At 64.2% G+C, this 94498-nt stretch carries 89 protein-coding genes, 1 tRNA gene and 1 pseudogene; 52 read left to right on the plus strand and 39 right to left on the minus strand.

Features of this window, described 5'->3' with window-relative positions:
- From P0R31_RS29865 to P0R31_RS29890, 6 genes and pseudogenes are all read left to right on the plus strand, one after another.
- Positions 1-811: pseudogene (locus tag P0R31_RS29865) on the plus strand (hypothetical protein); the annotation flags it as partial.
- 443 nt (positions 812-1254) lie between these two features.
- Entirely contained in the window at positions 1255-1434 is a 180-nt protein-coding gene (locus tag P0R31_RS29870) for a hypothetical protein (RefSeq protein WP_128261698.1), read from the plus strand.
- Between the two features lie 137 nt (positions 1435-1571).
- The gene (locus P0R31_RS29875) at positions 1572-2234 is read left to right on the plus strand and encodes a protein-L-isoaspartate O-methyltransferase family protein (protein ID WP_275518036.1); all 663 of its coding nucleotides are present in this window, start codon (positions 1572-1574) and stop codon (positions 2232-2234) included.
- 201 nt (positions 2235-2435) lie between these two features.
- Positions 2436-3821, plus strand: coding sequence for a TolC family outer membrane protein (locus P0R31_RS29880; protein ID WP_275518038.1), 1386 nt, complete (start codon positions 2436-2438; stop codon positions 3819-3821).
- A 303-nt stretch (positions 3822-4124) separates the two neighbouring features.
- Positions 4125-4889 (plus strand): PopZ family protein, encoded by a 765-nt coding sequence (locus P0R31_RS29885; RefSeq protein WP_275518040.1) that lies wholly within the window; start codon positions 4125-4127, stop codon positions 4887-4889.
- Between the two features lie 139 nt (positions 4890-5028).
- The gene (locus P0R31_RS29890) at positions 5029-7905 is read left to right on the plus strand and encodes a valine--tRNA ligase (protein ID WP_275518042.1); all 2877 of its coding nucleotides are present in this window, start codon (positions 5029-5031) and stop codon (positions 7903-7905) included.
- Between the two features lie 89 nt (positions 7906-7994).
- Here P0R31_RS29890 and P0R31_RS29895 read toward each other — a convergent pair whose 3' ends face one another.
- Positions 7995-8597, minus strand: coding sequence for a DNA-3-methyladenine glycosylase (locus P0R31_RS29895; RefSeq protein WP_275518044.1), 603 nt, complete (start codon positions 8595-8597; stop codon positions 7995-7997).
- Positions 8598-8727: 130 nt separating this feature from the next.
- Here P0R31_RS29895 and lipA point away from each other — a divergent pair, with 130 nt between their 5' ends.
- From lipA to P0R31_RS29910, 3 genes are all read left to right on the plus strand, one after another.
- Positions 8728-9684 (plus strand): lipoyl synthase, encoded by a 957-nt coding sequence (lipA, locus tag P0R31_RS29900; RefSeq protein ID WP_275518046.1) that lies wholly within the window; start codon positions 8728-8730, stop codon positions 9682-9684.
- Between the two features lie 6 nt (positions 9685-9690).
- A complete protein-coding gene (locus P0R31_RS29905; protein ID WP_275518047.1) occupies positions 9691-10161 on the plus strand; it encodes a type II toxin-antitoxin system RatA family toxin in 471 nt (156 codons plus the stop codon).
- 148 nt (positions 10162-10309) lie between these two features.
- Positions 10310-11092 carry a mechanosensitive ion channel family protein gene (locus P0R31_RS29910; protein ID WP_275518048.1) on the plus strand — a complete coding sequence of 261 codons (783 nt, stop codon included), beginning with the start codon at positions 10310-10312 and terminating at the stop codon, positions 11090-11092.
- Positions 11093-11098: 6 nt separating this feature from the next.
- Here P0R31_RS29910 and P0R31_RS29915 read toward each other — a convergent pair whose 3' ends face one another.
- Together P0R31_RS29915 and P0R31_RS29920 are read right to left on the minus strand one after the other, a co-directional pair.
- A complete protein-coding gene (locus tag P0R31_RS29915) occupies positions 11099-11707 on the minus strand; it encodes a CinA family protein (RefSeq protein WP_271542188.1) in 609 nt (202 codons plus the stop codon).
- A gap of 3 nt (positions 11708-11710) precedes the next feature.
- Positions 11711-12892 carry a bifunctional 2-C-methyl-D-erythritol 4-phosphate cytidylyltransferase/2-C-methyl-D-erythritol 2,4-cyclodiphosphate synthase gene (locus P0R31_RS29920; RefSeq protein ID WP_275518049.1) on the minus strand — a complete coding sequence of 394 codons (1182 nt, stop codon included), beginning with the start codon at positions 12890-12892 and terminating at the stop codon, positions 11711-11713.
- 275 nt (positions 12893-13167) lie between these two features.
- Between P0R31_RS29920 and dusB the strand changes: the two genes are divergently transcribed.
- The 3 genes from dusB to ntrC are packed head-to-tail and all read left to right on the plus strand — an operon-like array spanning position 13168 to position 16793.
- The gene (gene dusB, locus P0R31_RS29925; protein ID WP_275518149.1) at positions 13168-14169 is read left to right on the plus strand and encodes a tRNA dihydrouridine synthase DusB; all 1002 of its coding nucleotides are present in this window, start codon (positions 13168-13170) and stop codon (positions 14167-14169) included.
- The gene (locus P0R31_RS29930) at positions 14166-15341 is read left to right on the plus strand and encodes a two-component system sensor histidine kinase NtrB (protein ID WP_275518051.1); all 1176 of its coding nucleotides are present in this window, start codon (positions 14166-14168) and stop codon (positions 15339-15341) included. Before dusB ends, P0R31_RS29930 begins: the two co-directional genes overlap by 4 nt.
- Positions 15342-15350: 9 nt before the next feature.
- The gene (ntrC, locus tag P0R31_RS29935; RefSeq protein ID WP_128261688.1) at positions 15351-16793 is read left to right on the plus strand and encodes a nitrogen regulation protein NR(I); all 1443 of its coding nucleotides are present in this window, start codon (positions 15351-15353) and stop codon (positions 16791-16793) included.
- Positions 16794-16961: 168 nt separating this feature from the next.
- Here the strand turns inward: ntrC and P0R31_RS29940 are convergent, their stop codons facing one another.
- Positions 16962-17108 carry a hypothetical protein gene (locus P0R31_RS29940; protein ID WP_275518052.1) on the minus strand — a complete coding sequence of 49 codons (147 nt, stop codon included), beginning with the start codon at positions 17106-17108 and terminating at the stop codon, positions 16962-16964.
- Between the two features lie 176 nt (positions 17109-17284).
- Between P0R31_RS29940 and P0R31_RS29945 the strand changes: the two genes are divergently transcribed.
- The 4 genes from P0R31_RS29945 to hflX all read left to right on the plus strand — a co-directional run bounded on the left by P0R31_RS29945 (position 17285) and on the right by hflX (position 22985).
- Positions 17285-19705: a sensor histidine kinase gene (locus P0R31_RS29945; RefSeq protein ID WP_275518053.1), complete on the plus strand. Its 2421-nt coding sequence runs from the start codon at positions 17285-17287 to the stop codon at positions 19703-19705.
- A gap of 17 nt (positions 19706-19722) precedes the next feature.
- Positions 19723-21093: a sigma-54-dependent transcriptional regulator gene (locus tag P0R31_RS29950; protein WP_036039494.1), complete on the plus strand. Its 1371-nt coding sequence runs from the start codon at positions 19723-19725 to the stop codon at positions 21091-21093.
- 249 nt (positions 21094-21342) lie between these two features.
- The gene (gene hfq / locus P0R31_RS29955; RefSeq protein WP_007591126.1) at positions 21343-21591 is read left to right on the plus strand and encodes an RNA chaperone Hfq; all 249 of its coding nucleotides are present in this window, start codon (positions 21343-21345) and stop codon (positions 21589-21591) included.
- 11 nt (positions 21592-21602) lie between these two features.
- The gene (gene hflX / locus P0R31_RS29960) at positions 21603-22985 is read left to right on the plus strand and encodes a GTPase HflX (protein WP_275518055.1); all 1383 of its coding nucleotides are present in this window, start codon (positions 21603-21605) and stop codon (positions 22983-22985) included.
- A gap of 77 nt (positions 22986-23062) precedes the next feature.
- Here hflX and P0R31_RS29965 read toward each other — a convergent pair whose 3' ends face one another.
- Together P0R31_RS29965 and mazG are read right to left on the minus strand one after the other, a co-directional pair.
- A complete protein-coding gene (locus P0R31_RS29965) occupies positions 23063-24091 on the minus strand; it encodes a DUF2278 family protein (RefSeq protein WP_275518056.1) in 1029 nt (342 codons plus the stop codon).
- A 181-nt stretch (positions 24092-24272) separates the two neighbouring features.
- A complete protein-coding gene (gene mazG / locus P0R31_RS29970; protein ID WP_275518057.1) occupies positions 24273-25091 on the minus strand; it encodes a nucleoside triphosphate pyrophosphohydrolase in 819 nt (272 codons plus the stop codon).
- Between the two features lie 127 nt (positions 25092-25218).
- Here mazG and queC point away from each other — a divergent pair, with 127 nt between their 5' ends.
- Positions 25219-25932 carry a 7-cyano-7-deazaguanine synthase QueC gene (queC, locus tag P0R31_RS29975; protein WP_275518058.1) on the plus strand — a complete coding sequence of 238 codons (714 nt, stop codon included), beginning with the start codon at positions 25219-25221 and terminating at the stop codon, positions 25930-25932.
- Positions 25933-26043: 111 nt separating this feature from the next.
- Here the strand turns inward: queC and P0R31_RS29980 are convergent, their stop codons facing one another.
- Genes P0R31_RS29980 through nthA form a run of 3 tightly spaced genes read right to left on the minus strand, consistent with a single transcriptional unit; the run spans position 26044 to position 27706 of the window.
- Positions 26044-26421 carry a nitrile hydratase accessory protein gene (locus P0R31_RS29980; protein ID WP_275518060.1) on the minus strand — a complete coding sequence of 126 codons (378 nt, stop codon included), beginning with the start codon at positions 26419-26421 and terminating at the stop codon, positions 26044-26046.
- Positions 26418-27077, minus strand: coding sequence for a nitrile hydratase subunit beta (gene nthB / locus P0R31_RS29985; protein WP_275518061.1), 660 nt, complete (start codon positions 27075-27077; stop codon positions 26418-26420). The genes P0R31_RS29980 and nthB overlap by 4 nt, the downstream gene beginning before the upstream one ends.
- Positions 27074-27706 carry a nitrile hydratase subunit alpha gene (nthA, locus tag P0R31_RS29990; RefSeq protein WP_271542195.1) on the minus strand — a complete coding sequence of 211 codons (633 nt, stop codon included), beginning with the start codon at positions 27704-27706 and terminating at the stop codon, positions 27074-27076. Before nthA ends, nthB begins: the two co-directional genes overlap by 4 nt.
- Positions 27707-27824: 118 nt before the next feature.
- Here nthA and P0R31_RS29995 point away from each other — a divergent pair, with 118 nt between their 5' ends.
- The 4 genes from P0R31_RS29995 to P0R31_RS30010 all read left to right on the plus strand — a co-directional run bounded on the left by P0R31_RS29995 (position 27825) and on the right by P0R31_RS30010 (position 33161).
- Complete coding sequence (locus P0R31_RS29995) at positions 27825-28631, plus strand: enoyl-CoA hydratase/isomerase family protein (protein ID WP_275518150.1); 807 nt, start codon at positions 27825-27827, stop codon at positions 28629-28631.
- A gap of 226 nt (positions 28632-28857) precedes the next feature.
- Positions 28858-29997 (plus strand): methionine ABC transporter ATP-binding protein, encoded by a 1140-nt coding sequence (locus P0R31_RS30000; protein WP_275518062.1) that lies wholly within the window; start codon positions 28858-28860, stop codon positions 29995-29997.
- Complete coding sequence (locus tag P0R31_RS30005) at positions 29987-30652, plus strand: methionine ABC transporter permease (RefSeq protein WP_275518064.1); 666 nt, start codon at positions 29987-29989, stop codon at positions 30650-30652. Before P0R31_RS30000 ends, P0R31_RS30005 begins: the two co-directional genes overlap by 11 nt.
- A gap of 517 nt (positions 30653-31169) precedes the next feature.
- The gene (locus P0R31_RS30010; RefSeq protein ID WP_275518152.1) at positions 31170-33161 is read left to right on the plus strand and encodes a TonB-dependent siderophore receptor; all 1992 of its coding nucleotides are present in this window, start codon (positions 31170-31172) and stop codon (positions 33159-33161) included.
- A 105-nt stretch (positions 33162-33266) separates the two neighbouring features.
- Here P0R31_RS30010 and P0R31_RS30015 read toward each other — a convergent pair whose 3' ends face one another.
- From P0R31_RS30015 to P0R31_RS30035, 5 genes are read right to left on the minus strand one after another with little or no spacing between them, the layout of a single operon-like run.
- Entirely contained in the window at positions 33267-34718 is a 1452-nt protein-coding gene (locus P0R31_RS30015) for an aldehyde dehydrogenase (RefSeq protein ID WP_275518065.1), read from the minus strand.
- 34 nt (positions 34719-34752) lie between these two features.
- Positions 34753-35484: an ABC transporter ATP-binding protein gene (locus P0R31_RS30020; RefSeq protein ID WP_275518066.1), complete on the minus strand. Its 732-nt coding sequence runs from the start codon at positions 35482-35484 to the stop codon at positions 34753-34755.
- A complete protein-coding gene (locus P0R31_RS30025) occupies positions 35477-37147 on the minus strand; it encodes a branched-chain amino acid ABC transporter ATP-binding protein/permease (protein ID WP_275518067.1) in 1671 nt (556 codons plus the stop codon). The genes P0R31_RS30020 and P0R31_RS30025 overlap by 8 nt, the downstream gene beginning before the upstream one ends.
- Complete coding sequence (locus P0R31_RS30030; protein WP_275518069.1) at positions 37144-38019, minus strand: branched-chain amino acid ABC transporter permease; 876 nt, start codon at positions 38017-38019, stop codon at positions 37144-37146. Before P0R31_RS30030 ends, P0R31_RS30025 begins: the two co-directional genes overlap by 4 nt.
- A gap of 60 nt (positions 38020-38079) precedes the next feature.
- Positions 38080-39300, minus strand: a complete 1221-nt coding sequence (locus P0R31_RS30035) for an amino acid ABC transporter substrate-binding protein (protein WP_275518070.1) — start codon at positions 39298-39300, stop codon at positions 38080-38082.
- 254 nt (positions 39301-39554) lie between these two features.
- Here P0R31_RS30035 and P0R31_RS30040 point away from each other — a divergent pair, with 254 nt between their 5' ends.
- From P0R31_RS30040 to P0R31_RS30055, 4 genes are all read left to right on the plus strand, one after another.
- Complete coding sequence (locus tag P0R31_RS30040) at positions 39555-40427, plus strand: helix-turn-helix domain-containing protein (RefSeq protein WP_275518071.1); 873 nt, start codon at positions 39555-39557, stop codon at positions 40425-40427.
- A 215-nt stretch (positions 40428-40642) separates the two neighbouring features.
- Positions 40643-41935 (plus strand): siderophore utilization protein FsrB, encoded by a 1293-nt coding sequence (gene fsrB, locus P0R31_RS30045; protein WP_275518072.1) that lies wholly within the window; start codon positions 40643-40645, stop codon positions 41933-41935.
- An 87-nt stretch (positions 41936-42022) separates the two neighbouring features.
- Positions 42023-42850: a hypothetical protein gene (locus P0R31_RS30050; protein WP_275518074.1), complete on the plus strand. Its 828-nt coding sequence runs from the start codon at positions 42023-42025 to the stop codon at positions 42848-42850.
- A 206-nt stretch (positions 42851-43056) separates the two neighbouring features.
- A complete protein-coding gene (locus P0R31_RS30055) occupies positions 43057-46212 on the plus strand; it encodes an ATP-binding protein (RefSeq protein WP_275518075.1) in 3156 nt (1051 codons plus the stop codon).
- Positions 46213-46235: 23 nt separating this feature from the next.
- Here P0R31_RS30055 and P0R31_RS30060 read toward each other — a convergent pair whose 3' ends face one another.
- Positions 46236-50057: a Dyp-type peroxidase domain-containing protein gene (locus P0R31_RS30060; RefSeq protein WP_275518076.1), complete on the minus strand. Its 3822-nt coding sequence runs from the start codon at positions 50055-50057 to the stop codon at positions 46236-46238.
- Positions 50058-50770: 713 nt separating this feature from the next.
- On the opposite strand from P0R31_RS30060, the gene P0R31_RS30065 reads away from it, so the two are divergent.
- From P0R31_RS30065 to P0R31_RS30075, 3 genes are read left to right on the plus strand one after another with little or no spacing between them, the layout of a single operon-like run.
- Positions 50771-51802 carry a TRAP transporter substrate-binding protein gene (locus tag P0R31_RS30065; protein WP_275518078.1) on the plus strand — a complete coding sequence of 344 codons (1032 nt, stop codon included), beginning with the start codon at positions 50771-50773 and terminating at the stop codon, positions 51800-51802.
- A 15-nt stretch (positions 51803-51817) separates the two neighbouring features.
- Positions 51818-53707, plus strand: a complete 1890-nt coding sequence (locus P0R31_RS30070; RefSeq protein WP_275518080.1) for a TRAP transporter large permease subunit — start codon at positions 51818-51820, stop codon at positions 53705-53707.
- Positions 53708-53728: 21 nt separating this feature from the next.
- Entirely contained in the window at positions 53729-55378 is a 1650-nt protein-coding gene (locus P0R31_RS30075) for an acyl-CoA synthetase (RefSeq protein WP_275518082.1), read from the plus strand.
- Between the two features lie 54 nt (positions 55379-55432).
- Here the strand turns inward: P0R31_RS30075 and P0R31_RS30080 are convergent, their stop codons facing one another.
- The 9 genes from P0R31_RS30080 to P0R31_RS30120 all read right to left on the minus strand — a co-directional run bounded on the left by P0R31_RS30080 (position 55433) and on the right by P0R31_RS30120 (position 65156).
- Entirely contained in the window at positions 55433-56410 is a 978-nt protein-coding gene (locus tag P0R31_RS30080; RefSeq protein ID WP_057029200.1) for a TRAP transporter substrate-binding protein, read from the minus strand.
- 39 nt (positions 56411-56449) lie between these two features.
- Positions 56450-57763 (minus strand): TRAP transporter large permease, encoded by a 1314-nt coding sequence (locus P0R31_RS30085; protein ID WP_275518084.1) that lies wholly within the window; start codon positions 57761-57763, stop codon positions 56450-56452.
- Between the two features lie 2 nt (positions 57764-57765).
- Entirely contained in the window at positions 57766-58359 is a 594-nt protein-coding gene (locus P0R31_RS30090) for a TRAP transporter small permease (protein WP_275518086.1), read from the minus strand.
- 161 nt (positions 58360-58520) lie between these two features.
- Positions 58521-59318: an MBL fold metallo-hydrolase gene (locus tag P0R31_RS30095; protein WP_275518087.1), complete on the minus strand. Its 798-nt coding sequence runs from the start codon at positions 59316-59318 to the stop codon at positions 58521-58523.
- Between the two features lie 13 nt (positions 59319-59331).
- A complete protein-coding gene (locus tag P0R31_RS30100; RefSeq protein ID WP_275518088.1) occupies positions 59332-60108 on the minus strand; it encodes a TatD family hydrolase in 777 nt (258 codons plus the stop codon).
- Between the two features lie 13 nt (positions 60109-60121).
- Complete coding sequence (metG, locus tag P0R31_RS30105; protein ID WP_275518090.1) at positions 60122-62053, minus strand: methionine--tRNA ligase; 1932 nt, start codon at positions 62051-62053, stop codon at positions 60122-60124.
- Between the two features lie 108 nt (positions 62054-62161).
- Positions 62162-63208, minus strand: coding sequence for a DNA polymerase III subunit delta' (locus tag P0R31_RS30110; protein WP_275518092.1), 1047 nt, complete (start codon positions 63206-63208; stop codon positions 62162-62164).
- Positions 63205-63891, minus strand: coding sequence for a dTMP kinase (tmk, locus tag P0R31_RS30115; protein ID WP_275518093.1), 687 nt, complete (start codon positions 63889-63891; stop codon positions 63205-63207). The genes P0R31_RS30110 and tmk overlap by 4 nt, the downstream gene beginning before the upstream one ends.
- 2 nt (positions 63892-63893) lie before the next feature.
- Positions 63894-65156 carry a D-alanyl-D-alanine carboxypeptidase family protein gene (locus tag P0R31_RS30120; RefSeq protein WP_275518094.1) on the minus strand — a complete coding sequence of 421 codons (1263 nt, stop codon included), beginning with the start codon at positions 65154-65156 and terminating at the stop codon, positions 63894-63896.
- Positions 65157-65310: 154 nt separating this feature from the next.
- On the opposite strand from P0R31_RS30120, the gene P0R31_RS30125 reads away from it, so the two are divergent.
- A complete protein-coding gene (locus P0R31_RS30125) occupies positions 65311-66267 on the plus strand; it encodes an alpha/beta fold hydrolase (protein ID WP_275518095.1) in 957 nt (318 codons plus the stop codon).
- Here the strand turns inward: P0R31_RS30125 and P0R31_RS30130 are convergent.
- Entirely contained in the window at positions 66261-67187 is a 927-nt protein-coding gene (locus P0R31_RS30130; protein WP_275518096.1) for a septal ring lytic transglycosylase RlpA family protein, read from the minus strand. The two genes, P0R31_RS30125 and P0R31_RS30130, sit on opposite strands and share 7 nt — an antisense overlap.
- Before the next feature lie 776 nt (positions 67188-67963).
- Here P0R31_RS30130 and P0R31_RS30135 point away from each other — a divergent pair.
- Entirely contained in the window at positions 67964-68107 is a 144-nt protein-coding gene (locus tag P0R31_RS30135) for a hypothetical protein (protein ID WP_275518100.1), read from the plus strand.
- Positions 68108-68140: 33 nt separating this feature from the next.
- On the opposite strand, the gene P0R31_RS30140 is transcribed toward P0R31_RS30135, so the two are convergent.
- From P0R31_RS30140 to P0R31_RS30165, 6 genes are all read right to left on the minus strand, one after another.
- Entirely contained in the window at positions 68141-68431 is a 291-nt protein-coding gene (locus tag P0R31_RS30140; RefSeq protein WP_275518102.1) for a hypothetical protein, read from the minus strand.
- A 105-nt stretch (positions 68432-68536) separates the two neighbouring features.
- Positions 68537-68857 carry a DUF1476 domain-containing protein gene (locus tag P0R31_RS30145; RefSeq protein WP_275518104.1) on the minus strand — a complete coding sequence of 107 codons (321 nt, stop codon included), beginning with the start codon at positions 68855-68857 and terminating at the stop codon, positions 68537-68539.
- Between the two features lie 225 nt (positions 68858-69082).
- Positions 69083-69274 carry a hypothetical protein gene (locus tag P0R31_RS30150; protein WP_035999201.1) on the minus strand — a complete coding sequence of 64 codons (192 nt, stop codon included), beginning with the start codon at positions 69272-69274 and terminating at the stop codon, positions 69083-69085.
- 171 nt (positions 69275-69445) lie between these two features.
- A complete protein-coding gene (locus P0R31_RS30155) occupies positions 69446-70120 on the minus strand; it encodes an endonuclease/exonuclease/phosphatase family protein (protein WP_275518106.1) in 675 nt (224 codons plus the stop codon).
- Entirely contained in the window at positions 70120-71955 is a 1836-nt protein-coding gene (locus P0R31_RS30160) for a VTT domain-containing protein (RefSeq protein ID WP_275518107.1), read from the minus strand. The genes P0R31_RS30155 and P0R31_RS30160 overlap by 1 nt, the downstream gene beginning before the upstream one ends.
- Positions 71956-72345: 390 nt before the next feature.
- Positions 72346-72642 carry a hypothetical protein gene (locus tag P0R31_RS30165; protein ID WP_275518109.1) on the minus strand — a complete coding sequence of 99 codons (297 nt, stop codon included), beginning with the start codon at positions 72640-72642 and terminating at the stop codon, positions 72346-72348.
- A gap of 399 nt (positions 72643-73041) precedes the next feature.
- Between P0R31_RS30165 and P0R31_RS30170 the strand changes: the two genes are divergently transcribed.
- The 20 genes from P0R31_RS30170 (at position 73042) to P0R31_RS30265 (ending at position 86801) form a co-directional block, all read left to right on the plus strand.
- Positions 73042-73650, plus strand: a complete 609-nt coding sequence (locus P0R31_RS30170) for a hypothetical protein (RefSeq protein WP_275518110.1) — start codon at positions 73042-73044, stop codon at positions 73648-73650.
- A 615-nt stretch (positions 73651-74265) separates the two neighbouring features.
- Entirely contained in the window at positions 74266-74553 is a 288-nt protein-coding gene (locus tag P0R31_RS30175) for a hypothetical protein (RefSeq protein WP_271542225.1), read from the plus strand.
- Positions 74554-74757: 204 nt separating this feature from the next.
- Positions 74758-76041, plus strand: a complete 1284-nt coding sequence (locus P0R31_RS30180; protein WP_275518111.1) for a tyrosine-type recombinase/integrase — start codon at positions 74758-74760, stop codon at positions 76039-76041.
- Positions 76038-76493 (plus strand): hypothetical protein, encoded by a 456-nt coding sequence (locus P0R31_RS30185; protein WP_275518112.1) that lies wholly within the window; start codon positions 76038-76040, stop codon positions 76491-76493. The genes P0R31_RS30180 and P0R31_RS30185 overlap by 4 nt, the downstream gene beginning before the upstream one ends.
- 95 nt (positions 76494-76588) lie before the next feature.
- Positions 76589-76792, plus strand: a complete 204-nt coding sequence (locus P0R31_RS30190; protein WP_275518113.1) for a helix-turn-helix transcriptional regulator — start codon at positions 76589-76591, stop codon at positions 76790-76792.
- A gap of 229 nt (positions 76793-77021) precedes the next feature.
- Positions 77022-77264, plus strand: coding sequence for a hypothetical protein (locus tag P0R31_RS30195; protein ID WP_275518115.1), 243 nt, complete (start codon positions 77022-77024; stop codon positions 77262-77264).
- Positions 77261-78463: an AAA family ATPase gene (locus P0R31_RS30200; RefSeq protein WP_275518116.1), complete on the plus strand. Its 1203-nt coding sequence runs from the start codon at positions 77261-77263 to the stop codon at positions 78461-78463. The genes P0R31_RS30195 and P0R31_RS30200 overlap by 4 nt, the downstream gene beginning before the upstream one ends.
- Positions 78456-79418: a hypothetical protein gene (locus P0R31_RS30205; protein ID WP_275518117.1), complete on the plus strand. Its 963-nt coding sequence runs from the start codon at positions 78456-78458 to the stop codon at positions 79416-79418. Before P0R31_RS30200 ends, P0R31_RS30205 begins: the two co-directional genes overlap by 8 nt.
- A complete protein-coding gene (locus P0R31_RS30210) occupies positions 79412-79564 on the plus strand; it encodes a hypothetical protein (RefSeq protein ID WP_275518118.1) in 153 nt (50 codons plus the stop codon). Before P0R31_RS30205 ends, P0R31_RS30210 begins: the two co-directional genes overlap by 7 nt.
- 939 nt (positions 79565-80503) lie before the next feature.
- On the plus strand, positions 80504-80845 hold the full coding sequence (locus P0R31_RS30215) for a hypothetical protein (RefSeq protein WP_275518119.1): 342 nt from the start codon (positions 80504-80506) through the stop codon (positions 80843-80845).
- The gene (locus P0R31_RS30220; RefSeq protein ID WP_275518121.1) at positions 80845-81198 is read left to right on the plus strand and encodes a hypothetical protein; all 354 of its coding nucleotides are present in this window, start codon (positions 80845-80847) and stop codon (positions 81196-81198) included. Before P0R31_RS30215 ends, P0R31_RS30220 begins: the two co-directional genes overlap by 1 nt.
- A 77-nt stretch (positions 81199-81275) precedes the next feature.
- Positions 81276-82193, plus strand: coding sequence for a phage tail protein (locus P0R31_RS30225; protein WP_275518122.1), 918 nt, complete (start codon positions 81276-81278; stop codon positions 82191-82193).
- A gap of 4 nt (positions 82194-82197) precedes the next feature.
- On the plus strand, positions 82198-82524 hold the full coding sequence (locus tag P0R31_RS30230) for a hypothetical protein (protein ID WP_275518123.1): 327 nt from the start codon (positions 82198-82200) through the stop codon (positions 82522-82524).
- A gap of 111 nt (positions 82525-82635) precedes the next feature.
- Positions 82636-83574 (plus strand): hypothetical protein, encoded by a 939-nt coding sequence (locus P0R31_RS30235; protein WP_275518124.1) that lies wholly within the window; start codon positions 82636-82638, stop codon positions 83572-83574.
- Between the two features lie 23 nt (positions 83575-83597).
- The gene (locus P0R31_RS30240; RefSeq protein ID WP_275518125.1) at positions 83598-84581 is read left to right on the plus strand and encodes a DUF5309 domain-containing protein; all 984 of its coding nucleotides are present in this window, start codon (positions 83598-83600) and stop codon (positions 84579-84581) included.
- Positions 84582-84593: 12 nt separating this feature from the next.
- Positions 84594-85025 carry a hypothetical protein gene (locus P0R31_RS30245; protein WP_275518126.1) on the plus strand — a complete coding sequence of 144 codons (432 nt, stop codon included), beginning with the start codon at positions 84594-84596 and terminating at the stop codon, positions 85023-85025.
- 49 nt (positions 85026-85074) lie between these two features.
- Positions 85075-85380 (plus strand): hypothetical protein, encoded by a 306-nt coding sequence (locus P0R31_RS30250; protein ID WP_275518128.1) that lies wholly within the window; start codon positions 85075-85077, stop codon positions 85378-85380.
- Positions 85380-86210, plus strand: a complete 831-nt coding sequence (locus P0R31_RS30255) for a hypothetical protein (RefSeq protein WP_275518129.1) — start codon at positions 85380-85382, stop codon at positions 86208-86210. The genes P0R31_RS30250 and P0R31_RS30255 overlap by 1 nt, the downstream gene beginning before the upstream one ends.
- A complete protein-coding gene (locus P0R31_RS30260) occupies positions 86173-86511 on the plus strand; it encodes a hypothetical protein (protein WP_275518131.1) in 339 nt (112 codons plus the stop codon). The genes P0R31_RS30255 and P0R31_RS30260 overlap by 38 nt, the downstream gene beginning before the upstream one ends.
- Complete coding sequence (locus tag P0R31_RS30265; RefSeq protein WP_275518132.1) at positions 86487-86801, plus strand: hypothetical protein; 315 nt, start codon at positions 86487-86489, stop codon at positions 86799-86801. The genes P0R31_RS30260 and P0R31_RS30265 overlap by 25 nt, the downstream gene beginning before the upstream one ends.
- 5 nt (positions 86802-86806) lie before the next feature.
- Here P0R31_RS30265 and P0R31_RS30270 read toward each other — a convergent pair whose 3' ends face one another.
- From P0R31_RS30270 to P0R31_RS30280, 3 genes are read right to left on the minus strand one after another with little or no spacing between them, the layout of a single operon-like run.
- A complete protein-coding gene (locus P0R31_RS30270) occupies positions 86807-87196 on the minus strand; it encodes a hypothetical protein (protein WP_275518134.1) in 390 nt (129 codons plus the stop codon).
- Position 87197: 1 nt separating this feature from the next.
- The gene (locus P0R31_RS30275) at positions 87198-87764 is read right to left on the minus strand and encodes a hypothetical protein (RefSeq protein ID WP_275518136.1); all 567 of its coding nucleotides are present in this window, start codon (positions 87762-87764) and stop codon (positions 87198-87200) included.
- Positions 87765-87766: 2 nt separating this feature from the next.
- Entirely contained in the window at positions 87767-88150 is a 384-nt protein-coding gene (locus P0R31_RS30280; protein WP_275518138.1) for a hypothetical protein, read from the minus strand.
- A 581-nt stretch (positions 88151-88731) separates the two neighbouring features.
- Here P0R31_RS30280 and P0R31_RS30285 point away from each other — a divergent pair.
- A complete protein-coding gene (locus P0R31_RS30285; protein ID WP_275518140.1) occupies positions 88732-89403 on the plus strand; it encodes a hypothetical protein in 672 nt (223 codons plus the stop codon).
- Between the two features lie 369 nt (positions 89404-89772).
- A complete protein-coding gene (locus tag P0R31_RS30290) occupies positions 89773-89907 on the plus strand; it encodes a hypothetical protein (protein WP_275518142.1) in 135 nt (44 codons plus the stop codon).
- A gap of 448 nt (positions 89908-90355) precedes the next feature.
- On the opposite strand, the gene P0R31_RS30295 is transcribed toward P0R31_RS30290, so the two are convergent.
- From P0R31_RS30295 to ilvD, 5 genes are all read right to left on the minus strand, one after another.
- Positions 90356-90706: a hypothetical protein gene (locus P0R31_RS30295; RefSeq protein ID WP_275518144.1), complete on the minus strand. Its 351-nt coding sequence runs from the start codon at positions 90704-90706 to the stop codon at positions 90356-90358.
- A gap of 202 nt (positions 90707-90908) precedes the next feature.
- A tRNA-Ser gene (locus tag P0R31_RS30300) sits at positions 90909-90998 on the minus strand.
- A 275-nt stretch (positions 90999-91273) separates the two neighbouring features.
- Complete coding sequence (locus tag P0R31_RS30305) at positions 91274-91597, minus strand: hypothetical protein (protein ID WP_197954537.1); 324 nt, start codon at positions 91595-91597, stop codon at positions 91274-91276.
- 317 nt (positions 91598-91914) lie between these two features.
- Entirely contained in the window at positions 91915-92232 is a 318-nt protein-coding gene (locus tag P0R31_RS30310) for a hypothetical protein (RefSeq protein ID WP_275518147.1), read from the minus strand.
- A gap of 388 nt (positions 92233-92620) precedes the next feature.
- A complete protein-coding gene (gene ilvD, locus P0R31_RS30315; RefSeq protein WP_275518153.1) occupies positions 92621-94471 on the minus strand; it encodes a dihydroxy-acid dehydratase in 1851 nt (616 codons plus the stop codon).
- Positions 94472-94498 lie beyond the last annotated feature (27 nt).

Below are 94498 nucleotides of genomic sequence, written 5' to 3' on the forward strand. Positions count from 1 at the left end.
CGTCTTCGAGAGCGTCAGGCCGGTCTCAACAGGGGGCCGGCTTCGATCGGAATGGGTGGCCGACTTCCGTCGGAATCGGTGGCCGGATTGCGTCGGAATCAGTGGCCGGCTTGCATCGGATTGCGCAGCCATCGATCCAATCTACGCATTGGCTACGGAGCGAGTGCTCCGCTCAGAGCTATTGGAGGCCGAGCGCCAGGTGGAGGCAGCGCAGAGCCGAAAAGAGCAAGTCCAAGATCGCCTGCGAGATGCGGCCAAGTTCCGAGTTCTTTTGTACGAAAAGGGCAAAGTCTTAGAGCGCGGAATTATCGATGCGCTGAAGCTGCTTGGTTTTGACGCTGCCCCGTTCAAGGAAGGGAGTTCCGAGTTCGATGCTGTTTTCTCGTCTCCTGAAGGTCGCCTCATTGGAGAGGCCGAAGGCAAGGATACGAAGGCGATCAATATCGACAAGCTTCGGCAGCTCACGATGAACATACAAGAGGACCTTCAGCGCGAAGAAGTCAGCGCCCCCGCAAAAGGAGTTCTGTTTGGCAACGGCTATCGACTGTCGTCCCCTTCTGAGCGCGACGCGCAGTTTACGGAAAAGTGCATTTCTTCTTCTCGTGCCATGAACACGGCCCTTGTTGCGACCACTGATCTGTATCGGTCGGTTCAGTATGTCTCCGACACCGGCGATCTTGAATACGCCAAGCAGTGTAGGGAAGTCCTTCTATCTAGTGTGGGTCTGGTGAGCTTTCCCGTCCCGCCGATGTCAGGGGCTGATGCGGTTCAAACCTTGGCGCCAGACGATGAAGAAAGCCAAGCCGGATAAGGTTTCGTAGCTATGCTCGTCGAAGACCATCCGATTCAGTAGTGCATTTTGGCCTAGTTTTCGGATTTTCAGTTCTCTTTTTCCGATGTTTGGAAGCGGTGCCCCGAAGTCGTCAACTCAGCTTTTCAGATAAGTAACTGAGTCTGTTGATGGTTTACCCTGTCGTGCCATGTCTGCAAGAATACAACGCTGTTAATCGGATGGTCGCTGGTTCGAATCCAGCCCGGGGAGCCAAATCTTGCCGAAAACTCAATGGCTTGTGCTCGCATCCTCATGCGGTGCGCGATCTGCTTCGCCTGAATGTTTGAGCGCTGCATCGGGGGTGCAGCAGGAATCGCGCTCGAACATTTGTGCGTCGGCGTGGTCCTGCCATTCGGACGGCGCCAAATCGACCCAATTTACGCCGAGCGTGGATCTGCCGGACACTTGCGGAGCTGATTCCCATGCCAGACATCAAAGTCGACCGTTCGGATATGGCCCCCTCGATTCTGCCCGCCGGCATCCCCGAGCTCAGCGACGATGAATGCCTCGCTTGTCTCGCGCGCGCAGTCGAGGCACCGGATTCGGCGCGGCTGGACGAAGTCGCCGGCCTCATTGGCCGCCTGGCAGTCGCCATCGAATAGGCCGGCCGGGCCCTCCCTCAGGGCCTTGCGGAGCGCGAGCGCGCATCGCCAACCGCCATGTTGCGTTTTGACCGAGCATGCTCCAAAAGATGCCGCGATTTTTCTCCGCGGCATCGTCCGCATTGCAGGGTCCGCAAATGTCCGGTTTTTCGACCGCGCGCCAAAAAATGGTCGATGGCCAGGTGCGCACCAGTGACGTCACCGACCGTCGTGTTCTCGATGCCATGCTCACGGTGCCGCGCGAGGCGTTCGTGCCGGCCGGCCGGCAGGCGCTGGCCTATCTCGACCTCGACCTCGACGTCAGCGAAGGCGCCGCCAAGCGGTTCCTGATCAAGCCGGCCCTGACCGGCAAGCTGCTCCAGGCCGCCGAGATCGGCGGGGATGACAACGTGCTGGTCGTCGGCTGCGCCACCGGCTATCTCGCCGCACTGGCTGCCAAGCTCGCGCGGCAGGTCACGGCGACCGAGTGCGATTCGGCGTTGGCCGCCAAGGCGAGGGACGCCTTCACCGCCCAGGGTCTGGCCAATGTCGCCTGCAAGGCGGCGGCCTGCAACGAGGGCGACCCTGCTGCCGCCCCCTATGATGTGATTCTCCTCAATGGCGCGGCCGAGGTGATGCCGGAAGCGCTGCTCGGGCAGCTGAAGGAGGGCGGGCGCCTGCTTGGAGTGTCGGCCGAATCGAGGCCGCCGCGCGCGACGATCGTGACCCGTACCCACGGCGAATTCGGCCATCGGGCCCTGTTCGATGCCGCCGCCCCGGTCCTTCCCGGGCTGGAACGGGCTGCTGCCTTCGTGTTCTGAGCCCGGGCCCCGTTAAAATCCCGTTCTGAATCAGAAGTGTGGCCGGGATGCTGCACGTGAAGAGTTTCCGCTGAGAACCACCCTCAGGTAGTTCCGTCGCGCTTGACCGCGTCCTATGTTGCGGCGGGGCAACGACTCCATTGGTACGGTACCCCGGCTCGCGGGCACGAGCCGGGCGCTAGAACGAACGGAATTTCACGGATGCATGGGGTGAAGCTCTTCACCGGAGCTGCGGTTTCGGTCCTGCTGCTGGCGCTTGCCGGGCCGACGCCTGCCTTGGCGGATACGATCGACGGCGCGCTGGTGCGCGCCTATCAGAACAATCCGCAGCTCAACGCGCAGCGTGCCCAGGTGCGCTCGACCGACGAGAACGTGCCTCAAGCCTTGTCGGGCTATCGCCCCAGGGTCTCGCTGACGGCGAGCGGCGGTTACCAGTACCAGGATTTGCAGAGTGGTCCGGGGGCTAACTCAATCAACGGAACGAGGTTACCTCGCAGCGCCGGGATTACCGCTACGCAGACGCTCTACAATGGCAACCAGACCGCCAACAGAACGCGGGCGGCGGAGAGTCAGGTGTCCGGTGCCCGCGAAGCATTGCGCAGTCTCGATCAAAGTGTGCTGCTCCAGGCGGCTACGGTCTACATGGACTATCTGCGCGATGCTGCCACGCTCGAAGTCCAGCGCAGCAACGTGCGCGTGCTCGAACAGACGCTGAAGCAGACCCGCGATCGCTTCAATGTCGGCGAAGTGACGCGCACCGACGTTGCGCAATCGGAAGCGCAGCTGGCCGCCGGCAGGACGCAGGCCCTTACTGCGGAAGCAAATCTCACCACCACGCGCGCAAACTTCCGCCGCATCATCGGCAACGAGCCGGCGAATCTTGCCCCCGGTTCACCTGTCGATCGTTTCCTTCCCGCAACCCTTGCCGCAGCGATCGAGCTTGGCCTCATCGAGCATCCCAACGTCACGGCCGCAATGTTCGGCATCGACGTCAATTACCTGCAGGTCAAGGTCGCCGAAGGTGCGTTGCTGCCGACGATGACCCTCCAGGCATCGGCGACCCAGGCCAATGAACAGTCCTTGATTCAGATGCGCTCGTTCTCCGCATCGGCGATCGCGCAGCTCTCGGTGCCGATCTATCAGGGCGGTGGCGAATACGCGCTGATCCGCCAGTCCAAGGAGAACCTGGCGCAGCAGCGCCTCAACCTCGAAACGACTCGCGACCAGACCCGTGCGACCGTTGTGCAATGGTGGGGCTCGCTGCAGGCCACCAAGGCGCAGGTGCAGTCGGCTCAGGCGCAGGTGACGGCGTCCGAGATCGCCCTCAACGGCGTCCGCGAGGAGGCCAAGGCCGGCCAGCGCACCACGCTGGACGTGCTCAATGCGCAGCAGGCGCTGGTGAACGCGCGCGTTGCGTTGGTGACCGCGCAGCACGATCGCGTAGTCGCATCCTATAACGTCCTCGCCGCGGTCGGGCGTCTATCGCCGCAGGTCCTCGGCCTTGCGACCACAACCTACGACCCCAGCGTTCACTATCATCAGGTGCGCGACAGCTGGGTGGGTGTGCGCACGCCTGACGGCCGCTGATTCCCGTAATCATCCGGTCGATCTCGCGAATAACCGAGGTCGACCGGTGCTTTGCTTGCAATCGTCAAAATCCCTGACATAGCCTTGCCAAGATGATGCGGGTCGATTCGTCCCGCATTGACGTCGTGTGCGTAACGCTTCGGTGCCGGGGCAGGGGGGCACCGCTGCGCGTCGAGCCGTGATCTGGGGACAAGTCGGGCTGCGGCGACGAAAATGGCGGACCCATCGTTGCGGAACCGGCCAATCCTGCCGTGCTTGGTGTAAAACAACGCATGCGAGGGCGTTGATGATGTGGAGTCGGAGATGACGCAGCCTGCAAAGGTCACAGAACCCTCGATGGAGGAGATTCTGGCCTCGATCCGGCGCATCATTGCCGACGACGAGGCAAAGCCTCCGCCGGCCGAGGCCGCCAAGCCCGAGAAGGCTGCTGCGTCCGCCGCGCCGCCGAAGCCCCAGGCGATGAACGACATTCCGCCATCCAAGGTCGCTCCGCCGAAACCCGCCGCCGAGAAGCCTGCACCGCCGCCGGCTGCAAAGCCGGCGCCGCCACCAGCACCCGCGCCTGCGGCGGACGCATCCAACAGCCAGGACGATATCGACGCGTTGCTGGCGGGTCTCGATGCGGCCACACCTGCGCCTGAGGTCCGCGCGCCCGAACCGGAGCCCGAGCCCGAGCCGGACGTGCTCGAACTGACCGACGATATGGCGGTGGACCCGACGCCGCCTCCGCCGCCGCCGAGCTTTCGCAAGGTCGAGCCACGCGACGATCTCGAATTCGCCGAGCCGCCGCGGCCCGCCCCGCCGCCGTCCTACGCGCCGGTGGACTTCGACGCGCCGCCGCTGCCCCCGCAGCAGCCGATCCTCGCGCAATCGACGGTCTCCGCAGTCGAATCCGCCTTCAACTCCCTGGCCCATACGGTGCTCAGCAGCAACGCGCGGACGCTGGAGGACCTGGTCAAGGAGATGCTGCGGCCGATGCTGAAGTCCTGGCTCGACGACAACCTGCCCGGCCTCGTTGAACGCATCGTGAAGGCCGAAATCGAGCGGGTCTCGCGCGGAGGCCGCTAAGAGCGGCCGAAAGGCCCTCATAAAGACCGGCTTGGGCGTCATATAGGGGTCGGGACCGGGCCGGAAAGCGCTGTCGCCGCCTCGTTTTCCCTGACCTTTTCGTTGACTTGGCCCCCTCGCGCGGCTTTCTAGCAGCCCCATGATTGAGAAAAATTACCAGCCCGCCGATATCGAGACCCGTATGTCCGTGGTGTGGGAGGACAGCCTTGCGTTCAAGGCTGGCCGGCCCGACCGCCGTGATGCCGTGCCCTTCACCATCGTGATCCCGCCGCCGAACGTGACGGGCTCGCTGCACATGGGCCACGCCCTCAACAACACGCTGCAGGACATCCTTTGCCGGTTCGAGCGCATGCGCGGCCGCGACGTGCTGTGGCAGCCCGGCACCGATCATGCCGGCATCGCCACCCAGATGGTGGTCGAGCGGCAGCTGATGGAGCGCCAGCAGCCCGGTCGCCGCGAGATGGGCCGTGAGAAGTTTCTGGAGCGGGTCTGGCAGTGGAAGGCCGAGAGTGGCGACACCATCATCAACCAGCTCAAGCGCCTCGGTGCGTCCTGCGACTGGTCGCGCGAGCGCTTCACCATGGACGAGGGCCTGTCGAAGGCCGTCGTCAAGGTGTTCGTCGAGCTGCACCGCGAGGGACTGATCTACAAGGACAAGCGGCTGGTGAACTGGGACACCAAGCTGCTGACCGCGATCTCCGACCTCGAAGTGCAGCAGACGGAAGTGAAGGGCCACCTCTGGTATCTGCGCTATCCGATCGAGGGCAAGACGTTCAACCCCGAGGATACCTCGAGCTTCATCGTGGTCGCCACCACGCGCCCCGAGACCATGCTCGGCGATACCGGCGTGGCCGTCCATCCGGAAGATGATCGCTACCAGAAGCTGATCGGCAAGAACGTCGTCCTGCCGCTGGTCGGCCGCAAGATCAAGATCGTCGCCGACGAGTATTCCGATCCCGAGAAGGGATCGGGCGCTGTGAAGGTGACGCCGGCGCACGACTTCAACGATTTCGAGGTCGGCAATCGCCACGGGCTGCGCCGGATCAGCGTGCTCGACAGGGAAGGCTGTCTCGATCTCCTCGACAACGAGGATTATCTGCGCGACCTGCCCGAAGGCGCTGCGCAATTCGCCGAGGAATTCCACAAGGTCGACCGCTTCGCGGCGCGCAAGCGCATCGTCGAGCGGCTGGAATCGTTCGGCTTCGTCGAACGGATCGAGCCGCACACCCACATGGTGCCGCACGGCGATCGTTCCAACAGCGTGATCGAACCCTACCTGACCGACCAGTGGTACGTGGACGCCAAGACGCTGGCGAGACCTGCGATCGCGGCGGTGCGTTCGGGCGAAACGACGTTCGTGCCGAAGAACTGGGAAAAGACCTATTACGAGTGGATGGAGAACATCCAGCCCTGGTGCATCTCGCGTCAGCTCTGGTGGGGCCATCAGATCCCGGCCTGGTACGGCCCTGACGGCAAGGTGTTCGTCGCCGAGACCGAGGAGGAGGCCATCAGTCACGCGCTCGGCTATTACGTCGAGCAGGAGGTCATCACGCCCGAGCAGGGCCGCGAGATGGCGCTCGACCGCAACAAGCGCGAAGGCTTCATCACGCGCGACGAGGACGTGCTCGACACCTGGTTCTCCTCGGCGCTGTGGCCGTTCTCGACGCTCGGCTGGCCCGACGAGACGCCCGAGGTGCAGCGCTATTATCCGACCAATGCGCTGGTGACCGGCTTCGACATCATCTTCTTCTGGGTCGCCCGCATGATGATGATGGGCCTGCACTTCATGAAGGAAGTGCCGTTCTCGACCATCTACATCCACGCCCTCGTCCGCGACGAGAAGGGCGCCAAGATGTCGAAGTCGAAGGGCAACGTCATCGATCCCCTCAACCTGATCGACGAATACGGCGCGGACGCGCTGCGCTTCACGCTGGCGGCGATGGCGGCGCAGGGCCGCGACATCAAGCTCGCTACCAGCCGCGTCGAAGGCTACCGCAATTTCGCGACCAAGCTCTGGAACGCGTGCAGGTTCGCGGAGATGAATCACTGCGCCGTGCCTGATGGTTTCGAGCCGGCGAAGGCAAAGGAGACGCTGAACCGGTGGATCGCGCATGAGACCGCCCACACCACGCGCGAGGTGACCGAGGCGATCGAAGCCTATCGCTTCAACGATGCCGCGGGCAGCATCTATCGCTTTGTCTGGAACGTCTATTGCGACTGGTATGTCGAGCTCGCCAAGCCCGTGCTGCTCGGTCCGGACAGCCCCGCCAAGGACGAGACCCGCGCCATGGTCGCCTGGGCGCGCGACGAGATCCTGAAGCTGCTGCATCCCTTCATGCCCTTCATCACCGAAGAGCTGTGGGAGGTGACGGCCAGGCGCGAGGGCCTGCTCGCATTGGCGCCGTGGCCGCTGAAGCCGGTCGAGCCGACGCCGGAGCAGCTCGCGATGCTTGCGGCGACCACGGGACCGACCGATGCGCTCGTCTCGCCGGCCTGGGTGCTGCCGATCTTCGATCATGCCGACTTCACCGATCCGGCTGCCGAGGCCGAGATCGGCTGGGTCATCGACCTCGTCACGCAGATCCGCTCGGTGCGCGCCGAGATGAACATCGCGCCGGCAACGCTGACGGCACTGGTGCTCGCAGGCGCTTCGGCCGAAACCAAGGAGCGCGCGCCGCGCTGGGCCGATGTCATCAAGCGCATGGCGCGGCTGTCGGACATCTCCTTCGCCGACCGCGCGCCTGACGGCGCTGTCCAGCTGCTGGTGCGCGGCGAGGTCGCCGCGCTGCCGCTCAAGGGCGTGATCGACGTCGCCGCCGAGCGTGCGCGTCTCGACAAGGAGATCGCCAAGGCCGAGGCCGACATCAAGCGCGCCGAGTCGAAGCTGGCGAACGAGAAGTTCGTCGCTAACGCGGCCGAGGAGGTCGTCGAGGAGGAGCGCGAAAAGCGCGAGGCGGCGCTGGCGCGGAAGGCGAAGCTGCTCGAGGCGATGGAGCGGCTGAAGCAGGCCTCTTGATCTCGCTGTCATTCCGGGGCGATGCTTAGCATCGAACCCGGTATCTCGAGGTTCCGGGTTCGCGTCTTCGACGCGCCCCGGAACGACGATTACCTCGGAAACGGCTTGCTCAGAAACTTCGAGCCCCTGACGCCATAGCGCCAGGGCAGCTCGACCGCCTTGGTGATGCCGATGCGGATGCCGGTTGCGACCTCGACATCCTCGGTTCGCGCATGCAGCGCGATGGGCGGTCGATCCAGCGGCAGGGCGTTGTGCGCGACGGTGATGCCGAGCGCCTCGGTCAGCTTGCCCGGGCCCGAGCACAGCGCATGCACGTCCTGCAGATGCCGGCGTCGGCGCATCGCAGCCAGGCCACGCGTCGGCTCCAGCGCACGGATCAACACGGCGCTGGCCGAGCCTTCCTCCTCGCAGACGAAGTTGACGCACCAATGAATGCCGTAGGAGCGGTAGACATAGGCAAAGCCAGGCGGGCCAAACATGACCTGGTTCCGCGGCGTCGGCCCGCGATAGGAGTGTGCCGCCGGGTCGGTATGGTGATAGGCCTCGACCTCGACGATGATCCCGCCGACGCCGTCGACGAGCATGGTGGCCCCGATCAGGTCGGGCGCGACCTCATGGACGCTGCGGCCGAAAAAGGTCCGCTTCAGCGGCTTGCCGAGCCGCGGCGGTGAAGTGTTCGAGATTGGAGCCATTCGAGGTGAGAATCGCTTGAGAACAGAGCAGGATATTGCCCATATCTGCCATGTTCCCTGAAGCGGGGCGAGCCGGGTTGCGATGCCAGGCCAGACCGACTAGGTAGGACCTGAACAGACCGGACACCCCATGGTCGTTATTGTCGATACCATCTCGAACCCGCTGCGCCCGCGCCACCCTGAAAAGGTGAACCGTCCTGATTCCGCTTCGCCACCGAAGCCGGACTGGATCCGCGTGCGCGCGCCCAACACCCGCGGCTATGCCGACACCCGCAACATCGTGCGCGCCAACGGCCTACACACGGTGTGCGAGGAGGCGGGTTGCCCGAATATCGGCGAGTGCTGGGACAAGAAGCACGCGACCTTCATGATCATGGGTGATACCTGCACCCGGGCCTGCGCCTTCTGCAACGTCAAGACCGGCCTGCCGAATGCACTGGACGCGGCCGAGCCGCAGAACGTGGCCGAAGCCGTGGCGAAGCTGGGCCTCGCCCACGTCGTGATCACCTCGGTCGATCGCGACGACCTCACTGACGGCGGCGCCGAACATTTCGCTCAGACCATCCGCGCGATCAGGGCGGCGTGCCCCTCGACCACGATCGAGATCCTGACGCCCGACTTCCTGCGCAAGGAGGGGGCGCTCGAAATCGTCGTGGCGGCGAAGCCCGACGTGTTCAACCACAATCTCGAGACGGTGCCGTCGCGCTATCTCACGGTGCGGCCCGGCGCGCGCTACTTCCATTCGATCCGGCTGCTGCAGCGGGTCAAGGAGCTCGACCCCACCATCTTCACCAAATCAGGCATCATGGTCGGCCTCGGCGAGGAGCGCCACGAGGTGCTCCAGGTGATGGACGATCTGCGTTCGGGCGACGTCGACTTCCTGACCATCGGGCAATATCTGCAGCCGACCCGCAAGCATCACGCGGTGATGCGCTACGTGCCCCCGGACGAGTTCAGCTCCTACGAGAAGGTCGCGTACACCAAGGGCTTCCTGATGGTGTCGGCGAGCCCGCTCACCCGTTCCTCGCACCATGCCGGCGAGGACTTTGCGAGACTGAAGGCCGCGCGGGCCGCGACTGCCCCCTGAACCGATATGCCCCGTTTTTCGAGCAAGCGCCGTGTCGATCACAGCGCATCCGAGATGTTCGATCTGGTCGCCGATGTCGAGCGCTACCCGGAATTTGTGCCGCTGTGCAGTGCGCTGAAGGTGCGGCAGCGGATGGCCAAGCCTGACGGCACCGAGGTGCTGATTGCCGACATGACTGTGTCGTTCAAGCTGATCAAGGAATCCTTCACCAGCCGGGTGACGCTCGACCGCGCCAATCTGAAGATCCTGGTCGAATATCTGCAAGGTCCGTTCAGCAATCTGGAAAACCGTTGGACGTTCGAGCCCAAAGGTGAGGGCGTCTGCGACGTCGGTTTCTTCCTGTCTTACGAATTCAAGAGCCGCATGCTGGCGATGCTGATGGGCTCGATGTTCGACGCCGCCTTCGCGCGGTTCTCCGCCGCGTTCGAGAAACGGGCGGACGCGATCTACGGGCGGCCGAAGCTGGCGTCGACGTAGTCGCGATCAGCACTGCTCTCTCCACCGTCATTGCAAGCGGCGGGCGTGCCCTCCCAATCCAACATCGCGCCGTGTTCCCCGTCAGCATCCACCGGGATCATTTCGCATCGCGGCGCGTTCTCAACCGACTGTCCGGGTTGGAGCCGCCATGACCATCAATTTCGACACGCTGAAAGCTTCGCTTGTCCTGTATGGCCTGAACGCGATCTACGCGGTCCTGCTGCTCGCGGTCGGCTGGTATCTGTCCGGGGCGATGCAGCGCTTCGTCACGCGCGTCCTCAGCGTCACGCACCGCGTCGACCCGCTGGTGACGCTGTTTGTAGGCAGCCTTGTGCGTTATGGCGTGCTCGCGGTCGTCGGCATCGCCGTGCTGCAGCTCTTCGGCATCCAGACGGCGAGCCTCGTTGCCGTGCTGGGTGCGACCTCGCTCGCCATTGGTCTTGCCTTGCAGGGCACGCTGTCCAATCTCGCCGCCGGCGTGATGCTGCTCTTGTTCCGGCCCTTTCACATCGGCGACGATGTCGAGGTCGCCGGCAAGGCGGGCAAGGTGAGGTCGCTGTCGCTGTTCATGACCGAGCTGGTCGCGCCCGACAACACGCAGATTCTGTTGCCGAATGGACAGGTCTGGGGCGCGGCCATCATCAATCACAGCGCCTATCCTGGCACAGGCGAGGTCAGGGTGACGTTTCCGGTCCCAGCCGGCGCCGCTCCGGCGCTGGCCGATCGCATCCTGAAGGAGCTTCGCAACGATTCCCGCATCGACGATCAGGCGCAACCTGCCGTCTCCGTCAGCAAGGTCCTCGATGTCGCCAATCCCGCCGCGCCGATCCTGGAATTGACGGTGAGCGCCAAGGCGAAACCGTCTGAAGCTGGCGCGGTCAAGCAGTGCGTGCTCGATCATGCGAGTGCGCTGCTTGCCACGGCTGCCTGAGGCGTTCTATCCCCGCGGCGGACGCGGCGGCCTGCGTTTCACCACATGCCGGCGCGGCGAGCGGGTGACGCGCGGGCGCAGGCGGCTTGCCGCGGCACGTTGCGGCTTGGCCGCGACTTGCGGACCGCGGGCCAGATCCATCAGCATGCGCAGCGCCTCGACGACCGAGCGGGCGCGCACCGCGCTGCGGCCAATGGCGCCGAAGCGGTGCTCGCGATGGATGATGCGGCCGTCGCGCGCGGCGGCTGCGAAGTGCACGAGACCGACCGGCTTGCCGGGCGTGGCGCCGCCCGGGCCGGCGATGCCGGTGATGGCGACCGCGAGATCGACATCGGCGCGCTCAAGCGCACCGATTGCCATTGCGGTCGCCGTCTCCTTGCTGACGGCACCGAAATTGGCCAGCGTGCTCGCCTCGACGCCAAGCATCGCGCGCTTGGCCTCGTTGGAATAGGTGACGAAGCCGCGGTCGATGACATCAGACGAGCCGGGAATGTCGGTCAGTGCGCCCGCAACCAGGCCGCCGGTGCAGGATTCAGCGGTCGCGATCGTCAGCTTGCGCATCCGGCACAGATCGAGCAGCGAGCGGGAGAGGGCGCGTGCGTCGCTGCCGCCCATGGCCTAGACGCCCCAGGGAAGGCGGATGGTGGCGCTCGCGGTGGCCGCGATGCCTTCCTCGCGGCCGGTGAAGCCGAGCCGCTCGCTGGTGGTCGCCTTCACCGCCACGCGCGAGATGTCGACGCCGGAGATCTCGGCGATGCGCGCGCGCATGGTGTCGCGCAACGGGCCGATCTTCGGCCGCTCGCAGATCAGCGTCACCTCGAGGTTGGCGACGCGGCCGCCGCGCGCTGCGACGCGCTCGATGGCATATTTCAGGAACTGGTCGGAGGAGGCGCCCTTCCACTTCGCATCACTCGGCGGGAAGTGCGAGCCGATGTCGCCGTCGGCGAGAGCGCCGAGAATGGCGTCGACCAGCGCATGCAGGCCGACATCGCCGTCGGAATGAGCCAGGAACCCCTTGGTGTGCGGCACGCGCACGCCGCAGATCATGACATGGTCGCCTTCGCCGAAGGCGTGCACGTCGTAGCCGGTGCCGGTCCTGATATCGCCGAGCTGGGCGGCCAGCCGCGCTTCCTCGCGCACGAAATCCTCGGGAGTTGTGAGCTTCATGTTGGCAACATCGCCTTCAAAGGTTGCAACCGTCAATCCCGCCCATTCGGCAATCGCGGCATCGTCGGTGAAATCCGAGCGTCCATCCCTTGCCGCGCGACGATGCGCCTCGAGGATGACGTCGAAACGAAAGGATTGCGGCGTCTGTGCGATCCGCAAGGAAGCGCGCTCCGGCGTGGCCTCGACGTTGCCGCTTTCGCCGGTGACCTTGATGGTGTCGGTGACGGGAACGGTGGGGATCGCAGCGCCGGTGCGGCTCGCCGCCTCGATCGCGCGCGCGATCACGCCTTCCGAGACGAAGGGGCGCGCGGCGTCGTGGATCAGCACGATGTCCGGATTGTGCCTGGCCAGCGCTTCGAGGCCGGCGAGCACCGAAGCCTGCCGCGTCGCGCCGCCATTGGTCGGCGGCTCGTGCCTGAGCCCTGCGACCGCTGCGGTGAACATGGCGCTGTCGTCGGGGTTCACCACCGGCTGCACCGCGAATACCTCAGCGTGACGGCTGAAGGCTTCCATGGCGCGGCGGATCACGGGCACGCCACCGATCTCGCGATATTGTTTCGGCCCGCCGGCGCCGGCGCGCAGTCCGCGCCCGGCTGCGACGAGGACGACCGCGGTGCGCTGTGATTTCGCCATAGGACTCAAATACTCAGTTGCCAATAAGAGCAGGGGGTGATTTGCCGGCATGCCTCTAGCACGGCAGGCCCGCAAAAAAAGGGGATTTCCCCGGATTGTGGGAAACAGCATTTTGCTGCACTGCACTTGAAAGATCTACAGAACTGTCTAAACTGTAGGCATGACGCTTGACTGCACAAGAATTGTGCGCAAGATAGATCATGGCAGGCGCGATGAGGCCCTGCCCAGTCAACGAGACCCCCGTGACCGGCTCGGCAGTATCAGGCTCTAAGCCGTTGAAAATAGGCGATATTGAAGTCGCCACCCCGGTCTTCCTGGCGCCGATGTCGGGTGTGACTGACTCGCCCGTCCGCCGGCTGGCCGCCGAGCTTGGCGCTGGTCTCGTCGTGTCTGAAATGACCGCGAGCGATGAGCTCGCCAATGGCCACCGGATGTCCCGGTTGCGCTGCGAAGCCACCGGCATCGGCCCGCATGTGGTCCAGCTGGCCGGCTGCGAGACACACTGGATGGCCGAAGGCGCCCGGATCGCCGAAGCGGAAGGCGCCGATATCATCGACATTAACATGGGGTGTCCCGCCCGCCACGTCACCGGCGGCCAGTCCGGCTCGGCCTTGATGCGCGACCTCGACCATGCCGTCAGCCTGATCGAAGCGACGATCGCGGCGGTGAAGGTGCCGGTGACGCTTAAGATGCGCCTCGGCTGGGACGACCGCAGCCGCAACGCGCCGGCGCTGGCGCGGCGCGCGGAGGCCGCGGGGGTCAAGCTCGTCACCGTTCACGGCCGCACCCGCTGCCAGTTCTACAAGGGCGAGGCCGATTGGGATGCGATCCGCGCCGTGCGCGAGGCCATCTCCATTCCGCTCGTCGTCAACGGCGATATCACCTCCTACGAGAAGGCGCTGGCGGCATTGGACGCCTCGGGCGCCGACGCCGTGATGATCGGCCGCGGCGCGCAGGGCCAGCCCTGGCTGCCGGGCCAGATCGGCCGCCGCCTGAACGGCGGGGCCGAGGAAGCCGTGCCCTCGCTCCAGACGCAGTTGCATTATGTCCGCACGCTCTATGACGGCGTTTGCGCGCTCTATGGCCTGCGCATCGGGCTGAGGCACGCCCGCAAGCATCTGGGCTGGGCGCTCGACGTCGCAGCGCAGGCGAGTCGCGCGCCGGCCGAGAAGCTGAAGTCCTGGCGGCAGAAGATCCTGGTCTCGGAGGATCCGCGCCTCGTTCACGATTCACTGCAAGACGCCTTCGACGACTTCGCATGGAGCGCTGCTGCATGAGCTCAGCCGCTGAACATCGTCGGCCGCTTCAGTCCGACAGCGACGCAATCCTGGATGCCTTGCCCAATCCCGTGCTCACGATTGGGCCGGACGGCAAGATCGTTGCCGCGAACATCGCCACCGAAGCTTTCTTCGAGATCTCGACGCAATTCCTGAAGCGGCAGTCGCTGAAGGAGCTGGTGCCGTTCGGCAGCCCCTTGCTGGCGCTGATCGACCAGGTGCGCTCCTCGAACTCGCCGGTCAACGAATACAAGGTCGATCTCGGCACGCCGCGCATGGGGGGCGACCGCCAGGTCGACCTGCACGTGGCTCCACTCACCGAGCGGCCCGGCCATATCGTCGTGATGCTGCAGGAGCGCACCATCGCGGACAAGATGGATCGGCAGCTCACCCATCGCAGCGCAGCGCGCTCGGTGATAGCGCTAGCAGCAATGCTCGCGCACGAGATCAAGAATCCGCTTTCGGGCATTCGCGGCGCAGCGCAGCTGCTCGAGCAGCAGGCCTCGTCCGAGGACCGCATGCTGACGCGGCTGATCTGCGACGAGGCCGACCGCATCGTGACGCTGGTCGACCGCATGGAGGTGTTCGGCGACGAGCGCCCCGTGGTGCGCGGCCCCGTCAACATCCATTCGGTGCTCGATCACGTGAAGCGGCTGGCGCAGTCGGGCTTTGCCCGCAACATCCGTTTCATCGAGGACTACGACCCCTCGCTGCCGCCGGTCCTGGCGAACCAGGACCAGCTGATCCAGGTGTTCCTCAATCTCGTGAAGAACGCCGCCGAAGCGCTGATCGACGTGCCCGACGCCGAGATCCAGCTCACCACCGCGTTCCGCCCCGGCGTGCGCCTGTCAGTCCCCGGTCAAAAATCCCGGGTATCCCTTCCGCTCGAATTCTGCGTGAAGGACAACGGACCCGGCGTGCCCGACGATCTCTTGCCCAACCTGTTCGACCCCTTCGTGACCACCAAGCAGACCGGCTCGGGTCTCGGTCTTGCGCTGGTCGCCAAGATCATCGGCGATCACGGGGGCATCATCGAATGCGAATCTCAGCCGCGCAAGACCACCTTTCGCGTGCTGATGCCGATGTATTCCACATCGGTCAAACACGCCGATCAAAGCAGTCGCGACGGCTCTGCCGGGAAGTCGTCGCCTGCGTCACAGGGGGCAAAATGAGGATCAACAATGCCCGCAGGTAGCATTCTCGTAGCCGATGACGATACCGCCATCCGCACCGTTCTCAATCAGGCACTGTCCCGCGCCGGTTACGAGGTGCGGCTGACCGGAAATGCCGCAACGCTGTGGCGCTGGGTCAGCCAGGGCGAGGGGGATCTCGTCATCACCGACGTGGTGATGCCGGACGAAAACGCCTTCGACCTGTTGCCGCGGATCAAGAAGATGCGGCCGAACCTGCCCGTCATCGTCATGAGCGCGCAGAACACCTTCATGACCGCGATCCGCGCCTCCGAGCGCGGGGCTTACGAATATCTGCCGAAGCCGTTCGATCTCAAGGAGCTGATCGCGATCGTCGGCCGCGCCCTCGCCGAGCCGAAGGAGCGGACCTCGACGCCGGACGAGGACGCCGAGATGGAGGCGATCCCGCTGGTCGGCCGCTCGCCGGCGATGCAGGAGATCTACCGCGTTCTGGCGCGCCTGATGCAGACCGACCTCACCGTGATGATCACGGGCGAGTCCGGAACCGGCAAGGAGCTGGTGGCGCGCGCGCTGCACGATTACGGCAAGCGCCGCAACGGCCCCTTCGTCGCGGTCAACATGGCGGCGATCCCGCGCGACCTCATCGAGTCCGAATTGTTCGGCCACGAGCGCGGTGCCTTCACCGGCGCCAACACCCGCGCCTCCGGCCGGTTCGAGCAGGCCGAGGGAGGCACGCTGTTCCTGGACGAGATCGGCGACATGCCGATGGAGGCGCAGACCCGCCTGCTGCGCGTGCTGCAGCAGGGCGAATACACCACGGTCGGCGGCCGCACCCCGATCAAGACCGACGTGCGCATCGTCGCGGCCTCCAACAAGGACCTGCGCGTGCTAATTCAGCAGGGCCTGTTCCGCGAAGACCTGTTCTTCCGCCTCAACGTCGTTCCGCTGCGGCTGCCGCCCTTGCGTGAGCGCATCGAGGACCTGCCGGATCTCGTGCGTCACTTCTTCACGCTGGCCGAGAAGGACGGCTTGCCGCCGAAGAAGCTCGACACGCTGGCGCTGGAGCGGCTGAAGCAGCACCGCTGGCCCGGCAACGTGCGCGAACTCGAGAACCTCGCCCGGCGGCTCGCCGCGCTCTATCCGCAGGACGTGATCACGTCCTCCGTCATCGACGGCGAACTCGCGCCACCCTCGGTCAGCCCGGGCGCAGCGGTCCAGCAGGGCGTCGACAATCTCGGCGGCGCCGTGGAAGCGTATCTGTCCTCGCACTTCCAGGGCTTCCCAAATGGCGTGCCGCCTCCCGGCCTCTACCACCGCATTCTCAAGGAGATCGAGGTGCCGCTGCTCACGGCGGCGCTCGCCGCCACCCGCGGCAACCAGATCCGCGCCGCGGACCTGCTCGGCCTCAACCGCAACACGCTGCGGAAGAAGATCCGGGATCTCGACATCCAGGTGTATCGGAGCGGGGGCTAGTCTCTCGAAGCGACCGGTGGCTCAGCTCCCCCTACCAAGGCAGAGCTGAGCCTGTCCGGATCGCGCTGGCCGTTGTGGCTGACGCGGTGAGCAGAAGTCTCGATCGGACCGAAATGTTCCGCTCGCACATTCAAATTGTTCGTTCAGCCGCAGCGGGCAAGATCACATCTATCTGACCAGACCGCCGGATGCCGGCGTCACGCTGGCGACATTCACCAGAGGCGGCTGAACGCCGAGACCGTTGACCAGGAGGTCGGCGGCCACGATCAGCAGGAGGACGGCCGAAACCATCGTCGCGAGAAAAATCCTATCCATGTTGATCAAGCCGCGATGGTGGGAATCCGTTCCGCCTCGGGGACATGTGCCTGTGGATTGCGCGGGTCCGCGGAGGGGGTGACGCCGCGGAATTGTCGCAATTCGGCAACAATGTGGTACGAATACATCAGTACCCGCGTGTCCGCGGACCCGTTTTCAGCACCGCCATTGCCGGAATGACCAGCGCAGATACCTCGGCCGCACACTTTGACACGGCCCCAGCGGAAGAGCCCCGGCGCTGGTCGGTGCGACGCTGGCTGGCGCCCTTTGCCGTCGCGCTGGCGCTGCTGTCGGCCTTCCTGACCTTCCTGGTCCTGACGGGTCTGAGCACGATCGAGCCGACGCCCGGGGTGGTCCGCACATTCTATCTGATCAATGCCGCCACGATCCTGCTGCTGGTCGGGATCATCATCCGGGAACTCTGGCAGCTGATCCTGGCGCGGCGGCGGGGCAGGGCCGCGGCGCGTCTCCACGTCCAGATCGTCAGCCTGTTCTCGATCGTGGCGGTGCTGCCGGCGGTGCTGGTCGCCGTTGTCGCCAACGTCACCATCGAGCGCGGCCTCGACCGGCTGTTCTCCGGGCCGACCAAGGAGGTGATCCAGAACTCGCTGACGATCGCGCGGGCCTATATGCAGGACCATGCCCAGCTGATCCGCGGCGACATTCTCGGCATGGCCAACGACATCGCCCATGCCCGGCCGCTCTACGACCAGGACCGCCGCTCGTTCCGCGAGATGCTCACCGCCAGCGCTAGCTCGCGCAATCTGCCGGGCGCGATGATCATCGACAAGAACACCAACATCCTGGAGTCGGCCGACACCGGCATGCGGCTCGCTTATTCGCCACCCGCGCCGGACTTTCTCAGCAACGTCAACGAGAACGAACCCGAGATCGCGGTCCTTCCCGATGCGAGCTTCGTCGCCGCGGTGATCCGCCTGCGCGCCTTCAACGACACCTTCCTCTATGTCGCCAGGCCGCTCGATCCGAACGTCGTCAATCAGCTCAGGCAGACCGAAGTCAGCGTCGCCGAATACGCCCAGATCGAATCGCGCAGGCTCGGTATCCAGGTCGCCTTCGCGCTGATGTTCGCGGTGATCGCGCTGACCATCCTCATGGCTTCGGTGCTGATCGGTCTCAACTTCGCCAACTCGCTGGTCTCGCCGATCCGGCGGCTGATGAACGCGGCACATACAGTTTCGACCGGCGACCTGCACGTCCAGGTGCCCGTGCACCAGTCGGAGGGCGATCTCGCCCAGCTGGGCGAGACCTTCAACAAGATGACGCAGGAATTGCGCAGCCAGCGCGACGAGTTGGTCAACGCCAGCGACCTCATCGACAGCCGCCGCCGCTTCATCGAGGCGGTGCTGTCGTCCGCGAGTGCCGGCATCATCGGCGTCGACGCGTCCGGCAGCGTCGGCATCCTCAATCGTTCCGCCGAGAAGCTGATCGGGCACTCTGAAGCCGAGACGCTCGGCCATCCGCTCTCCGAGGTGCTGCCCGAGCTCGACGAGATGATGAAGACGGCGCGGGAAGGGACCCAGCGCCTGGTGCAGGGCCAGATCACGATCACCCGCGACGGCACCGAGCGCAACCTGTCGGTCCGCGTCAGCGCCGAGAAGAACCAGCCGCATGACAGCTACATCATCACCCTCGACGACATTACCGAGCTGGTCTCGGCGCAGCGCACCTCGGCCTGGGGCGACGTGGCGCGCCGCATCGCGCATGAGATCAAGAACCCGCTGACGCCGATCCAACTCTCGGCCGAGCGCATCCGCCGCAAGTTCGGCAAGGACATCACGGAGACCAAGGACAAGCAGATCTTCGACCAGTGCACCGACACCATCGTCCGCCAGGTCGACGACATCAGGCGCATGGTCGACGAGTTCTCGCGCTTTGCGCGGATGCCCAAACCGGTGATGGAGGGCGAGGACGTCGCCGACACCGTGCGCCAGGCAGTGTTCCTGATGAAGGTCGCCCATCCCGAAATCGACATCGAGGCCGAGTTCAAGCAGGATCCGCTGCGCGCGCAGTTCGATCGGCGCCTGATCTCGCAGGCGGTCACCAACATCGTCAAGAACGCCACCGAGGCGATCGAGCAGGTCCCGCCCGAGGAGCTCGGCAAGGACGGTGGCAAGGGGCGTATCGACGTCGTGGTGTCGCGCGAGGGCGACGACGTGCTGATCGACGTCATCGACAACGGCATCGGCCTGCCCAAGGTCGCGCGCTCGCGTCTGCTCGAGCCCTACGTGACCACGCGTGCCAAGGGTACCGGGCTGGGGCTCGCCATCGTCGGCCGCGTGCTGGAAGACCATGGCGGGCGGATCGAGCTGAAGGACGCCTCCGACTTCCGTGCCGACCAGCGCGGCGCCTGGATGCGCATGCGCTTTGCCGTGTCGGGGCAACCCGCGAAGTCCGCGGCGACGGAGCAAGTGCCGGCGGTCAACGACGCGACCGGGACGGCCTCCAAACCCGACATCACGCAAACGGTGACGGAATCCGTCGCGACCCAGGAAACAAAAGAGCCGGCCGCCGGAACCAAAGAGCCGGCTGAAAAGACCAATGATTCAACCAAAATCGAAGCCTCAACAGGCAGCTGACAAGACAGGCGCGATCCATGGCAAGTGAAATTCTGATTGTCGATGACGAGGCCGATATTCGCGATCTTGTTGCGGGCATTCTCGAAGACGAGGGGTTCGTCACGAGGACCGCACGTGACAGCGACACGGCGCTCGCCGAGATTGCCAATCGCAGGCCGCATCTGGTGTTTCTCGACATCTGGCTGCAAGGCTCCAAGCTCGACGGCCTGCAGCTCCTGGAGCAGGTCAAGAAGGACAACGCCGACCTGCCCGTCGTGATGATCTCCGGCCACGGCAACATCGAGACCGCGGTCGCCGCGATCAAGCGCGGCGCCTACGACTTCATCGAGAAGCCGTTCAAGGCCGACCGCCTCATCCTGGTCGCGACCAGAGCGCTGGAGAACTCGCGGCTGAAGCGCGAGGTCAAGGAGCTGAAGCAGCTCGCCCCGAGCGCCAGCCAGCTCGTCGGCCGCTCGCCCAGCATGAATCAGCTGCGCCAAACCATCGAGCGGGCGGCCAAGGCCAACAGCCGCATCCTGATCGTCGGCCCCGCCGGCGCCGGCAAGGAGCTGACCGCGCGCACGCTGCATACCGCTTCGGGCCGCGCCGACGGTCCGTTCGTCGTCATCAACGCCGCCGCGATCACACCCGAGCGAATGGAGCATGAGCTGTTCGGTGTCGAGCAGTCCAATGGCGAGCAGCCGCGCAAGCCCGGCGCACTCGAAGAGGCGCATGGCGGCACGCTGTTCATCGACGAGATCGCGGACATGCCGCGCGAGACCCAGAACAAGATCCTGCGCGTGCTGGTGGAGCAATCGTTCCAGCGCGTCGGCGGCACCGCCAAGGTGCAGGTCGACGTGCGCATCATCTCATCGACCGCACGCAATCTCGAAGAGGAGATCGCGGCCGGCCGTTTCCGCGAGGACCTCTACCACCGGCTCTCGGTGGTGCCGATCCGCGTGCCCGCACTGTCGGAGCGGCGCGAGGACATTCCGGAACTGATCGACTATTTCATGGAGCAGATCTCGGCCGGCAGCGGCCTGCCCAAGCGCCAGATCGGTCAGGACGCGATGGCGGTGCTGCAATCGCATGTCTGGCCCGGCAATGTGCGCCAGCTCCGCAACAACGTTGAAAGAGTCATGATTCTGGCCGCCGGCGGGCCGGAGGTCATCATCACCGCCGACATGCTGCCGCAGGACGTCGGCTCGATGGTGCCGGCGATGCCGACCAGCAACAATGGCGAGCACATCATGGGCCTGCCGCTGCGCGAAGCACGCGAGGTGTTCGAGCGGGACTATTTGATTGCACAGATCAGCCGTTTCTCAGGAAATATTTCTCGAACGGCCGAGTTCGTTGGCATGGAACGTTCGGCCTTGCACCGGAAATTGAAAGCGCTCGGCGTCGGCTAATGCTGCGACGCTGCGGCGGCATCTCGGGAATAGGCAAAGAAAATCATCGATTTCCGTATTTTTTCGGGGCAATAGGGCCGCGCCTGCCGCTTGAAGCGGCTTGCCTAATATCCCGACCTGTCCTCTAATCGAACCGCTGTTCCTTCCGAGGGGGATCTCATGAAGGACGGCAACCGGAGGAGGCCCCGAACTCGACAAAGAGGGCCGCATCCGGCGCAATAAAAAGAAACTCAAAGCGAGAAAAAAACAATGGCGGCAGACCGCGCACAAAACCTACAGGACACCTTCCTTAATCACGTTCGCAAAACCAAGACGCCACTGACGATCTTTCTGGTCAACGGAGTGAAGCTCCAGGGCATCGTGACCTGGTTCGACAATTTCTGTTTGCTGCTTCGGCGCGACGGTCATTCGCAGCTGGTCTACAAGCATGCGATCTCGACCATCATGCCGGGCGCTCCGATTCAGTTGTTCGAAGGCGGCGAGGACCAGCCGGCTTGAGAGTGACCTGATTGGAACCCCGGAATTTCGACGGGGATGCCGACCGTCCGCGGTCGGCAGGGGCTACGCAGACGGGGCGGGTGCTTGTCATCGGTCCCTACTTGCGCGTGCGCGCGGGCAGCGCCGACGCGCAATCGGAGACTCGTGTCTTGCGCGATACCGAGGCCCGGCTCGATGAAGCCGTCGGCCTCGCGCGTGCGATCGATCTCGTCATCGCCGACGCTATCGTGGCTCCGGTCTCCCAGATCCGGCCCGCGACCTATATCGGCAAGGGCAAGGTCGAGGAGATCGCCGGGCTGATCAAGACTCTCGAGGTCGAGCTCGTGGTGATGGATTGCGCCCTGGCGCCGATCCAGCAGCGCAATCTCGAGAAGGAATTGCATGCCAAGGTGCTCGACCGCACCGGGCTCATTCTCGAAATCTTCGGCCGCCGCGCCAAGACCCGGGAAGGCTCGCTGCAGGTCGAGCTTGCGCATCTCAACTACCAGCGCTCGCGCCTGGTGCGTTCCTGGACCCATCTCGAACGCCAGCGCGGCGGTTTCGGCTTCATGGGCGGCCCCGGCGAGACCCAGATCGAGGCCGACCGCCGTCTGATCCAGGAGCGCATCTCCAAGCTCGAGAGCGAGCTGAAAAAGGTGCAGGCGACGCGGCGTCTGCATCGCGCCGGCCGCCAACGCGTGCCGTATCGTGTCGTCGCGCTGGTCGGCTACACCAATGCCGGCAAGTCGACGCTGTTCAATCGCCTGACTCGCGCCGACGTGCAGGCGGCCGACATGCTGTTCGCGACGCTCGATCCCACCTTGCGGGCGCTCAACCTGCCGCATGGCGGCAAGGCGATGCTCTCTGACACCGTCGGCTTCATCTCCAACCTGCCGACGCAGCTCGTCGCCGCCTTCCGCGCCACGCTGGAGGAGGTGCTGGAGGCCGACGTCATCCTGCATGTCCGCGACATTTCGCATGAGGACGCCGAGGCGCAGCAGAGCGACGTCGACGCGGTGCTGCGCCAGCTCGGCATCAACCCGGACGATTCCGGCCGCATCATCGAGGTCTGGAACAAGATCGACCGTTTCGACCCCGAGCAACGCGAGGAGCTGCTCAACATCGCCGCGCGCAGGCCGGAGGATCATCCGGCGATGCTGGTCTCAGCCGTGTCGGGCGAGGGCGTCGATGCTCTGCTCGCCGCGATCGAGCAGCGGCTCGCGGCGAAACGGACAACGCTTGATCTCTCCATCGACGCCGCCGACGGTGCCGGCATCAGCTGGCTGCACCGCAATGCCGAGGTGCTGTCGAAGGAGCTGCACGACGGCCGCTTCGACATGACCGTGCGGGTGGACGAGACCAAGCGGGACATCGTGGTGAACAGGTTCGATGCCGTGCCGCATCACGCCACATAGTGGCGGGATGCACATTGCTGCGCGGCTTAGGCCGCGTCCTGCGGGCGATGGATCACACGCGCCATGTGATCGGCACATCAGAACGGAATGGTCAGGCCCGGATGCTTGGCTTGCGCCCTGGTATAGGCGACACCGTGAACCTTGATCCCGCGCTGGTCCAGCAACGAGATGATTCCGCCCTGGTTCGACAATTCCATCGGCTTCTCCACGACCACGGCGAGCGTGCCTCCGGCCGCGATCTTCCCCGACAGCGTCATTTTCTTCTTCTGCTTGTCGGCCAGTTTCCAGCCGGTGAGATCGATGTCACGATCGGCCGTGTTGAGCAGTGTGACGACTTCGCGCTCCGGCGTCTTCACGGCGTTGACGAGTGCCGCAATGATGCGCACGAGCCCATCCGGCATTTCCTCTGTCGGGGGGGCCGTCGGATCCAGCGGCGCTGTCGGCGTGCCGCCGCCGAGATCAATCGGATGACCGGTCTCGTCGTCAGTGTGCCAGGCCTGCGTCTGGAATTTGAGGAAGACTGCCGTCCATAGATTTTGCTCCGGGAATTCGAACACGAGCCCGCCGTCCTGCCACGGCCCGTTGTCGCCCGAGAACCTTCCGATGGGATTTCCCTGATTCATATGGATGTCGTGAATGCCGCGTCCCGGCCGGAAGCCGAAATAATTGTCCGCCTTGGTCTCGGGGCCCCATGGCTCGCCGAACGCGTAGACCATCGCGCTTTCATCTGAAAGTGCGCGCTGGACGAACTGGTCGAGCTTCTCGTTGAGGTCGTTGTCCGGCCCAGGCACGGACACCGGCAGCGGCACCATCTCCTGGGGCTGCATCAGATTACCGCGGATGAAGTCCAGCGCAATGCTGCCGGGCTGGGCAGGCTGAGGGTGCAGCCCCTCCGGGAGTGCCGCGAGCCGCTCGGTAATCGGATGCATGAAACGAGATCGCACCAGGAATTCGACCTCGCTTCCGTCGGCCGACTGCACGTTGACGGCAATGCGGAAATCTTCATTGCCGGCCACGATATGGACTTGATAATGCGGCGACCTGCCGCTGCCGAAACGCATCGCAATCGGACGTCCCTTGAGGACTGAATAATGTTTCAATGGCATCGCACTGCACCTGCCGTAGGGGTGGCTGCGTCAGAATTATTATACAACTTTAGACTGTCTGCGGTGACAATTTCATGGCGGCGGCTTGACGCGTCCCTCCGTACGAGCCGGTGAATCGGGGTACATTGCTGACCGATCGGCGATGGATGGTGCTGCCCGATCTCTCCGCCACCGCATCTGGCTAGGTGGCGGTCTTCGCTGCATTCCACAGCGCGTCCATCTCCGCCAGCGAGGCCTCCTCCAGCGTCCGGCCCTGCGCCTCCAGTGCCCGCTCGATATAGGCGAAGCGCCGCTCAAATTTCGCGTTGGTCGCGCGCAGTGCGGCTTCCGGATCGGCCTCGACATGGCGGGCGAGGTTGACGAGGGCGAACATCAGGTCGCCGGTCTCTTCGGCCAGGCCCGCGCGGTCGTTGCGGTCCAGCGCGGCCTCGATCTCGTCAGCTTCCTCGCGGATCTTCTGCAAGACCGCGCGCGGGTCGTTCCAGTCGAAGCCGACGGTGGAGGCCTTGCGCTGCAGCTCCATCGCGCGCGTCAACGCCGGCTGGCCGGCCTTCACACCCGACAGCAGCGATTTGTGCGTCGACGACTCTTCCGGCGGCCGGCGTGCGGCGCGCTCGGCCTTTTCTTCGGCTTTGATGCGGTCCCAGACTTCCTTGACGTGGGAGGAGGCGAGATTGCCGTCCTTGTCGGCGAAGACGTGGGGATGACGGCGGATCATCTTGCGGGTGATGGCCTCGACCACGTCGCCAAAATCGAACGCGTTCCGCTCAGAGGCCATCTGGGCGTGGAACACGACCTGGAGCAGGAGGTCGCCGAGCTCCTCGTGCAAATCGTCGAGATCGCCGCGGGTGATGGCGTCGACCACCTCATAGGCCTCCTCGATCGTGTAGGGCGCGATCGTCGAAAAATCCTGCTCGAGGTCCCAGGGGCAGCCGGTCACCGGCGTGCGCAGCGCCGCCATGATCTCAATCAGGCGGGAAATGTCGCGGGAAGGGGTCATTGCCGGGCAGTCTCCTGGGATACAGAGCCTTATGCCAAAAGCGGGCCCCCGATCCCAGCGCAAGGCGGCGGAACTGGCCGATTTCCACCGATTGGCGGGCAAGTCGTGCGATGCTAAAGCGCGGGCCATGAGTGATGCATTTTCCTCACAAACCGCGCTGGTGCTGTTCTCCGGCGGCCAGGATTCCACCACCTGCCTCGCCTGGGCGCTAAGCCGCTTCGCCCGCGTGGAGATGCTGGGGTTCGACTACGGCCAGCGCCACGCCATCGAGCTTGCCTGCCGCGACCGCCTGCTCGACGGCATCAAGGGCCTGCACGCCGATTGGTCCGCAAGGCTGGGCGAGAGCCACACGCTGTCGATCCCGACGCTTGCCGCCGTGTCCGAGACGGCGCTGACCCGCGACGTCGCGATCGCGATGGGCGCGGACGGCCTGCCGAACACCTTCGTGCCGGGCCGCAACCTCGTGTTCCTGACCTTCGCCGCGGCGCTGGCCTATCGGCGCGGCATCAGCCACATCGTCGGCGGCATGTGCGAGACCGACTATTCCGGCTATCCCGATTGCCGCGACGAGACCATCCGCGCCATGCAGGCCGCGCTCTCGCTCGGCATGGCCAAGCATTTCGAGCTGCACACGCCCTTGATGTGGATCGACAAGGCCGCGACCTGGAAGCTGGCGCATGACCTCGGCGGCGATGGCTTGGTCGACCTGATCCGCGAGCAGTCGCACACCTGCTATCTCGGCGAACGCGGCGCGCTGCACGAATGGGGTCATGGCTGCGGCGAGTGCCCGGCCTGCAGTTTGCGGGCGAAGGGGTGGAACGAGTACGTGGCGGGACGGTAGGCTCGCTCTCTCGTCATTGCGAGGAGCCCTTGCGACGAAGCAATCCGGACTGCCACCGCGGAGGGATTCTGGGTTGCTTCGCTGCGCTCGCAATGACGATGGAGCGATCAGCTAGCCAAAATCCTCTGGCCTGAGCTCGATCGGCTTGCCGTGTGGCGTGCGATCCGCGGCGTGGTCCCACGCATTCCGATAGCGGTGCAGCGTTTCCATCGACGCGACGCCCTTGCGGGCGACGAGGCCCTCCAGCGTGGCGAGCCAGTGCAGATAGTAGGTCTCGCCGGTATCAGGGTCGCCTGCGCCCTGCGCGCGCTTGATCTCGTCGGCGAGCGCGGCAGCCCATTCCGGCCAGGTGAACACGCCGCGCTCGTGCAGGCTCAAGGCCATCGCGAAGGCATGCGCCTCCCAAGGTGCGCGGAACACCGGGCCGTCGTCATCGCGCGGAATGCTTGGAATGGCGGCGGTCGCAGCCGCAGCAGCGCGACCACTCACGCCGGCTCCAGATAGGGCTCGAACGCGTCGATCGAGACCTTCAGCGTGGGATCGCCATCCTCACCCCAGAGATCGCGGCCCTCGAACACCACGGTGTAGAGCCATTGCGGATTCTCGCCGAGCTCCATTGCCGCCGTGTCAGGAAACACGTGGCAGCCGTGGTTCAGCTCGACCACACCGACATGGCCGCGCACATAGCGCGGCAGCCGCGTGTGCGTGGCTGGGTGAATATTCCTGGCCCGGACGCGATCGCCGATCTTGAATTTCGCCGGAGCCGGGGCAGGGCGGCCGAACTTGCCGCGCACCATGATGCGCTCGACATTGGCGCGGTCGAACTTGCCGTGCTTAAGCGCCTTTGCAGGCTGCATCGCATGGCCGGCGGCGACCTCCTCGCGGGTGAGATAGCCTTTGTCGATCAGCATCTCCTCGAGCCCGAGAAACCATTTCTTGTAATAGGAGCTCGACAGGTAAACATGCGGCGGCAAGGTCTCGCGATAGAAGCGCGAGGTGTCGATGTTGAAGGCGCCGGCCGCGCCCATCGCGCGCACCATGGCCAGCACGCGCGACTCCCATTCCTCGTGAAACATCGGCTCGTTCGGCTCGGGCTCGACCTTGCCGAACCCGTCCATGCCGCCCATGTCGTGCACGCCGTTCACGACGGTGCTCCCGGCGTCCTGGGGAAACCGGTGCCGATCATGGAGTCGCGCGTCACGAGCTCGGCGAGCTGCTCCTCGCTCCAGCCTTCCGTGCCCGCGGGGCGCATCGGCAGCACCAGGAAGCGCGTCTCGGCCGTGGAATCCCACACCCGGATCTCGATGTCCTTGGGTAGCGCGACCCCGAAATCGGCGAGCACGCCGCGCGGATCCTTCACCGCGCGCGAGCGGTAGGGCGCGGCTTTGTACCAGACCGGCGGCAGCCCGAGCATTTCCCAGGGGTAGCAGGAGCACAGTGTGCACACGACCATGTTGTGCCGCTCGGGCGTGTTCTCGACCACGACGAGATGATCGCCGACGCGGCTGACATGGCCGAGCGTGCCGATGGCCTTGGAGCCGTCCTGCAGCAGCGCCGTCTTGAACGCCGGATCGGTCCAGGCCTTGGCGACCACGCGCGCGCCATTGTGCGGGCCGATCTTGGTCTCATAGGCCTGGATGATGGCATCGAGCGCGGCCGGCTCGACATAGCCTTTTTCGGTCAGGATCGTCTCGAGCGCGCGCACGCGCAGCTCGGTCTCGGACAGCTCGGAATGATCGTGATCGTGGTGATGATGGTCGTGATCTTGGCTCATGCCGCGGAAGATAGGCGCAATGGCCCGGACCTGTCGAGGGCTCGTTGCAACCCAGTCCTGGCACGTATGCGTGAGGGCATTTGTACGCTAGCATCCCGCAAACAGCGTGGAGATCATGGTGACCGATTACGTGAAGATCGAGAAGGGTCTCGGGCCGGAGGGGCGGATCGCGGTCGTGCGCTTCGACCGCGGCGACGGCATCAACGCGCTCTCGCCGGAGGCGCTGCGCCAACTCACGGCGGCCGCGCGCAGCTTCGAGGACGATGCTGCGACCTCGGTCGTCGTGCTGACCGGCAGCTCGGGCGCCTTCAGCGCCGGCTTCGATCTCAAGGACGCCGAGGGACGCTCGCGCAAGGAGATGGACCTCGGCGCGCTGCGGCGGCACCTCAAGCTCGGGCCGCGCCTCACCCAAGCCTGGCAGGACATGGAGCAGATCACGATCGCCGCGATCGAAGGCTTTTGCATCGGCGGCGGCGTCGCCCTCGCGGTGGCGCTCGATTTCCGGGTGATGGGGCGCGATGCGCATCTGCGCGTGCCCGAGATCGGGCTCGGCATGAACATGAGCTGGCAGAGCATCCCGCGCATGCTGCATCTGATTGGGCCGGCCCGCACCAAGCAGGCGGTGATCCTGGCCGACCAGCGCATCAGCGCGGACGAGGCCTATGAATGGGGGCTCGTCGAGCAGGTCGCGGATCCCGGCCATGCGTTCGATACCGCAATGGAGCTTGCCCGCAAGGTTGCCGCGCAACCGCCGCTGTCCGTCGCCATGACCAAACTGACCGTCAACCGGCTCGCACATGCACTGGACGATCTTGCAAGCCACATGGATGTCGACCAGTTCGCGCTCGCCAGCCTCAGCGAGGACCACAAAGAGGGCGTGGAGGCGTTCCTGACGCGCCGCAAGCCGCGGTTCCGGGGTCGGTGATCGAGGCGCCGATACCGGCGGATAATCTTCTTCGTCAGGCGACGATCGGGAAAATTTTGTCCAAGTCCTGCCAAATATCTGAGATTGCAAGGAAGAGCAGAAAGAGCGAAGGTGCGTGCTGCGGTGCAGCGCGCTCCATTGAGCCCTCGTCGCGATTTCCACCCCCCGTCGCAGACGCGACCGGTTGCCATGTGCTCTGCGCATCTGGGTGACCGAGCTATTGTGCATGAAGGCCGCCTCCATGAATGCCCACCAATCGCTCGCGATCGGACGACCGATCGAGACGCTTGAAGCGATTTCACCCGCGTCGGCCGAGCCGGACGCGATGGTTCGTTTTGCCGGCATCTCCAAGACCTATCCGGCCTATCGCGGCAAGCCCGGCGTCAACGCGCTGCAAGACATCGACTTCGCCATTCGGCGCGGCTCCATCACCGGCGTGATCGGCCGCTCTGGCGCCGGCAAGTCGAGCCTGGTCCGACTCATCAACGGCCTGGAGAAACCGACCACGGGCCGTGTGATCGTCGACGGCCGCGATATCTCGGCCTTGGCCGGCCGCGAGCTGCGGCTGGCGCAGCGCTCGATCGGCATGATCTTCCAGCATTTCAACCTGCTGTCCTCGCGCACCGCGGCCGACAACATCGCGCTGCCGCTGGAGATCGCCGGTTGGACCAAGACCGACATCAAGGCCCGCGTCACTGATCTGCTCGCGCTGGTCGGCATCGCCGACAAGCACGACCGCTATCCTTCCGAACTGTCCGGCGGCCAGAAGCAGCGCGTCGGCATCGCCCGCGCGCTGGCGACGCGGCCAAGCGTGCTGCTGTCGGACGAGGCGACCTCGGCACTCGATCCGCAGACCACGCGCGCGATCCTCGATCTGCTTGCGAACATCAACCGCGAGCTCGGCGTCACCATCGTGCTGATCACGCATGAGATGTCCGTGGTGCGCCAGCTCGCCAAGGAGGTGGTGGTGTTAGACGCCGGCCGCGTCGTCGAGAGCGGCCACGTCGCCGACATCTTCACGCATCCAAGACATCCGATCACGCAGTCCTTCCTCGCCGAGGTGATCGGCGACAGCCTGCCGGTGTCGCTGGCGAGCCGGATCGTTTCGAAGCAGCCTGCCGGCGGGCAGGCCGTGATCCGAATCCAGGTGCGCGGGGCAGGGGCGGGCGAAACCGTGGTGGCCCGGCTCGCGCGCGAGCTCGGGCTCGACGTCGCGCTGCTGTCGGCACGCATCGACGAGATCGGCGGCCAGCATGTGGGCTCGCTGACGCTCGGAATTCCCGGCGGCGAGGACGCGGTGACGCGCACGCTCGCCTGGCTCTCTCAAGATCAATTCCCAGCGGAGCGTCTCGGCTATGTCGCCTGAACTCATGAACCTGATCATCCAGGCCACCTTCGAAAGCCTGTACATGGTCGGCATCGCGGCGCTGCTCGGCACCGTCTTCGGCCTGCCGCTCGGCGTGTTCCTGGCCACCAGCCGCAAAGGCGAGCTGTTCGCAGCGCCCATCGTCAATCGCGTGCTCGGCATTGTCGTCAATGCGACGCGCTCGACGCCCTTCATCATCCTCGTCGTCGCCATCATCCCGTTCACGCGCCTCGTTGCCGGCACCTCGATCGGCTCGACGGCCGCGATCGTGCCGCTGACGATCGCCTCGACGCCGTTCATCGCGCGCCTTGTCGAGGCTGCGATCCGCGAGGTCGACGGCGGCCTGATCGAGACGGCGTCCTCGTTTGGCGCCTCGCCGCTCCAGATCGTGTTCAAGGTCCTGATCCCGGAGGCGCTGCCGGGACTGCTGCTGGCGCTGACGCTCGCGGTGGTCAGCCTGCTCGGCTATTCCGCGATGGTCGGCGCAGTCGGCGGCGGCGGCCTCGGCGATCTCGGCATCCGTTACGGCTATCAGCGCTTCATGCCGGAGATGATGCTGGCCGTCGTGGTCGTGCTGATCGCACTGGTACAGATCGTCCAGAGCGCCGGCGACTATCTGGCGCGCCGGGTCAATCGCCGGCTGCGGCATCGCTGAATCGTTTTCCCGATGTTGCAGACGGGCCGATTCTGTTTCTGTCTGGAAACATTCCAGACTGCGAAGCACGCATGAGCGCATGCGCCGCACATGCTGCGCACACGTCTGGAGAGATTCTAACGCGGTTCCTATCGCGCTTGAAAACCGCCTGAGTTAGGGCGAGGCGTCAAGAACGATACCGGCGAAGCCGGCAGTGCGTGGGGCCTCGAAAGACGTGAGCGACTATCAATTTTCTTCGCGTGGCGACACGCGTCGTCGACAGATTCAGGTGCTTTTTCTCGGTGCGGTCAGCACATTCTCTCTCGTCCCTTTTGGTGCCGTGGAAGCGCAGACGCAAATTCCTCCGGTCACCGTCGAAGCGCCGGCGCAGCGCGCGCGTCCGGCGGCGGTTGCGTCGTCGCGGCGGGCGGCAGCGACACGCACCGCACGCGCCAATCGTCGCGGACCGGCGCAGCAGGCTGCGCCAATCCAGTCGGCCTCATCGAACGGCGCTACCGGCGAACGCGCCAACGGTCCGGTGCGCGGCTTCGTTGCCACGCGGAGCGGCACCGCCACCAAGACGGATATTCCGCTGATCGAGACGCCGCAATCGGTGTCCGTGATCACCACCGACCAGGTCAGGAACCAGGGCGCGGTCTCGATCGGCGAGGCACTGCGCTACACCGCCGGCGTCAGCGGCGACGTCAATGGCGGCTCCGACACCCGCTTCGGCGCGCTCCAGATTCGCGGCTTCGACACCACCATGTCCGGCCTCTACCTCGACGGCCTGCGGATTCCCTCGAGCAATTACGTGCACTTCAACGGCCTCGATCCCTACGGCGCCGAACGCCTGGAAGTGCTGAAGGGGCCGTCCTCGGCGATGTATGGCGGCAGCGGCACCGGCGGCATCCTCAACTACGTGACGAAACTGCCGACCGCACAGCAGTTCGGCGAGGTCTCGATCTCCGGCGGCAGCTTCAACCGCTACCAGGGTCAGTTCGACATGGGCGGCCCCGCCAACAAGGAAGGCACCGTGCTGTGGCGCCTGACCGGCGTCGTCCGCGACGGCGAGACTCAGGTCGACTTCACCAAGGACAATCGCGTTTTCATCGCGCCCGCGGTCACGTTCAAGCCGAACGAGGACACCACGATCACCCTGCTCGCCAATTATCAGCGCGACCGGGCAGGGTGGGGCCTTCAGTTCCTGCCGGCCTCGGGCACGGTCTGGCCGAACAACGGCCGCACCATCCCGGTCTCGTTCTTCGCGGGCGTGCCGAGCTTCGACGCCTTCAACACCGAGATCGCGACCGCCGGCTATCAGCTGTCGCACAATTTCACCGACAACATCACGTTCCGGCAGAACCTGCGCTACGCCTATCAGCACAACGAGGAGAAGGTCTTCTACGGCGCCGGATACACCAACGAAGCGGCAGGACAGCTCGGGCGCTTCGGCAGCTACAGCAACACGTACATCAACTCCTTCGCGGTCGACAACCAGCTCCAGGGCAAGTTCGTAACCGGCATCCTCAGCCATAATACCCTGGTCGGGCTCGACTATCGCAACACCACGTTCCGCGACACCGCCTTTGCCGTCACGACCTCGTCGCCGGAGATCAACGTCTTCAACCCGGTCTACAGCTACGACTGGACCATGGGCGGGATGTACGACAACAAGGGCGTCAAGCAGTCGCAGCTCGGGCTTTACGCGCAGGATCAGATCAAGCTCGGCCGACTCTCGTTCCTGCTTGCAGGTCGCGAGGACTTCGTGACGACCCAGGTCGATACCGATGTATTCACCCCCTCGTCGGTCACGAAGGATGCCTCGGCCTTCACCGGCCGCGCCGCCGTCATGTACAATTTCGACAACGGCATCGCTCCGTATTTCAGCTATTCGGAATCGTTCCTGCCGGTGCTGGCGACCAATGCCGCGGGACAGATGCTCAATCCCGAGACCGGCGTGCAGTACGAGGTCGGCGTCAAGTACCAGCCGCTCGGCTGGAACGCGCTGTTCACCTTCGCCGCCTTCGACCTGACGCGCGACAACGTCGGCGTCTACGTGCCTACAACCACCTATTACGAACAGATCGGACAGGTGAAATCGCGTGGCATCGAGCTCGAAGGCTCGATGTCGCTCGCCGACGGCTGGAACTTGCGTGCCGCCTATGCCTATGTCGATGCCGTCGTCACGCAGGATCCGGTCAATGTCGGCAAGGCGCCGATCCCCGTGCCGCTCAACCGCGCATCGTTGTGGAGCGACTACACGCTCCAGAACGGGCTGCTGGCGGGCTTGCAGTTCGGCGGCGGCATCCGCTACGTCGGCGCCACCTGGGGCGATGAGGCCAACACGTTCAAGGTGGGATCGGCCACGGTGCTGGACGCGCTGCTCGCCTATACCAGGGACAATTGGCGCCTGTCGGTGAACGTCACCAATTTGGCGGATACGCGTTATGTCGCCGCCTGCTACGGCCTGTCGGGCTGCATGTATGCCGAAGGACGGAAAGCCATCGGCAAGCTGACCTATCGCTGGTGAGGTCAGATGTGGATGGTCCGGCGTACCAGCCGGACCATCCGGTGCCGCCCATGCGGCAGAAGCGGCCGGCGGCCCGTGCTGCCACGGAGGCGGCCTGTCCGGCGGTCAGAACGGATAGTGCCGGGGCCCGGTCTGCACGGTGATCCAGCGCAACTCGGTGAACTCGTCGATTGCGGCCTTGCCGCCGAAGCGGCCGTAGCCTGACGCCTTGGTGCCGCCGAACGGCATCTGAGGCTCGTCATGCACGGTCGGGGCGTTGACGTGGCAGATGCCCGCCTCGATCCGCCTGGCAACGCCGAGCGCACGGGCGACGTCGCGGCCGAACACGGCGGAGGAGAGGCCGTATTCGGTGTCGTTGGCCACGCGCACGGCCTCGTCGGTCCCGCTCACGCGCACCACGGTCACGACGGGACCAAAGCTCTCCTCGCCATAGATCCGCATCGCCGGCGTGACATGATCGACGATGGTGGCGGGCATGATGGTGCCGCTGCCGTGACCGCCGGCAGCGAGCACGGCACCCTTGGCGACGGCATCGTCGATCAGGCCCCGGACGCGCTCGCAGGCGGCGTCACTGACCAGCGAGCCCAGCACGACATTGCCCTTGCGGGGATCGCCGAAGGGAAGGCTTCTGGCCTTGGCAGCGAACTTGGCGATGAAGGCGTCCGCCACCTTGTCGTCGACCACGATCCGCTCGGTCGACATGCAGATCTGCCCCTGGTTCATGAACGCGCCGAACGCTGCCGCATTCACTGCGGCGTCGAGATCGGCATCGTCGAGGATCACGAGCGGAGCCTTGCCGCCAAGCTCAAGCAGCGCGCGCTTCAGGTGCTTTGCGCATGCCAGTGCGATGAGGCGGCCGACGCGGGTCGAGCCGGTGAAATTGACGCGGCGGATCGCAGGGTGGGCGATCAGCGCCTCGACCACCGCCTGCGCATCCTCGGGCGCATTGGTCACGACATTGACGACGCCGTCACCGAGGCCGGCCTCTGCCAGGCAGCTTCCGATCAGCCGATGTACGCCGGGGCTCATTTCGGACGCCTTGAGCACCACGGTGTTGCCGCAGGCGAGCGGCATCGCCACCGAGCGCACGCCGAGGATCACGGGGGCGTTCCACGGCGCGATGCCGAGCACCACACCGACCGGCTGGCGAAACGCCATGGCGAGGTTGTCGGGCTTGTCGGTCGGAATGACTTCGCCGGATATCTGCGTCGTCATGGCCGCGGCTTCGCGCAGCATGCCTTCGGCCAGGTGCACGTTGAACCCGGCCCAGCCCGCGGTGGCGCCGGTTTCGGCGACCATCAGCGCGGTGAACTCCGCTGCCCGGCGCGCGAGGATGTCGGCGGCCGCATTGAGCCGCTTGCGGCGCTCGGAGGGACCAAGCTGCGACCAGGCCGGGAAGGCGGCGGCCGCAGCGTCTGCGGCCCGCATCGCGTCGTCGATCGAGGCCGCCGCCACGATGGTCGCGATCTCTCCCGAGATCGGGTTGTGGCGCTGGAAGGTCCGCTGATTGCTGGCCGACTGGTCCTTGCCACCGATGAGAAGGTCGATTGCGTTCATGAAGCACTCCAAAGGTTGCAGGCGGGTTGAGTGATTAAGGTGGGGACGGGGCCGCGCGCGCCTTGCCGAGATAGGCGCGCTGGACTTCCGGATCGTTCTTCATCGCACTGGCCGGCCCGCTGCCGGCGTTGCGGCCGGACTCGATCAGGTAGACACGGTCGGCGATGTCGAGGCTCGCCCGCGCATTCTGCTCGACCAGCAAAACGCTGAGGCCGCTTTTGCGGATCTCCGCCAGTGCACGGAAGACTTCGCGGCTGAGCAGGGGCGACAGGCCGAGCGAAGGCTCATCGAGCAGGAGCAGCAGCGGGTTCGACATCAGCGCCCGTCCGATCGCCACCATCTGCTGCTCGCCGCCGCTCATGGTGCGGACGGCCTGGGCCATACGCTCGGCAAGGCGCGGGAACAGTCGCAGGATCCTCGCGAGCCGGTCCGCCTCGCCTGCGCGGGCGCGGGCGGGGTAGGCGCCGAGCTGCAGATTCTCGGCAACCGTCAGATCGCCGAACACGCCGCGGCCTTCAGGCACCAGCGCGATGCCACGCTCTACGATCAGATGGGCGGGTAGTTCGCCAATGTGATGTCCCTCGAACCGGATCGTTGCGCCAGGCGCAGGCCTGACCAGCCCGGCGATGCTTTTGAGCAAGGTGGACTTGCCGGCGCCGTTGGCGCCGAGGATCGCGACGATTTCGCCTTGCTCGATACCGAGCGCAATGTCGGCGAGGGCCTGGTGCTTGCCATAGAAGTGGGAGAGGGCGGCGACCTCAAGCATCGTCGCCTCCGAGATAGGCTGCAACGACTTTTGGATCGGACAACACGGCCTCCGGAGTGCCGCGCGCGATCACGCTGCCCGCGTTCATGACGATGCAATGGCTGCACAGCGCTCGGATCGCATCCATCACATGCTCGACCATGATGATGGTGAGACCGCGGTCGCGCAATTTCGCGATCAGCGCGATGCCGGTCTCGAGCTCGCTCGGATTGAGGCCCGCCAGCCATTCGTCGAGCAGCACAAGGCGCGGCTGCAACGCCAGCGCGCGGGCGAGCTCGAGCCGCTTCTGGTCGATATAGGTCAGCTCGCTCGCGGGCGCTTCCTGCATCTTGGCGAGCCCGACGAGGTCCAGCAGCTCGCTTGGCGTTGCACCCGAGCCGGTGGACGTCGAGAACAGCCGCGCCGCCGCAACATTTTCGGCCACCGTCAGGTCCGGCATCACGCGCACCAGCTGGAATGTGCGCGCAAGGCCGAGGCGCGCGATCTGGTGTGCGCGCAGGCCGTTGAGGACGGTGCCGCCCAGCCGGATCGTGCCCGAGGAGGGCCGCAGCGCCCCGGACAGCGTATTCAGCAGCGTCGTCTTGCCAGATCCGTTCGGGCCGATGATGCCGATGATCTCGCCCGGCGTGACTGTGAAGCTGACACCGTCGACGGCGCGCAATCCGCTGAAAGACTTGCTGACGCCATCGACCGCGAGCAGCGGTGCATCGCTCCCGCGCGCGGGCGCGGCTGCGGGACCGCCGGCCGGAACGCGCCAGCGGCTCGGCCCGAACAGGCCGATCACGCCGTTCGGCAACACCATCACGATGAACACGAAGATGACGCCGAGCACGATGCTGAAATGGTTGGGCAGGGTCGCGGTCAGGACTTCAAACAGCAGGACCAGGGGAATGACGCCCAGCACGGGCCCGAACAGCGAGCCCGCGCCGCCCAGCAAGGCCATGATCACGACCTGGAACGAGATGGTCGGATTGAACGCAATGGCCGGATCGATATAGGTCCAGCGCGGCGCCATGACCGCGCCTGTCACCGCCATGAAGGTCGCGCTCAGAATGAAGACGCCGAGCTTGACCCGCGTGGCGTCGATGCCGGAATGGCTCGCCGCAGTCTCGTCGGCGCCGATGGCACGCAGGGCCAGCCCGTAGCGTGAGCGCCCGAGCATCCAGCCCACCAGGAAGACAATCGCGGTCAAGCCCAGGAGCTGCCAGTAGAGAACGTCCTGCGTCACCGCGCTGAAGAGATAGCGGCCGACTGATTTGTGGATGTTGACCTCGTACCAGATCACGAGCTGCCGGATCAGCTCGGCCAGGCCGAAGGAGAAGATCACGAAATAGATGCCGGACAGCCGCAGCGTCGAAAGCCCGGTGATTGCGGCGGTGAGTGCACCCACGCCGGCTGCGGCCAGCAGCACGACCGGCCAGGGCATGGTCTCGCCGAGCACCGCAGCCGTGTAAGCGCCGAGCCCGAAGAACGCGACCGTGGCGAGCGAGATGTAGCGCGTCGGGCCCGAAAACATCGCCCACGCGGTCGAAAGGATCGTGAAATAGAGCACGCTGATGCCGAGTGCGAGATAATAGCCGTTGGCATAGAGCGGATAGGTGACGAGGCAGGCGGCGATGGCGAGGCCGGCGCACCACAGCAAGATCCGGACGGACGCCGTCATGACGCGGCCCTGCCGAACAGACCGGTCGGCTTGATAACGAGCACGCCGAGAAACAGCGCGTAGGTCGCAGCCAGCGTCAGGCCGGGATCGACCAGCCGCGCCACCGCGGTCTCGACCACACCAAGCAGCAGCCCGGCGACCAGGGCGCCGATGACGTTGCCGACACCGCCCATGATGACGACGACCAGCGCCTTCATGGTGAACACCACCCCCATCGCGGCATTGAAGGTGAGGAACATGCTGATCAGCACGCCGCCGACGGCGACGAGGCCGCCGCCAAAGGCAAACGCCAGCCCCGACAGGGCCGCGACGTCGATGCCGACGAGACGCGCGGCGTTGGCATCGACCGCGATGGCACGTACCGCCGTGCCGATCCGGGTGCGGGTAAGGGCGAGATACACGGCGCCGCCGACCAGCGCCGCGAACACCAGCGCGACGAGCCGATTGACGGCAAGCGTCGAGCCCATGATCGTCAGTGGAATGGAGAGATAGCTATAGCTGTAGTACTGGCCGCCAAAGGCGACCAGCATGGCGCCCTGGATCACGAACAGCACGCCGAAGGTGACGAGGATGCTGTCAATCTCCTGCGCGCCCCGGTCCTTGCCGCGCCGCATCAGCCGTTCCAGCAGGAAGCGATACAGCAGCCAATTCAGCACCATCGCGACCGGGACCGCCAGCAGCAATGCTGCGAGTGGACTCAGCCCAAGGCCGCTGTAGAGCGAGAACGCGCCGAAGGCGGCCGCGACCAGCGACTCTCCATAGGAGAGGTTCATGATCCGCGCGACGCCATATTGCAGCGTCAGCCCGAGCGCGATCAGCGCGTACATGCCGCCGAGCACGAGGCCCGGCAGGACGATGTCGACAAGCAACATGAAGCGGCGTCCCCTAGAGCGGACTGCAGGCAGGCCTCGCGAGAGGCCAGCCAACCAGCCTTACTGCCACTGCGGCTTGGGCACGACCGCGGCCCGCGCGCCCGGCCGCGAGGTCGGTGCGAGGGCGTAGAACTCGCCGTTCTGCCACTGTCCGACGCCCCAGATCTCCTGGAGCAGCCCGTCCTTCAGCTTGACCTTACCGATGATGGTCTCGAACGTGCCCGCGCGGATTTCCGCCGCGACAGCGGTGCGATCTAGCTTGCCGACCTTCTCGATCGCCTGCTGGAGCACTTGCAGGCTCGCATAGGTGATCGAGCTCGCCCAGCGATCCGGTTCCTTGCCGGTGGCAGCCTTGTGGCGCGCGAGATACTCCCTCAGCTGCGGAGATTCGGCATTCCAACCGCCGATACCCATCACGCCGTCGCTGTTGGCGGCAAACTTGCCCTTGTAGAGCGGGAACGCGGTGCCGACGCCGACATAGAAGACCTTCGGGTTGAACTTCAACAGCTGCGCCTGTTCGGTCAGCGCGATCGTATCCGGCGGATAGCTGAAGGCGATGAACGCATCCGGGTTCGACGCGATCGCATCCTTCAACAGAGGCTGGAGATCCTGCGTCCCGATCGGATAGGTCTTGTCATAGCCGAGCGTGAAGCCGTGCTTCTTGAAGGCCTCGCGGCCCGCGGCGGACAGCTCGATGCCGAACTGGTCGGCGACGCTGACCATCGCGATGTTCGCCCCGATCTTGCCTTCGCTCTTCAGCTTGCCGAGCAGATCGGCGAGCCCCTCGGATATCTGCGCCGACGTCCCGAGCCAGAACGTCGCGTTCGACCAGCGCTTGGCAAGCTCCGGCGCCTTGTCGGTCACCGACGTGACCGCGAGGTGAGGGTAGCCCAGGCGGTTCAGTGTCGGGCCGACCGCGAGGTTGAGACCCGTGCCCCACGGCGAAAGAATGAAATCCACCTTGTCCTGGTTGGCGAGGCGCTCGATCGCCTTGACGGCTTCTTCCGAACTGCTGCGGTCGTCATATTCGACCACCTCGATCGGCAGCTTCTTGTCGCCGAGCTTGATGCCGCCGGCGGCATTCACGTCCTTCACCCATAGCTCATAGTTGGGCAGGGTAGTGATACCGGCGCCGCCGGCATAGGGACCGGTTTTGGAGATCGCGTAGCCGATCCGGATCTTCTCCTGCGCATCGGCGGTGGACGGAAAGGTCCAGAGCGTCCCGGCCAGAGCCGCGAGGCCAGCGACGTGCAGCAACGTTCGACGGTTCGCCGAAAACATATCGTGTCTCCCTCCTGTTGCACTCAAGCGATTGTTGGCATCGATGTGAGTGGTCGTTCCTCTTGGTCCCGACTTTCTCTAGGGCGGCATCATTGAGCCGGCCGCCACCGGGACTTGACCTAGCAAGCATCCCAAGCTTTGCTCGCACAATGGACAAATCCGGTGAAAGATTGGACGTTTCTGGTCTTGACCGCCAAGTGCGTCGAGGCGTCGCGGGCCCAGATCCGGCACCGGCATCCGTCCCGAGTGGGGCTGTGCCTGTGGGCGCCGAGCTGATCGCAGCGCATTACGTCGCACGGCGATGGACGCTGACCTCGAAAGCGGCCCGTCCGTTCATTCATCTGCTGTGCCTTTCCGGCGGGACCGCCGAGATCGGTCAGCCCGGCAAGACCGTGCGGACGGTCGGACCCGCGATGGTCTGGCTCCCGGCGGGATCGGCCGACTATCTGGAGGTGCCGGCCGGCACCTCCGCGCAGCTGCTGCAATTGCGTGCCGGGACATGGCATCGCTATCTCCCGCCATCGGCTGAGGCGGCCTATCTCGCGCTTGAGGGCGCGGGCGGCATTTTGGCATTGCAGGTCGAGGCCGATCTTGCGGCCACGATGGCGCGTTCCATCGCGGCGATCGCCGCCGAGATCGCCTCGCCCGCACGCAGCGGAGCAGCGTCGATCATGTCGGCGGAGCTGACGCTGTGCGTGCTGCGATTCTGGCGCCTGTTCGCAGGCGACGGCAACCGCAACGAGGAGAGCAGCAGCACCGAGATCCTGAGCCGGTTCCGCAGGCTGCTCGAGGAGCGCTATCAACAGCACCTGCGCGTCAGCGATTACGCGAGGCTGCTCGGCACCACGCCGGATCGCCTGCACGCGCTGTGCAGCCGCGAGCTGAAGCGCTCGCCGAGCGAGCTGATCCAGCAGCGCCTCGTCAGGGAAGCGGCGGCGCGGCTGGAGGCTGGAACCATCGCCGTCAAGCAGATCGCGTTCGCGCTGGGCTTCACGGACACCGCCTATTTCAGCCGCTTCTTCCGCAAGCACACCGGCGAGGCACCGGGCGTGTGGCGTCGGCGCGTTGCGGCACGCGCGAGAGCGGGACGATCGAGACCGACGCTGAATTTTGCCGATTGGCCTTGACACACCCGGCTGCGCGGACCGCCGATCACGCATGGACGCTTTGTCGCGCAGCTTATCGGCCAGTCTCGATAGATTCTAATGTCCGACCTCTCGCACTGAAATGGTCCCTGCGTTAGGCCGAAGGCCCATCGGCGAGCTGACCTGCCGCCGGTGAGTCCAATCGAAAGCGGTCCGGCAAATGAGGGGCCGGGCCCAGTGGGAATGAGATCCGAGCGATGAGAGCGACATTCGGCAAACTGCATCGCTGGGCGGGACTCCTGACGGCCGCCTTCCTGTTCTTCTCCGGCATCACCGGCGCGATCATTTCGTGGGATCACGAGCTCGACGACGTCCTGAACAGCCATCTGTTCGATGTCTCGACGAAAGGCCCGGCCATTCCCTCGCTCGAGCTCGCCAAGATGATCGAGCAGCGTGATCCGCGTGCGCGCGTCGTCTATCTCTTCATGACGCCGGAGCAGGGCCACTCGCTGTGGTTCTTCGTCATGCCGCGGATCGATCCCGCGACCGGCAAGCGTTACCCGCTCGACTACAATCAGGTCTTCCTCGATCCCAACACCGGTGCGGAGCTCGGCCGGCGCTATTGGGGCGCGGTGTGGCCCGTCACGCGCGAAAACTTCGTCTCGTTTCTGTACAAGCTGCACTACACGATGCACATCCCGGAATTCTGGGGCAGCGACCGCTGGGGCATGCGCGTGCTCGGCATCATCGCCATCATCTGGACCATCGATTGCTTCGTCGGCTTCTATCTGACGCTGCCCTCGCGCCGGCGCGCCAAGGCGGCGCGTGCGCCCGAAGTCGCGCGCCAGCTCGAGCGCGGCTTCTGGGCGCGCTGGGCACCGGCCTGGACCATCAAGACCTCGGGCAGCGCCTACCGGATCAATTTCGACATCCACCGCGCCTTCAGCCTGTGGACCTGGGGCGTGCTGTTCATCATCGCCTTCACCGCGTTTTCGCTGAACCTCTATTTCGAGGTGTTCTCGCCGCTGATGAAGATGGTCTCCAACTACACCCCGACACCCTATGAGCAGCGTCCCTATCGTGATCTCGACAATCCGATCGAGCCCAAGATGACGTTCGCCGAGATCGCCGCCCGCGCGGCCGCCGACGGCAAGGCGCGAGGCTGGACCACCCCGGTCGGCGCGCTCAGCTACGGCCCGGCCCATGGCGTCTATGCCGCCGCCTTCTTCCATCCCGGCGACGATCACGGCGCCGGCGGCGTCGGCCCGGCGCAGCTCTATTACGACAGCGAGGACGGCCGCCCCATCGGCGAGCGGCTGCCCTGGGTCGGCACCGCCGCCGACATCTTCGTGCAGGCGCAGTTTCCGCTGCATTCGGGCCGCATCGTCGGACTGTTCGGGCGCATCCTGATCTCGGTGATGGGCCTCGTGGTCGCCGCGCTCTCTGTCACTGGCGTCGTGATCTGGTGGCGCAAGCGCCGCGCCCGCGTTCGCGTGCAAGAGACGGCGGCCCTGCGGCTGAACCGGGAGCAACTGACGCCGGCAGAGTAGGGCACCTGCGTTCCGCCAACGGATGAACCTTGGCACGCGGCGTCGGCACAAAGATGGGAGATCGCTCTCCAGTCTGCCGGAATTGCAATGAGATTGCCTGCCTTGCTCTGCCTGCTCGTCCTGGCCGCGCCCGCCGGGGCGGCCGCGCCCGAGCAGCATTATCTCGACCTGCGCGACCGCTACATCGCGAAATTCTCGAACGCCAAGGAGAGCGACGAGATCTACAAGCAGCACGATGCGGCCCTGAAGGAGCTGGCCGGCGTGCTGCGCGGTCTGATCGGTCCGGTCGCGATCAAGGGACTCCCGGCCGAAGGCAAGTCGAACGTCGATACGCTGTTCAAGGACGACATCGGCTTCGGCCATCTCGACGGGCTGAGCTTCGCATCCGAAGGCGACAGGATGCAGGCCGTGGTGACCACGACCGGGCTGCTGAAGCACTGGCTGGGCGAGCATCGCGCGGACGGCATGCCGCAGGAGAGTGGCGCCGCGCTGAAATCCGACCGCTTCTATTATCACGCCATCCAGGACGCCGCCTTCGCCATCTACGCGGAGCTGCCGATCACCAAGCCGGCCAAGGCGAGCGGCGCAGCCGCTGTGCTCGGCGTGCGCGGCAATGGCGGCCTCAAGGGTCCGCCGAACGAAATCGACGTCGTCGCGATCCAGGGCGACAAGGTCTATTTCCTCGCGGCAAGGGAGGCCGTGAAGACCGCCCCGATCCCGGCCTGCGAGAAGGTCTGGAAGCAGATGATGGCAAAGCCCGTCGACAAGAAAGACCCGCGCGGCGAGATGGCCCGCGAAGACAAGGCAATGACCGCCTTCACGGCGTGCTTCGCCAAGGAAGCCCCGAGCCAGAGCTGGTATGCGGCCGCCGTCAAGAAGGCGCAGAGCCAGCTGGAGCGGCTGCCGCTTCCCTAGGACTGCCAGCTCGATATCCTCCGGCTTTGATCCACCGCCTCGGCCTGCGCAGGCGAGGCGGCGCCGCGCCCTCCGGCAAACGGAAGACATTAGGTTTTTGAATAGGTTAGGCCGATGCCGTCGCCCTGATCGCCATCTTCGGCGGATGCAATTCCCGCGAGCTTCCCCTTGCGGATCGGGCGAGTTACTATGGCCTTTTGTGATACTTGCTGCATCCGGTCCGGCACCCGCTGGGAGGCCGTTCTTGCGGTTCGTCAACGAGTTGGCTGCGATTGACGATGATTACGCAGACCCGTGACCCCAAAGGCGAACGTCATCGATTGACGGTGCTGTTCTCCGACCTTGTCGGATCAACGGCCCTCGGCCGGGATGTCGAGTCCGAGCACCTTTCCGAACTCCTCAGCCAGCTGCGGCAGATCTGGCATCGCGCGGTGGCGAAGCACGGTGGTCGCATCATCCGCACGCAAGGAGACGGTGCGCTCGCCATTTTCGGCTACCCCCAATCCGGCGAAGACGATGGTCGTCGTGCCGCGGAAGCAGCACTCGACATTCACGAATGGGTCGGAGAGCTGCGCCACCACGGCGTGTCGCCGGCGCTGATGCCGCTTCGAATGCATTCGGGTATTCATGCCGGCACCGTGCTCCTGACCCAAGGCGACATCGAGTCCGGCCGGTATGACCTGATCGGCGATGTCGTGAACACCGCAGCGCATCTGTCGCACCACGCCGGGCCGGATCAGATCCTGGCCAGCCTCGATGCCCTTGGGCCGCATGCCAACTTCTTCGAGCTCGCCGCCCACCTCCCAGTGGCTTCCGGAATGCCGCTGGCGAGGCTGGTGTTGGGTCGAAGCACGGCGACCCGGCGCTTCGAGGCAACCTCGCGCCGCGGCCTGACGCCCTTCATCGGCCGCAACGAGATATTCGGCTTCCTGACACGCTTTCTGAGCGAAGCACCTGCGCAGGCGCAACGCTGCGCGGTGGTCGTCGGTGGACCCGGACTCGGCAAGACACGCCTTCTCGAAGAAGTGCTGGGGCACGTCGGCACCCAGCGCATCAGGCTGCTGCGAGGCAGTTGCGAGAGTTACGTTGGTGCCGAGGTCCTGCAACCATTCCTGCAGATGCTGCGCGCTGCACTGGGAATTCGAGCGGACGCCTCCCTCGTCGAGGCGAAGGAGACGGCGCGCGCGGCTCTGGAGCCATGGGCGGCCCAGCTCGGTCCGAATGCAGAATCGATCCTCGCACTGGCGTCGGCCGATGCGCGCGGCGGCCGCATCACCGTCGATGGCGTCGTCGGCGATCTGCTCGGGTTCTTTACCGGACTGTCGGCACATGGCCCGCTGGTGCTGGTGATCGACGACTGGCAATGGTCCGATGACGCGAGCCGCCAATTGCTGCAGGCTTTGCTGGAATTGCCCAACGGACCTCGCGTCATCCTCGCCAGCCGGCCGCGCGAGGACGGAACCGAATGGATTTCCGGCGCGCCGCACCTGTTTCTCGAACCGTTTCAAGGGCCGGAAACCGACTTTGCCGTACGACGCTGGGTCCCGCAGGCCGATCCCTTCCTGGTAGCCCGCATCCATGCCTATGCGGGCGGGGTGCCGTTGTTCATCGAAGAGCTCTGCCATTCCATCGCCGCCAACGATCCTGCCTCGTTCGAAGCGCGCAGCAAACAGGGCTGGATCGCAACCCTGGTCGCCTCGCGCCTGGCGCGCCTGCCGCCGGACGAGGCGAAGGTGGTGCGCGCCGCGGCCGTCATTGGCAATACCGTCCCGCATGGCTTGCTGGCTTCGGCCTGCGGCAGCGAGCCCGACCCGGCCATCGTGCGGGCATTGGCCGATGCGGACTTTCTCTATGCCGATCCTGCGGGCGGCGTCCTTCGCTTCAAGCACGGCATCACCCGCGATGCGGTCTACGACACCATTGGGCTGCACGAGCGTCAAGCATTGCACAAGCGGATCGAAGCCACCTTGCTGGCGCGGTCCGAGCAGGCCGATCGCGAGGATGCGATGGAAGCTCTGGCCTATCATTCGCGAGGCGCAGGTCATTGGGAAAGCGCAGCCCATTATGCCGAACGCGCCGGCGACAAGGCCATGGCTGCATTCGCGCTCGATCGTGCAAGTGCGCAATACCAGGTTGCGATGCAAGCGCTCGATCGCGTGCCCGATCGCTCGCGCGAGCAATCGCTGCGCTGGTGCCTGCTGGCCAACAAGCTGGGTATGGCCAATATCTTCGACCCGCTGTCGCTGACCGACGACACCACTGTGTTCGAACGCGCGGTTGCGATCGCGTCCTCCCTCGGCGAGACCGCCGCGATGGCCAGCGCCTATGAATGGCTCGGCTGGATGTGCTACGGGTTCGGTCGCTTCCGGGAGGCCGTGACCCACACGCGGACGGCACTGGAATTGGCGCGCAAGCTCGAAGATCGTCGCCTGATCGCTCAGATCGAAGCGACGCTCGGTCAGATTCTTGCTGCAAGCTGTCAGTACGACGAAGCCATCGCCCTGATCGACGCCGCCATTTCGACCAAGCAGCAACGCAGCCGGCGGCATGGTGCGATATCCTTCGGAGCCGCCTATGCGCTATCGTGCAAGGGCGGTGTCCTTGCGGATCGCGGCGATTTCGAGGACGCCCACGCCTGTTTCGGCGAAGCCATGGCTCTGGTCGGAGGCTCGACCCATCCGGTCGTCAATTCCGTGCGCAACTGGATTGCGGTCGCGCTGATCTGGCAGGGCCGCTGGCAGGAGGCGGAGCAGCTTGCCGTGGAAGGGGCGCGCATCGCCGAGAACACGCGTAGCCTGCTGCTTCTGGCGGATTGCCGGGCCGCCTCGGGATTTGCCCGCTGGTCGGCAACCGGCGACGCCGAGGGCCTGCTGCAGTTGCGCAACGCCGCCGAATGGATGGAGCGGCGCAACTTTCAATTCTACACGTCAGTTCAATATAGCTGGCTCGTCGAGGCGGCGACCGCCGAAGGCGATGTCGAGACGGCGCGGCGGTATGCCGCCCATGTCCTGCGGCGCGCGCGCGAAAGCGAGCGACTGGGCGAAGCGGCGGCGTGCCGCGCGCTGGCGAAGCTCGCAGCTCTGCGCCAGGATCTTCGCCTCAGCGAGCGCTGGTTGGGCCGGGCCGAAACCTCCACAGGGTGGCGCGGGTCGCTGCGCGATGCGGCCCTGAATCTTTCCCTGCGGGGCGAGCTCCTCGCAGGGCAGGGCCGGGGCGAGGCGGCTCGCCAGACCATGATGGAAGCCGCGGAGAAACTGCGCGCGCTCGGCATGCACTGGCATGCGGAGCAGACGATCAGGCGCGTCGCCGGCATACCCGTCATCCACGCCAACGATCAGCTCGCTCGGCATTGTGCCGTCTGATCGCTGCGCACCTGCCCACGGCTCTAGGGTGGCGGTGGGCTCGGCGCCGGGACTCTTCCGTCCATCGTCAGGCTCATTGGAATGGGGCCGGTCCGCAAGGGTAGCTCCGTCTCCACCAGTGCGCTGAAGAAACCCAGCATCACCGCCAGGGCCGGGTCTGCTCCGGGACATGAATGCGTGGGATGCCCCGCGACCCTGCGGTTGCCGCCGAAGGCGTGGTAGATGTCCTGGCGACCTTCGGCGAGACTTTGCTGGGTGGCGGAGACCGCGCCGGCGACGATGACGTCTCCGGGCCTCACGTCGACACCTCCGATGGTCTGCGAAACGACGGCTGTCCGCCAGATCAGTTCGGGCACCGCGCGAAGTTGCATCGCGGGGATGAAGTCGTCCCTCAGCCGGTTGAGGGCATCCATGTAGTTCTTTGCCTTCGTGCCGACATAGCGAGCGCGCAACGCCCATAGCGTTCCTTCGCGCAGCCATTCGTTCAAGATCCGTCGCAAATTGCCGTCGACGGTCGGAATGAATCCCATCATGGCGCCGGCGACCGTGCGTGCCACGAACGGAATGTCGCCGGTGCCCCGCGGCGAGTTGTAAACCGCCTTCGTCACCGGCCCGTTCGTCGGCCCGAACTGCGTCAGGAAACTTTCCATGGCACGGCGCGCAGCGTCGCCATGTGCCGCGCCGATCGCCTCCACCGTCCGGTTCGGATGCGGTTGGAAGATGTAGCGCGACGGGGACAGGAAATGGCCGGGATAACCGGGCGCCTCGCCTGGTTTCCAATCCCAGCGATAGCCGACGCGGCGGAAATGACCTCCTTCTTCGCTCAACCCGAACCATGCTTCGCAGAAGGCGGCGAGCAGCGGATCCACCAATTCGTGCACATCGACGGTCAATTCCCAGCTCGCTTCGCCGTCGCTTACGGCAAAGTCGATCGTCTGCTTGACCATGAAGCCTAGAACTTTCTGCGTAACCGCGCGCGCCAGCTCGAATGCGGCGGGCTGGTCGAGGGCCATGATCGCGGCGTTGCAGGCCTCGGATTCCTGTTCGTAGACCTGGTCCGGCTGTCCGGCGTCGCGGCCGAGATAGAGGATGCCGAACGACCGCAGCATGCGGGGAAGATAGCCGGTGATGGTCAGCTTGGTGTCGGAATCGGCGAACACCTTGTAGACCATGTCGCGGTCGGCCACCAAGACCCCGAAGGGCGTGCGGAGCGCGCCGCCGTGCCGCTCGCGGATCGCAGCCCAGATCGAGGCGTTGACGAAATGCGAGGCTGAATCCGGATCTTCGAGCGCTGTCTTCCACGCGGCCATCGCCGCGGCTTCGCCCTGCTGGCGCTCGATCAGGCGCAGACGCGCGATCTCCTTTTCCCCCTGGTCCGCGGACCACGTCACCGCCGGTTTATACCCTTGGCTCGCCGCCCATTGCTGCAGATCGGCAAGCGCCTTCTTCGACGGCGCAAAGAAATATGCTCCCCATTCCAGACGAACGAACGGACGGGGTTCGTCGTGGAGCCGGTCCGAGCCGTCCAGCGCCACGCGAATGGTCTGGCCTCCATGCTCGAAACGGAAATGCCGGAGCCGGCCAGGCTCGGCGACGCCGAGGAAAGGATCGCTGACCCCCGAGGACGCACCCGAGCTGTTGCCGCCAGCGAGCCAGCTCTGCACCACCTCGAACTGCTCGCCGAGGCTGGCATTGTAGGCCATGAAAACCAGGCCGCGCTCTGGTTGCGGTGCGGATTTGGCGGCTTGCGGGTCAACGGGCGGACCGTAGGACATGCCGCGCCTGACGATCCGTGGGGGCCGTGCGCCTGCGTCGGCCTTGGTGATCGAGACGCGCGGATTGGCGCGCCGAATATGCGCGTGGAACGGGCACGATTGGCCCTGTGGATCGGGGTCGTAATTGAAGTCGTTGCTCTGCGCGCCGGGCGGCGGAGTTGGGGTGAGAGGCTGGCCGGCCTGGGGATGGCCGGTCGGCCAGCGTCCCATCATCTTGGCCATCAGCGTCTCGCGCGTCAGGGCAGGTGTGTCCGGTCGGGCCGTCTCGGCTGCCTGTCGCGTCGCGTGGGCGAGGACTTCCTCGAGCTGCTCGACGTCCTGTCGCAACTTACGCAGTGCCATGAAGCTGCCGTCGCGGAGCATTGCATGAGCACGGTTGGTCGCGTCGCCGAACGGCGCCGTCTCGTCGGCGAGGTTCGGGTAGCCGCACAGGATCTCGCCGAGATGCACCTGATTGGAATAGTCTCTGCCGGCCTGGGACTCACGCAACACCGGGTCTGAACCGCCGTCGGCGAACCCGAAATGGTCCTGCATGTCGCCGGATCTCTTGTCGCGCTGTCGCTGCATCCACTGGATCGAAAGGGGCCTGATACCTGCATCGACCTCGACCAGGCGGGTCATCTCGTCCATCAACGCGTCTCTCGCATCAGCCGTCGTCTGCGGCGCATCCTTGGACAGCAACAGTCGGAGCTGGAGGACGGCATGGACCGAGCTCATGCTGATGCGCGGCGCCGGGTCGCCTGCGGGCAGGTCCGGCGCGTTGACCCCGAGCGCCCAATTGCTGGCCGGAAGGCGCCATCGGTTCGGATGATTCCAACGCACGTCGCCGAGCAGGCCGGCGCGTCTTTCCATGCCCTGCACGAACTCTTCCGGCAGAGTGCGGACCTCTTCGTCGGACAGGCCGGCCTGACGAAGTCCCTCGACCGTAAATGCGATGTTGGCGACGATCTGCCCCGGCGTCAGAACGTCGGCTTCGGAAGTCACCTGCAGGACGTCGAGAAACGCGGCCAGTGCGGCCGGATTGGCGAACTGCAGCAGCAGCAGGCAGCCGTGATCTGAATTGTAGGGATTCAGAATCCCCCCTTGCACGTTGCCGGTATCCTGCAACGGCGGTTCGGCCGGCGGGGCGAGGGGAAGGTTGCGCCGGACCGGCGCCACATCGGGTGGGGTCATCAACCAGCGCAGTGCCTCTTCATAGCGCCGGCGCGCGCGCTGGACGCCTGCCGCGTAGGCGGGGTGGTTGATCATGGTCACGAATTCCGGCAGCAGCTCGTGGCCGGCCCGATGCAGAATCACCCCGTCATGCGTGCCCGGCGGATAGAAGTCGGCCAGACGGTAGAGTCCCGCCAGTGCGCGGATGCCGTGCCGAAACGGAGGCCGGGCGGCAGCTTCGATGCTGAGCGGCTTGCTGAAGCCGGCATTGGTCGGATCGACGCCGATCTGGCCGTCGACCTCGAATATCGAGCGTCGCGCTATGTCTTCCGGCGACGGAATCCTGATCCGCGTGACGATCTGGTCGGCGCCGGCGCCCGAGGCGCGCCGATAGACCCGCTCCTCCATCCGCAGGAAACGCGTGTCATCCACGGTCAGGTCTGGGGTGGCATAGAGGAAATAGGCTTCGGTCTGCCTGCTCTTGAGCCAGATACCCCAATCTTCGTACGTGTTCTCGTGTCCGAGCACGTAGCCTTCGGTGTTGCAGAAGATGAGGTCGAGCAGCCGGGCGGCCTTCTGCCAGATGACGCGGACATAGGCTTCCCAGGACCCGTCGAACGTCGCGGTCAGCAGCACATAATCCAAGCCGTCAACGGATTCGTCCTCGGGTTCGAGCACGGCGATGCCCACCGAGTGGATCCGCCCGACGCGGTCAACGGAATCGGTCAGCACGCGGGCGAGCTCGTATTCATACGCGTTGGCGCGTCCGCCATTCAGCGCCCGCAACACGTATTTGACGCGGGTCTTGTACGTGGTCGCATCCAGGGACGGCACGAACCCCTTCTTGATCGGAGCCATCACCCTGAAATCGGACGTGCCGGCCATGCTGCCGGTCTTGATGGTCAAATCACGACGCATGTCTCTGGCTCCCCGGGGTGCACGCAGGCTCGAGGCGACTTCGCGCCAGGACCAGCCGGCACCCAAAACGTGTTTCGTTATGCAACGCGATCAAGAAAAGTGGGTCGGTTCAGGCATGCGATCTATGATCCATGCGTTCGCGCGCGCGAGCCCCGCAGCGGCAAGCCTCGAAGCCCATCGCGAACCAATTCTGCGGCTCCCGCGCGTTCAATTGTATGAACTGGCCCACACTCCGCGAACTTTCCGTTGCGTTACGCGGTCGGAAAGTTCGCCGGAGCAATGCAGTCAGGTCGCGCTGAGAGCGAGGAAGGTTTGAACCCGGGAGGAGGCCGCAATCGGCTGGCGCGCGTGCCGGCACAGGCAGTGCAGGTCAACGCTCCCATGCCACATCCATGATTCGCATAAGGTATATTATGGAATATATTTATCTACAATGAGATCAGTTATTTAGGCCGAATTGCTGCCATCTCACCTTCGCCAAAGCTTGTATTTCCGTCTGCGCGTCGGTCGCCGTCTTAGCCCTTGACGGCTACTGTGCATGGGGTTGTTTTTCAGATTTTGAATCGGGTCTCGTGTGCCAAAGCCGATGTTGCCGCCGACTTGTCCGGCTGCAATAAGCGAGGCATCCGCGAGATCGCAGATGACCTTAAGGCCGACCGTCCGTATAGGTTTGCATCTCAGAACAACAACAAACCTTCCGAGGAAGCAGACCCATGGTCCTTTCCACGCGCTTTTCCCGACGCACGCTTCTCAAGGCCTCCGCCGCGACCGCGGTCCTAGGCGGCCTCGGTGCGCCCCATGTGGCCCGGGCCCAGAGCGCCGAGTTCACCTACAAGTACGCCAATAACCTGCCCGACACCCATCCGCTCAACGTCCGCGCCAAGGAGATGGCGGCGGCGATCAAGACCGAGACAGGCGGCAAGTTCGACCTGCAAATCTTCCCGAACAACCAGCTCGGCTCCGACACCGACATGCTGAGCCAGATCCGCTCCGGCGGCGTCGAGTTCTTCACGCTGTCCGGCCTGATCCTGTCGACCCTGGTGCCGGCGGCGTCCATCAACGGTATCGGCTTCGCGTTCCCGGACTACGACACGGTCTGGAAGGCCATGGACGGCGATCTCGGCGCCCATGTCCGCGGCGAGATCAAGAAGGCCGGCCTCGAGGTCATGGACAAGATCTGGGACAACGGCTTCCGCCAGACCACGTCGTCCACCAGGCCGATCGCCGGGCCTGACGACCTCAAGGCCTTCAAGATCCGCGTGCCGGTGTCGCCGCTGTGGACCTCGATGTTCAAGGCGTTCGATGCCGCGCCCGCCTCGATCAATTTCAGCGAGGTCTATTCCGCGCTACAGACCAAGATCGTCGAGGGCCAGGAGAACCCGCTGGCCATCATCTCGACCGGCAAGCTCTACGAGGTGCAGAAGTACTGCTCGCTGACCAACCACATGTGGGACGGCTTCTGGTTCCTGGCCAACCGCAGAGCCTGGGAAAAGCTGCCGCAGGACGTCCGCACCGTCGTCGCCAGGAACATCAATGCCGCCGCCGTCAAGGAGCGTGAGGATACCGCCAAGCTGAATGCCAACCTGCAGCAGGAGCTCGCGGGCAAGGGCCTGATCTTCAACCAGCCGGCCGTCGCGCCGTTCCGCGACAAGCTGCGCTCCGCCGGCTTCTATGCTGAATGGAAGGGCAAATATGGCGATCAGGCCTGGGAGCTTCTGGAGAAGGCCGTCGGCAAGCTGTCCTAGCGCGTTGGGGCCAGCATGGCTCATGTCGAGATCGAGGTGACCGAAGCGGTGGGCGAGGCGACGTTGCAGTCCCCTCGCCGACCTTCGCTGCTGGCCTCAGTCGAGCGCGTGCTCGGCCTCGTCGTCGAAATCCCCACGGCGATCCTGGTGGTCGCCGAGATCGTGATCCTGTTTGCCGGCGTGGTCGCACGCTATGGCCTGCACCGGCCGCTGATCTGGTCGGACGAACTCGCCTCGATCCTGTTCCTGTGGCTCGCCATGTTGGGCGCGGCGGTTGCGTTCCGCCGCTCCGAGCACATGCGCATGACGGCGGTCGTCGCCAGCGCCAGGCCGGCGATGCGGGCCTATCTCGATCTGGTCGCGACCTCCGCGGCCCTGGCGTTCCTGATTCTGATTGTGTGGCCGGCCTGCGACTACGCCTATGAAGAAAGCTACATCACGACGCCGGCGCTCCAGATCTCCAATATGTGGCGCGCCGCTGCGCTGCCGGTCGGCATCGGCCTGATGGCGGCCTTTGCCCTGCTGCGGCTCGTGCGCGCCGCCGACCATCGAATGGTTGCGGCCGCCGTGCTGTCGGTTGCGGTCGTGATCGGCCTGTTCTGGCTGGCCGAGCCATTGCTGCGGCCGCTCGGCAATCTCAACCTCATCATCTTCTTCGTCGGCGTCGCCGGCTTCTGCGTGTTTGCCGGGGTTCCCATTGCGTTCGGTTTTGGTCTTGCGATCTACGGCTATCTCGCGCTGACCACGCGCACGCCGGTCATGGTGCTGGTCGGGCGCATGGACGAGGGCATGAGCCACCTCATCCTGCTCTCGGTGCCGCTCTTCGTGTTCTTAGGCCTGCTGATCGAGATGACCGGCATGGCGCGGGCCATGGTGGCGTTCCTGGCAAGCCTGCTTGGCCACATCAGGGGCGGCCTGCATTACGTGCTGGTCGGCGCCATGTACCTGGTCTCGGGCATCTCTGGCGCCAAGGCAGCCGACATGGCGGCAGTCGCGCCCGTGCTGTTTCCCGAGATGAAAGAGCGCGGCGCCAAGCCCGGCGATCTCGTCGCGCTGCTTGCGGCCACCGGCGCCCAGACCGAGACCATCCCGCCGAGCCTCGTGCTGATCACGATCGGCTCGGTCACGGGCGTCTCGATCGCCGCCCTCTTCACCGGCGGCTTACTACCCGGCGTCGTGCTCGCGATCACGCTCTGCATGCTGGTGTGGTGGCGCTACCGCCACGAGGATATGGGCCACGTCCGCCGCGCGACGGCATCCGAAATCGGCAAGACCTTCGTCGTCGCCCTGCCCGCGCTCGCGCTGCCCTTCGTGATCCGCTACGCCGTGGTCGAGGGCATCGCGACCGCCACCGAAGTCTCCACCATCGGCATCGTCTATGGCGCCCTCGTCGGCCTCCTGATCTACCGCCGCTTCGACTGGCGGCGGCTGTTTCCGATGCTGGTCGAGACCGCCGCGCTATCGGGGGCGATCCTCCTGATCATCGGCACGGCGACCGGCATGGCCTGGGGCCTGACCCAATCCGGCTTCTCGCGCTCGCTGGCGGCGGCCATGACGGGATTGCCGGGCGGGGCTGCGACCTTCATCGCCGTGTCGATCCTGGCCTTCACCATCCTCGGCAGCGTGCTGGAGGGCATCCCGGCGATCGTGCTGTTCGGACCGCTGCTGTTTCCGATCGCCCGCGCCGTCGGGGTGCACGAGGTGCACTACGCCATGGTGATCATTCTCGCCATGGGTATCGGGCTATTCGCCCCGCCCTTCGGCGTCGGCTATTATGCCGCCTGCGCCATCGGACGCGTCGATCCGGCCGAAGGCATCAGGCCGATCTGGGGCTATCTGCTGGCGCTGCTGGTGGGATTGATCATCGTCGCGATCTTCCCCTGGATCTCGATCGGATTTCTTTGATGCGGTTTAAGGAGGGTGTCGATGAGTGAGCGACAGAATCCGTACAATATCGGCCTCGACAAGACGCAAGCCAATTATGTGCCGCTGAGCCCGCTGAGCTTCCTCGCGCGTAGCGCGGCGGTCTATCCCGATCACGTCAGCACGGTCTATGAAGGCCGCAGCTTCACCTGGGTGCAGACCTATGAGCGCTGCCGGCGGTTTGCCTCCTGGCTTTCGAGCAAGGGCATCGGCGTCGGCGACACCGTCGCGGCGATGCTGCCCAACATTCCCGCGATGAACGAGGCGCACTTCGCGGTGCCCATGACCGGCGCCGTGCTCAACGCGCTCAACATCCGTCTCGATGCGCCTTCGATCGCGTTCCAGCTCGATCATGGCGGCGCGAAAATCATCCTGGTCGATCCAGAGTTTTCAGGCGTCATCACTGCGGCCCTGGCGCAGATGACCGGCCCCAAGCCGCTGGTGGTCGACGTCGACGACGCATCGTTCAAGGGCGGCAAGCGCATCGGCGAGATCGAGTACGAGGCGGCCGTCGCCCAGGGCGATCCAGGCTTCGCGCCGATCACGCCGGGCGATGAATGGGACGCGATTGCGCTGAGCTACACCTCGGGCACGACGGGCAATCCCAAGGGCGTCGTCACCCATCATCGCGGCGCCTATCTGAACGCCGTCAGCAACATCCTCGCCGGCAATCTCGGCCAGCATCCGGTCTATCTCTGGACGCTGCCGATGTTCCACTGCAACGGCTGGTGCTTTCCCTGGACCATTGCGGCGGCCGCCGGCATCAATGTCTGCCTGCGCAAGGTCGAGCCGACCAGGATCTTCGAGCTGATCAAGCGCCACGGCGTCACCCACATGTGCGGCGCGCCGATCGTCTACAACACGCTGATCAACGCGCCCGATGCACCAAAGGGCGATGCGGCCCGCCGCGTCGTCGGCCTGATCGCGGGCGCAGCGCCGCCGGTCGCGGTGTTGGAAGGCGCCGAAAGCATCGGCATCAAGCTGACACATGTCTACGGCCTGACCGAGGTCTACGGCCCCGCTTCCGTCTGCGCCGAGCAGCCGGGCTGGGATGACCTGCCCGCCGCCGAGCGCGCCCGCATGAAGCGCCGGCAGGGCGTGCCTTACCCGCTGCAGGAAGCCGTCACCGTGATCAATCCGCAAACGATGCAGCAGGTGCCGCGCGACGGCGAGACCATCGGCGAGGTCATGTTCCGCGGCAACATCGTGATGAAGGGCTACCTGAAGAACGAGAAGGCGACGAAGGAAGCGTTCGAAAGCGGCTGGTTTCACACCGGCGATCTCGGCGTGCTCGACGAGCACGGCTACGTCATCATCAAGGACCGCTCCAAGGACATCATCATCTCCGGCGGCGAGAACATTTCCTCGGTCGAGGTCGAGGACGTCCTCTACAAGCACCCGGCCGTGCTGTTCGCGGCCGTGGTGGCAAAACCCGATCCGAAATGGGGTGAAGTGCCCTGCGCCTTCGTCGAACTGAAAGAGGGCGCCAGCGCCAGCGAGGCGGACATCATCGCCTTCTGCCGCAGCCAGATGTCCGGCTTCAAGACGCCGAAGGCGGTCGTGTTCGGGCCGATTCCGAAGACGTCCACGGGCAAGATTCAGAAATTCCTGCTGCGCAACGAGGTCGGCTCGGTGAAGGCGATCTCGGCCTGACCAGCGGCCAAAGAATCTTCCGCCCGCCCACGGCGGGCGGAAGCTCTCTCATCTTCACATCTTCTTGTAGGCGTCGAGCACCGCCTGACCGTCGGCGCCTGCCTTCTTCAGCCAGTCGGCCGTGAGCTGGTCGCCGATCTTCTGGAAGCCGGCCTTCAGTGCCGGGCTCGGCGGCTCGACGGTCATGCCTTTGGCCTTGAGCTGACCGAGGTACCAATTGGCCTTCTCTTCCCAAGCCTTCCAGCCGCGCGTCTCCGCGGTGGCGGCGGCCTTCAGGATGGCTTCCTGGGTCGGCTTGTCGAGCGCCTCGAAGGCAGCCTTATTGACGAAGGTGTAGTTCTTCGGAATCCAGGCCTGCACGTCATAGAAGTATTTGAGCGACTCCCACGCCTTCGAATCGTAGCCGGTGCCGCCCGACGACATGAAGGAGTTCACCACGCCGGTCGCCAACGCCTGTGGCAGTTCCGCAGCCTGGATCGTGACCGATTGCGCGCCGACCAGTTCGCCGATCCGCGCGGTCCCGACATTGTAGGCGCGCCACTTCAGACCCTTCATGTCCTCGATCGTGGCCAGCGGCTTGTTGACGTAGACGCCCTGCGGTGCCCACGGCACCACGAACAGCAGCTTGAGACCTTGCGCGTCGAGCTTCTTGGCGATCGCAGGCTTGGAGGCCTGATACAGCTTCGTCGCCTCGGGGAAGCTGGTCGCGAGGAACGGCACGACGTCGACGCCGAAGATCGGGTCTTCGTTCTCGTGGATCGACAGCAGCACCTCACCCATCTGCGCCTGCCCGGTCACCACGGCGCGCTTGATGTCAGGCGCCTTGAACAGCGAGGCGCCCGGATGAACCGTGATCTGGAGCTTGCCCGAGGTGGCGGCTTCGACGTCCTTGGCGAACGCGACCAGGTTTTCGGAGTGCGGATTGTCCGCAGGATACGCTGCCGGCAGATTCCATTTGCTCTGAGCCAAGGCAGGTGTCGCGGCCAGCACAACGCCGGCAATCAAGGATGCGTGGAATAAACGAGACATCATCGGACTTCTCCTCACAGTCGATCTAGAGAACGGGTACGCTCAGTCTGGGAAGGCGAGCTTCGGCAGGAACATCACGATCTGCGGATACTCCGTGATGATGAACACGGCGACCAGCAGCAACACGAAGAACGGAAACGCCGCCCGCGCAACCGTAAAGGTATCGCGGCCGCTCATGTTCTGGAGCACGAACAGGTTGAAGCCGACCGGCGGCGTGATCTGCGCCATTTCGACGTGGATGATCAGATAGACGCCGAACCAGACCAGGTCGAGGCCGGCCTGCCTGACCATGGGCAGCACGATGACGGCGGTCAGAACGATCATCGAGATTCCGTCGATCAGGCACCCCAGGATGATGTACATGATGCTCAGATACAGCGCGAGCATGCTCGGCGTGAGCTGCTGGCCCTGGACCCAGGTGGCGAGCGCGGCCGGAATGCCCGTATAGGCCATCGCCGCCGTGGTGTAGGCCGCGCCTGCCAGGATCAGCATGATCATGCAAGTCAGGCGCGTCGCGCTCATGACGCTCTCGAGGAAATTCTTGCGCGTGAGCGTGCCGCTCCACCAGGCCAGCAGCAGCGCACCGGAAACGCCCCAGGCCGCGCATTCCGTCGCCGTCGCAAAGCCGAGAACGAGCGACAGGAACACCGCCAGGATCAGCAGCAGGCAGGGCGCGAGCTTGGCGGACTCGCGCAGCTTCTGCCGGAGGGGCATCGGCGGATCGCGCGGCGGAATCTTCGTGGGGTTGAGCAGCGACCAGATGATGATGTAGCCGGAATAGAGCGCTATCACGAGCAGCCCCGGCAGGAAGCCGCCGAGGAACACTTGAAGCACGGAGACGTTCGCCGTGACAGCATAGACCACCATCGGAATCGACGGCGGGATCAGCAGGCCGAGCGTGCCCGAGCCGGCCAGCGATCCGAGGCTCAGGCCCTTGTCATAGCCGCGCTTGTCGAGTTCCGGCAGCGCGATCTTGCCGATGGTCGCGCAGGTCGCCGCCGACGAGCCCGACACCGCCGCGAAGATGCCGCAGCCGATCACGTTCACATGTGTCAGCCGTCCCGGCAGCCACTGCACCCAGGGCGACAGGCCGCGGAACATTTCCTCCGACAATTTGGTGCGGAAGAGAATCTCTCCCATCCAGATGAACAACGGCAGCGCCGCCAGCGTCCAGGATGAGCTCGCGCTCCAGGTGGTGGTCGCAAGGACGGTGCCGAGCGGCAGGCCCGTGGTGAGCGCCATCGCCACGAAGCCGACCAGCCCGAGCGAGACCGCGATCCAGACGCCGCTTCCCAGCAGCAGGATCATGACGCCGAGCAGGACGAACGACAGCTCGATCATGCCGAGATTGGCCATGGTCAGCCCCCGCCGCCCTGCGAGATGCGCTCGACAAACTCTTCCGGAGTTTCGTCGGGCGAGCCCTTCTCGTAGCTCGGACGGTTGCCTGCAATGACGTTGACCATCTCGTCGATCAGCGCGATCGAGAGGATCACGAGGCCGCCGGCGAAGCCGAGCTGGGGAATCCAGAGCGGAAGCGCGACCACGCCCTGCGCCACGTCGTTGAAGCGCCAGGAATCGTAGGTCATCTGCACAGCATGACGGGTGAAGTAGAGAATGAAGGCAGCGGCAATACCGAGCGCCACGACCTCCGCGATCTGCTTGGTCCGTCCGCGCAAACGCTCCAGCAGCAGGCCGACCCGGATCATCTCTCCGCGCTTGAAGGTGTGAGCGAGGCCGAGGAACGCCATCGCGGCCATGCACCAGGACGCAAAATCATCGCCCGCGGGAATGTTGAGCGCAAACTGACGCCCGACCGACATGATCATCATAATTGCGAAGATCGCGACCAGGAAGACGCCCGCGGCATAGCCCGCGCCGAGATAAAGGAGGTCCAGAGCGCGTCGCACCGGTCCTTGAGTCGCTACATCGTCCTCTGCCAACGCAATCCCCATCTCACACGCGGCGATTCGACCGACCGATTGCACTTGGGTAGTGCCGGTTCCGTTTTGAATATCGCCCTGCCCAGCGCCTGTCTTTCAGACGTTAGATCAACATGATGGGGCCGACGCAAGCAAGGTCTATGCCGGCTGGCCGCAGAATTTCCACCGCGGGTTTAGTGCGTCTCCAGCCGCAGCCCGTCATAGGCTGGCACCACGCCAGGGGGCAGCGACTGCCGGATGACCTCATAGTCGACGTCGGCGGTCATGTTGGTGATGACCGCGCGCTTCGGCTTGAAGCGCTCGATCCAGGACAGCGCATCGTTGATACTGAAATGGCTGACATGGCCAGTGTAGCGCAGGCCGTCGACGATCCAGAGATCGAGATTCTCCAGCGCCCCCCAGCTCTCGCGCGGGATGTCGTTGAGATCAGGCGTATAGGCCGCATCCCCGATGCGGTAACCGAGGGCGGGAATGTTGCCGTGCTGCACCAGAAAGGCGGTCAGCGTCACCGCGCCGCCCTTCCCCAGAATGGTCTGGCTTTCCCCCGCCTCGATCGAATGCCGCGTCAGGATCGGCGGATAATCGCTGCCCTCGGGCGAGATGAAGCAATAGGAGAACCGCGACAGGATGTCCTTGGCGGTCGACTGGTTGAAATAGGTCGGAATGCGCCGGCGCATGTGCATAACGACCGAGCGCAGATCATCCATGCCGTGAGTCTGGTCCGCATGCTCGTGCGTCAGGAACACCGCGTCGATGTGGTCGACATTGGTCGAGAGCAATTGTTCGCGCAGGTCCGGCGAGGTGTCGATCAGGATGCGTGTCGTGCCGTGCTCGGACGTCCGTTCGACCAGCAGCGAGCAGCGCCGGCGGCGGTTCTTGGGATTGTTGGGATCACAGGCGCCCCAGCCGAGCGCCGGGCGCGGCACGCCGGCGGAGGAGCCGCAGCCCAGGATCGTCAGCGTCAGCGTCATGTGGCTCCCAGTCTCAAGCCTTCACCTTCGAGAACAGGCGGAAGAAGTTTTCGCTGGTCTGACGCGAGATCTCGTCAAGCGACACGCCGCGCGTCTCGGCGAGCACTTTTGCGACCTCGACCACGTAGGCCGGCTCGTTGCGCTTGCCCCGAAACCTGCCGGGCGCAAGATAGGGCGAGTCTGTTTCGACCAGAATACGGTCGGGCGGCAGTTCGGCTGCGATCGCGCGTAAGGCCTCCGATTTCTTGAAGGTCAGGATTCCCGTGAAGCCGATAGAGAGCCCGAGCGACACCGCCTTCAGTGCCAGCTCGCGCCCGCCCGTGTAACAATGGAGCACGGCGCGAAACGATCCCTTTGCGGCCTCCTCTTCCAGGATGCGCGCGCAATCCTCGTCGGCCTCGCGGGTATGGATCACCAGCGGCAGGCCGGTGGCGCGGGCGGCGGCGATGTGGGCGCGAAAGCCCCTCGCCTGCGCCTCCGGCGAGCCGTTGTCGTAGAAATAATCGAGCCCGGCCTCGCCGAGCGCGACGACCTTGGGATGCTGGGTCAGCGCAATCAGCTCATCCGGCGCGATGCCGTCCTCCTCGTCCGCATGATGCGGATGGGTGCCGACCGAGCAATAGACGTCGTCATAGCGCTCCGCGATGGCGAGCAGGTCCTGCAGCCGCCGGACCCGCGTCGAGATCGTGACCATGCGGGCGATGCCGGCGGCTCGCGCCCGCGACACGATCCCGTCGAGATCTTCCGCAAAGTCCGGAAAATCCAGATGGCAATGACTGTCGACCAGCATCGTGCGAACGCCTTCAGGCCGCAGGCTCGACGTAGCGCGGGAACGCCGGCATCGGCGCCGGCAGCGTCGAACCGGGCGCGATGCGCTTGGCGCCGCCGAGCATGTCAAAATTGCGCTCGGCTTCGGGGATGCCGAGGCTGTCGAGCAGCTTGCCGGAGGCGGTCGGCATCGCGGGCTGAGCCAGGATCGCGATCTGGCGCACCACCTCGGCGGTGACGTAGAGCACCGTCTTCTGCCTGGCCGGATCCGTTTTGGCGAGCGCCCACGGCGCCTCGCCCGCAAAATAGCGGTTGGCTTCCGCAACCACGGCCCAAACGGCGTTGAGCCATTGATGGATCTGCTGCGCCGCCATGGCCTCGCGCGAGGCCGCGATCATGCCGTCGGCCATCGCCAGGATCGCCTTGTCGTTGTCGCTGAACTCGCCGGGCTCGGGCAGCACGCCGCCGAGCTGTTTTGCGATCATCGACAGCGAGCGCTGCGCGAGATTGCCGAGATCGTTGGCGAGATCGGCATTGATGCGCGCGACGATCGCCTCGTGGTTGTAATTGCCGTCCTGGCCGAACGGCACCTCGCGCAGGAAGAAGTAGCGCAACTGGTCGACGCCGTATTGGTCGGCGAGGTTGAAGGGATCGACGGTGTTGCCGACCGACTTCGACATCTTCTCGCCCCTGTTGAACAGGAAGCCGTGGGCATAGACCCGCTTCGGCAGCGGGATGCCCGCCGACAAAAGGAAGGCCGGCCAATACACCGCATGGAAGCGGATGATGTCTTTGCCGATGACGTGCACGTCGGCCGGCCAATAGCGCCAGTTCCTGTCGCTCTCATCGGGGAAGCCGACGCCGGTGATGTAGTTGGTCAGCGCATCGACCCAGACATACATCACGTGCTCTTCGTCGCCGGGCACCTTCACGCCCCAATCGAAGGTGGTGCGCGAGATCGAGAGATCGCGCAGGCCGCCCTTGACGAAGCTCACGACCTCGTTCTTGCGAGAGTCCGGCCCGATGAAGTCAGGCTGATCCGCATAGAGCTTGAGCAGCTTGTCCTGGTACGCCGACAAGCGGAAGAAATAGCTCTTCTCCTCCACCCATTCCACCGGCGTGCCCTGCGGCCCCAAGCGCACGCCATCGTCGTTCACGCGCGTCTCGTCCTCGGCGTAATAGGCCTCGTCACGGACCGAGTACCAGCCCGAATAGGTGTCGGCGTAGATGTCGCCATTCACTTCCATGCGCCGCCAGATCTCCTGGCTGGAGCGGTGATGCTGCTCCTCGGTGGTGCGGATGAAGCGGTCGAACGACACGTCCAGCCGCTCGTCCATCTCTTTGAACCGGCCGGCATTGCGCGTCGCGAGCGCGGCGGTGGACATGCCCTCGCTCGCCGCTGTCTGAATCATCTTCTGGCCGTGCTCGTCGGTGCCGGTCAAAAAGAACACATCCTTGCCGTCGAGCCGCGCAAAGCGCGCCAGCGCGTCGGTCGCGATCGCCTCATAGGCATGACCGATATGCGGGCTGCCGTTGGGATAGGCGATCGCGGTGGTGATGTAGAAGACGTTGTCGCGCGGGGCGGCGACCGCAGGCGCGGCAGCTTGCGGAGAAGCGACGGGCTTCGGCGCGCGCGGAGCCTTTGACTTCGGCGCCGTTGGCTTCACAGGCGCGACGGGAGTCGGTGCGGCGGTCACGGCAGGCGCAGCCGCCTTTTTCGCGACCTTCTTCGCCGGAGCCTTGGAGGGCTTTTTGGCAGCCTTCTTCACCGCCTTCTTGGCGACGACCTGCTTCTTCGCGGCGCCCTTCTTCACGCTCTTCTTGACGGCAGCCTTCTTGGTCTTCTTGACCTTCTTGGCAGCTTTGGCCGCGCGCGCCTTGGCCTTTTTCGCGGCTTTCTTGACGGCCTTCTTCGCAGCCTTCTTGCCGCTCTTGCGTTTGAGGGATTTCTTAGCTCGCGTTGCCACCACGAATTCCTTTACCGGCTTCTCGAATTTTGGAAACGGCTCGGCGTTCCGTTATTGTTTTGCGCATGATCTTTTCGGAAAACGCTGCGCACTTTTCCGGATCATGCTTTAGCGCGTTGCGTCCGCCAGCCAGCCGAACACCGAGAAAACCAAGGGCTTTCGCTCCAGATTGTAGGTTTCGGTGTCGCGCGCGGCGCGGACGATCTTTTCCCATACCTCAGCTAGACGCGCAAGGCGCGGCAGGTTCTGGTTGGCATTGGCCTCATCTGCATGCAGGCGCTCCGCAATCCAGCGGTCGATGCCGTCGATGAAGGCCGCAAGCGCCACGCGGTCGCTGATGCCGAGCGAATCGCCGAGCGTGTGCAATTCGCGCGGATCGACCTGCGGCAGGCGCGCGAGCAGCGCCGCCGTGCGCTGCTGAAGCTTCAGGGCCTCGCCACCGAGCAACGTCAGCGTCCGTGCGACGCTGCCCTCGGCGGCCTCGGCCGCCTCGCGCAGCGCGGCATCGTTCGGATCGAGCTCAGCCGCCGAAGCGGCGGCGCCGACCACATCGTTCGTGGCGAGCGGCCGCAGGCGCAGCTTGCGGCAGCGCGACTGGATCGTGGCGAGCACCCGCGCGGGTGCGTGGCTCACCAGCAGGAACAGCGATTGCTGCGGCGGCTCCTCGAGAATCTTCAGAAGCGCGTTGGCCGCGTTCGGATTGAGCTCGTCGACGGTGTCGACGATGCAGACGCGCCAGCCTTCGGCCGCGGCGGTCGAGCCGAAGAAACCGATCGTCTCGCGCGTCTCGTCCACGGTGATCACGGTGCGCATCACGCCGCGCTCGTTGGCGGTGCGCTCGAGCGTCAGCAGGCCGCCATGCGAGCCGGCCGCCACCTGCCGCGCCACGGCGTCGTCGTGATCGATCGCAAGGCTTTCGGCGCGCTGCACGGCCGGCGCCAGCGGCTGCGCATGGGCGAGCACGAAGCGCGCCATGCGATAGGCCACCGTCGCCTTGCCGATCCCCTGTGGCCCGCCGATCAGCCAGGCATGCGGAATGCGTCCGCTGCGATAGGCATCAAGCAGCGCGGCCTCCGCCTCGCGATGGCCGAACAGCTGCGACGTCTCGCGCGGATGCGGTATGGCGGTTTCGCGCTCGGCCTGACGCGGGCTCATACCGACACCACTGACGCAGGCGTTGGCAGCAGGCGCTCGCGCAGCGCCGTCCAGATGCGCGCAGCGACCGTGTCCGGGTCGGAATTGGCGTCGATCAGCACACAGCGCGCGGGATCCTCCGCCGCGATCTTGCGATAGGCTTCGCGGAGGCCCTGGTGGAAGCTGAGCTTCTCGGCCTCGAACCTGTCGGGCGTGCCGCTGCCGCGGCGCGCGGCGGCACGTTGCAGGCCGATCTCGACCGGCAAATCGAGGATGATGGTGAGGTCCGGCTTGAGGTCGCCGATCGTCACCCTTTGCATCGCGTTGATCAGGCCATCGGGCACCTGGCCGAGGCTGCCCTGATACGCCCGCGTCGAGTCCGCGAAGCGGTCGCACAGCACCCAGACGCCCTGGCTCAGCGCCGGCTGGATCACGGTGCGGACATGGTCATCGCGCGCGGCGGCAAACAGCAGCGTCTCGGCCTCGGGGCCGAGCAGCTTGCCCATGCCCGACAGCACCAGATGACGCATGATTTCAGCGCCCGGCGAGCCGCCCGGCTCCCGCGTGACGCGGATGCGCAGCTTTGCCGCCGTGAGGCGGTCGGCGAGCTTCTTGATCTGGGTCGACTTGCCCGTGCCCTCGCCGCCTTCAAAGGTGATGAAGCGTCCCCGTCCGGACGGCCGCTGTGGCGCGCTCTCACTCATGATCAGAGCTTCTCGGCACCTGCGCGGAACATGCCGATCACGAGCTCGCTGGCGCCGTCGATCGCGCGGCGCATGGTCGAGCCGGTGCCGATCGCCTCCGCGGCGTAGACCGGCGTCTCGACAGCGATGTTGCCACTGCGCCAGACCCTGACCACGCCGACCCGCTGACCGGCCTCGACCGGCGCACGCACCGGGCCGCTATAGACGACGCGCGCAATCAGCTTGTCGCTGCCGTTCTTGTGCACCATCACCTTCACGGGCGTCTTGGCGACGAGCTTGACCGACCGGCTCTCGCCGCCGAACACCTTGGCATATCCGACGGGCTGCTCGGCCGCGATGAGGGTGCGGGTCTCGAAATTGCGAAACCCCCATTCCAGCATCTTCTTGGCTTCTGTCGCGCGGTCCTCGGGATCGTCAAGACCGTTGACGACGACGATCAGCCGCGTGCCGTTCTGCACGGCGGAGCCGACCATGCCGTAGCCGCCTTCCTTGGTGTAGCCGGTCTTCAGGCCATCAGCGCCTTCCATCGAATTGAGCAGCGGGTTGCGGTTTTGCTGGCGGATCTTGTTCCAGGTGAACTCCTTCTCGCCGAACAGTTTGTAGAAGTCGGGGAAGTCCAGGATGATGTGCCGGGCGAGCATGCCGAGCTCGCGCACCGTCATCTTGTTGCCGGGATCGGGCAGACCGCTGGAATTGGCGAAGGTCGACCTGGTCATGCCAAGCTCACGGGCGCGCTTGGTCATGAAGTCGGCGGCAAAGATCCGCTCATTGCCCGCCATGGCTTCGGCCAGCGCGATGCAGGCGTCGTTGCCGCTCTGGATGATCGCGCCGCGCAGGAGATCGTCGACAGAGACCTTGCTGTTGATGGCGGCGAACATGGTCGAGCCGCCCGAGGGGGCCCCGCCTCTGCGCCAGGCATTCTCGCTGATCCGATACTCGTCGTTCAGCTTGATGTCGCCCTTCTTGATGGCATTGAAGACGACCTCGGCGGTCATCAGCTTCATCATGCTCGAGGGCGCGCGCAGCTCGTCGGCATTCTTCTCGAACAGCACACTGCCTGAGGAGGCTTCGATCAGGATCGCGGTCGGGGCATCGCCGTCGAAGCCGGCATCTTCTGCTTTCTTGCCGCCCTGGACGCTCTGGTTGGCCGCATTGAGCGCCCCGCCCCAGCCGATGGCCGCCGCCAAAACCGTCGCGATCAGCCCGCGCGCCAGCGCTGCGGCGGTGAGCCGGTTGCGACGAAGCAAAGGAAGACGAAGTGCCATGGCAAAGCCCTGAGAGAGGCGTTCTAACAGCTGGAACAGATGCGAACAACACGCGGTTGGACGCTTGTCGCCGAGATTGCACGATTCTCGCTGCGCCCCTATCGTGGTGCCTCATGTTTTTCGAGCAAACCCCTGAAACAAGGCGGAAAAGCGAATGTCCTCAACCCGCATGATCAAGGCCAACGGGGTCGAGCTGTTCGTCCGCGAAGCCGGCCAGGGACCGCTGGTGGTGCTGTGCCACGGCTGGCCGGAACTGTCCTATTCCTGGCGCCACCAGATCCCGGCGCTCGCCGAAGCCGGATTTCACGTCGTCGCCCCCGACATGCGCGGCTATGGTCAAAGCGCGGCCCCGCTCGATGTGAACGCCTACTCGATCTTCGACACGGTCGGCGACTTGGTCGGCCTCGTCCAGGCCCTCGGCGAGACCAAGGCGATGGTGGTCGGCCACGATTGGGGTGCACCGGTCGCCTGGCACGCTGCGCTGTTCCGGCCCGACATCTTCACGGCGGTCGCTGGCCTGAGCGTGCCGCCGCCGTTCCGTGGCCGCGGCAAGCCGCTCGACCTGCTGCGCCAGGGCGGCGTCACCAATTTCTATTGGCAATATTTCCAGACGCCCGGCGTCGCCGAGGCCGAGCTCGAGCGTGACGTCGCACGCACCATGCGCATCGTCCTCGGCGGGCGGGGCCTCGCCGATCCCACCGCGGCCATGTTCGTGCAGGAGGGCAAGGGCTTTCTCGGCCACGCCGGCGCCGACGAGCCGCTGCCTGGCTGGCTCAGCGAGGCAGACCTGGCCTATTTCACCGAGGCCTTCCGCAAGTCCGGCTTCCGCGGCGGGCTGAACTGGTATCGCAACATCGACCGCAATTGGGAGCTGACCGCGCCTTGGCAGGACGCGCAGATTCACCAGCCTTCCCTCTTCATCGCAGGCTCGAAGGACGCCGTCATCACCGGCCTGATCGGGGCCAAGCGCGTCAACGAGCTCGAGCGCGTGCTGCCCAATCTGAAGCGCAAGCTGATCATCGAGGGCGCCGGCCATTGGGTGCAGCAGGAGCGACCCGAAGAGGTGAATGCGGCGCTCGTCACGTTCTTGAAGGAGAGCGCGGCTCAGTAGAGGCCGCGGCCGCTCAGGATGCTGCGGGCCTCGGCGGCGCCATCGGTCGATGCGGCCGCGCTGTCGGCGGCGTAGCGACCGTCCTCGCCATAGGACACCGCGCGGGCGTTCTGGGGCGCCCGGCCCCGGCTGCGGCTCGAGGCCGACATTTCCGAGGTAGCATTGAGCGAAGCCATATCGGCCGAGGTGCTGCCGAGATTGTATGGCCGCCCCTCCGGCATCGGGACCTCGCCGCGAATGGCACCGCGGGTCGAGGACGGCAGCTCCGGCACAAACGGCTTGGCCGAGGCGACCCGGACCATCGAGGGGGACGGCGCCGGAACGCCGGTCCGCAGGGTCGCCAGAAGCTGGCGGTCGTCGGAGCCTTCGAGCGGCGCCCGGCCGACATATTCGACCCGGACCTTGGCAACGCCGTTCCCTTTGAATTCAAGGAGTTCGGCGGCCTTGTTCGAGACATCGATGAGGCGGTTGCCGTGATAGGGCCCGCGGTCATTGACGCGGACGATCAGCGACTTGCCGTTCGAGACGTTCGTGACCCGCGCGTAGGACGGCATCGGCAGGGTCGGGTGCGCTGCGGTCAGCGAGGTCATGTCGAACACCTCGCCGTTGGCCGTCAGGCGGCCGTGGAAATCATGACCGTACCAGGACGCCATGCCCTCGGCGCGGTAGTTGACGTCCTCCTCTGGAACGTAGGTCTTGCCCGCCACGACATAGGGCTTGCCGACGCGGTAGGTGCCGCCGCCCTTCGGGACCGGATCGCCGAAGGCCACCACCCGCGGGCTCGAGGACACGCCGTATTTCGGGTCGACGCGGCTGGCGAACTTGTTCGAGGAGGCGCAATTGGCGAGTGCAAGGCAGGTCGCGACCGCCGCAACACCGCGCGCCGCCCGCAAAACCGAATCTGACCGACGGATCCCCATGCGCCCCAAATACCACTTCGCCGGAGGCGTACCCAACCCGCTTTGGCTACGGGGAGCGCTGTCCGGTCATCTCGTCCGAGGCGGCCCACCACCGTCTCGGAAGCGGTAACGATAACGCAACCCGAACGCGGCGGAAATGGGGAGCCCACGGCGAACACGCCGGGATGGTAAACGGGACGTTCGCATTTTTCCGTTGTTCTACGGGGCGATGGCCTCTGCACTGTGCCAGTGCCGGACAGTCTGTTGCGCCAAATCCTCACTCCACCCCCATTGTCGCGCCGCTCACCGAAATTCTTTTGACTGTGCAAGGCCGCCCGCGTTCTCTCGGATGCGAGGGCGGGATTTGGAATTTAACGATGATCGAGACGGTTTCGGCACTGATGGGTCTGGTAAGCGCGGGGATCTTCCTGGCCCATGCGTTCGAGGGTTACCGCACGAGGGCCTGAAGGCACTCGCGCGGGCGGCAAGCATCACCTCTTTCAAGGCGGCGCGTTCGGACGGTCTTGGTCGGTCCGGTCGCGCATCGAAAACGAGAGCGGCAGGTGTCCCATGCGTAATCATGACCTCGTATCCGATGGCTTCCTGGCCTTGACCGCCGGCGGCTTGGTGCTGCTCTGCTCGAGTCTCGTCGCGCTGGCGTTTGCCTGAACCGCACGTCCTGCTGTCCAATACGGTTCTCTCCATTGCGGCGCAGCAGGCGCGGCTGTCCCCGCTCCCATTCAGTTGATTGAATTATTGCGTTCGGCCCCTCGACCAATTGCAAGAGGCCATCACCAATGAAGGTGACGCAAATGCTTGCCGAGAAGTTCTTCCTGGTCTTGGAATCCCTGATCCGCGGCAACCGCACCTATCCGGATGGAAGCCCCCGGGTCATCAGCACCTCCCCGCACGTGCCGGTCAGGCTGCCGTCAGCAAAATAACCGGCGCGTCCGCCAGCCGCCGAAATCCGCCGCTCAGCGCAGGCCCAACAGCGAGCGGCGGTAGAAGCCGCCGCGGGCCTCGTTCTGGCAGACGAAGCTGCCGTCGAAGCCCTGGCCGTAGCGCTTCTGTCCCTTGCGGTAATAGACGCCCTTGCTGAAGTCGAGCCAAACCACCCTGTCGCGCGGGCAATGACGCTGGGCCTGCGCCTCGTAGCGAAACGGCGTCAGCGGCGTCGCCGCGACCTCGGCGCCACCTGCACCGACCAGCATGGCGCCCGCGCATGCGATTGCGCCGGACCATTTGCCAAAGCTGCCCCGTGACATGCCCCACCTCCCGCTCGCCGCCGTCTCCGGCGGCCGGCACGGTAGCACGAAACGGCACAGCCGGCGGAAGGCGGCAAGCGCGCCGAATGAACGCGGCAGCGGATGTCATTGCCGCTCCGCTTCGAGTTGCGCCAGCGCCTGGTGCAGACATTCCTGAAGCCTCTGCGCGACCTGCTCGCGCGCGATCCCCTTGCCTGCGAGATCGCCCGCCACCTTGCCGGCCACATCGCCCATCGTCCTGCTCTCCAGATGGTCCGTCACCAGCGCCGCCGCGTAGCTTGCAGCGGCATCGCCACTGAGCCCGAGCTGGCCTGCGGCCCACAGCCCGAGCAGCTTGTTGGACCGCGCCGTGGCCTTGAACATGAATTCCTCGTCCTGGGCGAATTTGGCTTCAAAGGCCTGCTCGCGCTTGTCGAACGTGGTCATGGTCAGCTCCATTCTGCGTCGCTGATGAGGATCGGACTTGTCGGGAGCCAACGTCTCCGTGGTTCAGGTCAGTTTTGGATCATCAGAAGCTTCCTCCCGGAAGCGAAGCGCCGTCAAGCCTGCCGATGGGAAGCAGACACCCAAGCGGCATTGGCGGCCGACAATCAAATGCAGGCCGCCAGCAGATGCGATTTTTTTGGAAATTGCGCGGCTGAGCGCGTTCGCTCAGCCCTTCGCCGCCGCCGCTTCGCGCGCCAGCCGCTCGGCCTTCAGCCGTTCCTTGTTGGCATAGAACGCCTTCTGCGCCGCTTCGTGGTCGCGCATGGCCTTCTCCGCCTCAATCCGCCGAGCCGCATCGCGAGCGTGGCGCTGTTCGGGGGTCAGGGGTTTGCGTCGGAAGGAAAGGTCTTCAGTCATGCCGAATGAACGTGGCCGTGAGGAAAAAGTTCCGCATGGTCCCGTTCGACACCGCCGGCCGGGGCATAAAAGTTGTCCGAAAACAACCCCATGCACAGTAGCTAAGTTCCTCTAGCACAACGCTTTTCTCAATTGCGCCGGAGCCCGTCCACGATCCGCCCGCCGGAACCGTCAGATTGTGATATCTGCAATCACGGGCAGATGGTCCGAATAGGCTCTCGCCTTTTGGTCGGTCCAGACTTTGTCGAACCGGCTGTCCCGCGTTGCATAGATGCGGTCGAGCCGAAGCAAAGGCAGATGCGCCGGAAAGGTCCGCAACCGCGTCCGGTTCGGGCAGGCCTGCGCGAGCACGCGCCGCACCGATTTCACCCAGAACCAGTCGTTGAAATCGCCGAGGATGACGGTCCTTTCCGGCCTCACCAGGCTCACCACGGCCTGAGCCTGCGCATAACGCTCGTGGATGCTGAGGCCGAGATGAGTGGCGACCACGCGGACGTCGCCGAAAGGCGTCAGCAATCCCGTCGCGATCGCCCTGCGCGGCTCCCGCTCTCGATACGACACGTCGACGATCTCAGGCACGCTGGAGAACGGAAAGCGGCTCATGAGCATCTGGCCGTAGTCACCATCCTCCGTGACGATCGACTTGGCATGAACGCGATGATCGCCGACGACACGCGCCAGCTTCGCAAACGGATCGTCCGACCGCGATCGGGAATCCACTTCCTGAAGGGCGACGACGTCCGGTGACCATTTGCGAATGATGGAGCAAACACCTTCCAGATCGAACGTCGGATTGAGATTGAACGTGCCGTGCACGTTCCACGTCATGAAGCGCATCGGCGCCATCAACGCCTCCCGGCGAGCCACGTCGCGAGGAATTGAGCGCCCGCACAGACGCCGAGCCAGCCCAGGAATGCCAGCGTGAGCAGCAAGACGTTGCTCCAGGATGCATTCCTGGCCAGATCTGCGATCTGCGCTCCCAGAACGGCCATGGCGAGAATGCCGGGCATCATGCCCAGCAGCGTTCCGACCAGGAAATCACGGAGCGGCAGCGTGCTTGCACCAGCCGCGACGTTCACCAGCGAGAACGGCGCAATCGGAATCATCCGGATGACGACGACGGCCAGGATTCCCTTGCCGACGACGCGTTCCTGGATGCGCGCGGCACGGCGTCCCAGCAAACGCTGAAGGCGCTCTCGGCCCAGGAACCGTCCGATCGCGAAAAGGATGAGCGCGCTGAGCAAGACCCCCGCCATTGCGGTGACGAAACCCAGCCACGGCCCAAGTGCGGCAGCAGTCGCCGCAATGAGCACGAGAACCGGAAAGATGACCAGCCCGCCGACGACAAAGGCCGCGATCGCGAATGGCGGTCCCCAGACGGATTGCGAATAGGCAGACAGCAATGACGAGATCCGGCCCGCATCGGTGTAATCGCTCAGGGACGTGTACGACCAGGCCAGCGCCAGTCCAAGGAGCGCCAGGGCGATCGAGGCGATTCCGATGATCGTCTTCGTGCTCCACATCCGCGATGCCGCGCGCTCCAGATGCAGCGGCAGCTCAGGATCTGCCACCGGCTGAACCAGGGTGGCAAGCGTGCTGGTCAGAACCGAGGCCTCCACTTTTCGCAGCGTCTTCGCTCCACCCTTTTTCGACATCTGGTCCAGCAGAGCGAACAGCCGATGCTCGTTTTGCGTAACAGCCTGTTCGTCGAGACCGCAGAAATGTGCGATGAGACGTCGGCGGACCGAGGCGATGAAATCCCGATGCTGCTCGGATTCAGCTTCAAAGATGAGGTCGCATTCGCTGTCGGCGCCCATGGACCGATTATTCAGATTGGCCGAGCCGATCCGCAGGATCCGGTCATCGACCACCATGAGCTTGCTGTGCACCATCACGGCAGCTTCCTTATTTCCGCTGCGGGAGACCGGATGGACGAAGCGGATGCGATCGGCCACTCCGGCCGAGCTGAAGCAGTCGATGAAAGCGCCGCGGCCGTTCTGCATGGCCTGGGACTCAAGCCACGAGGAATGCAGTTTCGGAGCGACGACCAGAACCCGAAGCGACGGCACGCGACACATCTGCTCCGCCAATTCGTGCGCCATCCTGGTCGCGCTGGTGAATTGATTTTCGATGTACACGAAGCTCGTTGCCGATCGGATCGCCGCAATGAAGGAGCGTTCGACCTCCTTGATGGTTGAGCCTGCAGGACAGACCACTTCGGTCCTGGCGATCCCGACCGGCAAGTCCTCGGCCTCGACAGGCACGTTCGCCGGCCAGCGACCATTCCTCTGCGCGCGCGGTTCATCGGAATGTTGGCCTGCCGCACGCCAGCGTTGCTCCGTGAGAGCGAACAGCTGCTCCGCAGCATCCCCGTCGACCAGGCACTGAACGTCGTGAAACGGCGGATAGGGCTTGCGCTGAGGATCGCAGCGCATGGAATTTTCGGCGCGATGGTCACTCGTGTCCCAGCGCCTGATCGTCAGATCGAGGCCGCCAACGAACGCAAGTGATCCGTCGACGCAGACGATCTTCTGGTGTTGCGCCGAACCAAACGGAAGCGTGGCGTCCAGATGAAACCGGACGCGGCCATCGGTGCCGGCAGTGAACTTCGCCGCGGAATTCCACTCCCGCTCGGAGGCGTAAAACGAGACGAAGTCCCAGACGAGAATGTTGATGCGCAAGGCGGGCCTGCGCTGCACCAGCGCGCGCAGGAACGGACCGAGCTCCTCAGGCAGGCCATCATCGGCACGTCCGGAAGCTCCGACCAGGCGCGTCCTGCTATGGATGTCCCATCCGACGACGTAGACGAGATCCTGCGCCTCCAGCAGGGCCTCCCGCAGGGCTGCGAAATAGGCCGCGGCATCGTTCAGAACCGCCACGCGCCGCGCCCTGCACCGCCGCCAGACGGTGTCGCCGGGAATGAGGGTCGATGCGCTCTGAAGCAGGTGGACCTCGCAATTCGCGTTTGCGTCTAAACGCACTGGAAGCTCAAGGAGTTCCACGACGTCAACGGCTGCGGTTCGCTGCGAATGCCGGATGTCCGGCACTCACTGGGCCCATCGCACAATTCATCATTTGGTGCGGACAAACTTCGCGCCGGCACTCCTCAACACATCCACGATCCTCTCAGGGGCGTCGCCGTGAAAATCGACGGAAACCTCGATCAGGCCTTCCAGCTTCTGCCGCCCCTCAGGTGTGGGCGCTGACTTGACGTCAGGGCCCGCCGCGCGTGTTCCCACCGTGTTCGCCGCGCCCGCGGGCTGGACGAAGACGTCGCCTCGCGGCACGCCGCATTCCTGCACGACATGCTCAACCGCAAGCTCGGCGCCGCGGCGCGTATCGAATTCTCCAATGATGGTGCTTTCCAAGGCTGCTCTCCGTATGGTCGCGCGTGCGAACAACAGGCGAGCCGAGGCCAAGTTCCTGGCGGCACCATCTCGAAAGCCGGAGATGACGGATCGGATCCCAGGCGATGATGATCAGAACTGAATGAGTCCGAGCAGGAAGAGCAGCGCCACCGTGACGATGCCGGAGATCAGCAGCGAGCCGAGACATCCAAGCCGGTTCGAGAAAAGGAAGAACATGCGTTGCCCGCTGTGAAGCTTGCTGTCGGGCTAATCTGTCACATTCGATAGCGTTCCTGACGTAAGTCCCTGCGTCCCTTGCCTCGGATGCGCAGCGCTCCGTCCATGGCGTCATTGAGGCAGGTCAATACAGGCAAGCCGAACCTCTGGAAATCTGACGTCGGCAGATCAACGGAGACGGCCATGTCACAGCAGAGCAGCATGCATTTCTATCTCAATTGGGCCAAGGAGCGGATCGACGAGATGGACGCGGCGTTGGCCTCGTTCGAGGTCAAGGCCGGCCAGGCCAAGGCTGAGTCAAAGGTGAAGACCGATCAGCTCCTGTCCGATCTGACCAAGCGACGCGACGAGTTTCAGGCACTACTCAAGACCAAGGCGCAGGCCGGTGAAGCAGCGTGGGCCGACGCCAAGACCGAGCTGGAGCGGCAATGGAACGGATTCGAAGCCCAGATGAAAACCTACTTCGAAAGCGCCGGCAAACAGCTCGAGCAGCAACAGGCCACGTTCAGAGATCTTGCGGCTGCACAGGCCAAGGCCTGGGGCGAAGCCGCAGAGAAATTCCGCGAGGCCGCAGGCAAAATCACTGCTGCCCGCACCGTGGACATCGACGCCGCGCTCAAGCAAATGAAGTCCGACGCCTCCGAAGCGGAAGCGCGCCTGCAGAAGCTGAAGCAGGCCGGCAGCGAGTCATGGTCGGTGATGAGCGCCGCCCTCGCCGAATCCCGCAAGGCGTTCGATCAGGCGAACAAGGCCGCGTGGAACGCGCTGAAGGGTAGTGATACCAAGAGCTGAATTGAGAGAGGCGGCCCCGCATCGGCCGGGGGCATGATGATGCAGGGCCGCCGGACGGCTCCTGCCCCGTGAAACCGAGACCGTCGCCGGTGCAACAAGCCACCTGCCGAGAGGACGTTCCCGCCCTCTTCTCAATGTCTTCAGCTGTGACCCAATTCCCACACACAGCCTGGGTCGTCGAACGGGTCGCAGGCGCCGCTCTGGTGCGACGGCCGCGACCTGCGCCGCGGTGGTCGGCACGATTGGCGCGGCACTGCAAGAGCCAGCTTGGAGGTTCGTTCAGCGTGACCGTGGGGACGCCCGCGGATCGGGGCGATCCCATTAATTGGAAGACTTGTGCTCCCGGTTGAGCAGCTCCAATCGCCGTTCGAGCTCTTCCTTTTTGGCTACGAGTCGCGCGGCCAGGATGTCATTGACGACCGTGTGGAGTCGCCACAGCTCCTCGAGAGACATGCTCTCAAACGGCTTCCGTTCCATGAATCCCCCGACTCACGAATCGCCCATAGCTTGAGGATAAGCGGGGCAGATGGCAACTCGGGGGCTCGTTGCGCGGAAAGTTACCTACTTCATCGGGAGCTGCACGACCGACCTTGTCCGCGAACGGCGCAGCTGAGCTTGCGCAAGGCCGATGGCGGGAGTTCTCGAGCGCCGCGATCGTCGCACGGTCACGTGGTTAATTTTGCCCACGGCTTCGAGGAGCGCTTCGGCGTGCTTCTTGCCAAGGAGATCTCCAACCCAAGGAGGCGTACATCAATGGCACAACGAGGCCGTATTCTTACAAGCCGGAGTTCCGATCTGAAACAGATCGCCCGCGAGTTGGTGAGACTGCTCGACGCCCTCGAGGAGCTTGACGCCCTGAGAGAGAAGGTGCGGCTTGCCGAGGCCGCACGGGTGCTACATTAGCGCGCTCGCCGATTACGCGGCCTGCCGGATCAATACACTGGCGGAAGGGGTGGGATCATTTTGCCAGTCCTGATCTGTCCAGTAGAGTCGCAGAATACCCTATAAAAATAGAGTTTATCACGCTTCTACGGTCTAGACACGTCCGAAATTGTCCGATAGGTTCCAAGTCTGTTTTGTACGTAGCTCAATACGTAGGAGAACGGCATGGGGCGCGCGGTCAACCAACTCTCTGATAAGTGGATCAAGAAAACCGACATCCCGCCCGGTCTCTATGGCGACGGGAACGGGCTCTATTTGCAGGTCAGTCCGTCGTACACTGAAGGCGAGAAGCCGACGAAGAGCTGGATCTTCCGCTTCATGATCCGCGGCCGAGCTCGCAAGATGGGTCTCGGTGACGTCGATCAGGTCAGCCTCAAGGATGCACGGAAGCTGGCGCAGGCGCAGCGCCTGATCGTTGTTGAGGGCCGCGACCCTATCGAGGAGCGGAAAGCGCGCAAGCTCGCCCTGGTGGCTGAGCACGAAGCTGAGAAGGCCAAGGCAACGACCTTCCGACAGTGTGCCGAAGCCTACATCAAGGCAAACCAGGCCGGCTGGAAGAGCGCCAAGCATGCCGCACAATGGGAAGCCACGCTCGAGACCTACGCCTATCCCACCATCGGCAACCTGCCGGTGGCGCTGGTCGATCGCAATCACGTCATGAAGATCCTTGAACCGATCTGGACGAGCAAGACCGAGACCGCCAGTCGCGTCCGCGGTCGGATCGAGAAGGTGCTGGACCGGGCCAAGGCTATGGGCCTTCGCGACGGCGAAAACCCGGCTCGCTGGATCGGCCACCTTGACCAGCTCCTGCCTCGAAAGTCTCAGGTCGCCCCTGTGGAGCACTTCGCCGCCCTGCCCTACAAGCAATTGCCGGCCTTCATGGCGAAGCTTCGCAAGCGCGACGGCGTCAGCGCGCGGGCTCTGGAGTTTACAATCCTCAACGTCACCCGGACCGCCAACACGATCGGCGCGAAGTGGGATCAGATCAACGAAGCAGAGAACACGTGGACCATTCCGGGCGAGCTGATGAAGGGCAAGAAAGGCAAGCGCCGGCCTGATCACGTTATCCCGCTGTCTGATCGAGCGCTGGCAATCCTCGCCGACCTACCCCGTGATGGCGATTTCATCTTCCCTGGCGGCAAGGAAGGCGCCGGCCTCAGCAACATGGCGATGGCCGAAACCTTGAGGGAAATGGGCTATGACGGTGACAAGGCTACCGTCCACGGCTTCCGCTCCACCTTCAAGGATTGGGCTTCCGAGCAGACGGCCTACGCCAACGAACTCACGGAAATGGCGATGGCCCACATTGTCAGCGACAAGACCGAGCGGGCATATCGGCGCGGCGATCAGCGGGAGAAGCGCGTTCGGCTCATGCAGGATTGGGCGAGCTATTGCGAGGCCAAGGCGCCGGCCGGTGACAACGTGGTGGCAATCGGAGCAAGGCGATGAGCCGCGGCGGCAAGCGTGAGGGCGCAGGCCGTCCGTCCACAATAACCCCGCTGCTCGAGTTTCAAATCCTGGAGGACTGCCGGCGGCTGGCGTGGCAGAAGCGGCTAGAGCAGTCCCGCGAGCGCGCCAGTAAGGCCGCTGGAGTGTCCTGGCAAGAGGAAGGCGAAGCGGATCCGCTGGACCTCCCGCAGCATCAGCGCGCGATTGTCTCTTACTATGGCTCGCTGCACCCGGAGCAGAAGATCCCCGGCGACCTTCCGGAGGAAGTGCGTTACGCCATCGAGATCATCCGCGACAACAAGAAGAAATTAGAGGACAAGCCTCGACACTACCGAATGCCCCTGCCCGGCCTCTATCGTGGACGGGAAGCAATCATCAAAGAGGTAGCGAAATTGCGAGGCGTGTCCCCGCGAGCAGTTAGGACTATCTGGGAAGCCAATCCGGACGTTTGATTATTGGCGCAGTCGTTTTAGACGCCGCTGCCCAAACCTGAGATTCTATCCGCGTCCAAATCACTCCGATTGGACAATGGATAGGAGATCACACGATGGCAGCGCGGAAGGTCCTTCGGATGCCGAAGGTGCTGGAGTGCACGGGCTGGAGCCGATCCACCCTCTACGCGAAGATCAAGGACAACAAGTTTCCCGGCGGGCAGAAGCTCGACCCGGGCGGGCACACCCGTGTGTGGTTTGAGGATGACATTGAGGCGTACCAGCGCGGCGAGTGGAAGCCGGCGGAGGCTGTGGCCTAATGCACCCCTCCAAAGGAAACCCCGCAACGCTGGCGGCGTGCGGGGCTCCGAAATCTGATCTGGCTGGCGCTTCGATCTGTTCGGATAATATCGCCTACCTGCCCCCAATTCAAGCTGATCCGATGGCAGAGCGCGCGTTTGCATATCAGCTCGCCGCGATCGTCTTCGGCAAGCCCGTCTCTCCAATAGTTGAGCGGAAACGGCGCCGCACAACGTGGAGGCCCGCACGATGAGGCACGAACGAACGTTCACCCGTGACCATCTCATTGTCAGCGATCCGGAGATCCGCAAGCAGCTACAGCTTGCCGGGCTGCGCTTCCTGTATAGCCGCGCGCAATGGCTCGCGCATGAAACCAAGGTGATGGGCCTTGCCGTTAAGAACGGCACCATGACGACGGCAGAGCTCGACGCCAAGCTGGAGGAAATGGGCGCCCTAGATCTTGTTTATCCCGAGCTGATGAGGTGCGAATGAGTGAGCATCAGCCGGAAGACCTTGGTGCATACGACAACGCCGGCAACTACATCGGCGAAATCGAGATGCCGAAGCCGCGCGCCGAATTTCCTGACCCGTGGCCCTCTAAGGAGGCGGAGGCCAAGTTTGACGCTGAGATGCGTCAAATCGAGGCCGAAGCAAAGCGGCGTCGAGACAAGCTAAAATATCCAATCCAGCTACTTCACGAAATGACCGTGAAGCCGAAGCCGAAGAGCTGGATTGTGAAAGGGCTGCTTGCGCGCGGCGAAACCTCAGCGTGGATTGCGCCACCTGGCGGGATGAAGTCCGCCCTGATGGCAGAGCTGTGCGTCTGCGTCGCCAATCAACTGCCTTGGCACGGTCGCAAGGTCTATCACTGCGACCCTGTGCTCTACTTCGCCCTGGAGCGCGCCGATCTCGTACAGCGTCGCCTTGCTGCCCATTGCGAGCGTTTAGGCTACACCCAGGAGCACGCGGCGGACATGGCAATAGCCATCTGCCGCAGCACCATCGATCTGACGAATGAAGCTTGCATCAAGGACATTAGTGATACGATCTTTGTTTTCCGCGACAACTACGGAATGCCCCCTCGCCTGTTGATTTTTGACACGTTCGCCAAGCTGATTGCTGCCGGCGGCAAGGACGAGAACAGCGCCAAGGATCAAGGGGCGGTCTTTGCCAATGTCCAGCGCATCAAGGACGAGAACGGCAACCCGCACGTTGCCCTGATCGGCCACACCGGCAAGGATGAGAGCCGCGGCGCCAGAGGCTCCAACGCCATCCTTGGCGACGTTGACGTGATGGTGGAGATCAGCGGCGACACCATCAAAACCGCGACGGTCACCAAGGCCAACGATATGCCGGTAGGCCCCCTGTTCTCGTTCAAGTCGGAGACGCATCAGTTTGGCGTCGATGACGAAGGCGACCCGATCACCGTCAACATTGTGAGCGCGGAAGAGGTTTCGGCGCAAGTTGCGCCGAAACCTGAGAAGCGGCTGAGCGAAACGCAGGAAGCAATGTATCGCATTCTCCGCGATGCCGGGCCGAGCGGCCTCTCAATGGAGGATTGGAACACCAAAACGCGAGAAGTGGGCATCGGAGTGAAGCGCCCGGCCACCCTCACGAACACGAGGGGGCAGCTCCGCGATAAGGGCCTTGTGCGTGAATACGCCGGCATTTGGAGGGCGAACAATGGTTAGGCCGACTGAATATAGCCCGGAAGTGGTTGACGCGATCTGCGACCAGATGGTGAACGGCAAGGGCCTCTTGAAGATCTGCGCCGACGAGAACATGCCCGGCCGCACCACCATCTATCGATGGCTCGCGACCAATCCGGAGTTTCGGAAGCGGTTTGCCGAGGCCCGCGAAGCCCTGATGGACTTCTACGCCGAACAAATCCTGAATGTCGCCTTTGACGAGTCCGGGGACGTGATCCTGGACCAAAAGGACGGCAAGACATCCGCCGTTGCCAACCACGCCAAGGTGCAGCGCGATCGGCTCAAGGTGGACAGCCTGAAGTGGACCGCGGCCCGCCTCTTCCCCAAGCGCTACGGCGACAAGATGGAGCTGCTAGGCCAGAACGTCCAAGAAGGCGAGAGCGTCAACAAAATCGAGTTGGTTGGCGTCCAGGCTGGCGGCGCCTTCCGCTGGCAAGACTCAATCCGCGTGATCGTCCATCCGATGCTCAGGGAGGACGGGACGCTGATTCCGAAAGATACACCAGAGTACGACGCAGCGATCGAGAAGGCCGCACAGGAGGCCCGCGACAAGGGCGCCAAGAGCGTCCGGATTGGCTTTGACATCAGCGATGGTGCGGACGCCTCAGTGGCTGACCTGATGCGCTCGGTGGACGGCAGGACGAGAAGCGTAGACCGGCACACCATCATCAACACGGGCGTCCCCCGCGCTGGCGAGGTGGCCGACGACGACCCGGAAGACCAGCCATTGCCAAGGCAGCCGGCAGGGCCACCACCCCAGCTCACCTATCAGCCGGCACAGCCGCCAGCGGACCTAACGCCAGAGGCATGGGCTCGAATAACTCGAGTCTCGGAGCTGATCGAACAGATCGCGCCATCGGATGAGATGCCGGAAGCCGTGTTCGGGATCATCGAGGCGGCTTTGAGACGCCACTATCTGGGGGCCGCCGGATGCTGACTGAGACGGATCTGGGCGAGCTCGCACGGATGCTCCAGGCTCACACGCCGCTCTGCCAGCTATCGGACATGCAGGTTCGGGCCGCGCTGGAGCTGATGCAGCAACGGGGCTGGAAGATCAGCCGACCTGTGAATAAGGCGGAGTGACGGATAAACGGGTGGCCCAAGTTGACACGCCCGCCTATCCGTAACCGATGAACAGATACGCACCAGAGCCCGGCCATTGCCTCCGATGCCTTCTGCCGGCATCGGTCCTGTACATGGCTTTCGATCACCACTTCAGCCGCCAGATATTCCCAGCCTGCGAGGACTGCACCCCGCGAGGTCTCTGGCGAGACTCCTGCACACGTCGGCTGACCTGTCCTGGCTGCGGAGTCGAGATCAGGCACAACACGCGATGGGATCGCCAGCATTGTTCGGAGCGATGCCGGAAGCGAGTGCAGCGGAAGCGCCAGCAAGAGCAACGCGAGCTGAAGCCTTGCGTTGTCTGCAAGATCCCCTTCAAGCCAAGGCGATCAGATGCCGAGTATTGCTCGGGAGCTTGCCGGCAATGGGCTTATCGTCGTCGAGCGTGATCTTTCGCAGATTGCGATAATTCGGCTGCCAGCGCGTCCAACCGGAACAACTACGCGCGCGCGAGGGCGTTACGCTTTACGGTTACGTCCGCCCCTATAGGGTGGCGGACCGTAACGTAAAAGCGTAACCACCTAGACCCTGCGGTTACGCGTAACCGAGATGTAAACGTAACGTAACTATGTAACCAACCCCGGCAGATGCTGGCGAAGCCAGCCGCCGAAGGCGGAATGTCTCAAGGTCCGTGGCCTGGACCTTGAAGTTGTCCGAGGCTTGGACATCTCGCTTCCGGCGGAAACGTCTTCTGCCTCATGGCTCGGTCTTAGGCTGAAAACAAAGATAAATTCCAGCAACGTCTATCAGCGTACAATCCTACGTACAAAACACGTGGCTAGTGTCGGGCGACTGCCCTACATTCTCGGTGACTGATTTGAACGGAGCGCACGCCCGCTGATGCCTGGACTTCTCGACTTCCTCCGACCCGCCGGGTCAGCACAGGTTGGTGATTACTCCATGCCTCGGATCGGCAGCGCTGCTGCCTATGACGATGGCTTAACCCCTTCTGGCTTCCTTGGCCGGCTCAGCTCTGGCTTGCAGAGCATCGGCAATGGCGGATCAATCCTCGGTGCGTTTGGCGTCAGCGACAATGCAGGCGCCGCTCAGCCAGCGCCCGCCATTCCAATGGGCGACTACTCAATGCCCAGGATCGGCGGCGGCGATCTGTACCGACAACCCACATTCGGCGACCGGATCGGCGCTGGTCTTCACAATTTCAGCAGCGCGGGACGGCTCATACCTGCCATCGCAGGCGGGATTGGTGGGCTGGCAACTGGCCGGCGCTTTGGAGCAACGTAATGCCCGAGTTTCGATATGCCCGCGAGGAGCTTCTAAAGGCCGCTGCCGAGCGCAAGGGCCTGACTGTCTCTGCCTACCTGCGATCAATTGCAGACGCTGCGCTGGCCTCTGAGGGCTTTCCCGTGGACCCTCAGCAATACTGCTTGGTTATCGACGGCGAGCTGATCGCGACCAGCTTCAAACCGACCAAGGACGATCGCGGCGGCGAGTGGCTTCCGGTGGAAAATGTAGACGAGCCCGGCCCGTTCAATCCTGCCACGCACTGGAGGCTGAAGCCGCTGCCCTTGAGGCTCGACGGTGACCGGGTTGTCCGCGTCTATCCGACCGTGCCCAAGTGCCAGGAGTACGCGTAGTGACCGGAGTTGCATGGTGGTCGCAGACTGCGGCGAACAACGCGACCTTTGATCCCCCCGTCCAGTGGCCGGAGGGAATGGCGCCCAGCAGCGTGAACGACAGCGCGCGGGCTATGATGGCCTCCACCGCCAAGTGGCGCGACGACATCGCGGGCGCGATTGTAACCGGCGGTACGTCTACGGCCCTCACTGTGACGACCTATCAGAGCTTTGACACCCTTGCCCGTCTCAACGGTCAGGTTGTCGCCTTTACTCCACACACCACCAACGGCGCCACGGTGACGCTCAATGTTGATGGCCTTGGCGCAAAGCCGCTCCGTTCTGCTCCGTCTGTTGAATTGCACGCTGGTGTTCTGGTGCAGGGCACGCCCTATGTGGCGCTCTACAACAATTCGGACCAGGTATTCTATATTCAAGGTTTCTACAGTAATCCGTACACGGTGCCTCTTGGGGGCTTGATCGACTTCACCGGCACGACTGCGCCGAACAGTTCCTTTGTGCTGCCCTATGGGCAGGCGATCAGCCGCACGACCTACAGCGCTTATTTTGCGATGGTCTCTACCACCTACGGAAGCGGAGACGGATCGACCACGTTCAACATCCCGGATCTCCGCGGACGCGTCGTTGCTGGGGCTGACGGGATGGGGGGCACGCCGGCCAATCGCCTGACGGATGCCGTGGCCGGAATTGATAGCTTGGGCGATGCCGGCGGCGCTCAGTCGCGCAGCCTGGTTACGGCCAACCTGCCTCCGTACACCCCGGCGGGCACGATCAGCGGCGGTCAGCTCAACATTCAATGGACTTACGACCAGGTCACCGGCCCCAGCACGCGCGAAGTGGTTACCAACATCGTTAATTCTGGTGGCTCGCGCAGCACGAACCTGACGAGCTTCTCTAGCTTCACTTTCACCGGCACTGCGCAGGGCGGCACAAGTACAGCCTTCGGCATCGTTCAGCCGACCATCATTCTAAACAAGCTCCTGAGGATCATCTGATCCGATGAGCTGGACCGCGAAGCTCAAGGCGCACAGCGCAAGCAAGCAGCCGAAACCGCGCAAGCCGCGTGCTGCTCGATTTTCGACGCTGGCGCAAACGCGCGCTCCGAACGAGGAGACGGGCGACCCGGGCGAAGTGATGCCCGTGCACTACACGTTTGACGGCGTCACGGTCACTTTGATCGACGCGAAGGGCATACCGCTTGAAGGCGAGCGGACTTCGTATGTGCTGCAACCGGGGGAGACCGCATTGCGGATTGCAGCGCGCCTCGCCTTGGCAGGGAGGGAGCGCACGAACTACGTCGCTCCTGATGCGGCATGGGTTGTTTAGATTTTCAGAGCTTGGCGTGGGATCTCCGTCCCAGGTCGAGGTCCATGACTGGCGCGCAAGGGGTGTCTCCTTCCCCTTGCCGCCCTTTTGGACCGTTTAGAGGATAGGTAAATGCAAGCCGACGCCCGCGCAGAAGCGCCCGTCAATGCTGGATCTACCGAGTTGACCGTCGCAGCCGCGGCGGAAGTCTTGTCGTCAGATTTTCACGACGATGCAGGCCCGGTTGAACACCGCACGCCCGCCGTTATGGAAAAGAAGGAAGCCGCGCCGGCACTGAGCGATGACACCAACGTCAAGCTCAAGGACGGCACTGAGCTTTCATTGCGTGAACTGAAGCGCGGCTACATCAGCCGCAAGACGTTTACCGCGAAAACCCAGGCCCTCGCTGAAGAGCGGGCTCGCTTTGAGGACGTTCGCGCACAGACTAACCGTCATTCCAGCCTGGCAGCAGAACTGCTCCAAACGCTGGATTTGATCGCCGCCGTCCTGCTGCCTCAGCAACCCGACCCCAGCTTGGTCGATGCCGACCCCCAGCTCTGGAAAGACCAACAGGCGGAATACGAATTGAAGATGGGCCTCATTGCGCAGGTCCAACAAGCCGCTCGGAATGAACTCGAGGCTGCGAAGGCAGCACGCGACGCCGAAGGGCGCGACCTTTTGCATCGGCAATTGTTGGCGCGGCAACAGCAGCAAGAAAAGCTGCTTGAGCACATGCCGGAATTGGCGAACGCGAAAGAAGCCCGACGTTTCCAGGAAGAGGCAATCGACACCATGGCGGAATACGGCTGCTCGGCAGAGGAGCTGAACACCATGCTCAACGATTGGCGAAACTTCCGGATTGTTCGCGACCTTACCCGATACCAGCGGGCTATCAAATCGATGCCCAGGGTCAAGGAAAAGGTTGCAGCAGCGCCCGTGCTGACGAGCAACAGACGCATGGACAGGGCCGCTAGGTCCGACCGCGTCGCGCGAACGAAATTCGAGCAATTTTCAAACAGCGGGCGAATGGAAGACGCAGCAGCGATCCTCGCCCAACGCATGAAAGACTGACAATGACTGTCGTTTCCGGAACGTTGCAGACCTACGATCGTGTAGGTAACCGCGAAGACCTGGAGGATGTTGTCTACAACATCTCGCCGAAGGACACCCCGTTTGTGTCACTGATCGGCTCTGTCCCGGTCTCCGCAACTCGTCATGACTGGCAGACCGACACGCTTCGCGCGCCGGCTGCAAATGCCCAGGTCGAGGGCGACGACTACGCCTTCCAGACCAAGCCCCCGACCGTTCGCGTGCAGAACTTCACCCAAATCGCAAGCGATACGCTGATCGTCTCCAACTCCCAGGAGAAGGCAGACAAAGCCGGCCGCAAGTCGGAATTGGGCTACCAGCTCGCCAAGATGGGCGCTGAGATCAAGAAGGACGTTGAGCTTTCGCTGGTCTCTAACGTTGCTTCGTCGGCCGGCAGCTCGACTACGGGCCGCGTCTCGGCTGGCTTCCCGGCCTGGATCACCTCCGCAACCTCCACCAACGGCCTGCGAGGCTCTGGCGGCTCCTCTGGCGGCTTCAACTCGGGTACTGGCCTTGTGACCGCGGCCACCAACGGCACCCAGCGCGCGTTCAACAAGACCATGCTCGATACCGCAATTTCGACTTGCTACAACGCGGGCGGCAATCCGACCACGGTGATGGTCTCCCCGTACAACAAGCGGGTGTTCTCCACCTTCATGTCGGACAGCAACGTGGCGCAGCAGCGCTCCGCGGCGAACGGCAAGAAAACTGCAATCGTCGCCGCGGCGGATATGTATCTGTCCGATTTCGGCGAGCTGGCCGTGGTGCCGAACCGCGTGATGCTCAACGCCTCCGCCTCTCGCAACGTCCTGGTCATTGACCCGGATTACGTCGCTCGCGGCGTGTTCCGCGCGATGCAGACGGAGAAGCTTGCGAAGACTGGCGACGCCGAAAAGCGCGCTGTCGTGACCGAGTTCTGCCTGGTCATGAAGAACGAGCAAGCCTCAACCGTCATTGCTGACACCTTCGGCCTGACCGCCAGCACCTAAGAGGGACAAGACATGCCTGTTACTCACTTTCCTATCTCGGTTGCTGATGCGGCAACCTACACTGTTGATCCGGACAACTCTGGCCTGATCCACTACATCCCGGACCTAACCGCGACCTGCACGTTCACTCTGCCGACGCCCGCAACCGGGCTTTGGTTTGAGTTCGCCTATATCGGCGCGGCGGCTGATGCTCAGAATTGGATCATCACGACCGGCTCTGACACCAACTACTACCGAGGCGGTGTTCTGCACATGGACACCGACGCGGGCGCCGGCACGGACGAGCTCGTGCCTGTTCGCAGTGACGGCAACTCCAATTCCAAGCTCACGGTGGTAACGCCGGACGTTGGAACGCGCATTCGCGTCGAATGTGCAAACGGCACCAACTGGAACGTTGTCGGTCACGTCGTTTCCGCAACCGTGCCAACGATGGCGGACCAGTAAACGCGACCTGGGGCGGCCTTCGGGCCGCTCCATCTCGACGGAGCAAGCAATGGAAGACTGGAAAATCCTCTCGCGCGATGATGACGGCACGGTCACCTACTTCATGGACATCGGCAACGCGTGGGTGGTGAAAACCGAGACGCCGGTTGACGATCTGCTCGCGGCGAACGCCGAGGACTTCAACAACTCCCTTGGGCAACGTTTCGGAGACGGCAAGGTGGTCGCTCGTCTCCCGCTCAATCTGTTCTTCGACAAACTGGCTGAGCCGATGAAGCAGCGCGATCGGAAGTACATCAAGCGGTTTCTCAACGACTCCAGCCACGCCGCATTCCGTACATTTCGAGGCAACATCTGATGTCAACAGCGCTAACACTCACGCAGGCGGCCGAGCGGCTTGCTCCTGTATTTGCTGAAGAGACCGGAACGTCTACGGCCCTAGTATCCAGCCCGAAAGGCAAGTGGCTATCGCTTGATGATGCCGCCACTGTCCTGTCGGAGCGTGTCGCTGGCAAGGCGCCGGCTGAGCGGAAGGCAAAGAAGGCGGAGGTTACAGTCAGGGAGGCCGCGAGGCAGATTGAGCAGCCCTTTGCGGATCTTTCCGAGTTGCGACAAGCGCGGGTTTCCGCGATGGGACGGGAAGCGCAGAGTCATGCTGCGCTGCTCGATTTCATCGATCGTGCGCTGCCAATGTTCAACGGCATGGACGATATGGAAGTAGTGAAGAATCCTGATTTTCAGGCAGTTTACGGCTATGCGTTGGGCCTCAGACAGCCTTACGAACAGGCCGCTAAGGAAGCGGTTGACGCCTGGAACGCGGAATGTGCGGCTGAAGTCGAGGCATTCGAGGCGCTACGGCCGGATTGGTCGGCCGGCGATATGGAGCGCGTTGTCTCAATGGTCGAGGGCTTTGGCGGCACGCGGGACGAGCTGAAGCACCTATGGGACACTCCGACGCCGCTCAACCTTTCGAGCCCGGTCTGTCTGAAGATTGCCCAGCGCGCTACGGGCATCAGCGGCGCCGATGCCATTCCTCAGGCTCTCGCCAGCGTCGGCTTCAGCGATACAGAGGTTGAGGCCGTAATCTCCGGGGCTGCCCCCGTGCTTCTGCGGGATCACCGCATCCAGGAACTTGTAGCGAGGGCAACCGATGCTCACACGCCGGCAGAAAATCGCGAAGCTGCTTGAAAGCTCCAATGAGGGCGAACGGGCAGCAGCACAGGCTGCGTTGGAGCGGACCGAGGCGGCGCCTCCAGCACCGGGGTCACCGGAGTGGTGCGCGGCCATGATCGAGCACAAGGACATGGTCTCGGAATGCGCTGTTCGCATCGACACGCCGGGACTGACTGCGGACGAGGTCGCCACCATCCGGCGCTGGGCTCGCTTCATCGGCAAGCCCTGGGAAGACGGCGCGGAAGAGCTACGGCGCATCCATCAGCGGCTCATGACAGAGGATCAAGAACAATGCCTGCTGCAATCCCCGACGTAGGGCAAACGGCCCTGTTGCTTGAGCGTCGTCTTGTCGAGGTCGCCTCTGTGGGCCTGGACAGCCAGACCAGTGCCGAGGTGGCTCAGTTGGTCGCGGATGCGCCCAAGCTCACCCTGGCAGGGCTGCCCGCCTGCGGGCGGGCTCTGCATGCCGCAGCTGCTGTCTGCTTCGCTCGCGGCGACGATGACGCCGAGCTGCTGCACGACATGGCGCAGCGGCTGATCGGGATGGCCTTCGACCAGGTGGCCGCGGCTGAGGAGCCTGCGCCGGGTGGAGTCGTGAGGCATTAATTCCCTCAGCAATTGTCGTCGTCCAAGGCGGGGGTTGAATAATCGAGAGCAACCTTTCGCCCCTTCAACCATCCCCAATTGCGAGCTTGCGATTCGAACGGGCAGCTATCTTCACCCGGTCCATAGTCCCACGCCTTGAAGGCTTCATCGAGCTCTTCGTCGGTCATCTCTTCAGATAGAGGCTCGGCCGCCCGCATAATCAGAACTTTACCTTTCGGCGATACCCAAAGGGTCGGGCATAGCAGAGCCCGGCGAGCATCATTCGATTTGCGATACAGATCTGCTTCATACAGATTGCAGGCGCGTCCGCGGTCGTTCTTTGCGAACTTGAAGGCAAGTGGACCGACAATCACGACTGGAGATCGGAAGCTGCCGATCAACGAAATCCTGACCATGCTACGCTTTCTGGTGCGCCTTCATGTAGGCCGCGAAAAGCGGTGGAGATTTTATGTAGAAGCGTGCAACGGCCATGAAGTGCTCAGATCGCTTTACGACCATTTTTTGTCGCTCAGCACCTTGCTCGTACTCGATAGCGGATTGCGCATGCTGCAGCTCGATCAAATGCAGTCGAATCGATTCCAAATAGTCCTGCACCTCTTCGCCAAAGAAGTATGGCACCCGATCGATTGCGCGACAGTACCGGTTATATAAATCGTCAGTGACCTTTCCCTCTCGAACAGCCTCACCGATGACACCGCGAATGTCCTCAAAGGTCGCGAGCCGCTTGTCGAACAGATCGAGCACGATCTTTTCGTTTGAAGTCTGCCAAGTGCGCTCAGCAACAGCCACCTGGGCACGGCCGAGGGTGTAAGCTACCCACCCGGCAACGCTAGCTGCAAAGACAGTGGCAACCGGGCCGGCAAAGTCCTTCAGGACGACTATCGATGGTGCGCCCGCCAGAATAGCCGCGAACAGCCAAAAGGCTGATGCCAGCAATGCCCCCAGAGCAATTTCGTATTTCAAAATCACGCCTTGGGCGCGCCCTCAGGCTTGCCCTGAAATTGGATGTTGCACTTTTTCATGATTGAGGCTTGCTCAATTGCATTGAGCTGCCCCTTCATCTGCCCGAGTTCTGCCGCTGTCTGCTTGTCTCCGCCGACCAAGAACGCCGCTGGCCAGAAAATGATGACCGCCGCCGTTGTCGCGACTGTGTCCTTGGTTCGCTGACTGTCCTGCGCGCCAGATAATGTTGCGGCTCTAGCGGAGACTGCTTGAGCCTCCATCGCAAGCTGCTGGCAGGTATGATTTTGATACATCACAGGTGAAACGTACGTAGCGGAGATGTCCTGTGAGCTAGAAGCACAACCGCCAAGGGCGGCCGCAAGGGCCGCCAGAGCAAAAAAACGCATAAGAGTATCCCCCAAAGAACAGCGCTATCCAAGCGCAACCGGTGCGCGAGATCAATAGTTCGCTCTAAGGTAAGAATACGGATCACCCCGGTGGGGGGGGGTGGATTTTTAACCAAATCAGTGGTGGGATAGTCGCGGAGCCTGAGAACTCCCGAAGCGGTCCCTTGCCGGGGATAGCGCTTCATCCGCGATAGGCGGGCCAAGAGCCTTGCCGGGCTTCCTTGTCCGCTGAAATAGTACCGCGCCCATTTGCCGTGGGCGGCGACCGGCTCATTATGCCGGGAGTGCCACGGCTATACAAGACCTTCGGGAAAGGTCGTGGCGCATGTTCTCGCGGACATGTTCTCAGCCTCCCGGTGCCAGCCCGCCGCTGGCGCCCGGCCCTGAGAAGCCGGCTTTACTCCGCGGGGTATCCCATGACCAACCGACCCACCAGCGCCCCAGGCGCCGGTCAATTTTCCTCACCTCCACTGATTCCAGCCAGCCCTCCCGACGCGGGACAGGGAGTCAAAAACGAGTGCGAACCAACGCCAGCCGGAGGGATTCCCTCGAACGGGGCGCAGATCAGCAGGAGGTTTTTCATGAACGCAATCGTCTCGCTGCCCTTGGCCGCAGCTCCGCTGCCTACCAAGATAGTGGAGGCGCCAGCGAGCAGGCACCCAGACGCGAGGGTGTTTGAGCTTGTCGACGCCTACCTCGCGGCAGAGCGGCGCTATTCCGACGCGGCGATCGCGCTTGACCGCCGGTCGGCGCACGTGAACCCGCCCGAGGTTCTGCGTATCCGGCCGCGGGACTTCGAGCTGGGCAAGAAGCTGGAGTTGTTCGAGGCGTCAGACGAGTATTGGTATCGGCCGTGCGACATCGGTCAATGGAAGTCCTTGGACGGTTGGCAGACTGAAAGGCATGAGACTGCCGACTGCATGGTACTCACCCAGCGGCGCGTCCCGGCGTCGGAGGAGTTGAAGGCCCGAGGCGAGGAAATCGTCGCGGCCTGGGACGCTTGGTACAACAAGCGCCCACGCGGCTTCGTCAAGGCAGAGCGCGAGATGAAGAGGGCCAGTGCGGCGTGCTTCAAGGCACGGAAAGCGCTCTGCGAAGCTTCAGCCACAACTGTTGAGGGCCTCAGAGCGAAGCTCAGATGCCTGGAGATTGACGGCGAAGGTTTCGACGGCGTCGATGGAAGCGATCCAGAGCCGGTGGTGGCATCACTCCTTCGGGATATTCAACGGATGGTAGACACCATCCCGGCTTAGTTCCCCTCGGCCCGCCGGTTCACGCTGGCGGGCCTCTGTTCTCGGTTCTGAGAACGTTTTTATGCGGCTTTGCGTACTGTCCGAAGTTGATGCGGTGTCCTAGTTTGCTAGCGGAACCGAACTGGGCTTGTCTGCGTCTCATAGCGAGAGACGTGCCCATGCCCACCGACGATCCGCCAAAATCTCAGCTCCGCTGCCCGAAGTGCAACAGGCCTCTCAGGGTCATTGAGAAGGTGTGGGACCCCAAAAAGAAAGCTCACACTTGCATCTACAAGTGCGCGTGCGGGGAAGTCGTTTGGGACGATTAAGGCCGCCTCAGTTGCTTGATCTAGCTCAAGCCGCCAAACCGTGGCGGCGGAACTCTGTAGCATGCCCGATCCCGACAAACCAAAGCCGATTGAGGAAGCCAAGCCCTCCCGACTGGAGGAGGCGCGGCGGATCATTGAGGAGTACGCTGACGACCTCCGAGAGCTTATCCAGAAGCTGCGCCGCAAGATGAACTGACCTATGTGCAATGGGCCACCCTCACCTGTCTGCGCATTGACAACGGCGAGGAACCCGCGCCTCGCACGGTCCCGACATTCAAGCCGCGGGTGATTTCCAATGGCTAACCGGCTCCCCAAGGAAATCTCCGAGTTCATGGAGAACTACGGAGTTCGTTCGGAGATTGCGCGGTGGATCGAACTGACCGAGGCGAGGCAGATTGATGCGGACAGATTGTCCGCATCGCGGAGATCACGGTGACCGGTTTTTAAACACCTTTGCCTTCAGTTTCCGGAACCATATTATCAACCCTGAGTTAAGTCCCAAGGCACCACACCTTGTCGGAGGGCCCAAAATGGATTCCGAGAAAGGGCGTCCCTCGTGCCGCGATCAATTTGATCGACAATCCGATTCCCAGCTAGAGCGTGACGCCTGGATAGACAGATTTATCGCCCGACTGCGCGCGTTGTTAGATCGCATGACCGGTAAGAAGTAAGGCCGCCTCAGTTGGTGTGACCTCTTTTCGTTTCGAGCTCGCAAATTGCGGTGGTCTGCCGCTCTCGAAGTCCGGCCTGACATCGGCTCCGCGGCTGCCGCAACCGGCGCAAACGAAGCGCGGCTCGATATCGGACAGGCGCATATCGTCGGGCCATCGATCGGCCTGTAGCGCGACGTTGTGGCCGCAGTGGCAGGAAGCCAGGATATCCGCAAGGAAAGGGCAAACGATCCCGCGCAAACCCATCTCGCGCATCTCGCCGAAGGTGATCTTCAGCGGCCGGCCGTCTGCATGCGTTGGTGTGTGGCGTTTTGGGCGAGGCATGCCGCCATCCACACGTGCCGCTCTCCAGAGTCAAACGAAGCGAAAGCTATCGCTTGCGGCGGGCTTGAATTAACCATCGCACGGCGATTGCCGTCCAGAAAACGACGACGCCCGCGGCCACAACCAAGTCCGCATCAATTGTACGTTCGTTTGTGCGCTGGGGTGATTCATAAGAGCTAAGTAATTGATTTTGCTGATATTTTGGCGGAAGGGGTGGGATTCGAACCCACGGTACCCTTGCGGGCACGCCGGTTTTCAAGACCGGTGCCTTAAACCACTCGGCCACCCTTCCTGAGCCTGGAATGGCTGTCGCTTAGCCCAGTCGCCCGCGCAAGGCAACGCGAAGTTGGCCCGCCCTCACCTCCGGCTCCCTGTCAGGCGAGTGTCAGCCTGTTCGCCTAGGCTGTGCCTTCGCAAATCCGCAGACACTGGCGACATCTCCCAGGGCGTCGCTGGTTGCGAGGCCCGGTTGGATTGGTCTCCATACCCGGGCCTCGTTTTGCGCTTGCCCCAAGAGCAAACGGCGCCCCGCGGGAGCGCCGGTCGAAACCGTTATCTTGCCTGGCCTCAGTAGCCGCAGGACGCGCAGTTCATCTGCACGGGGGCGTAATAGGAATAGCCGGGCGAGACCATCTCGACGCGCTGGCGGGTGGCGTATTGCGGCGGGATGCGCTCGTACTGGACGCTGGGCGGCGCGACCATCACGGTCTGCGGCACCATCACGGTGCGGTACTGCGCCGGCGTGCGGTGCGCGACCACGGCGCCCGGCGAGACCATCACGGTCTCGTCGACGGTGCGGTATTGCGGCGGCACATATTGCTGCTGATAGCAGGTGGTGCACGGCGGCGGCGTGTAGCAATTGTAGCAGCCGGCGGAGGCTGCGCCCGTCATGGAAATGGCGGCGACGGCCGTTGAGAAAACGACAGCGAGAGTACGAGACATTGCGGTGGTGCCCCAGTTGCCCGAAATGGATCTGCGAAGGTCGCGGGAGTATACGGCGCAAAACCTTGCCTTGCCGAACTTCGTCGGGGCATCCTTAATGCGAACGACCGATCGCGGCGGGGCGGTAAGAACTCATTGACCACGCGCATTAACTCGCGGGATGTTTGCGCGGGGTTGCGCATGACAGCGAGTGCGCGATCGGGCATCGCCACGGTACTCGTTCGAGCATGATTTGCAGCGTTCATCCGCGTTCGATGTTCGACCTTTCAACGCCTCGCTGCTCTGTCCAGAAACTCCAACAGCGAGGGATCGGTCTCCTCGAGCTCGACGAAGCGGCGGCGCAGCTCATCGGCGATTTCAGCGGTGGCATCGCGCGACCATCCCTCCGCGGTATTGAAGGCCACGATACGTGCCGGATGGAGATACTGCCCTTCGGCAAGATGTCTGAGCAGGGTCGCGCGATTGGCGTCCTCCTCGGCCGTCTCGCACCAAGCTCGGCCCAGCCGGCGGCCGAAATCATCGAGCACGAGATAGACGTCCCGGTCTGTCGTGATGTGCGGCACGAGTGATGGAGAATGACTCATGGCTAACTCCGCTATTGGCAATCCGGACCTTTGCGGACGAATCTCGATACGGCGACCGCCTCGGCCGGATTCGGAAAAATGGATTTGGGCGATTTTTCTTAGGATGGCACGATTAAATAAAAAATAAAAACACAATTAATACGAATTAAATAGCAAAATGTGGATAATGCACTAAGATGATGATGCCTGGCGGGCGAGCCCGCACGTCGGGTGCCCACTGCGCAAACGGCTCCCGCTCCCCACCCCAACCAGCCCCACGCCCCTGGGGAGGCGGGGGCCGTTCCTTCCCAATTTCCGTTCCGGCTACTTCCTGCAACGGCGGGGTGGTCGCACGGAGCCGCGAGGCGTTCCGAAGATCGCCGATCCAGCCCTGTGGCGCCGATGCCGCCTACTTCGGACGCCGCTTGACCTCGCGCACCGCACCGCGCGCGGCGCTGGTGGTGAGCGCGGCGTAGGCCTGCAGCGCGGTCGAGACGTTGCGCTTGCGACCTTGCGCCTGCCAGGCGGCATCGCCCTTTGCTTCCTCCGCAGCGCGGCGCCTGGCGAGCTCCTCGTCGGAGACTTCCAGGCTGATGCTGCGGTTCGGGATGTCGATGGCGATGATGTCGCCGGTCCGCACCAGGCCGATGTTGCCGCCTTCGGCGGCCTCCGGCGACAGATGGCCGATCGACAGGCCGGAGGAGCCGCCGGAGAAGCGGCCGTCGGTGACGAGCGCACAGGCTTTGCCGAGGCCCATCGATTTCAGATAGCTGGTCGGATACAGCATCTCCTGCATGCCGGGGCCGCCGCGCGGGCCTTCATAGATGATGACCACGACCTCGCCGGCGACGACCTTGCCGCCCAGGATGCCGTCGACGGCGGCGTCCTGGCTCTCGAACACGCGCGCGGGACCGGAGAATTTCAGGATCGAGGCATCGACACCGGCGGTCTTCACGATGCAGCCGTCCTGCGCGAGATTGCCGTAGAGCACCGCGAGGCCGCCGTCCTTGCTGAAGGCATGCGCGAGATCGCGCACCACGCCCTTCTCGCGGTCGGCATCGAGCTCGTCGTAGCGGCGTTCCTGGCTGAAGGCGACTTGCGTCGGGATGCCGCCTGGCGAGGCGCGATAGAAGGTGCGCACCGTCTCGCTCTTGGTGCGCTTGATGTCCCAGCGCTCCAGCGCCTCGTTCATGGTCGCCGCGTGCACGGTCGCAACAGAGGTGTCGATCAGCCCGGCGCGATCCAGCTCGCCGAGGATGCCCATGATGCCGCCGGCACGGTGCACATCCTCGACATGGACGTCGGCGACTGAGGGCGCGACCTTGCAGAGCACGGGCACGCGACGCGAGAGCCGGTCGATATCCTTCATGGTGAACGCGACCTGCCCCTCATGGGCCGCGGCAAGCAGATGCAGCACGGTGTTGGTCGAACCGCCCATAGCGATGTCGAGCGTCATCGCGTTCTCGAACGCCTTGAAATTCGCGATGTTGCGCGGCAGCACGGAGGCGTCGTCCTGCTCGTAATAACGGCGCACGAGATCGACGATGGTGTGGCCGGCCTCGACGAACAGGCGCTTGCGGTCGGCATGGGTCGCGACCACCGAGCCGTTGCCGGGCAGCGCGAGGCCGAGCGCCTCGGTCAGGCAGTTCATGGAATTGGCGGTGAACATGCCCGAGCAGGAGCCGCAAGTCGGGCACGCTGAGCGCTCGATCACCTTGACGTCCTCGTCGCTGACCTTGCTATCGGCCGCGGCCACCATGGCATCGATGAGGTCGACGGCCTTGGTCTTGCCGGCCAGCTTGACCTTGCCGGCCTCCATCGGCCCGCCCGAGACGAACACGGCGGGGATGTTGAGCCTGAGCGCGGCCATCAGCATGCCGGGCGTGATCTTGTCGCAGTTGGAGATGCAGACGAGGCCGTCGGCGCAATGCGCGTTGGCCATGTATTCGACGCTGTCCGCGATCAGCTCGCGCGACGGCAGGCTGTAGAGCATGCCGTCATGGCCCATGGCGATGCCATCGTCGACCGCGATGGTGTTGAACTCCTTGGCGACGCCGCCGGCCTGCTCGATCTCGCGTGCCACCAGCTGGCCGAGGTCCTTGAGATGAACGTGGCCGGGCACGAACTGGGTGAAGGAATTGACCACCGCGATGATCGGCTTGCCGAAATCGGCGTCCTTCATGCCCGTCGCGCGCCAGAGGCCGCGGGCGCCCGCCATGTTGCGGCCGTGGGTGGTGGTGCGGGAGCGATAGGCTGGCATGGCGGTTTCCGTCCTCGGGGTTGGGCC

This window comes from Bradyrhizobium yuanmingense (assembly GCF_029167105.1).
GTDB lineage: Bacteria > Pseudomonadota > Alphaproteobacteria > Rhizobiales > Xanthobacteraceae > Bradyrhizobium > Bradyrhizobium yuanmingense_A.

Excerpts from the sequence above, each read along its gene's own strand:
- P0R31_RS29940 (WP_275518052.1), bottom strand. The coding sequence starts at position 17,108 with ATGGATAGGATTTTTCTCGCGACGATGGTTTCGGCCGTCCTCCTGCTG.
- P0R31_RS29890 (WP_275518042.1), top strand. The coding sequence starts at position 5,029 with ATGATTGAGAAAAATTACCAGCCCGCCGATATCGAGACCCGTATGTCC.
- fsrB (WP_275518072.1), top strand. The coding sequence starts at position 40,643 with ATGAGAGCGACATTCGGCAAACTGCATCGCTGGGCGGGACTCCTGACG.
- P0R31_RS30295 (WP_275518144.1), bottom strand. The coding sequence starts at position 90,706 with ATGCCTCGCCCAAAACGCCACACACCAACGCATGCAGACGGCCGGCCG.
- P0R31_RS30205 (WP_275518117.1), top strand. The coding sequence starts at position 78,456 with ATGGTTAGGCCGACTGAATATAGCCCGGAAGTGGTTGACGCGATCTGC.
- P0R31_RS30260 (WP_275518131.1), top strand. The coding sequence starts at position 86,173 with ATGCTCACACGCCGGCAGAAAATCGCGAAGCTGCTTGAAAGCTCCAAT.
- P0R31_RS30090 (WP_275518086.1), bottom strand. The coding sequence starts at position 58,359 with ATGGGGATTGCGTTGGCAGAGGACGATGTAGCGACTCAAGGACCGGTG.
- P0R31_RS30130 (WP_275518096.1), bottom strand. The coding sequence starts at position 67,187 with ATGGGGATCCGTCGGTCAGATTCGGTTTTGCGGGCGGCGCGCGGTGTT.
- P0R31_RS30180 (WP_275518111.1), top strand. The coding sequence starts at position 74,758 with ATGGGGCGCGCGGTCAACCAACTCTCTGATAAGTGGATCAAGAAAACC.
- P0R31_RS29905 (WP_275518047.1), top strand. The coding sequence starts at position 9,691 with ATGCCCCGTTTTTCGAGCAAGCGCCGTGTCGATCACAGCGCATCCGAG.
- P0R31_RS29920 (WP_275518049.1), bottom strand. The coding sequence starts at position 12,892 with ATGGCGAAATCACAGCGCACCGCGGTCGTCCTCGTCGCAGCCGGGCGC.
- P0R31_RS30195 (WP_275518115.1), top strand. The coding sequence starts at position 77,022 with ATGAGGCACGAACGAACGTTCACCCGTGACCATCTCATTGTCAGCGAT.
- P0R31_RS29875 (WP_275518036.1), top strand. The coding sequence starts at position 1,572 with ATGTCCGGTTTTTCGACCGCGCGCCAAAAAATGGTCGATGGCCAGGTG.
- P0R31_RS30230 (WP_275518123.1), top strand. The coding sequence starts at position 82,198 with ATGAGCTGGACCGCGAAGCTCAAGGCGCACAGCGCAAGCAAGCAGCCG.
- P0R31_RS30100 (WP_275518088.1), bottom strand. The coding sequence starts at position 60,108 with ATGCTGGTCGACAGTCATTGCCATCTGGATTTTCCGGACTTTGCGGAA.
- P0R31_RS30190 (WP_275518113.1), top strand. The coding sequence starts at position 76,589 with ATGGCAGCGCGGAAGGTCCTTCGGATGCCGAAGGTGCTGGAGTGCACG.
- P0R31_RS30085 (WP_275518084.1), bottom strand. The coding sequence starts at position 57,763 with ATGGCCAATCTCGGCATGATCGAGCTGTCGTTCGTCCTGCTCGGCGTC.
- P0R31_RS29910 (WP_275518048.1), top strand. The coding sequence starts at position 10,310 with ATGACCATCAATTTCGACACGCTGAAAGCTTCGCTTGTCCTGTATGGC.
- P0R31_RS30155 (WP_275518106.1), bottom strand. The coding sequence starts at position 70,120 with ATGGCGCCGATGCGCTTCATGACGTGGAACGTGCACGGCACGTTCAAT.
- P0R31_RS30210 (WP_275518118.1), top strand. The coding sequence starts at position 79,412 with ATGCTGACTGAGACGGATCTGGGCGAGCTCGCACGGATGCTCCAGGCT.
- P0R31_RS30225 (WP_275518122.1), top strand. The coding sequence starts at position 81,276 with ATGGCGCCCAGCAGCGTGAACGACAGCGCGCGGGCTATGATGGCCTCC.
- ilvD (WP_275518153.1), bottom strand. The coding sequence starts at position 94,471 with ATGCCAGCCTATCGCTCCCGCACCACCACCCACGGCCGCAACATGGCG.
- P0R31_RS30120 (WP_275518094.1), bottom strand. The coding sequence starts at position 65,156 with ATGGCACTTCGTCTTCCTTTGCTTCGTCGCAACCGGCTCACCGCCGCA.
- hfq (WP_007591126.1), top strand. The coding sequence starts at position 21,343 with ATGGCGGCAGACCGCGCACAAAACCTACAGGACACCTTCCTTAATCAC.
- P0R31_RS30000 (WP_275518062.1), top strand. The coding sequence starts at position 28,858 with ATGAAGGCCGCCTCCATGAATGCCCACCAATCGCTCGCGATCGGACGA.
- P0R31_RS30110 (WP_275518092.1), bottom strand. The coding sequence starts at position 63,208 with ATGAGCCCGCGTCAGGCCGAGCGCGAAACCGCCATACCGCATCCGCGC.
- P0R31_RS30285 (WP_275518140.1), top strand. The coding sequence starts at position 88,732 with ATGAACGCAATCGTCTCGCTGCCCTTGGCCGCAGCTCCGCTGCCTACC.
- P0R31_RS30250 (WP_275518128.1), top strand. The coding sequence starts at position 85,075 with ATGGAAGACTGGAAAATCCTCTCGCGCGATGATGACGGCACGGTCACC.
- P0R31_RS30095 (WP_275518087.1), bottom strand. The coding sequence starts at position 59,318 with ATGACGCTGACGCTGACGATCCTGGGCTGCGGCTCCTCCGCCGGCGTG.
- P0R31_RS29945 (WP_275518053.1), top strand. The coding sequence starts at position 17,285 with ATGACCAGCGCAGATACCTCGGCCGCACACTTTGACACGGCCCCAGCG.
- P0R31_RS30215 (WP_275518119.1), top strand. The coding sequence starts at position 80,504 with ATGCCTCGGATCGGCAGCGCTGCTGCCTATGACGATGGCTTAACCCCT.
- P0R31_RS29915 (WP_271542188.1), bottom strand. The coding sequence starts at position 11,707 with ATGGGCGGCAGCGACGCACGCGCCCTCTCCCGCTCGCTGCTCGATCTG.
- P0R31_RS30065 (WP_275518078.1), top strand. The coding sequence starts at position 50,771 with ATGGTCCTTTCCACGCGCTTTTCCCGACGCACGCTTCTCAAGGCCTCC.
- nthA (WP_271542195.1), bottom strand. The coding sequence starts at position 27,706 with ATGAGCCAAGATCACGACCATCATCACCACGATCACGATCATTCCGAG.
- P0R31_RS30020 (WP_275518066.1), bottom strand. The coding sequence starts at position 35,484 with ATGCTTGAGGTCGCCGCCCTCTCCCACTTCTATGGCAAGCACCAGGCC.
- P0R31_RS30220 (WP_275518121.1), top strand. The coding sequence starts at position 80,845 with ATGCCCGAGTTTCGATATGCCCGCGAGGAGCTTCTAAAGGCCGCTGCC.
- P0R31_RS30075 (WP_275518082.1), top strand. The coding sequence starts at position 53,729 with ATGAGTGAGCGACAGAATCCGTACAATATCGGCCTCGACAAGACGCAA.
- P0R31_RS29965 (WP_275518056.1), bottom strand. The coding sequence starts at position 24,091 with ATGCCATTGAAACATTATTCAGTCCTCAAGGGACGTCCGATTGCGATG.
- P0R31_RS30030 (WP_275518069.1), bottom strand. The coding sequence starts at position 38,019 with ATGTTGCTTGTCGACATCGTCCTGCCGGGCCTCGTGCTCGGCGGCATG.
- queC (WP_275518058.1), top strand. The coding sequence starts at position 25,219 with ATGAGTGATGCATTTTCCTCACAAACCGCGCTGGTGCTGTTCTCCGGC.
- P0R31_RS30140 (WP_275518102.1), bottom strand. The coding sequence starts at position 68,431 with ATGTCACGGGGCAGCTTTGGCAAATGGTCCGGCGCAATCGCATGCGCG.
- P0R31_RS30070 (WP_275518080.1), top strand. The coding sequence starts at position 51,818 with ATGGCTCATGTCGAGATCGAGGTGACCGAAGCGGTGGGCGAGGCGACG.
- P0R31_RS30290 (WP_275518142.1), top strand. The coding sequence starts at position 89,773 with ATGCCCGATCCCGACAAACCAAAGCCGATTGAGGAAGCCAAGCCCTCC.
- P0R31_RS29870 (WP_128261698.1), top strand. The coding sequence starts at position 1,255 with ATGCCAGACATCAAAGTCGACCGTTCGGATATGGCCCCCTCGATTCTG.
- P0R31_RS30025 (WP_275518067.1), bottom strand. The coding sequence starts at position 37,147 with ATGACGGCGTCCGTCCGGATCTTGCTGTGGTGCGCCGGCCTCGCCATC.
- ntrC (WP_128261688.1), top strand. The coding sequence starts at position 15,351 with ATGCCCGCAGGTAGCATTCTCGTAGCCGATGACGATACCGCCATCCGC.
- P0R31_RS30005 (WP_275518064.1), top strand. The coding sequence starts at position 29,987 with ATGTCGCCTGAACTCATGAACCTGATCATCCAGGCCACCTTCGAAAGC.
- P0R31_RS30145 (WP_275518104.1), bottom strand. The coding sequence starts at position 68,857 with ATGACCACGTTCGACAAGCGCGAGCAGGCCTTTGAAGCCAAATTCGCC.
- lipA (WP_275518046.1), top strand. The coding sequence starts at position 8,728 with ATGGTCGTTATTGTCGATACCATCTCGAACCCGCTGCGCCCGCGCCAC.
- P0R31_RS29930 (WP_275518051.1), top strand. The coding sequence starts at position 14,166 with ATGAGCTCAGCCGCTGAACATCGTCGGCCGCTTCAGTCCGACAGCGAC.
- P0R31_RS30170 (WP_275518110.1), top strand. The coding sequence starts at position 73,042 with ATGTCACAGCAGAGCAGCATGCATTTCTATCTCAATTGGGCCAAGGAG.
- P0R31_RS30310 (WP_275518147.1), bottom strand. The coding sequence starts at position 92,232 with ATGAGTCATTCTCCATCACTCGTGCCGCACATCACGACAGACCGGGAC.
- P0R31_RS30135 (WP_275518100.1), top strand. The coding sequence starts at position 67,964 with ATGAAGGTGACGCAAATGCTTGCCGAGAAGTTCTTCCTGGTCTTGGAA.
- P0R31_RS30035 (WP_275518070.1), bottom strand. The coding sequence starts at position 39,300 with ATGTTTTCGGCGAACCGTCGAACGTTGCTGCACGTCGCTGGCCTCGCG.
- P0R31_RS30150 (WP_035999201.1), bottom strand. The coding sequence starts at position 69,274 with ATGACTGAAGACCTTTCCTTCCGACGCAAACCCCTGACCCCCGAACAG.
- P0R31_RS30125 (WP_275518095.1), top strand. The coding sequence starts at position 65,311 with ATGTCCTCAACCCGCATGATCAAGGCCAACGGGGTCGAGCTGTTCGTC.
- P0R31_RS30305 (WP_197954537.1), bottom strand. The coding sequence starts at position 91,597 with ATGACGGGCGCAGCCTCCGCCGGCTGCTACAATTGCTACACGCCGCCG.
- mazG (WP_275518057.1), bottom strand. The coding sequence starts at position 25,091 with ATGACCCCTTCCCGCGACATTTCCCGCCTGATTGAGATCATGGCGGCG.
- P0R31_RS30235 (WP_275518124.1), top strand. The coding sequence starts at position 82,636 with ATGCAAGCCGACGCCCGCGCAGAAGCGCCCGTCAATGCTGGATCTACC.
- P0R31_RS30080 (WP_057029200.1), bottom strand. The coding sequence starts at position 56,410 with ATGATGTCTCGTTTATTCCACGCATCCTTGATTGCCGGCGTTGTGCTG.
- P0R31_RS30280 (WP_275518138.1), bottom strand. The coding sequence starts at position 88,150 with ATGCGTTTTTTTGCTCTGGCGGCCCTTGCGGCCGCCCTTGGCGGTTGT.
- tmk (WP_275518093.1), bottom strand. The coding sequence starts at position 63,891 with ATGAGTGAGAGCGCGCCACAGCGGCCGTCCGGACGGGGACGCTTCATC.
- P0R31_RS30015 (WP_275518065.1), bottom strand. The coding sequence starts at position 34,718 with ATGAACGCAATCGACCTTCTCATCGGTGGCAAGGACCAGTCGGCCAGC.
- P0R31_RS30185 (WP_275518112.1), top strand. The coding sequence starts at position 76,038 with ATGAGCCGCGGCGGCAAGCGTGAGGGCGCAGGCCGTCCGTCCACAATA.
- P0R31_RS29885 (WP_275518040.1), top strand. The coding sequence starts at position 4,125 with ATGACGCAGCCTGCAAAGGTCACAGAACCCTCGATGGAGGAGATTCTG.
- P0R31_RS30060 (WP_275518076.1), bottom strand. The coding sequence starts at position 50,057 with ATGCGTCGTGATTTGACCATCAAGACCGGCAGCATGGCCGGCACGTCC.
- P0R31_RS30200 (WP_275518116.1), top strand. The coding sequence starts at position 77,261 with ATGAGTGAGCATCAGCCGGAAGACCTTGGTGCATACGACAACGCCGGC.
- P0R31_RS29880 (WP_275518038.1), top strand. The coding sequence starts at position 2,436 with ATGCATGGGGTGAAGCTCTTCACCGGAGCTGCGGTTTCGGTCCTGCTG.
- P0R31_RS30265 (WP_275518132.1), top strand. The coding sequence starts at position 86,487 with ATGCCTGCTGCAATCCCCGACGTAGGGCAAACGGCCCTGTTGCTTGAG.
- P0R31_RS29950 (WP_036039494.1), top strand. The coding sequence starts at position 19,723 with ATGGCAAGTGAAATTCTGATTGTCGATGACGAGGCCGATATTCGCGAT.
- P0R31_RS29895 (WP_275518044.1), bottom strand. The coding sequence starts at position 8,597 with ATGGCTCCAATCTCGAACACTTCACCGCCGCGGCTCGGCAAGCCGCTG.
- P0R31_RS30050 (WP_275518074.1), top strand. The coding sequence starts at position 42,023 with ATGAGATTGCCTGCCTTGCTCTGCCTGCTCGTCCTGGCCGCGCCCGCC.
- P0R31_RS30255 (WP_275518129.1), top strand. The coding sequence starts at position 85,380 with ATGTCAACAGCGCTAACACTCACGCAGGCGGCCGAGCGGCTTGCTCCT.
- P0R31_RS30270 (WP_275518134.1), bottom strand. The coding sequence starts at position 87,196 with ATGGTCAGGATTTCGTTGATCGGCAGCTTCCGATCTCCAGTCGTGATT.
- P0R31_RS30245 (WP_275518126.1), top strand. The coding sequence starts at position 84,594 with ATGCCTGTTACTCACTTTCCTATCTCGGTTGCTGATGCGGCAACCTAC.